The organism is Bacillus sp. BB51/4, assembly GCF_008368845.1.
Lineage (GTDB): Bacteria > Bacillota > Bacilli > Bacillales > Bacillaceae_G > Bacillus_A > Bacillus_A wiedmannii.
This window is the reverse complement of sequence record NZ_QOSC01000027.1, coordinates 1-97,547: the sequence shown is the minus strand read 5'-3', so window position 1 is coordinate 97,547 and position 97,547 is coordinate 1. Positions and strand designations below refer to the sequence as shown.

The following is a 97,547-nucleotide window of genomic DNA, read 5'->3' as shown; positions in this document are numbered from 1 at the left end:
GGTTTTTACTATTTTGTATTCACTTATTTTACAAATATATAAACCAAGTTGCAATAATTTCTTGTTGTTCTATGATGTTCATAAATGCCTCCATAAAATTTAAAAAATAGAAAGAAGCGCTTGGTATGAAATGAAATAGTATACAATTCTCATAGAATATGTATTTAGGGTTTTATCAATAATGCAAAAAAGAACCGTCAATGCCTGTCAGCAAAGAGACGGTTCTCAAAAATAAATAACTAAACTTTCAACTATTTATCACCTAATATATCACTTATTTTTTTCCCTAACACAGTTTCCATAAGTAGGTGAGAAACCCCTTGAAATTCCTCAGTTAAATTTGCAGTATCATCTAGAAAGGCTGAAGTTAAGTGAATGTTAGGAGTGCTATTTCCCACATATTTTTTTGTATACGTTTGTAAAACTAGTTCCGCCCTTCTAATAGCTGAACATTCCTCCACAGAAAAATAATTGTGCCAATCCCCTTGGAGTTGTAAATTATCAGAAAGTGCATCTAAATGCTCGCTAGTATTATTTTTGCTAGATATACGTAAAATATTAACAAATACAACTAATATCTTATGTGTAACTTCACCCCTAACAACTGCCTTTAAATGATCTTCCTTCTTTTTCTGATTTTCTAACGCAATCTCTGCTAAGTTAGCAGAATCCTTAGCAGCTGCCGCCGCATCACTAGCAGCGTTTGCCGCATGTTTATTCGCCCTCCAAATTAAACAACTAAAAATTCCTGTTACTAACACACCTAGTAAACTTATAACATTTCCAACATCCATTGAATAGCTTCCCCCTCAAATACTTCAAAATTACAATCATTCTCCACTTCTTAATTGCTTTCTTAACTTCCTGTTCCCCACATACAAATAAGCTTTTGTCTCGTATGTTTCATGCCTAAAATACGAATAGCCACCCTTAAAAATTGTTATTTGGCGCTTCTCAGTCTGCAAGAGCACCCAATACTTACTTTCATCCAACACAACACCGGATACATTCTTACCACTAGGAAAATAAACCGTAATTGTATCCCCCACAGAAAATACATACTCCGTAGGCTTTTGATAATCAGCTAGTTTCATTTCCTCCGTATAGAAGTCATTCATTCCAAGTAATGGATCATGCTTTACATGTGTAACATAAGATAAAGCACCCTTCATGATTGTATAGTAATTCTCTTTTTCAGTTTTAACATAAAGATAATAAGCATCCTCAGACAATAGAGTTCCTTTTATCCCCTTACCATCTTTAAATACACAACCTATCATTTCACCAATCTCAAATACAAATGATGTTTTCTTATCCCCCTCACTAAACTTAGGAGATCTTTCTTCAACAGTTGGAAACTCTTCATGCCTTATATATTTAACTTCAGAAAAATTAACTGTTACTTGATACGGATCACCGTTCCCCTCCACATCAAGAACACAATAATACTCTTCTATTGTTGAAATTTTACCTTTTAACAATTCATCATGATTTAATAGCTTTATATCTACAGTAGCCCCCCTCATAAATACATAAGAGTGTCTGTAACGCCCTCTACTATCACGATCAATAGGATAATTTTTACCCAAATTAAGCACCACCAATATTCTAATTTTCTAGCAAACTTCTGTAAATTTCACATACCATAATAAGTATATAACCCTAATAGTGTAAGACTAAAACTCCAAGAATAAAAGAAACATAAACTATGTAATGCTGTAACGCTATAGCTAGCTGACCGAACCATGTATCGTAGATATAATTATGTATTGGCAGAGTGGACTATTAAAAATTAACCTGCTGGTAGCCCTTCTAATATGCCGTATAGTGTCTCTTCTTCCGCCATAGCGCTACTTGTTTTTGCTTGTCCAAGAACATTACCCATTTGAGGGAATAGCCCTTGTAAGTAGTTTAAATAGCTCTCTCTTCTTTTGCCGTTTTCTTTTAACGCAAATGTAATTAGCATGCCTAGTGTAGATAATCCTGTTTTTGCTATTTTCCCTTTTCTCTCAACCGTTTTATAGATTTTTGTACTCTTTTTTAGAACCGTGTTTAATGTACTACGTGGAATGTTAAGCGCTTCGCACAGTTCTGATTGTGTAAAGTATAGCACAGGTTTATTATTTGAATTCATCGATAAGAAAGTAATAATGTCAGCTTCCCACTCATGCCAATGACTACGCACACGATCCTTACGTTGTTTCTTATGTTTCTTCCAAAGTACAGAAGGCGTACGGAAAGCTGAAGCCTGTCCACCCACCCCATATGTTTGTAATAAGCGCTCTATGTAATCTTTATGTGCTGCCTGATACTTTCCAGAGTACGCAGACATAACAATTCCTCTAACTTCAGTATGGTCTAGCGGGTGCTCTAGGTTACTATTAAACTGATCCATTAAGTCCATTGTGTCTTTAATAGCGTACTGACTTTGGAAACACGCTAAAGAAAGGGTGAAAATCGCATTGTTTCGCCCTGCTTTTGTTTGTTTTGGAGATACATTTGTACAGCTAATTACTTGTTTGAACCATAATTCATCCATTTGCTTTGGTTGCTCTACAGGAGCATTTTTAACAAAAGGACTCTCTATCACATTATGAAACTGTTCATTTCCCTTGTTGTCGTCTTGGCGCTTGCTCCACTCTTGTAATTCCTTGAATGTATACACATTTTCCTCAAAGAACATCACAACATTTTTAACTGAAGGCATTCTAAAGAAACCAAAGTGATTGCATGTTAAATCCACGTTTGGCAAACTCTCAGCAAACATTTCTCTTAAGTTTTGAGAGATGCGTTTCGCTGATTTAATAGCTATATAGTTCTTGTTATTTGATACGTACACAGCTTTATCCAACACATAATACACTTGATAACCCTTGGTTGTTTCAAGAATCATAGTAGGTACACCAAAACCTGCATTTAATGCCACATCATTAATCGCAGTCATAGGGAATGACTTTGAATCAATATCAATAACAAAGCAGTTAATTTGTTGTAGGTTCTTTTCAGTATGCCCCACAATTGTACGAAGGCCATTTTCACCGTATGTACCGAAATTATATACATTAGGTGTCCAGTGTGAAGCCTGTCCAACATGATCCAGTACAGCTTCTTCAGAAGATAATACTACGCCCCTAGTTCCAAACTTGGCGCTTAAATCTTCTTTTTTACGAGTAATAAAAATTGATCCTTTTTTATTCTTCTTACCATTGAGCACTTTGCTTTCAAATTTCTCTTGATTTGCAATAGACACTAGTCCTGCTTTCGAATTTTTAGATTTATATTTTCGTAACCCTTTATGTAGTATTAATTCGATAGCTTTTTGTACTGTATTCATGTTGAACCTCCTTTCCACTGATTTTTTACAACAAAAAAAGGTGAGCAGTTATATCACTGCTCACCTTAATAAATAGACTTCCCAAGATTGCGTAAAAAGGCAGAAAAATCCATACTTAAACATGCTTGAAAATGCACTTAAAGAAGGGTTTCTATCTTTACAAATCTACTCTAATTAACTATACTAATAAGAGATATTTTATATCTCAATAGCATAGTTAACTAGAACGGTTTGGGAAGTTTACTCACTGATAGCTGCAGTGACGTAAATCGAATACAAGATGTGTCCAGCAAATTGTATTCACCAAGAAGTAGAGATGTGTCCAAGCAAATCTACTTCCTCTGTCTGGTTGAGACGTCCAAATCTCAATTAGACAGCCGTTCTTTTTTTATTTGTTTTTTAATGTTTTATGTGTCTTATATATTCTACAAATTCTTACGAATTTTTTATGTATATTATCAAATTGTGTTGAGAAACTTGTTGTCTATAACGTTACAACAAGTTTTTTTATTTGTAAATATCAAAAAAAGATACATATTTAGCATATACCCCTAAAAAGAGAAAAGATACATGTATCTTTGTATCCTTGTATCTTTGTATCCTTGTATCTTTGTATCCTTGTATCTTTGTATCTTTGTATCCTCTTAATCCTGTATATTTGAATTACTTATAAAATGTTGATTTAACAGCATTTATGATAAAACCATCTTTTGGTTTTCTATAAAAAAATAGTAAAATATAAAAAAGGATACATTTATCCTTTTCATGTATTCGCTCATGTGTTATGATTGTTTTAGGATACAAAGATACATGTATCTTTTATTACAATTGTGTTACATTTAAAAAGGAGTGAATCTCTATGAAAAAAGGACACGTAATAATCAACGCCCAACAAAAAGGGGGCGTAGGAAAAACTACTGACTCTTGTATGGAATCTCTTGTAGCTTCTCTAGTATTTAATAAGAAAGTTTTATTTATTGATACAGACCTTCAAGGAAACGGAACTACATTCTTAGCAAAATCCTTCAAAATAGAAGAAATGCAAAAAACATTAATGAAATGTTTAGAAGATGGTAATCTATCAGATGGCATTATAAAGCTTCATGAAAACCTCGATATGATCCCATGCGGTTACGATATGAGAAAGTACACAGATTTTTTAATTGAAAATTTTAAGACTACTGAAGATCGAACTTTTTATTTTGCAAAGTTGCTAGATAAAATTAAATACGACTATGACTACATATTCATTGATATTCCACCTTCCACTGACCTTAAAGTGGATAATGCTATGGTAGCAAGTGACTTTGTTATAGTAGTACAAGAAACTCAACAATTTTCTTATGAGGGAAGTCAAAGGTTGATTTTTGATTATTTACAAACTTTAGTGGATGACTTTGGACATCTTGTTAAGATGAACGTAGTTGGAATTTTGCCTGTATTATTGCAAAAGAAACGTTCATTGCATAATGAGATTGTCAAAAATACTATTGAAACTTTTGGTGAGGAAAATGTCTTTAGTACAATAATAAATAATCATGCTCGCCTAGAATGGTATCCACGTATTGGGTTCCAATTCGAGGATCATCATGATAAGAGAATGTTAGCTCTATTCTGTGATGTATTCTGCGAGCTTGAAGAAAGAATTCATCTCTTTGAAACTAAAGGAGATATTGTAGACTACAAATACACTCCTAAATATTTCGTAGATAACAAACTTACTAAGTTAGGGAAAGGAATTGATATAGGTGAGTTTAATAAAGAGACAACAACCCAAAGATCCTAAGATTACTGAAGCTGCTGATGTCACAAGAAAAGTAGAAGATAATACACCCTCTTCTCAAACTATAGCAGATGCAACAAACCAACATAAAAAACAAGTTGGTTCGCAAAATCGTAAAAACATAAAAGTTTCTCCTGATACATTTAGTCTGATTGAAAACATCTGTACTTTAAGAAGCTTAAAAAAATATGAGGTAATAGATGAACTACTTGAAAACTTTATAAAAAACGAATTGACTGAAAGAGAACAGAAGCTACTTCAAACTCTTAGTTCTAAAGAAGATATATAGAGATACGCATTATGCCGTATCTTTGTATCTTTGTATCTTTGTATCTTTGTATCTTTGTATCTTTGTATCTTTGTATCTTTGTATCTTTGTATCTTTGTATCTTTGTATCTTTGTATCCTAAAATTGATTAACAAAAGGAGATGTGCCATGAGAACCCTAATTATTATTGCCTTAGTTATCATAGGGTTAGTATTTTTTAACGTAATATCCTTACATACAATTGAAACATTAGCCCTCATAATCGGATTCATAATAGCAATTGCACTTGGTACTTATTTCTTATATCGGTTTGCTCTTGGATTCCTTGCACTATTTGCAACTTTCATTGGTATTATTTTAGTGATCTGCTTAATTACATATGCTGCAACTAATTTAATTTAAAAGGAGAAGTGAATTATGAATGCCCTAAAAGAAAATAAAAAACAAGTTGCTTTCTTTGAATTATTTTTCAAAAATCACCCAATCAAGAATGATGTGTTTATTATAGAAGCAAATGAAAAATACTTCTTTTTCGAATACGAAACTGTCATAAGTATGATTGAGGATTTCTCTCCAAAACAACAAGAGTATATTATGAGACAGCTACGATTTTTCAATTACTTAAATCAGGATTTAACCGTTTGTTTGATACAAATTGCAGTTGATTATGTTAGAAGACTCATAGGAGAACACAAAAAAATAGAGTGCAGAATCCTACCTCTACACTCCATTTATGATCACAATTAAAGAATATGGAGATTCTTTAACGCAATATACCCAACTAAAATTATACTATATTTCTACAGTACTTGTAACTAAAATGGATTCTTAAACAGACTCCATTTTTTACCTATTAAACCTTTTGATTTTAGGATACAAAGATACATGTATCTTTGTATCCGTTTTTTAGTAAATCCTAAACTTAGCAAAAGTAGAGAAGTATACTTTTTTACTCCTTCGTAGTTTGGTGACCTTCTATTTATTTCTTAGCAACAACGTTGAAGAATCCTTGCTACATCAGTGCTTTAACTCACTATCACCCATCAACGGCTTATTATTTTTCAGCAACCCTAAACTTAGCAAAAGTAGAGAAGTATGCTTTTCTACTCCTTCGTGGTTTTTAATAATCATTCATAAAAGGGGGTGTACTATGGGAAGCCTTATTCTTATTGCCTTAGTTGTAAAAGGAGAACTGAATTATCCTTGATATATTTCTATGTAATTTAGTGTTTAGCATTCATAAATACGTCCTCCAATAACATATAAGTAGGTTTTGTTTTTATTTACGTACTATAATCAAAAGGGGGAAAACTTTTCTATATATAACTATATTTCAATAGTTAATGAAAATTTTAAAAAGGGGGATATTTATGAAGTATAGATTTATAACCACTCTTCATAACATGAAATTAAGTAATGTGAAAAATAAAGGAATAGAAATATTTCCAGGCGCTAGGATCTCAAATGGATCAAAATCTATATCAGAAACCTTAGACACAAAATTAGTTCGTCATACTATGGGGTCTATTACAAGTGAATCAATTAGGAACTCTACTTATGCCTATATAGATGGGGAATTTGAAGATATACATACTTTCGAGGAAATGCATAAGGTAGGAGTGCAACACACTTTCTCTTTTTTAAGGCAATTTGAACATTTTACTCATGAGCTTTGGAAAGTAAAAGATAACAATGTGTATGCATTTGATGGATTTTTATTTGCATATAACAAGAATTTTGAAGACGGATACACCTATGCAGCTTCATTAACCGGAGTATATAGCTATTCAACATATGAACAAAAGGAATCAACTTTTTCAGATTCTGAATTAATGACAGCTATTCAAAATTTTGTTCCTTTATCAAAAGAAGAATTTAACGAGAAAAATTTCGGAGGAAAACATCCGGGTATGGATATTCTCTTAAGAAACAAAGGATCAAACAGAATGTTGAGAGCTTTATATTTTACAACAAGTGCCCGATCGAGTTCGGTTATGCCAATAAAAATAGTTAACTATTGTAATGCGTTAGAATGTTTATTTACTACTGGAAAATCAGAGGTTAATCATAAAATTGCAGAAAGAGTAGCAATTATGTTAGGAACTTCTTTCGAATCTAAAAAGGATTTAGCTCAACTTGTAAAAAAAGCTTATAATATTCGTTCTGAAATGGTACATGGTCAAGCTTTAAAAGCTAAAGAAGAGGATTTAATAATTGTATCGCAAGGTTTAGACAATGTTCTAAGAGAATTAATCGTAGCTAATCATGATGTGTTTTCTAAAAAGGATCATGAAATGGATGATTTCTTTTTAGACTTGCTTTTTAGTTATGGGAGAAATTCATAATTTTTTATAAATAAGAGTAAAGAATTCATCTGAATGAAAGGGATGTCATAGAAAAACTATAAAAATAGAGTCCTTTCATTAGGGACTCCATTTCTACCTATTAAACCTTTCAATTTTAGGATACAAAGATACAAGTATCTTTGTATCCTTTCCGGTGATTTAGTGGAGGGGAGTGACATCACCTCATTTTATTGAATAGAAAATTCTTTGATATCCCCTTTAAAACCCGCTTCTCTAATTCTATTTTTAAACGATTCTTTTTCAATAACAGATTCATAATCGGATAAATACCACGTACATTTTTCTGTATTACAAATCTTACAAATCCGGTTTAAATATACCAAATCTACAGGTGAAAATGAAAAACCGTGAGAATATATCTCATGCACAGAAGATAATTCATCAAAGAAATATTTCGCTCGTCTTAATGCTTCATGCGTATCCTTTTCTAAAAGTTTATGTATTTTTTGCAAACTTTCTGTAGCCCCAGTATGACAACTTTCAAAATCATCCCTTACATCACCATGACCAAAAAAGATATCAGAAGCACAGTCATATTGTGCACCATGTATATGACAGACATTATCACCATCAGCACCATATATATCTTCTAACACATATGTATAATTAAAAGTGAGAAAGTAATCATTTTCGCTATCAATTAATTTCTCGAATTTTTCTTTTGGACTAGTTTTCTTTATATCGATAGTTTGAACCCAATCAACAAGAAAATCATGAAATTTCAACATAACCTGATACATTGCACTTGATGCATCTTCGTTTCTGTGTACATTTCTAGTTAGCTCTTTATCGACATCCAAATCGAAAAGGTCTTCAAGATCACTAAGATAGTCTTCAAGTGGTAAATCAGCTAAACTACTTTCGACATTACACCATTCTTCCCCTTCTACATTATTAATTGTATTAATAATAAAAGCTATAGCTTCATTATTATCCACTCCAATTTCCCCATCAGGCATATCTTTAATTGATACGTCATAAGTAGGCTTTAAACCACTTGCTTTAGGATAAGTTTTCACAAGATACTCTCGAAAATGTTCGTAGCTTGTTGGAAGTCCATGAGCTCTATCAAAACCATTCCCTAATATAAATAATTTACTCAAAATCCTCACCCCTATAAAATATTCTTAGTTCTATAGTAAAGATACATGTATCTTTGTATCTTTGTATCTTTGTATCTTTGTATCTTTGTATCTTTTTTTTATTATTTCTTCACTTCAGCCCACTTATAGTTGAATTCTCCACCGAAATCATTTGTCACAATACCTTTGACTGAAGAACGTTGTAAGTATGATCTACCTTGTTGGTAGAAAGGTGCAACCGCCCCGTCTTCTAATAAGATTTTTTCAGCTTGTTTCATTGCTTCCCAACGAGCTTTTTCATCACTAGCTAAATTAGTTTTCACTTGATGAATTAGTTCATCATATTGTTTGTTTGAATACTTATCAAAGTTATATGTACTATCTGTCGTGAATAAGTCTAAAAATGTGATTGGATCAGGAATATCGGGACCCCATACATCAACGCCTAGATCATAATCACTATTTAGAAGCAATTGAATTTGTTGCTTGCGTGGCTGCGGCTTAACATTGACCGTTAATCCCTCTAAATTCTTTTCTAATTCACCTTTTAAATACTCTGCATTTTTCTTGGCAAAAACATTATCACTTGTAAGTAATTCTAGCGTTATCTGCTCTTTACCTAGTTCTTGTTTTGCTCTCTTCCAGTTTCCCTTCGCTGCATCCACATCATCTTTTACTAATTCCCCATTTTCTTTTCGGAAGTCTTTTCCGTCCGAACTTTTAGCGAAATCGGCTGGTATAAAACCGTCTGCAGGAAGAGAACCATTATTTAAAACTGTATCTACAAAGGCTTTCTTATTCATTGCCTGACTGATTGCCAAGCGAGCATTTTTATTTTTTAATACTTCATTCTTTTGATTCATACGTAGGAATTGTACTGTAACTTCAGAACGTTCCTTGAAGTCAGGATTCTTTCTATATTTATCTACAAACTCACCTGTTAGTCCTACACGGTCAAGCTGACCTGATTCATAGAGATTTATTTCTGTTGATTTATCTTTCACGATATCAAAGTTAATCTCATCTAATCTCACTGTTTTAGCATCCCAATAATTCGGGTTCTTTTTCAGCTGAAAAGCTTGTTCGTGCTTCCAATTATCTAATGTGAATGCTCCGTTATAAACCAATTGATCTGCTTCTAAACCATATTGCTTCCCTTTTGATTCGAAATACTTCTCGTTAATCGGTAAGAACGTTGCAAACGTTGTCAAATCTATGAAGTAAGGAACAGGCTGTTCTAATTGTATTTCTAATGTTTTATCATCTATTGCTTTTATCCCTAGCTGCTCTACAGGTAACTCTTTACTATTAATTTTCTTTGCATTTTTTATATCGAAGAATAAAAACGCATATTCTGCCGCTGTATCAGGATTCACAGCTCTTTTCCAAGAGAATACGAAGTCTTCAGCTGTTACAGGTGTACCATTTGACCATTTTGAATCCCTTAGATGGAATGTGTATGTTTTTTTATCTTCACTCACATCATACGATTTTGCTACTGCTGGTATCGGCTTATTTTCTTCTCCCAACGTATATAAACCCTCGAACACGTTTTTCATTACGTTCATAGATTCACCGTCAGTTGCCTTTGTGACATCCATTGTTGGAATTTCCGCTATATACGGTAAATGAATAGATTGGCTCGTTTTATTCTTGTCAGTTGCCTTTGCTGTATTTTTTTTCTTTTCACTACTACACGCTGTTAGTAAAAAGCTAGCTCCTAAAACAGCAGCCATAATAGGCGTTACTTTTTTTAACATGTTTCTTTTCTCCCTCTCTACGTACGGTTCATAGCATTAGATTATCTAGTTGTATATCGATTAGAATAAACCTCGTAAATCTGTCGCCAGTTTAAAACGTAGCACCCAGAGATGGACATGTCAATTGAACAAATTATAAATTCTAATATGCAAATCACAAACTATAAAGATATTTACTATATATTGTTGTGTAATGATATTTTCAAGCCCTCTTCTAAAAAGCGGCTCTTTATTTTCGTTTTTAACGGCATATGCGACTACAATTAATACAATTACACTAAAGTCACTAAAAACCAAAAATACAAATCGATAGAGTCCTTAAACGAAATTCCTGTGAAATTCATTTCAAATTCTAATTTCCATCCTCTTTTTAGATCTTGGATTACATACATCTACCTTTATGGTATGTGAAATTATTATTTGAACTAAAAATAGACAGATTTAAATTCCTCTTAAAAAATGAAAGTACACCCGATTAAGAGTGTACTCATCCCCAAAACTTCCACCAGAGCTTTTTCTCTTTCGCCGCTGCCACTTCTTCCATTATTCGTTTTGCTTCTTGTATCTCCCTCATCATTCTCATAAGGTTTTATCTCTTTGCTCTAATCTTTTTTCAATTCTTTCCTCACGTTCCTTGCGATTTCTTATGTCTTCCTCAATTAATTCATTCCGCTGAGCTATTCGATCACTTAATCTCTTTTCCATTTCTAATAGATTTGCTTGCTGCACCCTATTAAGTTCCGCTACCATAGCGCTATATTATTAGTGAAGTTAATACTGCACATGATACGGCATCGGATTTGCTTCTTTAATTTCTTCTTTCTTATTAGCGATACCATACTTCTTTACAATCAATTTAGCAGCCTTTTCTAAGGTCATACCATCCTCTTTACTTAGCTCTACTAACTGCTGAAGAAGTACCACATCAAACTCTGCATACTCTCTTCTACCATGACTATTCTTTCGTACCTCATACCATTCTCGTTCAAGAACATCCGAGTATTTCCTAAGTATGCTGCCCCTTACTTCCAACCGACCATATACCTTATTTGCGGTGTGCACTACTTCCATTCCTGACATAGCGCTATCCCACTTCCTATAAGAAAAATACAATATGAATAGCCTAAAACCTTTAAGATTCAATCGACGAAACTCGTAACGTCTTTGCTAGGTTTTGTCAGAATAGGGTGATTTAGAATTACACGAAGTCTTCTGTAAGATTATTTATTTCAAAATTTTTGTTGAAATTACTCTTAAAATTCATGAAAACAATGATTTCAATACGCACTGTAGGCCTATTAACCTGTTCAGTCCGCTATCTAAAAGGATGATATTGTGATTAAAACTTACTGAGAATTCTTTAATTAAGAGAGGTAAAAAAAAACAAATAATTACCTCTGCAAATTTAGTACCTCTTTACACTTTTTTACAAATATTGTTATAATTAGATAAACCAAAGCATTACCCCATTAACAAAGGGACTCCATAATTGGAGTCCCTTTGTTAATTAGCAATTAAAAATGATCAGCATGTGAGTATTGTATAATTTCTTCCTTTTTTAGAGCATGTTGTTTATCACCTGTATTGTTAATAAATGATAATGCTATAACTAATCCTAATGTCGCTAACACAAGCTTCTTCATTATTTTAACGCCCCTTTGCTTAGTAATTTTTGTTTCGCTTCGTAACATACATCGAAATAATCACTAACTTTTTCATGCTCATTCAATTTGCGGAAGCGAACCGCTAATACTTCTGCATATTCTTCTACGAAATCCCATAAACCCTGCTTTTTGAAGTAAGAAATACTTTTCTTCACTTCTTCTTCTAAGAGTTTAATTGCTTCATCTTCATTAAGAGAACGTAAAACATTGAAATGATATACATACTCTTCATTTCCTAATTCCATACAAACTGCTAATCCTTTTTCAATAAGTTCTTTTGCAATATTTGTTTCTCTTAGCTTATAGTGTTCACGTGCTTGTAAAAACAATGCTTTAAAATGCGCTGGATTCTTCTCTGTCACTTCTGATAAATGACGAATGGCTAATGTAGATAAGTTTTGAGTTGCATATAATAATCCTAGATTATGCCTTACTACTAAAATCAATTTTTCTTCATTATGTTTTTGCAAAAGGTCAATGGAACGATTCAAATGTTCTTCCGCTTTTTCAAATTGCTTTAAGAATATACAAGCTGTCCCTAATGTGTTCTCGCACGAAGCAACTTTCACCTCATATCCAGCATGCCTTCCAAAGATTTCCTTTGCTTTATTGGCGTATTCAATAGATATTAACATACTAGACATATGATGATTTAACACTGCATATTTTTGATTAAATTCTGCATGCTCCAATTCGTCAGAAATGTGTTCTAATAAGCTTTCAGCTTCTTCGTATTGTCTTCTTGCTTCATTATAGTTACTAAACATTAAAGCATGTTCTGCTTTAAAAGAATGATAGTAATAAGCTATGAGTGTATCTGTTGTTTCATCAATCTTATCAATCGCTTCAAAGCTGTCTTTTCGAATACTTACTCGATCAGTTAGCATTCTGTATTTTAAATCTAGTAAAGAATAATATAATAATAAATTTTGATTTTGATTTTCTTTTTGTTCTGCATGTTTAATCTGTTCAATTTTTTCATCTATTTCTTTTTTTACTTCAGTTGCTTTTATAATTTGCTGTGACAACATTATTTGATAAAAATCATTAAGTTGTTGCATAACGGCTTTATGTGTGCAAACATTTGTGCTCATATCACTACGTCCTCCTCAACCACTTCTATTTACTAAAGATTACCATAATTCTGCTAACTACATAAGGGCGCATCCTGTAAAAGTAAGTTGCGAAAAAATATATAGAACATTCAAAAAAATTCAAGAAACGAATTCATCTTCTTGAAAAAATCTTTAAAAATATATATTTAAATATTTATAATTTATTGAATTTTGTCGAAATTTATTTAGAAAATTATTCAAATATTTGTTTATTTTTGGATATTTATGTATTATATTCGAATTGCACGGTAATACGTGTAAAAAAATGGAAGGTGTGATGTAAATGGCAACAGAAAACAAATTTTTAAAGAGAGGGATTTACGTTTTAATGATTCTTTGTTTGGCAGTAATGTGTTTCACTCCGTTTCAACAAAAAGCAGCAGCTGCAGAGGTTTCTAAGCAGGATAAGCAATTACAAGCGATGATAGATATGTATCAAGAAACTACTAAACAAGTATCACTAGATAAGAAAAACGAACTTGTGAATCTAGTTAAGGAGAATATCGCTAATGGAAATGTTGAAACGCATTTCGGTTCTGATGTATCTTTAGATTTCAACAAAGCTGAAGTTGTTTTAATTAACGATAAACTTCACATGGTGAAATTATCTGCTAATGGTGGAGACCTTTTAAAAATCAGTGGTATGTCTGTATTTCTAGATGAAAACAACAAAATTATAAATGTCTATGAAACACATTTCAAACAAATCAATGAACAATCTGGTTCAGTAAAAGCCTGGTCAGATGGAAAATTACTTTTAGACAAAACAGTTAAAGAATCTACATCATGGTCTTATAGTAAATTTAATGATTGCTTAGCTGGCATGGGTGTTCCTGCTTGGACAGTTACTGCTTTAATGACTTTATGTGGAGCTGCTTGCATTGGAACATCAGGCCTAGCTTGTGCCCCATGTTATTACGGTGCAGGAGCTATTACTGGTGGAGCAATTGGATGGTGTTTAGGACAAGCTGCTTAATAGGAGGGATACATTATTAATATTAAGGATAATGCTAAAAAAGTTAAAATCCCTGTCATTTTAGGATTTTTAGGTGCATTAGTTTTAATAATTAGTATGTTAATAAAGGATAAGATACCTTACGCTCCTTCAATCGGATGGATACTATGTTTCATTTTAATAGTATCAGCTACATTTTTTTCTTCTAAAATAACAAAAAGCTAGGAGTTTTCTCTAGCTTTTTTGTTATTTTATATTTTGAATATAAATTATAAAAAGGAAGATCAATATGAATGTAAGTAAAAAATTAGAATATGTTTTATTTATAGCATGGGCTACATCATTTGTTGCTACATCTGGAAGCCTGTTCTTATCTGAGATAATGAAATATGAACCCTGTACATTATGTTGGTATCAAAGGATTTTTATGTACCCATTAGTGATATTATTAGGAATTGGAATTGTAAAAAAAGATTATAAAATAAGCATTTACAGCTTATTTATTTCTAGTATTGGAATATGTATATCCATTTATCATTATTTAATACAAAAAGTTCCATCACTTTCGGAAAATTCAACATGTGGTAGAGTGCCTTGTACTGGAGATTTTTTGGATTGGTTTGGATTTATAACAATTCCACTGCTTTGTTTAATAGCTTTTCTAATTATAATAATTTGCAGTTCTATTCTGATAAAAGTAAATAAGGAGATATGAACAATATGAAGAAAATGATTATTTTCGCCTCAATCTGTTTGCTTCTATTTATAACCTTTCTAATTATAACAAATAAAGAAAACAATACTTCTTCAAAAGCAGTTACAAAAAATGATTACTATAAAAATAAAATAACAATTGATCAATTAGAAAATGACATTTCAAATAATAAAGAAAAAGTAATTTATTTTTATCAAACTACTTGTTTTCATTGTAAGTTAGTTTCTCCTATTATAGTACCCATGGCCGAAGATATGAATATTAATATGCAAGTTATAGATTTAGAAACATATAAAGAAGGATGGGATAAATTTAAAATCACTGGTACGCCGACTGTAATTCATTATAAAAAAGGAAAAGAGATAGATCGTATAGAAGGAGAACAAGAAGAAACTACATTTAGAAAATGGTTTAAGAAGCAAAAATAACTTTTTTATGCTAACATGGTATGGAACTACATATATAGAAATTTATACATATTTTCTTCGTAAAAAGGAGGGGAATCATGGGAGTTGTAGGCTGGGGGGTCATTGTAATTTGTATTTTATTTGCTGCATGGGCAGTAGGAAAAAAATCCAAATAAATGTTGTTGCACTGTTGTTTTCACAAAAAATACACCTAAAAAAAACAATTTCCTTTAACTCTGGAAAATCGTTTTTTTAGGTGTATACAAAAGAACTTATATTTTCACACCACTACTTCCAAAACTTCCACCAAGATTTCTTTTTCGCTGCCGCTATTTCTTCCTGGGCTAATACAATAGTACGTTTTGCATCTTGAATCTCTCTGACCATCTTCATAAGATTATCATCCCTTAGCTCTAACCTCTTTTCTATCCTTTCTTCACGTTCCTTCCGACCTTTCATATCATCCATTATTATTTTATTTCTTTCTTTTATATCCTCTTCGATTAATTTATTCTTTTGATCTATACGATCACCTATTCTCTTTTCCATTTCTAAAAGGTTTGCTTGCTGCACCTTATTAATCTCTTCTATCATAGCGCTATATTGTTGCTGGAATTGATACTGCATTTGATAAGGAACTGGATCTGATCCCTGGGATTCCTCTTTCTTATTATCGATTCCAAACTGCTTCGCAATCATTTTCGCAGCCTTTTCTAAAGTCATACCATCTTGCTTACTCAACTCTACTAACTGTTCAATAAGTACAACATCAAACTCAGTATATTCCCTTCTCCCTCTACTATTCTTTCTTACATCATATCCTTCTCGTTCAAGAACATCCGAATACTTTCTAAGCGTGCTGCTACTTACCCCTAAACGACTATAGACCTCATTGCTGGTATATACTATCTCTGCTTCTGACATAGCGCTACGCCACCTCCTATAAGGAAAATTCCATATTAAAGGAATAATCCCTTTTAGAATTCATCGACGAAGCTCGCACGGTCTTTGTAATGATTTGTCGAGTTTAAAAATATTCATAGCGCTATAACTAATGACAAGATTTCATTAGCTTTACCAGGCTTAAAAAGGTTAAGCCTTTTCATGAAAACATAACCATACATAGAATTAAATTGATACAATAAGATCTATAAGAGATTATTTAATTTGAGGAAGAAGGAGAAAAATGACCTATATATATCCGAATAACGAGTTTCAAAAAATATGGGATTCTAATCCATTAATTATTATGGATACAAATGTACTCTTAGAATTATATCGATACTCGCCAGATACAACTGAACACATTTTGAACGTTTTAAATTCACTTCCCAAACATCAGCTATGGATTCCAGCACAGGTTATTGAAGAATATACACAAAATCGAATGATTGTTATTAATGAGGCTCGTAATAAATATAAAGAAGTAACTAAGATGATCAATCAAATTATAAATAATGCAGAGCAAAGTTTTTTTAAACAGTTTACTAGATTTAACAAACTTAGCTTTCCGAAAGTCAATGAGTTAAATAAAGTTACAAATGAAGCAATTATAAGCATCAAAACAGCAACTCAAAAATTTTCTGATGAAATTAATCATGAAGTAGAAAAAAACAAACTGATGCTTAAAGAGGATAAGGTAAAAATATTTGTAGATGAACTTATTTCAAATGAGTGTATTGGTACGCCGTTCGGTATATCCAAGTTATTAAATGTACTCATTGAAGGTGAACAGCGTTATAAATACAAAATCCCTCCTGGATATATGGATGACCACAAAGACATTCAGAAAAAATTTGGGGATTTAATTTTATGGAAACAGACTTTAGAACAAGCGAAGTTATATCAGCAACCAACTATTTTTATCACTCTGGACACGAAAGAAGACTGGTGGGTTTTAGATGAAAAAGGAAACCCTTTACGACCTAGAGATGAGTTATTAATGGAGTTTAAAGAGCATTCTAAGAAACCACTCGCTATTATGCAATTTAATGATTTTATTGAAAAAGCATCTAAGATTATTGATATGGTAGATTACAAAACAAATTTAGAAATGAATGCTACAGCATATGGATTGGAATTTATTGCCCATGTAGGTTGGGAACAAATATTACTTAGAGATGAATTAACAAATTATCTGGCTCAAAATGACGTTCTTCTAAATTATTTTCACAGCGTACCTTTTTATATTGAATTAGACGATATATATCTGCCTAATTTACAAGTTAATTCAGTTAACATTTTACAGAATCTTGTTGTGATGGAAGGTTCTTTTGAATCCCAAGTTGGCATTCTAATTACTGAAGAGCATTCTAAAAATTATTCATGTGAATCTTGTGCATGGATTTCTTTTTCGGGTTCTATTACCTTTGAATTTGAAGCTAATTCTAAAGCAGCAAAAGATATTTTAGTTTGGGACACACTAACTATTGAAATTGGAGGATTTGAAATCTTAGACTATTCCTTTAGTTTTAATGAAGAAAGAAACGTACCGGAAGAAGAGCGATGTAGGGATTGCGGAAACCCAAATGCTTCATATCATACAACAACGTACTACGAGCCAGTATGTGAACGTTGCAGTGGTAATTATGATGCATGCCCTGATTGTGGATTTTTATTAGAGCATGGTACACTTTCAGGAAGCTATTGCAACAGTTGTGAAATAAATCACTCCCGTTAAAACTAAAAAATATCAACTAAATTATACGGATGAAAATCCCAATAAATTATTAAAGGATCTCTTCAAAATTAAAGAGATCTTTTTTTATTATATTTCAAATCCCCTTCATAAAAGAACGTAAGTTCGTGTATAATAGAGAACAGACGTTCTTTTACGAAGGAGGAATCGCAGTGTATGACTATTCAATCCTACCGAATAGAATCATCTTATGTGTTGATCTACGCAGCTTTTATGCTTCAGTGAGTTGCATCAAAATGGGACTTGATCCCATGCATACAAAGTTGGCTGTAGTCGGCGATGTAAATAGAAATGGTTCAATCGTTCTCGCTGCAACACCACCCTTAAAATCCCTGGGCGTAAAGAAGATGGCAAGGCTATACGAAATTCCTCGAAGAAAAGATATTCTTGTTGTGAATCCAATTATGGGAACATATATAAAATGCTCCAACTACATAACAAAACTAGCTTTACAGTACGTTCCTATTGAGAATTTTCACCAATACAGCATCGATGAATTTTTCATGGATATTACCGATAGTATTCATTTATTTGCCCAAGATCCATATGAATTTGCCATGAAATTCAAGCGTGAAATATACGATCATACACGAATTGAATGTACCATCGGAATTTCTTGTAACCCCTTGATGAGTAAGGTTGCTCTAGACATTGAAGCTAAAAAGAACAAAAACGGAATTGCTTTTTGGAAGTACGAGGATGTACCTACCAAACTATGGAGCATACGACCCCTTAATAAATTTTGGGGCATATCATATAAAACAGAAGAAAAGTTAAATAGAAAGGGAATACACTCTATTGGAGATCTAGCCAATTATCCCCTTAAATACTTAAAGCAGAGCTTCGGCAAGATTGGAGAAGAATTACACTTACATAGCCACGGAATTGACTTTAGTCGTATTTCAGAAAAATATGTTCCTGCCACAACTTCTATTGGTAAAAGCCAAATTCTAATGCGTGACTACACAATAGAAGAATTTCCGATCATCCTGCTGGAACATATTGAAGAAGTTTGTTATCGGCTTAGAAGACAAAACAAACTTGCTCAAACTGTTCATTTTTCTGTCGGTTATAGCAAGAGTTATACAGGTGGTATTAGAAAAACACATACTCTGAACCGCCCAACAAATCTAACGATGGATATTTATCATATCTGTACATACTTCTTACATCAACAATATACTGGCGAACCCATTCGCAGCATAAACATATCCTTAACAAACCTAATTCAAGAAGGGGAAGAACAAATTTCTCTTTTTGATAATGTCACGAAACGAGAACAAGAAGTGAAGTTAACAAAAGTAATGGATGAAATACGAACAAAGTTTGGGAAGAACAGTATTTTACGAGGGATTTCCTACACGCATAGCGCTACAGCTAGACACAGAAACACACTAATAGGAGGACACAGATCATGAATAACGCTAATATGCCAAAAGGAAGAGGTATGGTCAAATGGTCTCCATTCGCAGCAATGCCCGAACAGTTTGCTGGTATTTGTGAAATCATCAAGGAGCAAAGCAAAGTAACTCGGCCAATCTTAACCGCTGAAGAAAAAGAACTGATCGAGAACATGTTGTTATGTTCCTTATTATCTGAAGAAGAAATACTAATTACATATTATGAAGATGGTTATTTACTCTCTAGCTATATGACTGTTGTTGGTATTGATCAGCAAAATAATGCTGTCATATGTACCGATGCTTTTCGTAATAAGATGACACTACGATTTTCTAATATAACAGACGTAAAATAGAATAGATTTAAGTGATCAGATTTGAATTGTTATAAAGGAGTGTATAAAATGCAAGGGAATCAGCTAAGAAGGAATACAACAAGAACAGTTATTCATAACGATATAAATAACTATCTCCATTTAAATATACCTATGATTATTAATGAAAAAAACGGAATGATTTACGAGGTTTTAAACGTTGGTTTTCATAGTAATGATGCGGTAGGAATGATAACAACGGACGGTTTCGCTACAACTAGGATAAATACACCAATCGTATCAATAAAAAACAATGATGGTAGCATTCAAGCATGTCGCCTACCTTTAGAATTGGAATATTGGGTACTTTCATGTATGCGTGCTGCTTCAACAGGAAAAAATCCGTTTCCATGTAAAGTTGCTTTCGGAATTATTGACAATAAATTTCATATTGAATTCAAGTGAATTAGGAGCACGTTTAAAACCACAAAAGATGCCTTCAATTATTGAAAGCATCTTTTATTATTAAGCATCATCCTCTTTCGAAAACTTAGTTGCTAGTGAACAAACAATGTATAAACAATATAACTGAAGATATAACATCACATAATTTTCCTCAGCAAATTCAATTAAATATTTCTCTGTTTTTATTTCCCTATCTTTAAACGTTAATTTTTGTTCAATAGAATCATACTCAACAGAAGAATGATTTATAGCATTTCGTATTCTACTATTTAGAACAGTTAAGTCATTATATCTAGGGATATCGGAAGATATGCTTTTTAAGTATTGAATTCTTATTCCAATTGTGGATTTCGAAAAATTCCCCAATGAAGTAGTTGCTTTCACTAATGGGTGATTATTTCCTAAACTAGTACTACCTTCTACAAATTTATTAATATTTTTTCTAGTATTAATGTTATCAATAGCAGCAATTAAAGGCATTAATTTCCCTAGTATTTCATAGTTTTCAGCATAATTTTTTAACAGGGTTTTATAATTAGCTGTACTCAAACCGTAATCTTTCTTTATCTCTTCAATATTCTTATGATTGTATGTTTCAGATGTAATTACAGGAATAATTTCAGGAATAATATTTATCGAAGAATAAAAGGCATTGGTCAATAAATTAATTAAGTTGGGTAAACTATCTTGAAATGCTTTTCTAAACTTTTGAAATTCACCTTTATTCTCATACATTTCATAGAGTTTATCCCTAATATCATTGACCTGAAACTTTTCTTCATTTAAACCTAATAAAGGGCTGATACTATCTGTAATTGCCATGAATAATATATTATATCTATCTATTTTATAATCATTTGTAAACTTTTCTTCATCCACATTTATATTATCCAACAATTTCCTAAGTTCCGAATACACATATTTAACATTATTTTTCTTACTTAGCACTAGATTGACCAAGTTTTTATAATCGTGAACTTGTTGATGGACATCTTCAGCTAAATAAATTGCTAACCCGTTCATTTTTTTTGAATACGGAGAAAGATTTTGCATAAAAGGAGATGGAATTCTCATAGTATAATCTTTAAGCAAAGAAATTTTTTGCTGATAGAATTCACTTGTTAGTTGCATAAAGTATCCTTCTTTAGCTTTAGAGATATTACCATGATAATCTACTAAATTATCAAAATCCCCATCAAAGGTTATTTCTTCGTTATTGACATTAATTACCCCTTCAATCATTACCCCACAAGTTGGACACTCAAAAGAAAAATGATTTTTTGGTACATAACCGATCTGGAACTTTAATAGGTATGGGGTTTCACAAACCTTACACTTTGTCTCGAAATTATGATTCACAAGCCACACTCCTTAAATTATTTAAATAATTCACCATAAATAATCGAATAGATTCTAATAAGTGACCTAAAATAAAATATACTTAATAAAAAACCGAACCTTTAGAGGGAACGGTTTTTTTATATTGGATTTCAGGGAAATAATGGATTTATCAATTTGAAATATATCATATTAAAATTATATAGTAAACAAACTTCAGATATTATTACTATTTTTAGGGAAAAGAATATTCATAGCTTCTATTGTTAAAATCCATTCTCCTCGTTGTTTCTCTTCGGGTTTATAGTATTTCAATTTTCCCTCTTCAATTAGCTTCCTCACCAATCCATCCTTTTTAGATCTCTTCAACTTCATCCTCATCGCATCTTGTGTTATGCCCCAGCGATTACACGCTTCCCTCGGTGTCATAATTTCATTTAGCATAAACAACATTTCCATCACCCCCAAATCGTTACTTACAGGTAACACTTAACTTAAGTCTACGTTACTTATAAGTAACTTTCAACAAATATCCGACAATAAAATCCATTTAATGAAAAAATGTATTCATACCACTTCAAAAGGTACAGTTTTTACTTTTTGTGAGGTGACGCCTATAATATTATTAACAATCTATGTTCTACATAATAGCTGCTACACTATCAATCTTATAGAGGTGTATATATGAAAATATTATTAGAGGGAAGAAGAATATTTGAATACGAAACTGATGAAAATACAAGGTATCTGATCTTTTCGAATGAAAGTTTAAAAAAATATGTGTACAATTCCGCATCGATATTTATTAAAAAAGGAGACTTTTCTTATCCTCAAAAATGGCTCATTAGTGACAATTTTGAAACTAGAGAATTATTAACTCCTATAAATGATTTTGATTCAAGTATATATGAATATATGTTTCATATTGATTGGCCGCTAGTAGAAAGGGTAACCCAAATTCTAAAGCCATATGGCATACAAGTTGCTGAAGAACCTAATGGAGTACGAATGCGCGATTTAAATGGTTTGTTGCGTTTAGAAGAGATACCTCAAGAAGTTCAAGATGAAATTAGAGGTGCTTTAGCAGAGGAGGATTTAAGGACATACGAGGAGTTTCAAGTATTCGAGTGTTACTCTTGTAAAGAAAAGGGTAATGAAGAATTCTTCATTATAAATGGAGATAATGACATAATCTTATCCGATATTTCTTACGATCAGACAGATTGGTTTTCAGATAAATATATAGTTGAAACATATCGAAAAAAAACTCATTCAAACATGGAGTATGTGTTTAAAACAGATAGAGACGAATGGTTTATATACTCCCCTGGTGATTCAGATAGTAACTATTGGGTTTTAGAGCATATATATGACGATGAATTGGAGGACTTTCCGCTTTCTTCATATATAAAAGTTGAAACAGAAAAGAGAGATATTCCCGAACGAGAAGATAAAATCGATTTTCAGCGTTATTTTAATAAGGATACTCCTTACGACTATTATTACTCAGATAAGATGTTTGCACTAAGAATTTTACAAGACGAAGGGCGATTCAATATGGCAAACATTAATGGCAAATGGCAAAGGTATACAGAGATGGTTTTAAAAGATGAAGAACCGTTCTGCAATTGGGATGATATGAAATATGTTGGTTCGGGCATCTTCGGTGATATTAAAGAAGAAAAATTATCACAGGAAGAAATCATGAACTTTGCTATTGAAATGAGGGAAAAGAAAGAGAAGGACACAACTACACACTAAGAAAAGCCCCGAAGGTACGGAATATTTAAAAATGAACCAACTCAAAAAGAACATGTAGTAATTTCTACATGCTCTTTTTTAATAAAAATGAAAGTAAACTTTTAGCCAAAAGTTTACATTGGAATCACCTTAAACATTGACTTTCATCTAATTTCATTGATATGATAAAAAAGGACAAAAAAGTATACATTCAAATCATTGAAAATAAAGGGATTGAAAAACAGATGGATAAAAAGCAACATTTAATTGATGTACAACCAATTCGGAGCATAGAACAGCTAAATGATATGAAATGGTCGCTCAAACGTCATTGTTCAGATCGTGATTATATATTATTTCTAATTGGTATTAATACGGGGTTACGTGTAAGTGATTTACTTAAAATGGAAACAAATGAAATTTTAAAACTGAAGCGAAAAAAACGGAAAGAATTTAAAGTGAAAGAAGGAAAGACAAAAAAGGAGCGTATCATAAATATTACATCCATTTTTGAGGAAGTATTGCCATATGCTGAAGATTTAAAAAGTACCTGGTTATTTCCTTCTCGAAAAGGTGATAAGCCCATTAGTAAAATTCAAGCCTATCGACAGTTACAAAAAGCCGGAGATTTTGCCGGAGTCGAATCTTTAGGTACTCATACCATGCGTAAAACATTCGGATATTGGTTTTACAAGCAAACAAAAGATATTGCTATGTTACAAGAAATATTGAATCATAGTACACCACAAATTACACTAAGATACATTGGAATTAATAAAGAAGAAAAAGATAATGTACTTGATACATTCCGAATCTAATTTGAATTTGGGTGTTTTTGCTTATCTTCCGAAAAAGAGGAATAAGACAAAATGTAATAAAGCTATTCTATCTCTATGGCTTCTTCAATGAATGGACATTATTTTTGAAGAGGAAATTTCTGAAGTAACAAAGGATCGCGAACAACTCAAAAAAATGATAGGAGATTTACGAGAAGATGATACCATTTATGTTACCGATATAACAAAATTATTAAACAGTTATATTTAGGACATATATTCATTTTAGAAAGGATAATTTTAAAAATGGAAATAGAGAATTTACTTAGAGTTACGACAAGGTGGGAATTAAGAGATTGGCTTGAGGAAAATTCAAAAACAGAAAGATTTTGTTGGGTGATAGTAAGTATAACTGAACAATCAGAAGTGATTCAGTATTTAGATGCAGTTGAAGAAGCATTATGTTTCGGTTGGATTGATGGCATAAAGAAGAAAATATCAGATACTGAACTTGCTCAAAGGCTTTCCCCAAGAAAGAAAAACAGTAATTGGACAGAATTAAATAAGGAAAGAGTAAGGAGATTATATCAATTAGGTTTGATGAAAGAAGAAGGACTGAGAGTTCTTCCTGATATGCGACCTGAATCTTTTACTATAGATGCAGATATTGAAACTCGTCTGAAAGAAGATGACCAATCATATCAAAACTTTATTAATTTTCCTGATCTATACAAAAGGATTAGAATTGATACGATACAAAGTTATAGAAATGAACCTAATATTTTTAATAAAAGATTGGATAAGTTTATTGAAAATACCAGAGAAAATAAAATGTACGGTCAATGGAATGACAATGGTCGCTTAGTCAATTATTAAAGGAAGGAAATGAGAATTGAAATTAGAACGTTTGATATCAATCATATTCAAGCTCTTAAATAATGAAATTTTGTCAGCTTCTAGTTTAGCTGATGAATTTCAAGTATCACCACGGACAATTTATAGAGACATCGAAGCTATTTGTGCTGCTGGAATACCAGTTGTTTCTTACCAAGGGACTAACGGGGGATTCGGTATAATAAAGGGATACAAATTTGATAAAAGCTTAATGGGTTCTTATGACATTCTGAATATAATTACAGTATTAAGTAGTTTATCGAATATTTTTAAAGATATAGAAATTGAACATACGATAGATAGACTAAAAGTACTGGATACAAACAGTAATAATAAGTCTTTATTGGTTGACTTGGAAAGCCATAGAACAGAACCTAATTCATTAATGAATCTGCGAAAAGCTATACATGAAAAAAAGGTAATACACTTTAATTATGTAAGTAATAAAAATGAATTTACATCTCGTGAAGTAGAACCTATTCACCTTCATTATAAGTTCCGTAACTGGTATATGTATGGTTATTGTAGAGAACGTCAGAATTATAGAGAATTTAGATTATCACGTATGATGGATGTAACTCTGACACAAGAAAAGTTTCTACAACATCACGAAATTAAAGATGAAGCATTTTATTCGAACCGTAATCTGGTGGGGTTTGAGGATGTAGTAATCTGGGTGAGTCCTAATTCCTTAGCAGAAGTATTAGATCAATTCCAGAATTCTTCAAAAACCATTAACGATGACGGAAGTATGACAATTACAATTTGTGTTTATCAGCCTCTACAGGCTGGATGGCTTAAATCGATTCTTTTAAGCTTTGGTAGCGGTGCTAAAATTGTAAAACCGATGGAACTGCAATCAATTTTAATAGATGAGGCAAAAAAAATAATAAAAGTTTATGAAGATATATGACAAGCTGCTGTCATATATCTTTTTTTATAATCTAGATATCAACTTTTAAAAAACCAGAACTAAAGGAGTGGCTGTTAAATGAACCATGTAAAAAATATGTACAAGTACCATCTTTGGGCTAATAAGGTGTTACTAGAAAGAATAAAAGAATTACCAAGCAATGTCCTATATAAAGAGGCTAATAGTTCATATCCAAATATTGCTCAAACGTTTAGCCATATCTATGTAGTAGATGTTATGTGGTTACAAGTACTTAAAGGAATTGGTATGCAAGAAGCATTGGAAGCTTCTATGGCATTATTAGAAAAGACTAATTTATATTCTGTAGATGAATTTATTAAGTCTTTCGAAGAACTAGCTTCACAGTATGAAGAATGGATGAATAGCCAAAAAGATTTAGAACAAAAAATTAATTTGAATAATCCTTGGTCAGGTGCTAGAGAGACTGCATACTCAGAAATTTTATTTCACGTTACTAACCATGGTACCTATCATCGAGGTAACATAACAACCATGCTAAGACAACAGGGGCACGCTTCAACAATGAATGACCTAGCTTTATATTGGTATCAGAGTTAGGGCAAAAAGTACTTGTAAATTAATGATGGTTCATATGAGAATCTAATAAAATATTCATCTGTTTTCTATAATAAATGTCCTTCAATTAAACTAACGGGGGCATTAGCTTAATAAACCAAATTTAAAAAATCGGCTCCTTTACGTAAAGGAATCGATTTTTTTTGCTACAGTTTTCTTAACGCTGTAAATCCGCATTTTCCTAACATTACTCCTGGTAGGGGTAACGCCACATCGCTATCAAGCTAAGCTCATACAACATCAATTATAGTAGAGATTGTTTCTTTTTTCTAAAGGCTACGTGTAGGGAGTTTAAAGATTTGCATACGAAATAAACCCTAATGGGTTTTATTTTTTGATTTAAGCCGCTTGATTATCAGACATGTTCCAATTGTAAACGACACCTAATATATCAAAGATTATTTTCTTCTCATACCTATGAGATTTTCGCCCGTTTTGCTGTAGGAGATTGAACAGGCGAAGTAACACCTTTGATAGCTCTTGGGTGTCTTTCTGTATAGCTTGGAAAAGAAGGAGAAAGTAATCTTTAATCATATATATGGCCTTATATTCACTCAGTTCTCGTTTCTTTTTTATAAGAAGTAATTGCCGCATTTGAAACATGGTAGAAGAACAGAGTATAATGGCAATCAATTGCCCATACAAATGACATTCCAATCGTTCTCGTTTTATCTTTTTACAATGATGAATATGAAAGAATGATTTCCACGTTTTAAATAAAATCTCGATTTGCCAACGTAAAGAATACCAATCATGTACTTGTCCCATCGGGACAATATCTGTAGGAGTATTTGTCATATATACATTGATACCGCTAAGTCGTTTACTACGAGCAGAATACTTCATTCCTTTCTTTTTTCTCTTACAGTTTGATCTTGTAATCGTTTTTGTTGTTGTTCTTTTATTAGTCGATGAACAATCACACGAGTAGGGACTTTATCAGTCATTCCTACATAAGCGTTGGATATTTCACATGTTTGTCCTGGTTGAAGAGAGTTCATTAAAACCTCCATATCTATCTGGATATACTCTGTACCTTTCTTGATTCTGCCATCTTGAAAATAAGCAGGGTTAGGATTTTTTTGATAAATACGTGTATTCGATTTGATACGTGAGATATAATAAGCCTTTTTATCTTGTATATGTTGAAGATCTTTCAAATGAAAATAACCTAAATCTCGGATACATAAATCATTCGCTATTACAGTTGGGACACACAGGGAACCGTAGGTTCGATCATGTTGTTTACCTGGACCTGTATGAATATGAAGGAATTGTCCACTTAATAAATCATACTCAAGCTGAATCTTTACTCCGGCTGTATGGCTGCATCCTCCTGCACCTGGATAAACGAATGAAAAGGGATCTGGAAGTTGAAATGCAGTTGAATCTAGGATACGAATACGCTTGAAAATAGAAGTGTATGGAGAAGAGAGCTGCTTAGCTGAAGATAACTTTTGGTTGAGAAGTTTGGCTAATACTTTCTGTAGAAACTGCACAGCTGCAGCGTTAAATCGCTGATTTAGTCCTTCGGGACTGATGAGCACTTCTGTTGATGCTTCTAAACAACTACATAACTGGGCTAAAGACGTTTTTGCTACACTTTGGCTTATCCATACACATAAAGCTATTAAATCTTGTGCTCGATACTTACTTGCTCGCTGTACAAACCCAACATCTCTAGCTAGATTCTGTAAGGTATTTGGGGATAAAAGAATCTGAATCTCCTGTGCGAATAGTTGTAGTTCGTCAGATACAGAAATAGACATATAAAAAACGCCATCCTTTCCTATGATTCTACAGAAAGAATAACGTATTTTTTATTTTGAGGGTATTTCTTTTTGCTATCAAACTACCTTTTTTTATTAAAGATTGAATCCATAAAAAAGGAAACACTAACTAACATAATGCACTGTTATATTTTTCAATCTACCTTTGGAGTATACATACCATTCTGAATCATATAATACTCCATCGCTTGATTTAACCATTCTTCCTCTTCTTTTGTATATGGGGAGGAAAACATATTTTCAAGCCTTTCTTTTTCTAGATCTTCTAAATCTTGTATAGCGTATATCGCTTCTTCACCAACAAATTCAAATGTTGCCTTCATATGCTTATCTACTAACTCTTGTACCTCAGGATCCTGCACCGATTTTCCCATCAACCTTTTTACTTCCTTAGACAACTGAATAAATTCTTTATCTAATGCCACTAGTTCTTCTTTAGGCTTGTTAAATAACTGATCAGCCACATCTTTTGATATATGTTGTTCAACCCATAGTCGTTGGTCCTTCTCTATTTGCATGCTGTTAATTAAACTCATTAAAACTGGACTATCAACTTCTCCTTCATCTGCTATTAATTCAATCGTGCGATTAATAGCGTTTAATGTGGTTTCAATTTGTTCTTTTTTCTGCTCGAAAGCCTTTTTTTGTTTTTGTAATGTGTCATTTAAGTTTGAATTAAAACTAGACTCCTTCATCATTTTACCGATTTGTTCCAAACTATAGCCTAAAAATTTAAAACTAACTATTTTTTGCAACGTAAGGACATCCTGGTCATTGTATTGCCGATGACCAGAAGAAAGTTGCTTTTCAGCTTTGAGTAACCCTATTTCATCATAATAATGTAATGTTCGTATTGACGTCCCGGTTTTAGCAGAAAATTCTCCAATTGAATATTTTTTATTATTACTCATCTTACATTCTCCCTTCTTTATTCAAACCTGTTTACCTTGATCATACTACCTCACGTAACTGTAGGTACAAGTTTAAAAATTCAATTTTCTAGTATCAAGAATATAAACTATTCTTTATGGATGGGAGAAAAAGCATTTTTATCAAACTTTATTCAAAAGATACATGTACATCCTAGATAGAAAAAATACCGTTTTTTCGTTATGGGGGTACCACAAAATCTTAGCTTGATAGCGATGTGGTAGGACCCCCATTCTCAAAAATTAACAAATATGATACGATTTTCTTTAAGCGATGTTTCTTAAAACTAAATGGTAGTTCAAGTTAGGGGAAGGGCACTCATACGGGTGCCTTTTTCTTTAGAAATCATTAAAGGAGAGTGCAACATGACTATTATCAACTTGGATACTTTTCGAAAACAAAAAGAAAAACAAATGGTGACGGTACCAATCATTGAACGGATATACAAAGAAGATGGCGAGATTAAGACTGAAGTATCTGGGGAACAAGAAGTTTCTAAAGTCTGGCTAAACAGACACGATAAGAAAGTATAATATGTTACTAAAGAAAAAGAATCTGATATGAATATCAGATTCTTTTTCACTATGTATAATTATTTCACTGCTGCTTTTAATTCTTTTCCAGCTTTAAAAGCAGGGACTTTAGATGCAGCGATTTGCATTTCCTCACCTGTTTGTGGATTACGTCCTGTACGTGCAGATCTTTCACGTACTTCAAATGTACCAAAACCAAGAATTTGTACTTTCTCTTCATTTGCAAGCGCATTTGTTATAGCATCTAATACAGCTTGTGTTGCTACAGCTGCATCTTTTTGTGTAAGTTCTGCTTTTTCTGCTACCATTTTTGTTAATTCGGTTTTATTCATTTTTGCACCTCTTTAAATGTAATAAGAGATTATTATAACGTATCTACGTTTCTCAAGTAAACAAAGATATATAGAAAAAGCCCTAGCAAGAATTACTTTTGCTTTGTCTTGTTCTGTAGTTTCTTCTTTTTTTGAACAAAGGCCTTTAACTTCTTTAAATAATCAATTTCCATACGCAAACGTTCATTTTCTTCTTTTAATGCCTCTATAGACCCTTCAACAATCTCATGATTTAATTTTGATATTGTATTTGTGTTTTTCATAGCTGGACGTCCTCTCTTCTTTGTATACAGGGAATCTACGAACTGTTTCATATTGTTACTATCTTGTTTGGTATTCAATATTTTATTATTAAATTGGCATGGAATAAATCCAATAAAATTCAATAAGTATAGACAAAAAAGCTTATCCTTTAGTACTTTATGATAAGCTTTTTTATTATTGTCTTCATCTCTTTTTCGTTTTAGGGGTATTTTGATTTGTTGATTTTATAGCCTGTTAGCGATGGGGCGAAACCACATGTCAATCAAGCTTAAAGTAATTGTTTTTCCCTTTTATTTTTTATTCTTTAATTTTAAATCGTGAAATTAATCCTTCTAATTCTGTATTTTTATTCTTTATTTGCATGGCTTGATTTGTTATTTCTGTAATGGCTGATGCTTGCGTTTGAATGGCTTGTACGGTTTGATTTGTATCTATCGCTACTCTTGTAGAAGTTTCTGATACTACTGATAGTGAAGCGTTAATTTCTTCAGTTCCAGCAGACATTTCTTCTGTTGTAGCTGATACTTCTTGGATTTGACGCGTTATCTTATGAATGTCTTTCATGATTGTTGAAAAGGCTTCGTCTGCTTCATTAGCAGCATTTCTTCCTTGGGTAGCTTCTTCGTGTCCTTTTCTCATGATTTGAACAGTATCTTTTGTATCTTGCTGAATCGATTTAATTAAATCATTTATTTCATTTGCGGATTGTTTGGATTGTTCAGCTAAATCTCTCACTTCAGCTGCAACAACTGCAAATCCTTTTCCATTTTCTCCTGCACGTGCCGCTTCGATTGCAGCATTTAAAGCAAGCAGATTTGTTTGTTCCGCAATATTTGTAATCGCGTCTAAAGCTTTATCTATATGCTGTGTACGCATAATAAGACGTTCTATCACCGTAGATGTTTCTTCAACAACTGCATGCACATTATTCATTTGAGTAATAGATTGCTTGATTACTTTACTACCATTATTTACACGATCTGTTGTAGCAACAGATACTTCAGCAACAGTTAATGCTGATTCAGCTACTGATTGAACTCCATTTGTTAGGTCATTCATTGCTGTTGAACTTTCATGAATATTAGTAACTTGTCCTTCTATTTGTTTATTTACTTCATTAATTGTTAGAACAGCTTCGTTAGATATTTTAGATGCCTGTTTTGTATTCTGCAACATACTGTCAGTAGAGGAGGTAACTTCGTATGTCGTTACTTGTATTTTCTCAATTAAATGTTGTAAATTATCTAACATGTTATTAAAAGAAGTAACAATAGCTCCTAATTCATCATTTGCTTGATAGGAAGTACGTATTACTAAATTTCCATCTGCTACTTGTTTTATATCATGCTGTAATAAATTAATCGGACGTTGAATAGCTGTTTTAATGACATATCCAATACATATAATAATTGCAGTCGCAATAACTGAAATAAGAATAAATATCATCATTGCAGTTTTGGCGCTGTGAGCATTACGTTCCTGTAATTGTTCTGCTTGGTTCCTATTGGAATCAGCGAGTTCTTGAATAGACTTTATTGATTTTTGCATAGCGGGCTCAACTTCTTTTAAATAATAAGTATAAGCCTCTTCGTTTTTGTTTTGCATTGCTAAATTTTGTGCTTCTTTCATCTTCGGTCTTAACTCGCCGAAATTCACTTTGAAATTTCCAAAAAACTCCTTTTCTTGTGGGGAGCTTAACGTTGATTCCAAACCTTTTATTAACTGGTCATTTTCTTCACGTACTTTAGACAGATTGTTTGCCAACTCTTTGTTTCTATTTTCATCTGTTGTTATCATAAGTTCCATAAAATTAGCATTAGCATGATAGAAATTAGATTCTAGAGTCTTTACCCGTTGAATTGGAAGTAACATGTCGTTATACATACTTTCAGCATTTTTATCTGTTTTCTTTAATGCTATTCCCCCTATAAGGGATAAAATGATACATGCAATACTCGCTGTAATCATTAATGCATTCAATTTCGTACCAATTTTACTGTTTTTTAGAACTGACATTAAACCACTCCTTATTAAATCTTTATATTACGCTATACATCTCATGATATAAAACAACAAATAACGACATGTTGTTTTAGAAATGTTTTTAGTTGTTATTTTTTTGTTATAGAGAAATATTTAATTTTGTATATCTAAATAAAAGGAAATATTGTGAGTAATGATATTAAATTATACTAAAATTTTTACACTCTAGTTAAATATAAACACAACTGGTATGACCAAAAAGAAAGGAGAAGGGCACACTAATAGAAGTTTAGTAAAGTTGCAACAGAACCAATTAAACCTTTACAATTTAGTCCAACTATTTTATTAAAAAACACCAATTAATAGGAGGAATTACCATGAAAAATAACGTTTGTAGCAGGCTTATTAGTTACAGCAGTATCTACAAGTTGCTTCTCACCTGTAAATACTTTTGCAGAAAGTAAGACAAATTATTCACAACAAACAAATAGTCTAAATGAAGCTGCTATGAATAGGTTATCAAATTCGATTAGGACATTAGGATCACAGACGCCATTAATTCAAGGATATGGGCTAATCATATTAAAGCAACCAGACATTGAAGTAAATGCTATACCTGGAATAACAACTGATCAACGTACTGCAAGAGATCATGTTCAAGAATGGCTGAGGAACAGTTAACAGGACAATATAGATTACACTAAGTTAAAGATGTAAAAAAAGTATCCAAATAAAAATGAATGCGTTTTCCTTTTATTCACATGAAATTCAAAAAAATGATCATGAATCCAAAAAACGACCTCTCAGATTCCTTTGTAAGGTTTTTGATTACTCAGGGTAATACCATTAAGTGTCGATTGAAAAAAATCCTATACGAGAGATAAAAAGGTGGCTAAACTTCCTTTTGTTTTTGTTCGTAATTTTAAGTTCATAATACTTAAGCCAATTTAATATAATACAATTTCATTTATAGGTAATTTGATTATTAATTAAAAATAAAGGGAAAGATTCAAGTAGCCATATATATTTATCTATAAAAAGTGCCATACAAAGAATGCCTAATACAAAAATGGATTTAAAGCAATAATTCCTAAGTGACATTTCTTTTGTTATAGAATAAACAAATTTGAGGTCAATTTATTGTGCACTAAGTGTCTAATGTCTACTTTTACTTTGGATTTATATTACAGCACCTATTAATTAGAGGCGTTGCTTTTTGTTAATTAACAACCATTGTACTCAGAAAATTAATAATATGTTATGTGATGCGGTAATAAAGCTGGGTAGCATAGAGACTGTTAATACAAAGATTAACAACATATTAAAAATCTTTTTCATATGTCTTGTCTCATTTGCTATTTCTATTCATTTCTTCCTCTTTTGCGGAAAAATAAAACCAATGTTGCGACCATTAATATAGTGCCAATTAGATAAAAATAGTTGGCACTATACCGCCAGTATATTGAATATTCCATTCGTTTTTTGTGTTTTTTATTTTTATGTTTTGTACTGATGATAAGACCTCTACCTCAATTAGATCTTCTAAATAACATATATCCATTTGGTGCTTGAATTCCTTCCACTGTGTACTTTCTGAAGCATAGTGGTTCCGAAACAGCCTTACCATCTACATCTGTTGTTAATTTCTCAATCTCTTTACCATCTTTGTCTAAAATTTGGAACACAGCATTTTTTCAGTTTTACTTTTGAACCAGCAGCATCCACTTTTTTAATCTCAATTTGTCCAAGTGATTGAATTGAAGTTTTGGCTGTGGGTTCTTGCGGTGGTACAGTTTCTCCTGTGACTTTCGCTGTATTTTGAATCTCTTTTCCAGCTTGCCTCTCGCATGGAATACCACTGTATGCCACTCTGTATTTGTCACATCCCCAAATTTTTCGATTGCTTTTCCTGCATCAAATTCACCCTTGTCTGTGTCGACAGCATGTGTCACTGTTTGGCGATCTAACTGTAATATGCCTGGGACATATTACAATCGTTCTGGAAATGTATCCGCAATGGCTAGATTTTTCACAAGACTAGCAAGAAGCGTATTTCTTGTTCGAATCGTATACGCCAGTTCATCCCCTATTTCTGTATTTGTATTTTGTAGGTTCTTCACTGTTTTATCGGATTCTATGATTTGATCTTGTAGAATCAAGAAACGATCTCCGCTCATTTCACTGTCGCTTAGAAAATTACAAGAAAAAGATCTATTTCTTTCCACGCAGATAAAGTGTCTTTCACTCTTTTCCTATCTATTTCGATATTTAGATACTAATTACAAATAAATAATATATGATTCTCACAAAAAATATAGTGATATTTTGTCGTGAATTGTACTATTTTGGTATTATAAAGTGATATTTTGTCGTGAATTGTACTATTTCGATATTTTATAGTAATATTTTGTCGTGAGTTATACCCGACGTCAAATAATTTATGAATCTATAATGGAACAATGTGAAAATTTATCATTTAATCTAATTAAAAGGAGAAGGTAATGAATAATTCCATCGACATACAACACTTGTGTGATCTCGCACATAAAGCCTTTAATGTACCTGTTCATATTTTATCTACAGACAAAAAAATCTTATATCATTCTATTTCTGATGATGTTTGTAATCCATTTTATTCTTCTAGAGAAGAACATCTTAGTGACATTTATCAAGAAAATGATCCCAATAACTTCCCACTTTTCAGATGTAACAGTTATCTTGAAAATTTCGTCCTAATTCATATAGCAAATCATGATTATATAAAAGGGACTATTATAATCGGTCCCACTATACATCCAAAGGGCTCAGGTGATATAACCTTTAAAATTCGGAAAGAATTTAACTCAAATAATAAAATTCAAGAAAGACTAGCCTATTATCAGTGCCTACCTGAGATTAAAAAAACTACTTTAATTGATATCGGAATCTTATTACATTACATGATTTTCAATGAAAAGTTAGATGTAGGTATCGTTTTAGAAAAAAATAAATTGCTAGAGGAAGTTCCCTATAAAATTGTGAAATCTGATTTATATATTTTAAAATGCCGACAAAATAATCCTGAAATTCACAACATGGCATTAGTACATAATTATTTTTTAGCAATCAAAGAAGGAAATGAAGAAAAGTTATTACAATATATGTATGCAATTCCAAAAGAAAGTGATGGGATTGTTTTAGCAGCAGATTCACTCAGAAACCAAAAGGTTCTTGGAATTATTACGATTACTCTAGCTACTCGATATGCGATAGATGGTAACCTTCCATCAGATAATGCTTTTTCTCTTAGTCTTTTGTATATACAAACCATGGAACAACTAGATAACGTAGACTCTGTAAAGCGATTGATAGGAGACGCTTTACTTACTTTTGCAAATCGTGTGAAAGAATACAATGCTCAAAAGTATTCAAAAACGATTACTGCATGCCTGAATCATATTAGAAAAAATGTTTACAATGAAATATCTCTCAATAAACTCGCTGATCATTTGGCGATTACCCCTACTTATTTATCTAAATTATTTAAAAAAGAAGTGAGAATTCCTTTAAGTGAATATATTCAAAGGGAACGAATAGAAGAGGCAAAAAAATTATTAACACTAACTACATATCCAGTATTAGATATTTGCACTACGCTTAACTTTCATGACCAAAGTTATTTTATAAGGGTTTTTAAAAAAATTACAAACATGACTCCTAGACAGTATCGCGAAAAATATACTGTAATATAAGCTTGGTATCTGTTTCTTGTACAAAAACTTTAATATACGTGTAAGTAATCTCTAAAACTTGGGCATATTGTTTCTATTACTCTAGAAAGGGTACGTAATTTGGTGAAAATGATGGAGAAACGGGGTTTATCCATTTCTTATACAACTATTATGCGTAGCGTTCATCAGTATGGTTCTGAATTGGACAAATGAATCTGATTTCACCTCAAACCAATGACTCTTGAAGATTCCATGAAACATATATAAAAGTAAAGAGCAATGGATATATATCATGGTGTTAATTTGAAAGGAAACACAAACCATTTTTTTCTAAGCAAAACAAGAAACCAGAAGGCTGCAAAGCGCTTTTTCAAGAAAGCCTTGCAGCCTTTTCATGTTTTAAAACTTCTTGTTATAACGTATCGATAAGAATCCATTTTATTATCTTCATGCTAAGTATTGAGGTGGCTGGGATGAATTGTATTTGAGAGGGTTTTTATGACTATATAAAGATGTTTTTGAATAATATAGTAAATCAAAGAGCGTGATAAATTAAGTATTTATTAATAGTAATATCGGGAATTATTCCATAAAACTTAGTAATATAACATATATTACTTGATATATCTACATTTTATGCAATTATGCATACCCAAATAAAGGTGATAAAGTATAAGTAATACAATTAAATTATTCTATAAGTATTTTTCTAAAATAAAAACTAGCCTCCTTTAAATTAATATGGTTATTTTTTCATTGGATATATTAAGTTGTAATCATTATAGTTACTACAATAGAATCCATCATTAATTTTATTAGTATAATATCCTCTCAATCATATTAAGTATGTAACAATAAAATTATCGAATACATAAGATAAAATTCTACTATTTACGACAAAATCTTACTATATACGCATCGGAAATTTAATGTTTTAATAAATAACATAACTGGTATGACCAATAAGAAAGGAGCAAATTTCACTAAATAGGAGTTTAGTAAAGTTGCAAGTAACATTATGTTGATTTAAACTTTCTTAACATTCGGTCATTTTAAAAAGGTCTCTCGAATCACAAAAGTATCATATTCGTACAAAATTGGTTTTAAATTTCTACATAGCAAAAGTGATTTTATTTCGCAATAAAAGTATAAGCAATGTACAGTATAATTTCATCTTTTGTAATCTTGTAGGGATTTTACCGACAAAACTAGGGGGCAATATTATGAAATCAATATCAAAAAAAGTCATGGCAGGGTTAGGTGTAGGAGCAATGAGTCTATCTATTTGGGCTCCTGTAAGTGAGGCAGCACCAGCGAATAATCAATATTATTCTATAAATTTGAAAGCTAATACCAACTTAGTTTGGAATGTAGCTGGAAATTCTCCTGATAATGATAGAGCGATTCTTTTATGGAATGGAAACCGTGGTGACAATGAACAATTTGTATTTTTTAAACTTGATGGACAAAATTATGCAATTGTAAATAAAAATAGTGGAAAACCTGTAACATTTGGTGTTGGTGGTTGGTTTGGTAATGGTGGGCTTCCGGGTGATGGTAATTTACAACAAAAGAGTTGGACTGGTTCTCCTAATGAACAATGGTATTTACGAGACAAAGGAAGTAATAATTATGAAATTGTGAACCAAGGGAATGGGAAAGTTGCATCTTATTCATGGTCGGGGTCACTAGCTCAGCATGTAGAGTATGTAGATTTGGATGAAGCAAATCCTTCTGATTCAAATAGGGTATTTAACATTAATAATTCTTACGGTACAATTTCATTACCAACTTTACCAGCTACAGGATCTAGACCAAATGCTCCAGAGTATACTCAAGGTGGATCTATTGATCAACAATTACCTCAAACTTCAAATTCTGTTGTTGTCGGGGCATCTTTAATACCTTGTATTATGGTAAAGGATAATCAAGCGGATGATTATACAAAAATACACAATTCACCATATTATACGTTGGTAAAAGAAGAATATTGGGATAAAACATTTTCAGCGGTTATTCCAGCTGGTTTGACTCGTAATTATACATTCAAAACAGGTATGACTTCTGTAGATCAGCAAAAGATGACTGATACGCTTTCTATGAAGATTGGAGCAGATTTTGGATTGAAATTTGGAGACGCATCTGCATCAATTAAATCAGAAATTTCAAGAACAATACAAACAGAAATTAGTACAACTAATACGGAAGCAACGGAAGAAACAATTACAAGTACTGTTGCAAGTGAACCTGGTAAAACAACAGGATTTACAGAATATCAACTGGCAACAAAATATACGTTAAAGAGAGCAGATGGTTCAGTTGTTTCAGATCCTTGGGTTGTAAAAAATAATAAGATAACAGTAGCAAGAAAAATTTAAATGTAATAATTTATAAATATACAGTGCTATATGTAAAGAGTAAGTGGATAAGCAAAGCAAAGCGAAGTGATGGAGCCCCCTCAAAAAATGAGGGGGTTTCCCTTGTTACAATTATTTGTTTACTTAAATGGAACAATTTGAAAAGGAAAGGATGATTTATATGCAGAAAAGGAAGCATTATATGTTTCAAAAACCGATGAAAGTACTTGCGACATCTGCTATTTTGGCAACTACATTATTTACACCTACTTTAACAAATAGCTTGACAGTTCAAGCTGAAACGGTGTCATCAAATCTAGAAATATTCAATCTAGAAACATTGAACCAAAAGACAGATCAGGCAATTGCAAATGGTAATTTTGAGGGTCATTTGAGTTATCTCAGTGCGTATCTGAATGTAAAGATTGGAAATATCACTGGAGCGGGTTTACAAAATAAGCTTGCAGACCCAGCATTTTCAGCAGCTTTGGCTCAGTGGCAATTGATCTCACAAACAGGTGCTGCAGCAATGAATACATTCGCAAAAAAAGATGCTGACCATCAGAAATTTCTTAGCTGGACTATGAAAAATACAGATGTGATGAATACATACCTTGAAGGTGGCAGCCCCACAGGAAACAATCCTGTAAATGCACTTGAGATATGGAATACAATATGGAATGCGGATGCAGATTCTCACCAAGGATTGTATTTAAAAGTAGCTATAGCTACATCGTTAGCTCATGCTGAACCTATAAAATATTGGACAAACAATAAACCTATTAATCCGTTAACGAGGTATCAACATTATAAATCAGCAGATCAAAATAATGAGTTACTTCCTTGCTTTAGAACATATGATGTTTGGCATTTAAGATTAGTAGTGAATACTTGGTCACCTGAAGAAGATTTAACTTGGGCAAGAAATATGATTAATACGGAACATCCAGATCTTAAAAGCCAAGATAAGATAGGGAAAAGTGCATATTTAATTAAATATGCAGAACATAACAAAGATGGAGTTAGCATTCACGCTGGAAATGATGCATTCTACGGTTTAGGTTGGAATCTTTCCTCCATTTACAGATTTGGCGGGGTATGCGGTAATATTTCGAAGTTTGGTACGCAAGTAAGTCAAGCCTTTGGTGTGGCAGCTATGCCTGTTGGACAACCTGGACATTGCGCACTCATATGGAATGACAACCCCTCTTCTTGGCATTTAGGAAATGATATATCCGGATGGGGTGAATCAAATCGTCATGATGTCACTGTTATTCCTTGGTCAGATAATAGCCCGAAAAATCAAGTACCGTACATGTTACTATTTGAAGATGCTGCACGTGATTCAGTAAAACTAGATCAATCAGAGCGATTACGCTGGTTAGCGAAAGCGATATCTTCACCAGCTAAGAAAAGTGCAATTTATAAAACAGCTACTAAAATGCTACCAATTAATGCTTTAGTATGGAAAGATTACGTTTCTTTCATGTTACAAAATCCAAATGTAACAGATGCTGAGTGGCAAGAATTAAATAACGGTATAGTTACTGCTTTTGCTAATGAGCCAAGACCTATGATGGATCTTCTTACTCAAATTAGAAGCCATGTTCTTAATACAGGGGATAGAGCTAAGATTCAGCAATATACTTTAAATATATTAAATGCATTCTCCACAATAACGGATGTCAATCAAAAACAAGTAGCTAATAATATAAAAGCCCAAATGCCAAGTTTAGGGTTGTACCTTGCTACTTTTAGCTTTGATGGAGAAAATGCAGGGAAATTAATGGGGATTAAAACTGATACGGAATACAGTATCGATGGTGGAGAAACGTATAAAGCTGCTACAAGCAATGATATGCTTCTAAGTAATGAAGAAATCTCAGCAATCAATTCAACGAATGGTATTTTAACAAGAGTGATTGGAACAAAGCAGCCTATATTAATTCCTATTGAAAAAGCTGGTAAAGTTAATGTTTCTTCAAATGATGATGCGAATTTAGTTTTTGGTATAGACGGTACGATGGAATTCAGCATCGATCAAGGTTCGAACTGGACAAAATATAATCCAACTGCTCCTAATTTACCGGATTTAACGGGAAATGTTACTTTAACAGTCAGAAAGTTTGCTGTTGGTTCAAATCCAGCAAGTGAAGCTGTTAACTTAAAGTTTACTGATACTGCTGTAGTAGGATTAATACCGCATACAAGTTTATCGGTTGCAGGTTTCTCAAGTCAACAAAATACAAAGGGTGATGCTGCTGCAAATGCAGTTGATGGAAACTCGACAACCATGTGGCATACGTTATGGGATGGAAGTGATAAAGCTCCATACATTACGATAAAGCTTAAGGAAGTTACTAGTATATCGCAATTAGCTTATGTTCCAAGACAAGATGGTGGTTATAACGGTAACATAACTAGTTGTAATATATACACAAGTTTGGATGGAATTAACTTTACAAAGGTTGCAACTGGAACGTGGGAAGATAATAATCTTACAAAGAATGCAAGTTTCAGTAAAGTAAATGCTCAGTATGTAAAGCTTGAAGTTGTATCAGGACACAGTGGATTTGCTTCAGCTTCAGAAATAAAGTTATATAAAAACTAATTGAAAGATGAATGGGGACTGTAGCAAAAGTATTTTATATGTTTGCTACAGCCTTTTTTTTTGTGCTCAAAACAATGATTTATATAATAAACATGAAATTTAACAAAATGGAAAATTGGATCCCGTACCTCAATACATTGATTCATGGCCAAAATGTTTTAAACAATTGATTTCTTCATTATATAAGTAAAAAAGAGATAAGAACACTTTTTTAAGTGCATTATCTCTTTTCGAATATGCATTTCATATCCCATGTAAATTTACCACATATTTCAATGGGACTTACAAATTGCTCTTCAATAATAATTATATCTTGTTTTTTGTGAAAAATATACAATTCCAAACCCTTTCAAAAATACATGGTCAGAATGTCAGTGCTTTACATGTTTTTAAGAATTATATTTAGTGATAACAAGAAATTTATATTACTACAATTAATTAATCACGAATATAAAGATAGGTCTATCTGTAAGAATCCCATATTCTTCTCTATTTACCTATACTTATAATCTTCACAATTTATTATGAAATGTATAATTGGAGTTTTTATGGAGTCAAAGCGGTTGTTTGTTCTCCTTTTCTAAATTCACATAATTTTCAAATATATAAAGATCACATGTTAATATTTGGTGTATACTATAATCAACCCGTGGTTATAGTGTTTGCTCCGATTCAAATTATGAGATAGTTTGTTTCAACTTTTTACATTATCTAAAAAAGAACTTGTAGGGATTCCTACAAGTTCTTTTTGTTTTTCATTGTAAAGAACCTACAATAGATTTTTAAAAGAAACTAAATATCTTAATTGAGGAAATTTGTTATTGTACCGTCTTCAACATGTTTTTTGAACTCTTTCTCATTAACCTTACTAGTTTGAGGATTCAAATCATTCATTATATCTTCCCACTGACTGAAAAACCCTCTAAGGTACACCTTGTAACAATTAAATAATTTAAAAATTATTTAATTGTTACAAATTCATTTATTAATCTAGCTCTACCTTCTTTGGGATATGCATGTTTTTCTAAAAAATCTTGATGCCACGTTCTATCTTGTATACTTAAATCTTCTATTTTGTATCCCAAATAGTTGTTCAGTTTATCTCGGTTCAATTCGATTTCATAAACTATCCCCTTAAATGGAATATTAATTAAGACATTTTCCAAAAATGAAAATTGACGTAATAGACGGGCGCTTTCTTGAGTAAGTATTTTATTAATCCTGTCACCCGTTCCGAAGTATTCTTCATATGTTTTAGCGTCATTACCTGGATTTTTATTTAATGTGACATATTCATCAAAAGAATCAACGTACTGAATAGCAACATTTTTTGATTTTCCGCTTATACATACTTCCTTTACAAATGGAGCTCCTTGAATATTCTTGATGTATAAACATAAAGCTGGATGGTTTTGTGTAGCATCTATAACCCATGTTTTCCCAATTTTTTTCGATACTACTTCACTCTTTGCACAAAGGTTTTTTATATATCCAGGTGATAATCCCCATAGAACCGCTGCCTCTTCAACTCCAATTACTTTATCTAGATCCATCTAACCACTCCTAAAAAATGCGTCATCGCATGTATTTGTTTAAATGATAACATGCGATGACGCATTTGTAAATAATATTATAAAAATTTATTGAATCTTTGATAATTCATTTTTTATTTTATAACAGTTAAAGAATATATATTGCAGAGATACATCTATATTAATCAAATAATCTTTTAGTAAATTCTCTACACCACGTCCCAAAAGGTACACCTTTTGGAATTGTATGAAACCAAATAAAAACAGCATTCCAAAACGTCATATTTACATTTTTGGAACATTCCATAACTAACATATACCTTTTGGTTCGTTTTTGATATAATCGTAGACAAATAGATTTGAAAAAGATTGTTTTTTAGGAAGGTTGTAATTATTATGACTAGAAAGAAGTTTGGATATGTTCGTGTTTCAAGTAAAGATCAAAATGAGGAACGCCAAATTGTCAACATGAAAAACATTGGAATTGACGAACGGGATATTTTTATTGATAAAAAAACAGGAAGTAATATGGATAGAGAAAAATATCAAATAATGAAACATATGGTTCGCACCGGTGACACAATTGTCTTCGATTCATTAACAAGGCTTGGAAGAAGCATGAATGATATTTTAGAGGAGTTTAGATATTACGAGGAAAATAGAATAAATTTAGAATTTCTAAAAGAACCATTTATCAACGTAACTTATAACGGAAACGCCACAAATGATATTATTCAAAGCGCTGTACGAAAAGCAACTGCAACAATCTTATCAGCTTTTGCAGAAAAAGAACGTCTAGATATCAAACAACGACAAGCTGAAGGGATCGCTTTAGCACAAGCTCAAGGAAAACATTTAGGTAGACCGCAGACGGAAATTACACAAGAATTTAAGGATGCTTATAAAGAATGGAAAGAGGGGAAAATTACAGCTAGAAGTGCCATGAAAAAAACCAGCATCCCATCGACCACATTTTATCGACTCGTTAAGAGGTATGAGAGCGAAAAATAAGGTAGATAACGTTTATAATAGAAAAAACTAAGTTGAAATTCACTCGAAATAAGGATTTTAAATAACATTAAAAGTAGAGGAGACTGTACTCATGCAAGAAATCCAAGACACAATACAAGGCTTCTCCTCTTATTTATTAAGTAAAGGAAGAAAACCCTCTACGATCAAGCGATATATTTACGATATCGAGAGCTACATTCAATGGCTGCATCAATCCGAACGATTCTCTGAAGAAATTAGCTGGGAATCTCTATGTAAAAAAGATTATGAAGCATTCTTTACTTACTTAATAGAAGAACGTCAATACTCTGACAAGACGGTCCATCGTATTTATATCGTTCTTAATAGGCTGTACGAATATTTAGATTTACCTAGCCCCATCGAAAGTGTCATTCACATATCTCCACCTAATCGAGCATTACGTACTGAAGATTTTATTTCTCTACAGGAAGAGGAACGTCTAAAGCAAGTGTCTGCATCGTTAGAAGGACTAACAGAAAAACAACGAACAACCCGTCCTATGATTTTAGAGCGAAATCTTTCTATTATAATCTTGCTTCTAGACTACGGATTATCTCTACATGAGCTTGTCGCTTTACGAATGAAGCATGTGCATTTTGAGAACAATACATTATCTATCCCTGAAGATACAAAAATCAATCGTACAATCAAGTTGAAAGAAGAGGATAAATTACACTTATATCATTACTATAAAACTATTCCCGAACCAGTACGCCCTAGATATCACAGCGATGATCCACTCTTTGTCGCTTTTCATTTTAGGCTCGGTACTTACCTTTGGAGTTATGACAATGATGCACCAAAATTTCTAACGGAAATCTCCGTTCAAAAAATGATTCGTTTAGAAGTAAGGCGGGCAAATTTGAGGAAAGGGATTTCTGCACAACATTTTCGAAATACCTTTATTTTAAAGATGATCCAGCAGCAATGTACAGCCGAACATATTGTAAAGCAAGTAGGATTTAAAACTCACGTATCCTTAAAAAGATACGATACGTACTACGCAGACACTAACCAGAACAAGGGTTAAAAAACTACACTTGATATATAAATTTTATATACCTACAGGTTTTTGAGGTAAGTTGGAGTTGTTAAGATGAAGAAAAACAAGGAATCATATTTTATACACGAATATACCTTGCGAGACAAGACTACTAAATCAATAAAAATTGAATCGTGGCGTTCATTAAAGGAAGAAATGCAAGTATTAGGCATAACAGATAGTGACATTTTTCAAATCCAAATGATAGAAATTAAGCCGAATCAAAAGTAACATAGCGCTATAACAAGCATGTCGTTAAACAAAGGAAAGCAACATAGCGCTATGTTGCTTTTGTTCTACTTATATAATTCACATCTACTACGGTTTAAAATAATTCCATTTCTCTAAAATGGTACATTTTTCTATATTTATTAAGAAGTTCAAGTTCATCTTCAAAACACGTATCTCTAGCTACTGAATAATAGATTAATAATATCATCTCACTTGCATTTTGTATCATTGCTTCTCCACTCATTATTTGTGGCATTTCAAAATCATTAAATCTCTTCATAAATTTAGAACTAAATTCAAATGATTCCTCTTTGTATTTTAAATATATAGTCTTTTGAATTGAGCGTAGATATCCAAAAACATATTCCCCAAATTTATACGTTTCATCTTTAGTAGGAATTATTCCCTTGTGTAAAACATTGTTTCTAAATTTGTTTTGTTTATCATCGAAAATTTGTGGAGGCTCCTTGAAATGATCAATAAACATTGCAGAAAAAGCTCCTAACTGTCGTTCTGAAGAATTTTTAAAATGTTTTTTCCATAGGTCGTCAGATTTCTTTTCATTTATTCCATTTAAGTACCAAATAAATTTAATTGTCCATTCTCTAAATCTCTCCACTGATGCTATAAAACATCCCACCGACTCGAAATAATATCCTTCCAAAAGAGCATTCGCCCCCATTTGAAATAATATTTGATACTTCTCATAAGGACTTATTGCTGTTGTCTCATGTCCCCTATAACAAATGAAATTATAAACTCCTTCTTCGTTTACAGGAACTTTATAAAACTGAAAATCTTGATCGTTACTTGGATTCAGATGATTAATTTTAATGCACTGCTCGCAATGAATATATATATTCAAGTTTTCCCCTCCATTATTTTGTAACATTTAGAAATATCCATATATAAAACTCGCCTTTAATTCACGAGGCTCTTTTACATCTTATTTTTTTCAAAGTAAGATGTAAAAGAGACCAGACATAATACTATCCTAAATCTCTAAAATATATTTAAGTACCTTTAAGGTACTTTGATGATAAAATAAGATAAACTGTTTTTTCTACTGCAAGTGAAATTGCAGCTCCGTTAGCATAGACCTATACTAAAAACTCGAAATCTCCCATTTTACTTTCTTCTTCGTTATGTGTAAATGTACTAATTATACAAAAAAGACTCCACATCATTATGAAGCCTTTTTATCTATTAATTACTTGCGTTTAATGTTAATTAACTAGTGTGCTAAGATAATGAAGTTGTTTAATCTTTGGAGAACTAATTATGAATAATCGCACCCGTTAAGCATTTAAAATTATCAAATATTATCACAAAATATATCTTTGAAATTTTCCGTATACTGTTCAGCCAACTGTCTATCTACTGAAACTGTCAAATGTTCTTCATTCTGACTAGCTGTAGGTGTCCAATTAAATGAACCGTGTAAAACAATAGAATTATCAATAATACAGTACTTAGAATGTAATCGATTATAACCTTTAGGTCCAAACTTATTTACAACAATTGTTTCAAATTTTTCCTTTAATTTAGGAATCATACTCTTGTTTGATTCTTCATTGGAAATAAGAATACGGATATGAACTCCTTTAGTTTGTTGTTTATACAACTCTTGGTACAATTCATTATCTGTAAACCATGCAATACTTATCCAAATTGAATGTTTAGCCATTCGTATACTTTGAATAATTTCCTCACGAATTTTTGAGAAAGTTGCCTGGTTAGATTGAATTTCTAAGTCATCTAGACTTGATATTTGTTTAGGTTTAATATTTATATCATCTAACTCATATTTATTACCTTCTGAATAACAGTCAACAATCAAAGATCCAAAACTTTGCTGTAGATTACGTGCCTTTGATAGTAATGGGATTTTCACACGAATATTTACATCTTCCCTAACATATCCAGTTTTATTAGCAAAAACCCCTGAGCTTGATAATTCTATCTCCGAATAACTTAAAATACTTAATAATTCATCTGCATTTTTGTAGTTTTCTGAATCGTATCTCAATGTCTCAATCATCGTTGCGTAGAGTTCTAATTCACGTTGTTTCATTTATACAGCTCCTTCAATAGGTACCTTATTCTGATTAGACTTATATTTACTTTCAATAAAATAACTCTAATATAAATTAAATAGCAAACTACTTATTAATTAACTCGAAATATTCTTTTTTTATTATACAGAGAAGGAGCAAAAGATGGTATGAAAATCTAAATTCCATAACATCTTTTTAGACAACTTTATCTTCACTGAACAGAAGATAATGTAAAAATAAATTAAAATATCTCTCCAAAGATTAGAATTAGGCATATAAAAAAAGAGGACTATTTTTTATATGCCTCTTTTCGTTTATTTTCTTTTTCATCAATTTATTCACTTAACTTTTCACTATTATAAATCTCTTTATATTCATTCCCTATACGAACTAACATCAATGTATTTTTCAAATCAGAAATATTGGATGGGGCTGAAGCTTTTAATGTGCCTGTCAAATAAACAATGACACCTTGACTTAGTTGAAGTGAGAAAATAATAAATTGTTTTATCTGCTCTCTTCTTAACGGATTTTCTTCAATCAATTTGTCCATATTTCTCATAGCCTGCCTAGTATTATGACTATATATTTTATCTCTTTGAGCATACAACCAGTCTAAGCTGTTATCTTTTTCAAATTTTTCATATTCCTCTTTTCTTGATTTGAAAAAAGTTTCTGGTATTGGTCCATCTACCGTCAATTCAGTTGAAAAATTTTTATACTCCATACATCGATCAAGAAGCTTTTTAACGCTAATCGCATCTCTGTGTTTATTCTTTTCATACAATTTAGAAACAATTGTAAACGTTGAAACTACTAATGAATTATAAATGTAATGATAAAAAGCGGAAGAAGCTCTCATTTCATCGATATATTCCACTTTCTCTCTTTCTATTTGCATCATTATTTCATAAAAGTTATTTGCCTCGAATGACTGTTGGTAAATTTCCTCTGCAAGCTCTAGTAATTGCTCTTCTGTCATATCGTCCCCTCTATCCTTACTTATATTTCCTTTCATCATATCACAATATAAGAGGCTTATTCCTAAACCGTTCTATTAATTGTCATGTTGGATATGCCGTTGTTACATACAACGAGATATAGAGATAATCTCGGTAATTCAATTATTGATTTAGTACTAAAAATATTGTCCTGGCTTGCAAAAGAAGAACGAATAAAAACAATGTAAGACAAAGGAGATTTTAGAAGGATTTTATTTAGCTTTTATGAAAAGCTTGTAATATTACAGCGGTACAAGCCATGATGATGGGTAATATGAAAAAACTCATTTTCACAAAGTTGTTAAGAAATACGAAGGGCAATAAAAAAACAAAAGGAATGTTTAAATCGAAAAGGCTAAAAATAGATTCGAAAAAAGAATAATATAGCGCTATGCCACGATACTCTTTTTTTATTTTTATAATATAAAGTGTTTTTTTCTGCACTCAAAAGCAACTAATTCCTTAAACAAAAATATAAATTACTATTTCAAAAAACAAGAGAACTTAATAATTAAACTAACGAGAAATTCTCTTTTTTATAAGTGCAATCCTTATCTAAGGATATAATAATAAAGTTTTTAAAGCATCCATCATAGCATAGCGATTTTTCTTTTGGAACTATAGCTTATAGCTAACCAACAAGTCCACTGCAAAGACCATATCATAACAATATTCCTTATGGAACTATAGCCAATCTTAGTTCGTTCACACCAGTCATTAGATCATAGCATAGCGATGTTTCTTTTGGAACTATGGCAGTAGCGATAGCGTACTCTGTGTAGTTATCACCATATCATTGGGATATTTCTTTTGGAACTATAGCTTAGTTAGCCATTTTACTTGCGACTCTTTAAATCATAGCATTGCAATTTTTCTTTTGGAACTATAGCCACTTTAGCCAACTCGTGAGACATCACGGAACCATGTCATAGAGACTTTCCTTATGGAATTATAGTATCAATTTCATTTTGAAGTTGTTGATTGTAGTCATAGCATAGCGATGTTTCTCTTAGAACTATAGCTTAATAACCGTCTGACCGCCAATTTCACCTGATCAAAGCATAGCAATATTTCTTTTGGAACTATAGCGGCTTCGGCTTGTAATGCGTTATTTTCGAAATCATAGCATAGCAATATTTCTCATAGAAATATAGTCGTTTTTAATACCTTGTTTAATCTTTTCAGATCATAGCAATGTTTCTTTGGAACTATAACTCCGTAGGCTTATCCTTCTCAGACTCTTTTATCAAATCATAGCAATGTTTCTTATGGAATTATAGATTATAGCGGTAAAATATTACATATGAAATTCATATCACCATTATTCCCAATCTCTTTATTTTTTATAATTACACGTTTATCTAGGTATAAAGTTTATTTTACGGGTCAATAATGAAATCATAAGGATCATATCATAGCGATGTTTCTTACGTTACTATAGTAAGGGCAATGACCCGTGGCGTTTGGGGATCGCCTTATCCTGTATGGATATTCTCCCCATGAGAAAAGCACCTAAGCATAAGGCTAAGGTGCTTTTATTTTGAGAAACGTGAAGGAGGTTGTGTAATTGCGATATGTATTAGGATTGGATATTGGAATCGCATCTTGTGGTTGGGCTGTAATCAATCAAGAAAAAGAGAGAATTGAAGATTTAGGGGTTCGTATTTTTGATAAAGCTGAAAATCCAAAAGACGGAAAATCGTTGGCTGCACCTAGGCGTGACGCTCGCTCTACTAGGAGAACCCTACGCCGTAAAAAACATAGAATGCAACGAATAAAGATACTTTTAGTAAAACAAGGCTTACTATCCAAGACTGAACTTAACCATTTATATGAAAGTGCTACTGAAGTCGATGTTTGGAACTTACGTTTAGATGCTCTAGAGCGCAAATTACATCCAAAAGAGTTTGCCAGAGTTCTTATTCATCTTGCTAAAAGAAGAGGGTTTAAATCTAATAGAAACGAAACCACTCTCTCAGAAAACGGACAAATCTTAGAGAGCATTTCAGAAAATCAACAGATCATGGAGCAACAAAATTATAGAACTGTTGGAGAAATGATTCTAAAGGATAAAAAGTTTGAAAACCATAAAAGAAATAAGGATGGTACTTATATCGGAACTGTTACTCGTCAACAACTTCAAGATGAAATACAAATGATATTCCATACACAACGTTTGTACAAAAACGATTATGCAACAGAGGAATTTGAAAGTAGCTACTTAGAAATCTGGGCATCTCAACGTCCCTATGCTTCTAAAGATCAAATTGAAAAAATGATTGGTTACTGTACCTTAGAGCCTAAAGAAAAAAGAACGCCTAAAGCTTCTTGGTCATTCCAATATTTTGTAGCGCTGCAAACCATAAACAACCTCCGACTGATTAGTAAAGACAAGATAGAGGAACTTTCTTTTGAAGAAAAGAAACAAATTATGAATCTAGCACTTGAAAAACCTATTGTTAAATACATTGATATCCGAAAATTACTATCCATTCCTAACGAATTTCAATTTAATAGTCTATCATATTCAGCTGATACAGTAGATACTACGTTAGAGAATAAAAGATGTATAGAACTCAAGGAATATCACTCTATTAACAAGGTATATAAACAAGTTTATGGAAAGAACACCCCAAATTTATTACCTATAGATTACGATACAATTGCATATGGACTAACTATCTTTAAAGATGATAAAGATATCCTAGAATATTTACAAAATAAGTATGTAAATGCAAAAGGAAAACCTATAAAGAATTTAGCTAAAAAAACCTACGATGACACATTTATTCAGGCATTATTAAATATAAATTTCACAAAAATGGGACATTTATCATTTAAAGCTTTAAAAAATACTATTCCTTTTTTAGAAGAAGGTCTATCATACGATAAAGCGTGTGAGAAGGCAGGATATAACTTTAAGGGCACATCCTACACAGAAAGAACAAAGTATCTGCCTGTTATCCCTCAAAATACAAATCCTGTTGTACATCGTGCTCTTTCACAAACAAGAAAAGTTATAAATGCCATTATAAAAAAATATGGTTCTCCAAACGCAATCCATATCGAAACTGCAAGAGAACTATCAAAAACATTCCAAGAAAGAAAAGAAATAGATAGTAGGTACCAAGATAACTCTAAAAAGAATGAACACGCCATTCATAAGTTAAAAGAATTGGGAAACATTAACCCCTCAGGAATAAATATTGTGAAATTTAAACTTTGGAGTGAGCAAGATGGTAGATGTATGTATTCTGGAAAATACATTGAACCACATCGATTATTTGAAGAAGGTTATACGGAAGTAGATCACATACTCCCTTATAGCCGTAGCTTAGATGACAGCTATAACAACAAAACATTAACACTAGGAACAGAAAATCAGCGTAAAGCAAACAAAACCCCTTATGAATACATGGGGAATACTTCAATTTGGGATGAATTTGAAACAAGAGTACAGTCAAATAAAAAAATTAACTTTAAGAAACAACAAAAATTACTTTTACAAAATTTTTCATATGCAAGAGAACAAGAATTTATTGAACGCAATCTCAATGATACCCGTTATGCCACCATATATCTAACATCCTTTATTCAACAACACCTCATATTCTCTGAAAGCTCTAGTAAAAAAAAGGTTCGTACAGTTAGTGGAATTATAACATCTCATTTGCGTAGTAGATGGGGATTTAACAAAGACCGGAAAGAGGGACATATTCATCATGCTTTAGATGCGGTAATCGTTGCTGTCACATCCGATCACATGATTCAACGAGTAACAAAATATTATAAGTTAAAGGAGTTAAATAGAAATCTTCAAGCCAAACGGCTGCCGTTTCCTGAACCTTGGGAAGGATTTCGTTTAGAATTAGAAGCAAGGATTTCTCCAAATACCCAGCAATATTTAAAGGGAATTCATTTTAAAAATTACGCCGATGTCAATTTATCCGACATTCAACCTATCTTCGTTTCAAGGATGCCCAAGCGCTCTATTACTGGTGAATTACATCAAGAAACGATTCGAAAATTCCTTGGTTATAATGAAAAAGGAAAAGTGTTAACCGCAATAAAAACAAAATTAGAAGATATTCCTTTTGATGCCAATGGTGATTTTCCCATGTATGGAAAAGAAACTGATTTATATACGTATAATGCCATCAAAGAACGTTATTTAAGTCATGAAAAAGATAAACGTAAATCATTCCAAGAACCCTTATACAAACCTACAAAATCAGGAGAAATTGGACCACTTATAAAATCTATTAAAATAATGGATACAAGAACCATTGTTAATCCTGTTAACCAAGGAAAAGGCGTCGTATATAATAGTAAAATTGCTCGTACTGATGTATTTAAAAAAGAGGAAAAGTACTATTTAATTCCCATTTATACAATTGATCTTATGAAAAACATCTTACCTCAAAAAGCAATTACAGCTGGAAAAGGATATGAGGATTGGACAACCATTGATTCTAGCTTTACTTTTTTATTTAGTCTTTTTCCCAATGATCTAATTCAAATTGTCCCCTCAAAAAACAAAACAATTAAAGCTAGAACAACTGTATCGAAAAAAGAGGTATTACTTCCCTCACTCACAGGATATTTTAAAGGTGTTCATAGTGGAACTGCGGGGATTACTGTTGAAACACACGATGGTAGTGTTATAGCAAATGTAGGTTCCAAGCAATTGCTATTGTTTGAGAAATACCAAGTAGATGTACTTGGACATTATACAAAAATAAAGGAAGAAAAACGCATGGGGATGGCGATATAGAATGGTAACCAAAAGGGTGTGGCTTACTTTATTTTAAAAAGAAAAAAATCACATTCTAAACAATTGAACTCCCTCTTTTTCAAATAAAAAAACCTTGTCTAACCCTCTAGTGACAAGGTTTTTTTCGACATCTACCATATCATAGCATTGGTTCTTTTGGAACTATAGCATATGGAAGAGGAAGATTATGAGTGTAACGACCATATCATAGCGATTTTTCTTAGGGAACTATAGCTTCCCAAGCAGATATTGCACTTCCTGTTACAACCATAGCATAGCGTTGGTTCTTTTGGAACTATAGCTAAAACATTATAGGCTTGTCCAAGAACTGAACCATAGCATAGCGCTGGTTCTTTGAGAATTATAGCTGTACCAGGTAATCTACAAGAGTACAATCTACCATAGCATATTTTGAAACTATAGCTCTTTATCTGTGTAATGGAAACGAATCATTACCATATCATAGCGTCGGTTCTTTTGGAACTATAGCTGTATATACAATCTTGTGAAGTCTATTCATACCATATCATAGCGTTGGTTCTTTTAGAACTATAGCTCATTTAACGATGGTGTTTTCTCTAATTTAACCATATCTCTTAGCGATTTTTCTTTTGGAACTATAGCAAATTTGTTACACGTTGACTCATTATATAGTCCATATCATAGCGTTGGTTCTTTTGGAACTATAGCACATGTTCTCTATCGGTTCACATCGCGTATACCATATCATAGCGATTTCCCTTTCGGAACTATAGCCCTGACATCGAAATGGATGATGCTTTCTCGACCATATCATAGCGATTTTTCTTTTAGAACTATAGCATCTTCATAGTAATTTTGTATCTCATAAAACCATATCAAAGCGATGCTTTATTGGAACTATAGCTGTTTAATGCTGTGAGTGACACGTATCTCCACCATATCAAAGAGGGCTGATACAAAATATTCCTAAAAACAAATTACTTTCAAAATGAAATTGGATTATTTTATATATAGTTTTAACCAATAAAATATGTTCCAAACATAACTACTCTTACATATCATTGTTTTTAGCATTTCCTTTACTAACCTAAAAAATATTGTAATTAACTATTACAAATACCTCGTATAGCGCTATGATAATTTAATACATACAAAACAATAGCAATTCACACTTTCCATGTTCTTATATACATAACGAAACGTTTCAAATCAAGACTAATATAGTGTTGCACAATCGTTGTTCTTCAAAAAAATTACACATTTACACATGTGTAAATGTGTAAATGTGTAATTTTTTAATGTAGATTTGTAGCCAAAAATACAAATGAATTAAATGCAACATGTGCTACTATTGGCACTTTTATGTCCCTAGTCTTTTCATAACTCCATGCATATAAGCAACCATTCACAAAGTAAGGGAAGAAGAACCAATCAAAATGCACGGCTGCAAAGATACCATTAGCAATGACAATCGCTGTTGTACGATTGATTCGTTCAAACAGTTTTTCTATTCCAAACGGTAGAATCTTTCTGAAAATCCATTCTTCAATTACAGGAGCAATTAATAGAGGAACAATTAAATAGAAGATATTCAATTCCACTTTTGTATTTACCTGCTCTGTATTACCTGTATCAATTCCGAAATAGCTCTTTATATAGGAAAAAAAAAGACTGGACACGATAGTAAGCCCAGTCGTCATTAACACCCACTTTCCCTTTTCTACTACTCTTTTTATATTCAACTTTATTCCCTCCTTACGTATTACAGTTGTATGTTTCGTGATTAAAATACACTTCTCAATACATTAAAACTCCCTAACCCAAAACAATTTTTCTATATGTAGATGGTGTGATTCTTCACATAATCTACATATAGAAAAAATCATTGTATTCCATTGACTACCATACTTTTCCTCAGTATAATGACGTTATACGGTGTATTAAGTAATAAAAACATTTTTTTGCGAAAATATTATACCTTTACCCTACTTTTAACTAAGAAGTAGAGCAAAGGAGAAAAAAATGATTAATTTCTATTTCAAAAAAAGTAAAGACAATGTAGAAATCAAGTTTTCATGTAACTTCGAAAAAATCATTTCTATATTACTAGGAACATCTACATTAGTAGATGCATTTCTGAATTTACTTTAAATAAAAAACTGCAACTTCTGTTGCAGTTTTTTATTTATTTCTCCCCCTCTTACTTCTTACTTGCAAATTCAAATGTGATCTTTCCGCTAGAATCGAGCTTCAAATACGCATCAAATTCTTTGCCTGATTTCCCTTTCATTCCTTTAATCAATCCTGTTTTCTTACCCGTTAATAATTTTTTAACGTTTGCTTCGCTTATTTTCTTCGTTAAAAATTCGCTCGGAAGAGAGAATTTGCAACCTTCTTTATAACCTGTACAGCCGTAAAACGTTTTGCGATTCGCTATGTCTTTGCCACATTTCGGGCATTTCCCTACGGAATCCTTCGTTTTCATTTCTTGTACTTTGCTATCTATCTGAAGCTCACCAATCGACTTCGTAGCATTTACGATCAGCTGCTTAGTGAATTCCCCTGTCTTCGCAACAAATACCTCTTTAGAGCCTTGTTTCTTCCCGATTTTACGCAAATACCCTTCCCATTGCGCTGTCATTTCGGGCTTCGCTAATAACGTGCCGTCCACGGCTTCGCAAAGAATTTCACCTTTCGGTGTAACTGTCACCTTATTCTTTTTCACTTCTATATATTCTTGTTTTTTGAGCGTTTCAATAATGCCAGCTCGTGTTGCTTCCGTACCAAGTCCCTCTACTTCTTTTAGGATGCTTTTACTTTCTTCATCCTCTACTGAAGCACCGCACGTTTTCATTAATGTAATGAGTTGCCCCTCTGTATAGGGCTTTGGTGGTGTTGTAATACCCTCTTTCGTTTGCATCTTCCCTTGTACAAGCTCGCCTTTTTGCACTACAGGAAGGAGGGATTCCCTGTCTTCGCTTTCTTCTTCGCTAGGCTGATCCGCTTTGTATAGTTCTTTCCAACCTAACACTTTTTCCGCTTTTCCTTTTGTCGTAAATTCCAATCCATTCATATCTGTTGTAATAATCGTTTCCTCATATTCGTAAGGCGCATGGAACATTCCTAACACACTTTTTAACACTTCCATATACAAGTTGCGCTGCTTGTCCGTTAATTGATCTACCTTTTGTTTCGAAGGAACATTTTTAGTCGCTATAACGGCATAGTGCTCCTGTACTTTTTGATTATCGACGTAGCGTTTATTCGGCTCTAATGATTTTGGTTGGAAGGACACTCCTACAATAGATTGATATCCCTCTAGGTTTCGTACCAAATAAGCAAATTCATTTTCTGTAATGAAATTACAGTCTGTTCTTGGATAGGTCACAAGTTTTGCTTCGTATAACTCTTGGACAATTTTCAGCGTATCAGCTGGTGAATACTTGTACTTTTTGTTCGCTAAAGCCTGTAGGGAAGAAAGAGAGAACAACTTTGGCGCTTCTTGTTTCTTCGGCTTTACTTCCACGGATTTAACCGCTCCTTGCTGATTCCCGCCTTCAGACAGCTGATGTTTCTTCAGTAGCAATTCCACTTCGTTTTTTGTTTGGAATCGCTCTTTGTATCTTCCCTTATATGTTCCATTCATCCCTTTAAATTGCCCTTCTAATTCAAAGAAAGGGGATGGCTTAAAGTTTTTAATATCCTGCTGCCGTTGGTTAATGAGACATAAAACAGGGGTTTGAACACGCCCAACGCTGTAAACACCTTGTACGCCTTTTTGACGTAATAACAGCGTATATAATCGGCTTGCATTCATACCAATTGCCCAATCACTAATTTGCCGAGCCTGTGCTTCAGCAAACATACTCTCAAACTCCGAGCCTTCCTTCAAGTTCTGGAATCCCTTTTTTATTTCATCAACTTCTAAACTATTAATCCAAAGACGTTTCATTTTTTTAGATGAACAGCCCGCTTCTTGAATGATTAAACGTGCGATCGCTTCGCCCTCTCTATCAATATCTGTTGCGATTGTAATACAATCCGCTTCTTTCATTAGTTTCTTTACAATGTTGAACTGCTTTCTTTTATCAGCTGATACTTTATATCCGTAGCGATCCGGTAAAATCGGCAATTGTGACATATCCCATTGTCCCCACTCCGCTTTATAGTCTTGTGGTGCTTTCAACTCCACTAAATGCCCGTATCCCCATGTAATATTCGCTCCATTGGGCATTAAGGAACAAGGCGCAATAGAAAAGTATCCATCCTTCTTCTCTGCTTTCGGGAATGCTTCCGTGTATGCTTTCGCTTGTGATGGTTTCTCCGCAATAATTAATGTAGTCATGTGTATTACTTCCTCTCATTTATAATTTTTTAGTGAAAAACAAATAACATAGCGCTATGATTCCTACGATCTAACAAAAAAAGAGCAACATATCGCTATGTCGCCCTTCAAACAATCTCTAACAAACAAAAAAAAGCAGGAAGAATAATTCTCCTGCTTTTACAATTCTTATTTAATCATCGTTCTTTTATTTTATATCATTACGAAGGTGAACGAGTAAGAACTCCGCTGAATATGTCCCTATTTCTTTTCATTTATATCATTACGGAGGTGAAACAGAAAAAGAACTCCGCTGAATTGATATATACTAATTATATATTGTTTTTGTTGAATTAACATCTTTTATTTTGTTTTTTTATCTCTCGCGCCCCATTTGACGCATATATGCCATTCTTCTAGCTTTATCTCTTTCTTTAGCTTGATCTCTGCCTTTATATTCTTGGCATTTTTCTTCTAATTTAGTGAAATCACAACAAACTCCTTTTAAGAATTTCTGTTTATGCGAAGGCTTTCCTTGTACAGTTACATCTTTATATACTTTTTCCACCTTATTAGTAACTCGATCCATATTTTCTTTTAAAAATAAATACTGTTTTAACATCAAATTACCATACTGAGGGTCTGCTGCTGTTTTTTCTGCTATATCAATTTCGTTACACTCTTTTTCTGGGACTGGAATCATGTTATTGACCAATAAAACCCCAATTCGCTTCTCATCATTATCGAATAATTTTACACTGACCTGACTATTAAAATTTTTATCGTTACGTGATGTCAAAGGTACAAAATAATCATGACCATTGATTTTTTCCAATACACCTACATACGGTCTACTATGCTGTTCATCTTTATTAAAAGGTACTTTACTATCCGTTTCTCTTAAATAATCTATATATTCAGTTGAAATGGTGTAAAATTTAGGATTATCTTTATTAGCCAACTTTCTTCTCCCCCTAGAAACAAAAAAAGTAGGAAGAAAACTCTCCCTACTTTTAAAATTCTTTTTTAGCGCCTACTACGGTAAGGCTACACCAATTTTTTGGTACTCACTACGGTAGAGTTACACCAATTTTTTCGCACCTACTAAAGTAAGGTTACTCTAATTTTGTACCTTTATTATATGCGGTTTACTAATAAAAATCAACATTTTCAACTTCATTTCACACATTTTAAAATTACATTTCGATTATTTATCTCTCTCTGCCCATTTGTTGTAAATAAGCTGTACGTCTTCCTTGTTCTCGTTGATTGGCTACTCGCTTGCATTCATCGTTCCAATCCCATTTTTTCTCTTCAGACGGCGCTTGCGGATATTCAGGTTTAAACGCAACTATGCTTCCATCATTTTTTTCATATCGAAAATGTATCAATCTCTCTACAAATGCCTTTCCTGCTTTATCATTATCTACACACAGCGAAAGAGTATCAGGAACATCACCAATTCGCTCACAAGCCTTCATATAATAATTAAATACTACTTGTGGTTTAAGCCCCTCCATACTAATTAAATGAGTATCTTTTAAATTATGCTTATGTAATGTGGCATAGCTCAAAAGGTCTATATCTGACTCATAAAATTTCAAGTTCCGCGGTTCACCGTTTAATACATTAAAACCATAGTTAGCCGTAGAGTTTTTTTGTATACTTTTCCACGCCCCACGTTTGTATTTATCCGATTTTACAACTCCTTGCTCTGATCCACCCATTACCGCTCCCGTTTCACGGTCTTTCCAAAGGAACAATACATTGTTGTACTTATCTTGCTTAATGAGTCCTTTTTTATGCAATGCATCTACAACTTGCGGATCAATCTTTCTTTCCTCAGTCAGATATTCCCTTGCTCTATCAAATAGAGATACTTCTTTTTGTTCGAAATGCTCATAATCATAAGGCTCACTCACAAATGTAACTTCTGAAGCTTTTTCATAGTCCTGTTCTCCGTCCAGTAATCGCTGCATCGCCCCAGGGAACGAAGCATCTTCTACCTCCTGTACAAACTTAATAATATTCCCGTTAACCCCTCTACTATTCCAGTAGAACTGATTTTTCTTCCTATCAATGATTAAGCTATCGTGTTCCGCTAAACGGTAATAACGTTCACTGTCAGACTTTACAGGGATATCGTTTTGCATACAATAATCCACAATATCAAGAGATGTTGCCTTTTCAATTTCTTCTTCCGTATATCTTTTGGTATTCTTCTTTTGTTGTTCCATGAAAATTCCTCCATTAAAAAAAGACCATGCATTTTTTCACATGGTCTTTTTCGATTTATTTATATTTGTATTTGTTCTGCTTTAACTAAATAACGCTTTAAAGGATTCTAAAATACCTGAAGTTCCAAGTTGAAAACTTGCCATTCCATACGAATACAGTTCATAAATGACTACGATCGTACTAATCATTAGAATCATTTTTTCCGCTATACCGTTATAGCTGTAGTAAAAAACATGGAATCCGCTTTGAAAATTTCTATTGGATAATGGCAGCAGCCACTTAATTCCTTTTTTAGAGAAACTGTCTTCCACTAAATGTAGAAAGTATCCTGCAAGGATGCACATACCATTCGTAAGGGTCAATGGTGTCATCCCGACTGCAAATAAAATAGGAATCAACACAAGCACTAAACCAAATAGTGAATGAGTGATTCCTCTATGACCAAATACCATATTCATTAAGTCCGATACTCCACGAGTTCTTCTGCCAATCCATGAATGTTGTTCATCTATATCAGGCAACAAAGCCCCAAAACTAACCGCTATAACATTCCCAACCATAAGGTTGCCAGTTGATACCAAGACAGGCAGGGCGACCGCTAGGCTTGTTGTCAGATGCGTTTTATACTTCATTTGTTATCCCACTTTCTTATATTAATAATCCCGACCAAGCATGTGTTTCATCATATAATGTTTTCTTGCCTGTTCCCTTGTTTGCAATATTTGCTGTTGTTCTTCCTCATGGACTGTATCCTTCCCAACATATCGCTTTGCAACTTCAGGGATGGTTTTTGATTCTTGTACCTCTATAGCGCCATGCTCTTTCATTACCGAACCCACCATTTTAGCGGATTCCATTTGAAAGACTTCTTCTGTTTTGGTTTTGTGGTCATTTACAATCTCTTCTACTGGATTGAAATGAACTTCTCCATCTTCAATCTTTTGTTCCTCAATAAAACGAATAGGAGCAAGGCGCTTTTCTTCAACATCTTCGTAGCCGATTGTTGTATAATAAGCATCTTTGCTCTCTACTTCTTCAGTACTCACCTCTTCTGCCACCACATATCCATACCCCTCAAAATGATAAGCAGCTTCATCCTGCTGCAAAGGTTTCCCTGTCGATTCACAGTAAATAACCATATCTTCATTTACAGGATAAAGCCCTTGATACTCCACATCACCATTCATAATTTCTTTGTGTGATTTAGTAATTGAATGATTGATATGATTAACTGCTTCAAATACAGAATGGTTAAAATTAAATTCAATGTCACTGTCTGATACATATTCAGATAGGCACTCCACTTTCATATTTTGTTGTCTATCTGTTGAAACTTTCGCAATTGGCGTATCATAGAATTCTCCTTGAATAAGTTCAGCTTCATAATACGGTTCAAGGTAATCTGCAATTTGATTGAAGTTTTCCATTTCTTTTTCCGTTCCACATCTATTTACAACAGATAATAATTCCCCTAAACTCAAACGCATATCAGGATGAACTTCTTCGATTACTCGATTGTCTTCAGACAGTTGAATTTCGTAATTCTCCCAGTGCTTGTCTAAATCAATACCTAATTTCTCTTCAATTTCTAGAGCTGTTTTTTGTTGAATGTCTGTTACTACTTCATGGTTATCTATCATTTTTTCTCTTCTCCTTATTAGTTGAAATTTAAAATAAAAAAGAACACCTATTAAGGTGTCCTCTTACCTCTCCATTTGTTGCATGTATGCCATACGTGCAATCCTTCTTGTTTCTTGCTGTTTTATAGCGGCTGCATCTACATCTTTTTCCGTTTTATTAGATAAAAAATAGTCAACCTTATTCTGTTGTTCTTCAGAATTAGATTGACCTTTTATATCACCATTATCTTGTTCCCTATTCTTTTCGCTCTCTCTTTGCAATTCAGATATCTTCTTGTCGATTGTATTTATAAAGCTACTTGCTGTTTCATGAACACGCATAATGGATTTATCTTTCTCTTCTATATCCTGTCCGTTTTTTGTCCATTGAGCGATATAAGGTACTGTTGCTTCTCTTGTATCCATACCATAATGTTTGCACACAATATAAGATGTTAGCTCCGCTTCAAACTCTTCTGTAGGGGCATGTTCTAGTGAAGCAACCTTTTTATTGTGTAACTTCGCATGAGCTAATTCATGAATTGCAACAGATAATTCATTTGTCTCAGTGTTCCTTGTATTCATCACAATTTGAGCAAAAGATGAACCTGCTACTTCAACATATGCGCCATGTATAGTCCCTAATTCTTTAATCAATGCGCCTTGTCCCATATCTTTAATTTTAATATTTTCTTTCTCAGCTAATGCATGAATACCAATCTTTAATAACTCTTTATTCTCTTCATTTACTTCAAAATCAAACTGACGATTCGGGAATATTTTAGGCAAATCCTCAGGTGTAGCATTTGTTTGCGAAATATCAAACGCTGTAGCTTTCAAGTAATAACTTGTTTGTTTTTCTACTTTAAATTCTCCACTTTTCACCTGTTTCTTTTGTTCCTCTGTTAAATTTTTTAGCGGAATTGCTAATTTTGTCTTTGGATCTCTCACATATTCCTTTATATAAGGATGAAAAACCTTCATTGCTTTTTCACCCTTATTCACATGGAATCCAGCATCTTTAAACGCTTTAAAATTCGCACATGCATACGCACTTTCAAATTGCGACCTAATCAACTGCATGTTTTTAGGAGAATAATTACTAAACTTCGCCATGAATTCAGCCAACTCGATCATATCTTCAGTGGATTCATAGTACTTCGTAATATCGGTAAGAACCTTGTCCATGATTTCTTGTGTTTCTTCTTTAATTTGCTCTTTTGTCTTAGGTGTATATTTCTTTTTTGTGTAGGTCATTCGCAAATTAACCCTCTTTCTTCATCATATTTAACAAATGGTAAACTATCATGTTCCGCTGCTCCTTGCATAAACTCGACATAGGCTGCCGCTTCTTCTTCAGAAACTTTTACGATAACTTGCTTATTAAATAAATATTTACTTAGATGAACCTCATTCTTTACTTGGTCAACATGATCAATCATATAAAAATTATTTTGAGACATATTACACACTACCTTTCTATTATTACAACGCTAATTTGAAGTATATTTTTTCGTAACTTTTCTTCCCTTTGCTCCAGGATAAATTCCAATCTTGTAATGACCCCGCATAAACTTCTTTAAATTTTATAATTGGATTTTCCATTGATCCCTCAATTGCAATTCCAAAACCTTTGTCATAAGTAGAATCACTCTCATGCTTTTTCCATAATTCAAACTCTGTAATTTTATATTTCTTAGCAAAATCAATAACCGTTTCGAGTATCCAATTTTCATTTACTTCTTCATTTATTATTTTTTCAAGATCAACTTCGAAACAATCACCATAATCATCTTCTCTTGTTAGAAAATGCGTTTCACCTTTCTGTATGTATTCTTCAATTATCCTTCTATTTTCTTCATTCCGACTAAATCTAACAGTCGAAACAATTGAATAAAACACCTTACATTTCATTTCTCATCTCTCCTTATATAACTATTTAATATTTATTCTCCTTTTAATCGTTTGATTTCTTCCCATTCTTCTGCGGTAAACGAACAATTTTCATTATAATTTAACTCCTTAAGATTGATATGTTGAATATATTTCTTTACCATAGGGAAAGAAAATGCATTAAGCCCTGATATGCCAATCCAATCTAATTTTTCAAAATAATAATCAATACTATCTTCTGTTAAATATCGATTCATTGATAAAATATCAAAATTTATTTCTCCTGTTTTTTCATATTGTTGAATAAAAGATAGAGACAGCTTTTGTTCACCTAAAATGTAATTCCAGTCTAATTTATCCTTATGTGCATGAATGAATGTTTCACTTAATGGAATGTAACAACCAACTCTTTCCCAATCCCACTCATCAATGAATTTTTCCAATATATCTTCCGTTACATGTTTATTACAAGATAAATTCCCCCAAAAATTTTCTAGATGTTGGTATTTTTCTATCATGGAAAGCGATAACTTTTGATTTCTTATAATCATATTTTTATCTAACGAATCAAAGTGTTTCTCTATGAATGACTCTGAAAAAGTTTGATGCACATAAATTTCAATCCAATCCACATTATCTCTATTTTCCATAATAAAATCTTCGCTTAACCCTGGTTGTTTTGATATTTCTTCCCAGTTCATACGTTTCACCTCTCTGCATGTATTCTTATATTTTCTTCATTCCGACTAAATCTAACGGTCTAAACGATTGAAGAATAAACTTTTTTATCCATCATTAATCCCCCTATAATTTGATTAGTTTAAATTTAGAACTACATATTGGACACACTAAATTATTATTTGATTCAATTATTAGTTCTTCCTTACAAACCTCGCATAATAATTTCGACATTTCCTTTCCTGTGTAGATCCATTCTGTTGTAACTCCACCTATACGTGCAATTTGTTCAATAACTTCATGTACTGGGATTCCAAATCCCCTTACCCATGAGTTTACTGTGCCTTTCGAAATTACCTTCCCATCCTTATTCTTAAGTCTCGTTCCGAATTCACTATAGCTTAGAGGTGGAATATGAGTATTTTTGATTTGTTCAATTCGTTTTCCAATTGCTGTTTTGTCTAGCACCGATTACTCACAACCTTCTATTATTTCAACCAAAACGTTTTAAATTTCTGTTCAATTTCTTTATCTTTTTTCTCATAGAGCTGTTTACTATTTTCAATCCATTCTTTTACTTTCTGATAACTAAGTGCACCTATTTCATCGAGTTCATAAATTAGCTTTTCAGTTTCCTCTACTGGTAAAAGTATTTCTATATCGGAAGAAACAAAATCATTATCTACCGCAATAGATAAGATTGTGTCATCTCTTCCCCATCCACCAACACTCGTGAAATATGGTGACCATTCTATAATGGATAGCAAAGTTAATAAATAATATTTATCAACTACCCCTTCCCATAAAGGAAGACTTGTACATTTTGAATTTAAAATTGCTTTCATAACTACATAGTTAGCTTCATTCATAGCAAAGTCTTTCCTATTTTTAAGGTATTCTAACCGTCCACTTAACAACGGAGCAAACTCATCCCAATGAGGTAAACTTGCTCTATCTTTATGAAATTCATAATTCGCAAATATCTTACGAGCAAAAATTTCGTCAACCTCCATTTCTAAAATCTCGTCAAGATCCATTTCACCTTTAAGAAACAAATCTCCATACCCAACGTTATAAAAACTTTTCCCTTCCATAACACGTTCATTAAAGAACAGTATATCTATTGGCGTATGACAAACTGATAAATCCAAATTCAACTCTTTAATTACCTCTAAAAAGTCCATTATAAATCCCTCCTAATTGTATAAAACAAAAAAGTAGATGTATCCAAACACCTACTTCTCATATCAATAATCCATTTCTTGTTGCCTTGCAATACGTTGTTGTACAAGCTCATATTCTCGTTCCGCTCGCCATTTTGTTAAGTCATCATTCAACGTTGCTTCGATATTCCTCACATCTTTTTTTCGTATTAATGGCGCTTTATATTTAGAATAATTGTGATTTCCCCCTCTGTTTTTTGACCGCCCCCTTTCATATTTCTTTTTAATCTGTTCGTTTTTTTGCTGAAATTGATACAGCGGATTATCTTCATAAGGGTTCTTTTTCTTTAATTCTTTTAGTAAGGAATTACCCATACGCTTCTGCATATCTTTCATTTGATTCTTTGCGTAATCCTTATCTTCCCTTTCCGTTTCCCCATATAAACCTTTTTGAAAGCTAGATTCTTTTTCTACAGCTTCCTTATATTCAGTGAAAATTGGATTGTCTTTCATCAACAATCCTGTCAGTTCATCAATCTTATTTCTTGTTTCATTCGGCATTCTTTTGCTGCCATATGTCCAATCTTTCTTGTTACTAGGTAATCCATCATAGATTTCTTGTAATAACATAACCTCCCTACTTGGTTGCTTATCTTTTGATTGTAAATATTCCTTTTTAACTTCTTGCACTAAGTTATTTCTTAGATTAGATATTCGACTTAACTCACTTGTACGATCTACGAGGGAATTCGCAAAGGTGGTTTTCATATGATCTAATGTACTTTGTTTTCGTTTCCCTTTTGGCTCATAAAAAACTTCTCCATCCACTTTCACTTCAACTAGTTTTCTTCTATTTTCTTTTTCTACTGTTCCGAAATGAACGTGAATATGTTCTGTATTCCGATGAATGGACGCAAACCAAAAACCGTTATTCTCTTCAATTTGTTCATCTTTGAATAACTGTTCCATCATCTTATGACTTGCATTTCGAATCCGATTTTCATCTAATACGTCCGTTACAGGATCATATAATTTTTGTTCGATTAAAAAATCTGTGTCAAATGAAATAACATCTTGATAATAAACCGAACCTTTATTTTGTGCTTTTCCCACCAGCTCTTTTATTTCATTTAAATCATTAGAGGTAATGACATTTTTATCTTTTGAGAAAACCCCCGACAAAATTTCTTCTGCTTCTATCTTTTCCTGCATTTGTTCAGGGGACAAATCTTCTATATGTTTATTGAGCAATGACATCTCTTCTTCTTCCGTTTTGGTCATTTTCTTTTTGCTTTCTAGCGCATATTTTCTTCCCATATAGCTAACATACTTTTCAAAATCAGTCGTAGTATTAAAACTGTTTGGAGAAGTTAAAAGCACTTTTGCTTCAGCTTCTTTTTCAGATACACTTACTTTCTTTTGATTAGAATGAGGACTTCCCCTCTCCATATCAAAAGAGTCAATTGCGTTTTGCAATCGACTCAGTTCGGTTAATTCTGTATTTGTTAAGGTAAGTCCATCTTTCAAAAGTGCTTTTTGTCTCATGCAATAATCTACATACGTTGTAAAACTCTTTTGGTTTGGAATGGTATATTGAGATGTTAATATGATACTTGGTGATTTTCCCATACATCATTCTCCTTCAAGTTATGTTAATTCATTTCGTCTATGTTCAGGGATTTGTTCCCACTCAATTTCCTCATACATGGTCTGTCCTAATCTAGAAATTGCCTTATGTGGTTTACCTTTTTTCATGACAATTTGTACATCATCCGTAATCATCGGTAATGTTTTCTTTGCAAAAGACGGTGTTTTACCTTCTCTCTGTATGTGTTCCTGCTCTTGCATATTTACTTCTATCGGTTCACGTTTAACAGTTCGAGAGAACTTACCTTCCGACTTCTTAGTAACAGCAGATGCAATTTCACTTTTAACTTCTTTCTGCAATTCTTCTAAACTTAAATTGCTCCCTGATCGTGAGATAAGTTCCATATTTAACTTAATTAATACATCCATTTGTTGTTTCATTGTATTAACAGATTGCGTTAAACCTTTCACTTCTTTTTTCAAAAGTGATACATCATCCTCGCCTTTTTCCTTCCTCATATCTTCATCTAACAATCCAATTGCTCGTCTAAACACATCCGCTTTAGTTTTGTACTCAGGATGCTGCTGCAAGTATTCCTCCACAATATCATTATGAATTCTAGTAATCTTAAACTTTGCTGTATCAGACAAAACCACTTCACTCATATTCTCTCTCCTGTCTTTAATTACGAGTAGCTAATTTCATTATTAATTCATTAGTTGCATCTATATACTCTTGTAACTTATTCTCTTGTCTTTCTAATGACACGGTAACATTGCCAACTGCTTCATCAAATTTATCTTGCTTAAACTGAAGCAAAGAATGTTCTACATCGTTTTGAATGAGACTTCTCAAGTATTCTGCACGAGTATACTTTCTCTTCAATTTCACACTTATTAATTCACACCTCTTATCAATATCTTTTATATATTTAGGATCAATACCTCTTAACAAGATGTCCATGTTATTACTTCCTTTCTGCTAAATGCATAACTAGAATAGTCGCATTTCCTCCTTTCTAGTTAAGAACTAAAGACAGTGATTAAAAGAGCATAAGGAAACCTGATATCACTTTGTAAACAAAGTGGTTAAATAGGCTGTGCCTATTAGGTTTCTGCTTCACTCAAATTGATATCACTATTCCTCTCTGAGTGGTCACTCAGTGGTCATATTTTAAGGATAGTGGTCATTCCGTGGTACTCGGTGGTCACTCAGTGGTCATTCAAAAACACTATTTTTTATATTGTTTTTTTCTTTTCGCTCAACAATTGAATTTTCTTTTCTTTCATTTTGATGTCTTCTTTTAACATATCAATTTCCTTTTGATGATTGTTAATAGTAGACTCATTTGAATTGATTGTGTTTTTTGTTTTCACTTTTTCGCCCTCTGTTTGGTACTCCATTTCTTTTGTTAACTTTTCATTTTTGATTTTTAATTGCTTCATAGCTGAAGCTTTATCATCTATTTTCTTCTCCATTTCTTTCATTTCTTTTCTCAATCCCTGTTGCGAAAATGCAAGATACTCTTTTTCATAGAAATCTTTCGATTCCTTTTTCAATTCTTTATTAATCAATTTTTCATTTTCTAAAACGTACGTTTTCAAGCTCCGTTCCTTTAGATCATCCACGTCCGTTTGCAATTCAGGATGAATATATTCAGGCTTCACAACCGAAGATACAACACCAAATTCTTCAGGAACATTTTCACTAATGACCACAATGTAGTTATCACTTGCCCGATAAACCTTCGTTTTCACGTTATTATCTTTTTGTTTAATGTATTTATTCTCTACTTTGTATTTCATATTACTTAGAATTTGAGAGTCATTATCTGCCCTTAACTCATAATCAATTCGTAACGTTTGATTGACTGGATTGTATTCTTTTTTTGCAACTGAAATCTTTACCGTGGAGGACAAACTCTGATACTCACCTATTTTCATTTCTTCAAATTTATATGTTGCTCCACTAAAAACAGGAGAAATACAAAGTACAAAAAACACTGTAAAAAAGCTTCCTAAAGTATATAAATACGCCTTCCTTTTTGTATTTGCAGGCTTTCTACCTTCCTTATTCATTCCAAAATTAAAATTCATTTTGTTGTTTCTCCTTTCACATTGACTACGCTCACTTGAGCGTGAATGTTTTCAAGTTTATAATTTGTATACTTTTCTTTCCCATTAACACTAGACTGATATTCACGTACAATGAGCCATTCCACTTTTTCCCCAAAGTTATAATCAAACCATGTTATTGGGATTTCAATAAACTTATCTTTTCGAATACCCTTCTTTTTTCGTAGACTTAAAATTAAATACCTACCTTCTTTTATATAATCATGATTGGGTTTTAGTTCACTCAAAAGCATGATGTTACTCCTTCCTGTTAGATTTATTTGTTAAACGAAAAGCCCCATACTAGTTAGTAAGGGGCTTTTCTATTACATCATTTTCTATTCATCGTTTCGCTGGATATGGATTATACTCTACAACTTTAATTTCTTCTCCTTGCTTTTCTAGCGTTATCTTTACAACACTGTTGATCGTTGTTTTTTTATTTTCTAATCCCTCAATTGTGTACTCCACATCAAGTAAAGCCGTACATTTCTTAGAAATATCACCTTCTGAATTAATGTATATCGTAGCCTTATTTACATGTGATTTGAAGTTTGGATCGCCTAAATCTTCTGTATTAGGTGCTACTACATCTACTACCTTTTTGTCCGTTATTTTTAACAAGTTGTTTCGTCTTTCGCCTTTATTTTGTACCGAGTAATCTAAATAAGCATGTACGAATTGATTTGCAACTTCTCTATATTTGTTTTGTAAATCTAATGTTGGATTACTTTCTTTTTTATTTTCGTCCGCTGCACCCTCATTTACTTTTTTACTTTCCTGCTCCAACTTCACTTTTAAATCTCCGATTTGCTTTTCTTTTTCCGCTACAGTCACATGATGTTTTTTATCCTTCTTTTCAAATTCTTTCTTTGTGCTATAACTCAGTATTCCGTTAAAAGCCAGTGATAAAATCAACACTACACCTAAAATCTTTGATAGATTATTCATTTATTTTGCACCCATTTCTTTTTTATTTTGGAACAACTCTTCTAATTCCTGCATAGTACTTTTGCCATCCTGCTGATGTAAATTGGTGATACCCTATTCCTGAACTTTCAGAATCATACATTGTATTTGCATCAACATATATCCCTACATGACTTACATGATCGGGCCCACCGTATGTCCCTTTGAAGAAAACTAAATCGCCGGGTTGTGCATCTTTCGGATCAACTTCTACAGTTGCATAGTATTGTTCTGATGCTGAACCATTTAAATTGACTCCTGCTGCTCTAAATGCCCAAGATGTTAATCCACTACAATCAAATCCCTGTGCAGGAGTTTTACCGCCCCAAACATACGGGTTTCCGTTATATTTCAAAGCTTCCTCCATTATTTTCTTAAAAGTTTCTGATCCATTTACTGGTGCAGTCCCGTTATTAAAACTTAAATATTGTTTCACCATTTCTGCATAATAAAAGTTACCGCCATTGATATAGCGATAACCACCGTTGTAAGCAATTGCTACAGGTTGACTGTATCCAATTGTTGTTCCATTCCTATTACCACCCGCAGGAGCAACAACTGTTAAAGAGTAATAATCAGCCGTTTGTAAAGAATGCGTTTTACTATTTGTCGCTAACCAATGCACATAATTACGACCAAAGTTATATGTTTGTACAATGGCTAACAAATCATTAATTCCTAGCATTTTCGCATCATCAAATGCGCCTTTTAAATGCATCACACCATAATAAATAGAGTCCTTCGGATTGGAAATCGTGTTCATTTTCCATCCTTGCGACTCACTAGACTGCATAATATCGGGTAGTTTTTCTGAAATACCATTGCTCTCTACCATAATGATTGCTAGCACATATGGAACTAGCTCTGGTACACCTTGCGCTGCACATTCTTGTTCCACCATTGATTGCCACCTCATGACCTCAGGTGGTAAATTCTGCACTGTCGCATTCCCACTTATGCCACCATTCGGTGTACCTGTAGAGCTATCCCCACCCAAAATCGCCATGCTAACAATTAAAAGAATCGTAATGGTTGCCGCAATTATTACTCCTGTAGAACCACCTAACAAGCGAACGAGCCATTTTATTCTTTTCACTTTCTTATACTTGTCTATTGCTGTTTCTTGTGTAGCTGCCATTTTACTGACCACCTTTAAAGCGTTCTAATTGCTTCTCGTCAGGATCAAACATCACGTTATATGTCTCAGTAGAACTTACTTGTACAATTGCTTCCCCACGTTTTAACTCAGGCAAGATACGAAACTCTGATTCTGTTAAACTCTCACCTAAAACGCTTTTTAAAGTCTCTAATACGGAGTTATCCATGTTCAAGAATATTTTGTATTGAGTTAATTCAAAGATGGCTTTCATTGTAGACACATCCACTGTACTTCCCGGTGGTGGTAACATTTCTTGCGGTGATTGTGTCGCAAAAAATATACCTGCAAAGAATTTTCGCATCTCACGTTCGAACTCTAGTACATAACGATTGGCAAATTCATTTTGCGAATTAATAATGTTATGACACTCATCAAGGAAAACCATGAAGTACTTAACGTCTTCTATTGATAAGTTTTTTTCTTCTCGTAAATACTTCATTTGACGACCATTTTTAAGCGCATGACTCCAAATCAAAGTTAAGGCGGTAAACAACTGACAGTTAAAAACTGATTTATCGTATTTTGAAATTCCATCAATATCAAAGAAAACGATCTGTTCATTTTCAAAGTTTTTAAGTGTTGTATGACCGTTAAACATATCACCGTACACCGTAATCATGTCCTCCACCTGCAATTTGATTGCTTCTAAATCACGGTGACGTTGTGGTGTTGCTCCCACTTCTAGCTTCAGCTCACTTAAATATTTATAAAAATCTTCTAAAATCGGATAGTGATTAGGAGGAAATCCCGTTACTTTGTACAGGCGATCGCTTCCCTTTTTAGGTACAAGTCCCCACTCAATATAGAACGCATACAAATGTTTACGAAACTCTTGAATCACCGTATCATCAAATTCTGAATTTAAGAATCGAACCATATTTGTGACTTTAGAAATATGTTGAATGAATGAACCTTTCTCATCAACTGCACCTGTATTTGTGATTTTTGTTGCGAATACTTCTAAAGGATTAATCATTCCTGTTTCTACTTCTTCCGAATCTTGAACCCCGCTTAAATCAATTATTTTACCGCCTTGTTGCTGTACAATTGTGTAATAATCCCTTGCTTTATCAAAACCACGAATGAAGCAATCTTTCGCAACCAATCCCTCTTCGATTTGTTTAAGTAGTGTTGATTTACCAGCACCCATCTTACCGAAGATAAAACCACTAAATGATGTTCTAGTACTTGTAGAGAAAAATGGGTCTAAAATAAATGCTCCACCTGTAGAAGTTTGTCCGAGATAAATTCCTCTTGGATCTTTTAAATCTTGGTGATGAAATGGAATACCGAAACCAATATTTTTTGAAGGTAAAGGATAACCATTTTTGACTCCTAAGTATTCTATTTGATCGTCATAGCTTGCAAACAATGTTTGCCACTCTTCTTTTTGTTTAAAGACATATACTTGTGCCTTATAGTTCTGTCCCGCAATTTCTTTCTTAATATCTCCAATTCTCTTCTCTAGTTGTTCTAACACTGGATCATATATGAAGATACGTAACTGTATGAGTTTAACAATTTCGCCTTGCTGCGTAATAGAACGAGCAAAGTCTGTTAAATTTTGTAGTTCCCAATGAGCATCGTCACGATCAGTAGAACGACGTTCTGATGTCATACGGTCTTTTAATTCAGTAATGGAACGGTTAATATCTTTTACTACTTCTTCTTTATTTGCTGTCGCTATGTCTACACTTGAAACGGTATCTTTATTGTTCATGAGTGCCGTTAGCCATAGCGGAGGAATGTCTTCAGCTAAAGAATACACATGTAAACATGCGACATAGCAATCGCCTTGCGCTATATACTTCTCATTAAATTTAATGCCACCTTGCGGCTGCACTCTCGAAATAAAATCTAAATCATATCCTTCAGCACGATATTTTTGTTGTTCTTTTTTCCCTAACTTCACCATTATTTGTTTCCTCCTTTTACATTTCTGAATTCATGTTTTGCAATTTAAAGATTAGCTTTTCAACTTCTTTCGCTTTCATATTCTGCAAGTTAAATTGACGTCCACCATAGCGCTTCATGTCCTTCACATTCTTCACTAACTCTGTTTCACTTTTTGCATACACAACAATAAAGAACGCCAATTCCTTTAAATTCTTTTCTACCCAAAGTACCCGATTTAAATTTTCAATTGCTAAACTGTAGCGTTGATACCATAATTGTTCTTCGTTTCTCTCTGACACATCTTGACTCATTCTCCCTTGATAACGTAGCGCCATGCGCTTCCAGTACACCTGTTGTTCTGTTGTTTCTGTAGAGTACGTTAGAGACAAAATTTTAAATGGTTCATGATACACACGACATAAACTAGTTAACTGATTCATAAATCGATTTAAATCATCTTTGTTCATAGAAATTAAGTCCGTAGTCTTTACCTTTAAATACACCTGCAAGTTGTCTCTACGATCCACTAAGACTCCTGTTTTTTGTTCCAGTCGTTTATAAGGTGCAACATCAACAATTGATGCATCCGTATTTTTAAAAGAAGCAAAGATTGTTGAAATAAAACTTTGGTTTCCATTACTTTTCTCTGACTCAACTTGTCTCTTTCGGTTTACTTTTTTAGATTCAACTGTCGCAACTTTCATCTTCATCTTTCCTTTCTTGAGATATAAAAAAAAGAGAATGCTATATTTGCACTCTCCTTTCATTCCTATTTCTTTTTTGTTTCGCTGCTTATGGTATTTACTTCAATTGGATGATAGTTTCTATTGTCCATCTTCAACATATCCAAAATCACAAATATATTTCTGTTTGTAGGACTGTTATGTGGTTTAATGCATAAGAACAATCCCAACGCTCCAAACAGCACATAAAACATAATCCTTCCAAATCCTCCGACTGGAACAACCTTCGGCATATAACTTGCTAGAACTAACATTAAAACTATGATTGCTCCATCCATGATATAAAAGAAGGCTAACTTAATTTCTTGCTTTGTATTTTTAGGATTACGCATCATTTCCATAATTAATCATGCTCCTTCTTATCTTTCTGTTCCTTGCCCTTACAAAAATCTCTGTCTAGATATTCAGCGTTTGTTACCGTTACCCACACAGGCTCTTTTTTCTTTCTTCTTTTAAAAATCGTAAAAATCTGTTTAAAAAAAGTTGCGATTATGCTTAACACAATCGCAACTCCTAACATCAAGATAGCAAATATCCAATTATTCATTTTAAAATCCCTTTTGCTTTCTCTCTATTTTTTGATGACTTGTTATTCGAGTGCAGATGGAGAGAAAAATAAGTTAGAAAGGAAAAAATAACAATGTAATGATATAAATGATCTAATTCAAAACTTATTTGAAAAACCCGTATAGCAACGGCAGCAAACAATCCCGCTATTATTATTAAAATACTAGCCTGTGATTCTCGTTGCTTCATTTCAAAGTAAATTCTTCTTTGATTCGCAATATCAATTACTTTCACATTTAACCCTCCTAATCTCATTTTCTACGCAATTGATCTGTCCGATTATGTTTACTTCCTCTTTGTCTTAATCCTGACTTTGTTCTTTCTACTACATTTTCTTGTACATTCACATCTCGTTGTACCGTGGTTGAGCCTGCTCTCACGGTATGATCTACTGCTTCGCTTCCTCTTACATTGTTTTGCACATTTACATCCCTTTGTACTGTTGTTGAACCTGCTCTTACACTACTTTCTACTGCTTCGCTTCCTCTTACATTGTTTTGTACATTTACATCACGCTGTACTGTTGTTGAACCTGCTCTTACTGTATGATCTACCGCTTCACTTCCTCTTACATTGTTTTGTACATTTACATCCCTTTGTACTGTTGTTGAACCTGCTCTTACACTACTTTCTACTGCTTCGCTTCCTCTTACATTATTTTGTACATTTACGTCACGCTGTACTGTTGTTGAACCCGCTCTTACAGCACTTTCTACCGCTTCACTTCCCCTTACATTGTTTTGCACATTTACATCACGCTGTACTGTTGTTGAACCTGCTCTTACATTACTTTCTACTGCTTCGCTTCCTCTTACATTATTTTGTACATTCACATCACGTTGTATTGTTGCTGCACCTGCTTTTATATCTGATGTTGCTTCATTGCTACCTCGAACATTATTTTGCACATCCACATCACGTTGTACTGTTGCTGCACCTGCTCTTACTGTACTATCTACTGTTTCGCTTCCTCTTACATTGTTTTGTACATTTACGTCTCTCTGTATCGTTGCTACACCTGATTTTGCATCACTATTGATTGTTCCTGTTCCACCTGTACTTCTTAATGTATCTTGAACGTTCACTTCACGCTGTACTGTTTGTGTCCCTGATTTCATATTTCCTTGCGATGCTTCAGTACTTCCCGTATTTCTTAATTTATTTTGCAATTCAATTTCTCTTTCTGCTGTCTGCCTTTCGCCTTTCACATTGCCTTGCGATGCTTCAGTACTTCCCGTATTTCTTAGTTTGTTTTGTAATTCAATTTCTCTTTCTGCTGTTTGTCTTTCGCTTTTCACATTGCCTTGCGATGCTTCAGTACTTCCCGTATTTCTTAGTTTGTTTTGTAATTCGATTTCTCGTTCTGCTGTTTGTCTTTCGCTTTTCACATTGCCTTGCGATGCTTCAGTACTTCCCGTATTTCTTAGTTTGTTTTGTAATTCGATTTCCCGTTCTGCTGTTTGTCTTTCGCTTTTCACATTGTTTTTTAGTTTGTTTTGTAATTCGATTTCCCGTTCTGCTGTTTGTCTTTCGCTTTTCACATAGCCTTGCTGCCCTTCATTTGAAATAGAAGCTACATTCGAACGATTAGCCATCTTAGGGCTAGCAGATGGCTCTATACCTGCATTTGCATTATTTTGAATACCTTTACCTATTGTATTAAGTGTTTGACGATCAGCGTTTTCTTGTGCCTTTTCTTTACCTTGCGCTTGACCACTTTTAAATTCACTTACAGTACCTTTTACACCGTCCGATACGCCTTTTGCAACGCCTGATACTTTTTCCTTCCCTTTATCAACAGCGCCACCAACAGTCTCAGCCACTTTATTTCCTGCATCATTCATCATGCCGCCAACTCCACGATTCGTAGCATAACTCAACGCAGCACCCGTATTTCTAGCAAATTTCTTCGCTTGCATACCGCCGCCTTTAGCATTATTCTTTTGTTCTCCATGTAGATCAGCACTCTCATGATTCGAGTCCATTTCAGAGCGTTTAGGCGTATCCTCTCTCGTTTGTCCACTTCCACCACTCATTAGGTTCTTCGCTCCACTAAACATACGACCAGCGCCCTTTATAGCTCCCTTCGCTGCCATAGCTCCGCCAACCATACCCATTAAGTGATTTTTTCCTTCTTTTAATCCAACATCAACACCAAAGTATTTTAAAATAGATTCTGATCCTTTAATTAATGCGATAGTTAAACAAACCATTGCTACGATATATAAAAATGCATTGATGTTTTTTTCTGCTAAATAGTTAACGATAATTGTATAGAATCGTAAATTTAAACCTGTAAAAGCAAATACTAAGAATCCTTTAAAGATATCCTGCATGACCATTTTTGTTTTTTCGCCCGTTTCAATATCCGTAACGAACACAATCGGGGCAATAATTTTCTTCATGGCAATTTCAAATATCGTCATCACAAATACAAAAACAGTAAATAAATAAGCAACTCCTAGAGCTAATAACCCCCAAAATATAGTCCCGAAGTTCATCGGATAACGAACATAACCCCCGGGGAATTGCGACTTAAACGGATTAAATACACTATCTTTTATTTCCTCTATTACTTCTTTATCTCCATCGTTTGTAATTTTGTAAGTTAAAAATTGAGTTTCTTCAGGAACTCCATCAACTTTTGCCAACTTATCTATAGTTTCTGGTATTACTACATCCCCCAAATTTGCTTTTAAAAAAATATCCTTTCCCATCCCATTTTTTTGTTTATGACCCGTAGATGAAACTGCTGGTTCATTTTCCTTTTTCCCTTGTATTGGATCAAACCCCGTTTTACTTAAATAAAGCAAATCCGCTGTATTCTGTTTGACTAAATCCCAAGCTAAACCATCTTTGGTCTTACTAGTGTTTGTCGTTTCCTTAAAGAAATCAGTGGATATTTTCTGCATATCTGCCATCAATTCATTCAATCCACCTAGTAAGCCAATCATTACAATGATGTTAACCCCTACTGATTTAAAACGTGGGGGCTTATGCTGAATGATTGTTCTAATCCCTAACCATACGACAACTAATACGAATAAGGCATAGAATAAACCCTTTATAATAGATGATGCAAAGTCATTTAATCCTGCATCTTTTAGCACATCGAAAAAAGAAAACGTGTCAGGAATTAGTCCTTCTAGCGCTGATACGATATAGAGTAATGTCTTTATTATCCCTCCTTGAATTGTTTGCCAAATAGAACCTAAAAAATCAGCATATTGTATCCAATCATTTTTTAAAAAGGCTATTGCTTTTTCTGAATCCACATCCTTAATTTGAAAAAAATCATACCAATCAAAAGCATATGCGATCGGTGTGAATGTAACACTAAAGATCAGTATAAAAAGTGTTAAAACTCCTACTGTCATTACCCTTTTACTTCTTATCAACCATTCTTTTATTTTCATAGTAGCCATTGCTTTTCTACCTTTCTGCTTGATTTCAAATCAATTAATCTACCAACATGTCCAATAATTTTTCTAGATATTTCTTCACTTCATGATTTGAAGAATGTTCTATTAAAAATTCCACTTCTTCTGTCTTAGGGCTGATAGTATCCGTTGCGTAATCTAATAATATTTGTACAAGTCGTTTCTGAATATCTTCTGTATCGTTTCTATTTCTTTTCTCTTTCACAAGACCAATGAGTGATTTTATAGCTTCATTAATGTCCGTTTGCTCTTTTTTCACTACAGGATTTGCTTGTTGTTTCTTGATATATTCTTTTTTTGCAACTGGATTTATAATAAAATCCAAGAAATTCAAATATAAGTCTGTTAAATCTAACCCTGTATGCAGAGACGGTATATCAATCCCATTCAAATCTTTTGATGTATCAAAATCCTTCCCTAAGAACTGCCAACGATACGGCATGCTTGTTTCTCTTGTATTTAAAATCGGATACGCTCTGACTTTCTTTCTATTTAAATCCTGTCTATGTAATGCACGAAGTAATAATGTTTCTCCTTCAATGAATTGTGCCAAGCGTTCGGGAGAAATAATACGCTGCTGATCCGCATTTTTTGTTATCTTATTATCTGTTTCTAGGTGGCTTTCGTTTGAAGATTTACCAATAACCGTTTTATGTCCTGCTCGATGTGATATTTCTTCAATCGTGTCTTTATTGGTAGACATAATATATATATGGTTTTGGCAGTTATCTTTAATCTCTGTCGCTTCTTTGTCGTACAGTTTTTCAATTTGCGAATAAGACTGAAGCACCAAATTAAACAACATATTCCGTCCTGCACAGACCGTTAATACCCCGCCCATATCATCAATCGGTGGCATATTACCAAACTCATCTAGTAGGAAATGGACACGCCTATAACACTTTTTACCCTTCGTATCATTACAATTCATAGATAACTCTGTATACAGCTGCTTAACAAAAATACTTGCAAGTGCGTGGTTCGACTTATCGTAGTCGGGGACGATCATAAATACAGCTGTAGGTTTATTGGAATACGATAACTTTGCTTTTGGCTGTAAAGGAAAAGTATTAGCTTTTAAAATCAGTGTGACTTGACGCTGATACTCAGGTTTATGTCCGCATCCCTCTTTTTTCTGATAAACAACTCGACCCTTTTCATCTAGCAGTTTTTCAAAATGTAAGCTATAAAATAATCTGTACTTCTTGTTTGGATTTTCTGCATCTTGATAACGAATGAGTAATAAATCTCCATCTTCTAGAGATTCATCGAAGTTCATGTTGCACATACCTAAGGCTTTCACCTTAATTTCATAGCTTCCAATCTCCGTTTTTTCTTGGTTATTCTTATGAAACGATACCGTTACACGTTTATTCAAAAATCGTTCATCCAACTGAAAAAATAGGTTTTTAGGAAAACCGACTTGTTTTAAATCCAAGCTTGATTTCGAAGTCATTTTCGCAAACATTTTATCCGCAAAAGTTTGTAGTCCTTGATTGGCTGTTGCTAGAATAGACCCCTTTGCTTTTTCTCCTGCAAAGCTAGTTGATCCATACTGCATCTTTGCGACATTACCTTGCGGTAAGTTCTTAAAATATTCATCTAGTGCGCTCTTTTCGGTAAAATCATCAGGATTCTCTTTATAATAAAAAGTACCTAATTCATTCAACATTTGAGATACATTGTGCATCGTAATCTTTTCAATACAGTCATTCTTCACACAATAGTCCACGATGGCGAGAATAATACCGTTAATCGCATTTTGTGCGGATGTATTAAAGAACGCATTATCCCCCGCATTCGGATTGTTATAAAGAGAGAATGTTAATGTATTCGCTCGTTTAGCTGCTTCTTGGTCATCGCCATTCACCCATGCATCAATCACTAACTGCAAAGGGTTATACGACATTCCTTGCAAGGGATCTAAGATATTTAGAACCTGAACATCATATCCACGTTTTTCTAACGTTTCTTTAGATGCACTATATAGCTCCCCTTTTGGATCATTTACAATCAAGCTTGATTGATTTTTTGCTCTACTCAAATTATCAATCATTGGTACGACAATCGTTTCCCCTTTACCTGAGCGAGAAACCCCTAATATTGCTGTATTGACTGTATCTGTATCGACATAATATTTATCCTTATAATGCGATACAGGAACACCTCCATACCCCTCAAACGTTTTCGTAGTTTCAGGAATTTCTCTATACTGTTCTTGAATTTCTTCAATTGTAGTAAAACGGCTATCCCCCTTTTGACCATAAGCTACATTTTCGTCACTTCGATAATTAATCTTTGAATACACCAAAAAACCCATCACCGTAGAAGCTAATAAACCAAACAAGTACATATTTGTAGGCAGAACAGGAAGAAAAACATTTTTAAATGAAATACTTTTCTCCCAATCCGTACCAAATACATCAAAAATAGTTGGCTTTTCAACCGTTTTTGATAATTCATTTACAATGGCGTAGTACGTACCTGCTACAAAATTTAATCCACCTAAAGGAAAAAGCACCGCAAGTGAAGAAATTGCGAGTGCTTTTTTGTTTACCCTATTCTTTTCTTGTGGCAGGTCTTCACCATCAATTTTGTAATTATGATGAAGGTACTTATTCCGCTTGAATTTTAATAGTGCCATTTTCGCATTCCCTCCTTACTGACCACCTACTCAGAGTCCATTAGTCTAGCTAAAAATGTTCTCCGCTTTTTTGTAGACGTTTTTGTTTGTTGTTGCATTGCAGGTTGTTGTGGCTGCATTGTAGGTTGTTGTACTGGTTGTTGATACATAACTATCGGCTGCTGCACAGGTTGCGAATACAGCATCACTGGTTGTTGTGGTGGCTGTTGTTCTGGGTTAGCATGAGCTTTTAATAATTTTTCTTTTAAATCTTCTATAATATTCAATAGCTTCTGTTCCCTGTCGTTACTTCTTACCTCTTTTGCTTCTTCTTTTCTTTGTTGTAAGTTTAGTGCTTCTATTTCAATTCTGTTCTTTTCTTCTTCTATTTTTAATTGACGTTCTTTCATTTCTTTATCATGCTCTGCTTGAATTTCTTCTTTCCATTCAGGGATTAATTGCTTAATTTTATCCTCTAAAACTGCAAACCCCACTTCTTGTTGTTCATTGGCAGCGTTCATAATTTGTTCTGTCATTTCTATAGAATCAGATAAATACTCGTTCTTTTTATCGATCAGTTCTTTTTTGCCTTCAACTTTCAACTCATACACTTTCTCTAAAGTTGCTTTTTTCTTTTCAATTTCATTTTCTTTCTTTAATTCTTCTTCACAAGCACTTACTAACGTATTCTTACGCCCTTCTAATTCCATTTGATATTCCGTCAATTCTGCTTCTTGCTGCAATTTAAAAGATTCTAATGCTAGTCGTTGCTTTTCAGTAAATGCGGATAACTTTTTTTGCATTTCTTGCACTTCTTTATTCTCAAACTCATTTAACTCTGCTAACCTCGTTTGAAAACCTTGTTCAAAAATGTCTTGCAGCCTTTCTTCAGCTTCTTTTTGATAATCACGCATCATGACTTCTTTATAAGTATTTTCAAGAGCCAAACGGATTTCATCTCTCAAATTATTTATTTCTTGGTAATATTTATCTTGAATCAGCAAAAAATCTTTTCCACTTAACACATTTTTTGCATATTGTAATTTTTTCTTTTCAAGCCCTGTAGTTGCTTCCTCACTCATACCAAACCGACTTAATAAGTGCTTGATAGTAAATCGTGAATCATATCTTTCTTGCTTTGTCTCAACTTCACTAAGGTTTAGATATTCTTCATAATCAGGGAATGATACATCTTGATTTTGAGCTTCAATTACAGGCTCTTGATTTGTTTTCTGAACGTCTGAATTGTTACTAAATAGCTCTTCTTCTATACTTTGAACTGAATCAACTTCATTTGTAGGAAATGGCAGTCCTTCAGCCCCTTTTTCCAAGTTCACTCCTGTAGGTAATTCCTCTTGTTCTTCCTCTTCAATGGCAAATGGATCATCCTCTTCTTTCTGATCTAAAGCAGCAGCATGTTCTTGTAGCCCCTGAATATCTTCATCCTCAAAATGATGTGTTCCCTTACTTTTCAATTCATGCATAGGCATTTCTTCAAAAGGATTTTCCTCTACACCTGCAAACTCTTTTTTCACTTCATTATCAACATGTGGTACTTCTTCCTTTTTCCCAAATAATTTAGCGAATAATCCACCTTTTTTCTTTTTAGGCGCTTCTTCCTCATGTTCTATAGCCGTTCCACCTTCTTCAGCTCTGTAACTTTCGAAAATACCTTGTTTGATTTCCATTCCTAAGTCAAAATCAGTTCCCTTTTCAAGATCGTTTGAAATGGAAGTAAGTAAAGAAAATTTACCCCCCACTTGTACAGGCAATTCAAATTCATAAGCTTTTTCATTCTCCACATCTTGTAGTAACAATAACACTTGATCAGATTGTTGATTGTGTTCAATATACCTTTGAATTAACTCTTCTGTTGCCTTTAACCCTAATTGTTTTCCGTTCCCTGCTTTATTCTTCTTTAAAAACTTTTTGAAAGCTTTCGATTGTTCTTTTTGTAAAAACTCTACAATATACACTCTCTTAACCTCATTTCATGTATAGGATTTTTTAAAAATAATAGAGAAGCCTACAATTAGTAAGCTTCTCTTCCAGTGTGTTTATTAGAAACCAGCTGTAACACCTTGAACTGTACTTGCGAAAGTTCCTGCTCCCCATAAAAGAACGCCACCAATAACAATGTACAGTAACCATTTTTTTGCTGTACGACTCGGTCCTTCGCCGAACATGAACATGAAGGCAATGATACATACACAGAAAATAATAACCGCTATGCCAAGTCCTTGTAACTTTCCAGACCAACTTGTCAAAGCAGAACTCACAGAGTCAAAGAAATCATTGTAGCCTATTGTTTGCAAAGAACTCTTTGCTGATTCTAGTAAATTTAATTTTGGTAAATTCATGATTAAGTACCTCTTTCTTAATTATTAGAGTGGTTTTGTCTTTTTTCTTCTGGTTTAACAACTGAATCTGCAATAATCTCCATTGAAGCGTCTTCTAGCATTTTGTTTCGCCACTTAGGATTTTCACCTTGTAACAGGGACAGACAGTTGCTATTCACAATCTCTTGTGACCAACTTTCATAGGTCTTTCCCTCTTTCTTTAAAATCACTGTTACAGCATCCTGATATGGTGCTTTTTCTACCTTATTTCTTCTTGGTGAAGTTGCCATATTGCTTAACTCCTTTACTTAATACTTTGTATTTTTATGAGAGATAAAATGCTGAAATACATCCTCAACTTCAGGAATTCCGTCTGCACAAAGCGTTACGATCGCTATGAGTGCAATTACGCCACCCATAAGAATCATTAAGCGAAACACATTGTTTTCAAGCATTTCTTTAACACCTTCTCTCTAGCGCACTTGTGAAATTGCTGAACCGTGAAACTCCATTTTTACGTCAGGTAGGTCAAAAAGGATAATCTTTAAATTGGCTACAACCTGATAATCAACTACGTCACCAAAGTTCACTTTTTTGTTTAATTGATCACTTTTAACGCTTAAAGCCCCTTGATACTGCTTTTCGCTATAATCTTTTAGATTGGCTGCGGCTTCTTTTGTTAATCCACCATGTCTCTCAATTTGATAGTTAACTTGCTGTTTATACGAATTCACATCGCTTAATTGAATAGAAAAAAGGGCTACTGCCACCATCATCATGATTAACATTAGCCCTACAAACCATTTCACTATTAACATAATTGAACTATCTAGCATAATTCACACCCGCTCATTTTCATTCCCCCTCTCTTATCATTTATGAGAGATTAATAGCTGATAAGTGATGTACTAGCACCGCTGCCGCAAATCCGACTACTAATATGAAAGAACTCATAACAATTTTGGTAGGAAAGAAGTTAAATCTTCTTAACTTAAAAGCTATGATTTCATCTATCGCTCTTTGTAATTCCGCACTTGCCATTTGCCCTAACTCATTAATTACATTGGTATCACTAGAGTTTTGTTGGAAATCATATATCGTTTGCATGATATTAATCGACATATCGCTTCCACTGGAACGCATAGCGTAATCCGTAAAAGGCTGAATATCATTGGGCTTATCCGTCATTTCAGACATTAACTTAGCTAATGAATTCTTATCTACTGGATTATCCATTCGGTTCAGTATCTTTCGAAAAACTTGATACAAGCTTGTTGATCCACCCGCTTCTTTCAAATAAGGAATCAGCAGCCTTGTAAACTTAGAGAAGTTCAAATGTCTTTCAAACTTAAAAGCGTTATACGTTTTGGTCACATGCGTATACTTAGAACGATAGAAGAAGAACGGTAGCCCAAACGCTAACAGATAGCACCAACTTGTGAAAAACAAGCCTAGTAACAACCCGAAAAAGCCCAGTAAGATTGTTTGGGTTAAGCGTTTCTTTTGAAACTTATTAATCATTTGTTGGGTATTTCCCATCTCTTCTAACATGCTGTATAAATCCTCTTCAGCAAACAGTCGATTATAGCGGTTCTGTTTAATACTTTTAGCTGCTACTACTCTCATGTTTTGACCTCCATTATTGAGTCATCAAAAAGATATGTAGTAAAGGATTTAAAGAAGAAAAACATTAATGTCATATAAATACCACTTGTGATCCAGCCAATCGGATGCCCTGCGAATGCCGTTAAATACGTCTTAAATCCAAAAGAAAAAGAAATCGCAAGTACAAACACCACGATTACCCCACAAAGCATTTTCATATCTTTTAGATGCCCTTCTTTTTTACGCTCATAATCATCCTTTTTTTCCTTCGTCTCATTGTGATGCGTTTTGATATCTTTCAATGTTTCCAGATTCGTTCTCCCCTCTAACACGCACGTTTCAAGCTGTTCTAAATACTGGTCGAATGTAATATCTTCACGATATTTATTGGACATTTGTTTAAAAGCCTGAAGTACTTGTTCTTGATCCGCCCCCATTACGCTTGCTAATAATATTTTTAAGTCCTCTCTTAATTCTCCTTGCGAACGATCACTCGCTCTTCCTAACGAAGTTAATAACGTTTGGCTATCATTCGCCAAGAGTGAAGTCATATTATTAACAAACTTATTTCTTTCCCGAAATGAATCACGCTCATATGCCCTTTTAATTATTTTAGGCATTAGCACTTTCAATCCATATAACGCTCCAATGCATCCTAAAATTAGCGATACCCACCATATATAGAGCAATAGAAAAGAAAACACCCCTGTAACTAATCCTGGAATAATTGCATATCGAAGATAATCCTTTTTATTTAAAGGCTTTCCATATGCGACCTTGAAAGCATTGATTTCTTCTGCATTCACAAATTTCTTTTTCTTGGTTTTCGCATTAAATGTAGAGATTTTCATACTCCATACCCCCTTTCAAGTAAATTTTATGCTCTATCTACTTATGACTAATCCCTTTTTGACGGTTATTTCATCCGTATACTTAGGAAGTTCATAGCTCAAATCTATTTCCGCTAGTTTGTCATAAAATTCTTCTGATAGTTTTCCCGTAGAGAAAGTAAATTTGCCGTGTCGGTATTTTTGTTCAAATACCATTTCACATCCCTCAACTGAATACTCAACTATTTTTGCTAAATAGCGAATGACACGTTTAATTTGCTTCCCATTTGTATCAGTTGTTTTCACTACTACACGTTTAATATGGAAGCCAAAATTAAAGTAGCGCATGATATCCTCTTCTAGTGACTTTTCATCTACTTGATATCCAATTTTGGACATATTCACTAGTCTTTTCGGTGATGTTTCTGCATCTACCGAGTGCAAGGACGTCACTACATGGTGTCCTGATAATACTGCTTGAATCATTTCATATGTTTCTTTTCCACGAAGCTCAGAAATCATAATCCAACGTGGATTATTTCGTAAGGCAGCCACTATTTCGTCTGTTACAGTAACCCCGTTTCCCGTTAACCAACTAAACACATCTTTGTCAGGAAACAAGGACTTAACATGTGTTTCAGGTACATCTTCGATCATGATTGCTTTATGCTCAAATTGAACGAAAGAAAATAAAAGTTTAAGCAATTCGGTTTTCCCTGTTCCCGTTTCACCCGAAATTAAGACATTATTTCGACTCTTCATTACTACTTTAAAAAAGTCATATATGAATTGAGGGGCGAACAATCCGAAATTCTTCTCATTGAGTACCAAATTAGGGCGAACAATCCTTAATGACATCGTAGAGTTTCCATTCGTATTTTGACTATGTACCGCATTGATACGAATTGAACCATACACACCATCAAAGATAGGGTTTTTAGGAGTAAACTCTTTCCCAATCGCATGAGCAAACTTCTGAATCAGTCGTGTTATATATTGCTCAGTAATTTGGTGCTCAGTGTCTTTATAAATCTCTTTATAATCACTTGATTCCACAATTAAATGACTACCGTTATAGGATATATCGGTAATATCAGGACGATCTTTAATTAATCTTTCTATAACACCTGTCCCAACAAGTTCAGACACGACATATTCAATCACATCATCCACTTTGTCTTCATCATAATCCATAAAATATGCTGGATACTCACTTTTAATTTTCCGCTTAATTTCTTGCCTTGCTTCTTCTTTTAATAGTGCATCAATAACTAACTCAGCATATCTATTTTTCAAGTCATTTCTTATCGTTTCTAACTTTTTAGGATTAAAATCAGTGAAATCTGTTTTATGACCATTTGTCTTTTTTGCACCAAACATTTTTATATCACTTAACATACGTTTCCCCTTTCTTTTAAGATGCGGCAATACTTACTTTATAAGTTGCTTGATACGTTTGATCTCCATCTTGGATAATGGCTCGAATCGCTTTAGTAGAACCATTCTTATTATCTAAGTACTTAAATTCATATTTTGCATCGTTACCAATTTTCACAAGCTTATTTGATTCAATACGTTTTTTAAAATCTTTTTCAAAGTCACTCTTTACAATAAACAGCTCTCCACTTTGAACACGAGAGCTATTATCTGCATTCGAAATTACACTCGCTCGAACTGTCTCTGTAACGCCTTGTGTAACTGAATCAGTAGCGAAATTCTCTCTATAGTAATAACCACCTATAGAAACTAAGAAAAGCCCTAAAACAATTATCACTAGGATGAATGGATGGTCTTTCAGCTCCTTCACTCCTTTCCAAACAAATAAGGAGAGAAAACTCTCTCCCCTTGTTGGATGTGATCTTATGCCTACATACTATTTAACAGAGGAAAGTTTTGTTTTAAACAAACCAATTACTGACTGTGTTAAGTCAGGAAAAGCAACAGATACAACCCCTACTAAAGCAGCTCCAACTATAACCGCCCCAATCATCCACCAACTACGATCCGTATTTTGATCTAACATGTTACAACATCCTCTCAATTTTTGTTTTTTTATATAAAAAAGAGACGTAATATCTTAATTACGTCTCTTTTCCTACCTAATTATTATTTAATACAGCTTAATTCCTAATTTGATAGCTCGCTCTACTGTTAGGTACTTGCTCAACATCAACATATTAATTGCCCCTAATGTAGTTGGCATCAAATCATTTATAACGTTATGGATTTTATCTTTTATAAAGACAATCCACATATTAAAGCTAAATCCATCAAATTGACTCATATCAAAACTAAAGTCAAAGTGGAACATATCTTTAATTGAAAAGTTCCCTGAAAGTAAATCTCCGATGCCTGCTTGTGAAAAAGCGGAAAGGCTGCCTTGCAACGAATATCCAATTAAACGAATTACAATCCCAGTAATTACGAAGTATAGCGCCATGAAGATAATTTGTTTTTTGGCTGAACTGTATGTTAGGACATTCACTCAATTCTCAACTCCTTTCCTATCGCTTTAACCAAGCAATATCATCATCTGACCAATCAGAAGGTTTACCGTTTGGGAAAGGATTTCTAGGATCAACAGGCTCTAGAAGTACTTCATCATCTTTTAATGTTTCAGAGCCAATCGTTCCATACATATATGCAAACAGATTTAAAGAGTTGGCAATCTCAAAATTAATTTGATTTACTCCAATAACTTCACTAGATTTTAAATAAACACTGTAATCACCTAATTCAGCCCAAATTGGAGCATATAATCTACGTTTCCCATCTTTCAATGCATTCTTGATACGGGAATCTTTATCTTTAACCTGTTGATCCGTAAATAAAGTACCTGTTTTCTGTTCCACATTGATATGTGGTAATTCAAAGGTAAAATGAGTGTTCTTTTTTTCTGAACTAACGCTTTTTTTCGTTTCGTCCAGTGGAACGATGACATTACCATCTTTCTTCACATAATTTAGATGCGAATCAATTAACCTCTTATCTACCAAAGCATTTACCTTGATATCATAAACGGCTGCCAACTCATTGTTATAACTAGCTTCAGTTTTCAATTCAAAACCATAGCCTGTTTTTTGCTTAGACAGTTGTTTTAACGGAATTGTAAGTGTTTCATAGAAAACTTTCATTTCTTTTCCGACTTCACGTTCCGTCATAATAACGCCTTTGTACTTCAATTCAGTAGATTCTTTTGCATTTGCCTTAACTGTTTCTTCAGAAGAAGTATATCCATCTGTATCAATTTCGGGATTGCTAGATGTAATTTCACCTTTAACCATCCCCGAAATCTTTACAATATAGTTATTATGCTTATTTTTTTCCAGTCCATCTTTTGGCACAGTCCAGTCACCAATATGATCGGGTATATCTTTCAATATAAATTCTTTTGAAATCAACGCCTGATTAGAGCCTTTTTTAAACAATTCAATCTTCACTTTTTTAGAAGAAACTTCAGGGATATTCATGCCATAAGGAAAAGTTTTTGTTATATCTAATTTGACTGGCAATCCTTTTTGAGCATTTGCAGTGTAAATCTGAATATGTTTCATATTTACATCTAAAAAAGGTAGTTGATAGTAAAATTTCAATTCAACATTTCCACCCTCAACCGTTCCTTTTTTTGTTTCAACCGGAACTGGCATATAGCTTAATTTCTCTTTTTTAAAGGTATCTTTGGTTGAATACGAATACTCTTCTCCATCAAATTTCTTATCCGTTGTATGCTCTAAGACTTCATTATTAATCTTATCTACATGCCATACATCAACATTCCTTTTATATAACTTAGTAGAAACAGTATTAGATGTATTAACAACTTTATCTACAGTAACAGATAATGTATTGACCCATTCAACAACATCGTTCTTGACCAACTTATTTAAAATTTTAATTTCAGAAGGTACAACATCGATTTTTACTTTGTAGGTTCTTCCATAAAATGAACTACTTTTTAAAGCACTTGATTTCGCTTTAAAGAGGACTGTATTCCCACTACTGTTATTACTAAAGAATCCACTAACATCTTTACCTTCTTCATCCTGAATACGAATGGATTCAATGTTCAATCCCTCAGGGATAGTATCCTTAATCTCGTAATTCCCATAATAATGCTCCTTGTATTCGTCATGAACTTGATGCACTAAGTGATAGGAAAACTTCTGTTTATAAGAATTCAAAACATTCTCCGTAAGCAATTTATCATCGGACGAAACACTAATATACTTTTCAGGTTTCAAAATTTCGGTTCTTGCTAATTTCTTACCTGTAGTGAAGAAAACTTGAACGTCATTTAGTTCGTTAAAGTCAGGCTTTATAGTAGGACTATCCCACTTTCCGATAAAAGCCCTCGTCCAATCAAATGTAATCTTCGAAGTATTACTAAAAGTAATTGTTAGATTAGTAAATTTGTCATGATTATATGGAAATTGAGAATATAATGGATTGTTAGTTGGTAAACCATCGGGAAAAACATTATTATTCGTAGAATCAAAAATTGAATGCCAACCATTGGTAAACTCGTGTTTTAGCCATCTATCATTGGTTGCATACAGTCCATCTAAAGCCTTAATTTGACCGTCACTAAGACGTATTCCTTGTCTTACATCAATATCAGCAAATGTAAGGTATCCATCTAACGACACCACATTTCCAGTTTCATTGTCCATAAACTGCCATGTTTGCGTAACTGATTTATAGTTTTGTGTCGCATGCCTTATACCTCTAGGTGAATAAGAAATATTCCCCTTCTGATTTGAGTAACTGTCCCAACCATCAACTGTAATCTTTAAATCTATCCATTTCCCATTAAATTTACCAACTTTTCGATACATAACACCTACTTGTCCTTTTTGGTTATCGTTTGTGGGTATAAATGATAAAAAATCTTGCCCCTCTGAAGGACTCCATTTTGATTCCCAATTCGCATTCCCAAAAGTCTCAACTGTAGTAACATCTTTTATAAATTCTGGATAGAATTTATACTTAGCGTTAATTGTCGTATCATCACCAACAACGGTTGCAATGTTAGAATCGATTAATGCCCCTGTATTTGTTATGTCATTAGGATATGCCGCCTTTACTCCTGTCTCTTTACTAAACAAAGTAATGAAACAGAGTAGAAATACAGCTAAAGCAAATCCTCTTTTAAACTTCATTGGCGCTCAATTCCTTTCTAATATTGATTTTTCAATATCAGAATGTGGGACTTCTCGCTCTTTCTTTCATATAAACCTCCTTTTAAATTTTTTCCAAAATAAAAAGCCCATCTAATGATAGGCTTTTGCTTAATTATTTGTTTGCTCGTTCAATTGCTCCAATTTCTGCTTCACAATCATCTTCTGTCCAATCCTTTATTAACTCCCATGGATAATTTGCTTCTACGAGAATTCTCTTAAAAGTACCCTCTTTCGTTTTACTCATGGCAGCGGGATCAGGTTCAATGAATTTTTCTTCAGTACTAATATTCATTTCTTCCTCAATTACCTTAGTTAACTTCACCGTTCCGATATCTCCATAAGGTTGCGTACTATAACCTTTATCATTCAGAAACTTTACTACTTCTTGCATATCCTTCCACGCTGCTGTACCTTGATCGAATTTAATAGTAATTATATTCATAATACATTCTTCCTTCCTTTATAAAATTCAAAATCTAGTACATTAACTCTTTGGATTAAATTTCACAACCGCATTCACGGCAAATTACTATAGATTCATCTGATCCTTTAATCTCGATAGTTTGATTATTTTCATGTGTACATTGTTTCATTCCCCATCCACCTTTCTTTATAAAATTCAAATTTGATAGATTTTGCAAAGTTTGTTTGCACTAAAAAAGAAAATTAACTCAAAAGAATGTGTATAACAAGATTCTCAATTCCTACCCAAACTAAAGTGACAAAAGATATAAAAACAAACCACAAAAGAAAATCTTTTACAGTTAATTTATGATCCTTCATTTTTACACCAAATTCTCTGTAAAACTAATAATGAAAGAAAGTAACAAATCAAAAATTAATAGTAATACCATCATGACTGTTATCATTGCAGGGAACATCAAACGATTTTGACCAAGCATTTCATTTTCCTCCTATTAGTTTAGAGTCATTGGCAATAAAAAAGAGCAGAACCATTAATATGATTCTGCTCTTACAGTTATTTATATGTTCTAGTTTGTTTTTTCGAATTTCTTTAAACTTTTCTTATTATTTTCAAACTCTTTTTTCAAAAGGGCTTCTTGATCACTTGTCTTTTCTAATTCACTTTTAAATTTTTTCCACTTAGTATCATTAGAATGTGATGAACCCATATTAACTGAATTAAATCCTTTTTCCGTGGATGTGATGATGTAATATTCAGTACCACCAAAAATAAGCCAAGGATCATTTCCTTTTATTTTTTCTTTTACGGAAATTGATACAACTGAATACGAACCACCTTTGTATTCCATTGGTTCAACTTTATAAATTGCTTCATGACCTTGATATGCTTTAGTTCTCCATTCATTATCAGCTGTAACTTCAATAAAATTCTTATCACTATCTTTATAAGTATCACCCTTTTTATAAGGGACTGAAGAACCTCCACACCCTGCCAGTAATACTGTTATAGATATAAATAAAGCCGATACAGCTGATAAAAACTTAAACCTTTTAAACATGGTCTCTACACTCCATTCCATTTATATTCATTACATTAATATATTAACATATGAACATTTGAGACCCCACTACTTTTGTAGCGCTATACATCTAATACTTACTGCAAATGGACGAGCCAATGATTCCCTCTCAGCAAAGTGATGTTAAACACTTTAAAGGTATGAATCACATTCATTTTCTTGCAGCAAACATCTATACTTTGTCCGAGATCATATCTTTCATCCAACCCAAACAAATCTACATGAATGCTCTTTGTTCTTAATATCTTCTCGATTTTATGATTCATTCGCTTCCCCCCGTGATACATCCTCATTTTTTAGGGAAGCTAGTACCTTTTGAGTGCTATAGCGGTACAGTTCAGAAAACAATTCATTTGATTTGTTCAATGTAACCAAGTATTCTGTTAATCCTACTAAATGGACAAATCTCTTATTCGCACTAACTAGTAAATTTATGCCGAGTGATCGGCTTCCGATTAACACTTTTACTGCATCCATTGTTTTTTCCTCTACGCATTCAAAAGAAGTAAGAGCAAGAAATAATGTCTTTCCGTCTTGCTTATTTGAACTAAGTTGTTTACGTGCCTTATTCAACGCTGCCATGCAGTCAGTTTCGCTTGTATAATCGTTAAAATCTATATGACAAACAAGTGCATGATTATCTTGTAGTGCGTTTATTAGCTCTTTTTGAAACTCTAAGCAAACATCTTCTTCGCCTTCAATTAGGCAGCCTGTCGTATGCTTTGTTTTACTTGTAAGGATATTTGCTATCTGCCTAATATACCTTTCTCGGCATTCCATACTCATAATTTTTTACTCCTATTTGATCTGTTTAATTCTACAAAAAATATTTTGTATTCTTGATTTTTTAAAAATAAACGGTCTATATTCGGTCGAATACAAATGCGAAAAAAGGAGTATCTCCATTTGTAACAGGGGCGTTTAGTCTCGTTACGCCCTCTCGTTAAAGGAATGCTTGTACAAATATATCGCTCTGGAATTTCTCCGTCATGGCGTCATGTGTACAGCCCTTTAAGTAGTCTGTAGGCTTGCTACAGATAGACCAACATCGATTGCTATTTTCAAGCGGACTATTGTCCCTAAAGGTTTATTCGTGTCTTGCATCTCCTAGATTCACGAAATAGATTGGCATGCGATGATTTGCCCTTCCCCCAGCAACTATATGAAGTTTTCAAAGAACAGGGTGGGGATCATACACAAGATTTATCTTCTTAAGCTATGAACCCCAAGTGTGCTATATTTCTTGCACAATTAAATCGATCAAATGTATTACTACTTCACTTTTTTCTTTGTTCTTCTCTCAAAAATAACCTGCATCAATGTACCACATGGCTTATTCTTCTTGGCAATAATGATACCGTCGCTATTTCTTACACATTTGATATACCTAAACATATTTGTTACTGGAACTTCTCTTCTAACTGTTTGATCATACAGATTGCCATTGTCGAGAACGACTAAATTCTTGCCATCAAATGTACTGACTTTGTGCGCTCTATTTAATAAAGTGCCAATATCCATCTCTTTTGTTACTTTAAGCCTGTGTGTACCTTTGCTAAACTCTTTTTCTCTCATGGTTCTTCTCTCCAATCTTTAAAAATTAAGTTTGTATCTAGACTTTCTCACGATCTAGATCGTTACAAGTTTCTTAACTCAACCCTATCCACATAAACAACTACAAATATAAAGGTGAGCATTATAAAATTTTCATATAGCCAATGGGTTTCTTACAGAATACAAAAAAGGCGTAAACTAATGTTTTAGTCTACGCCTTTTTCTTCAATCCGAAGAACCACTTTTAAGAAGGATAACCGCACGACATCAATAATATTGCTAAAATTCACGTGTAAGTATACCCTTGCATACCTTGTATAAATACACGAAACAGTATAATATTATTGATGTTGCATCTCGTTATGCTTCATCAAGTGGGCAGCCTTTCTAAAACAGGTCTAGTGTTTTAAGAAGGTCGAAAATATCAAGAGCTACCAACTCTTTTTATTTTCAGCCCATGTAACTATGTAATTGTTAGTAGTTCACAATTTAGATGCTAATAAACATCTTTCAAAATTAAGATTACAACGATTGTGTTTTATCGTCAATCCATAATTTCTCAAAAACTGCTATATCTAACCAAACTACATATCAAAAGTCTTCGGAAAACCCAGTGTTATCAACGGATTAGATGACTGGGATTTTTTTTCGGACTTTTTTTAATTACAAATTGTGGAAATACGTAGAACGTTTGTTCTAATTTTAGTACTTATTTTTAGCTTTGTAAACATAAATCGTAATAAATAACAATAAAAATATAGTTCTTCATTCAGAATGCTAGTTTGTGAATTTTTCACATACGTTTCTCTTATATCGAATTTGATATTTGGGAAACTTCCCGTAAAACAACGAATGCGATTGCCTCTATTGAGACAATCGCATTCTTAATATTTTAAGGGTTAACCCATTCCGCCGCCTGGATCTCCCATTCTAGCATATAATTGTTCTGAATCTTTTTTGACTATATTGTTTGACTGTTCTTTACTACCAGTAGCAGTAAAAACAATTCCCGCTACTAAAGCAATAGTTGTTATTGCAAGTATAATTTTTTTCATATAGCACCACCCTCACACATTGTACCATTTTTAGTGAATTTAACCAATATCTTTTTCGGGAACTTGCTATAGAACCTGTTACCTTCGCACTCAAATTGCATAATTGAGTTTTTAATTAAAGTAACATCATTCTTCGCTATTCCTAAATAACAATATTGCATCGGAGTTAAAAATCCTTTGTTTTTTTCTAGTTCAATAAGAATTTCAATTGCTCTTTGATTGTTTCCCTTAACAATTTCAAAAAAAGCTTCTTCAGCAGGATGATAGATTATAATATTGTCTAGCTCCTGTTGATTAACTAACTTAATAAATGCATACGTAGTCAAGATTGCTTCTTTTCTTTTGTTTGCCCTCTCTGATTGACATAAATCAAGCATATCTAATGACTTATTTATATACCAAGTTGCTCTCTCATAACTTTCAAACGTATATGATTCTGCAAGATATACAAGTGCTGAAGCTCTTAAAAGCGAGAAACACTCTTTATCATCTTCTAAATTCAGTATTTCATGGCACAGTTCTCTTGCCTTATCAACTTTATCTTGCATTAAATACGCATAAGATAGCCCCTCTTTAATTCTTCCGCTGTAAGCTGCTCGAATAAATTCATCTGTAATCAGTTCAATATTAGGCTGCATTACTTCCGCATAATCAAAAAGGGAATTAAATTTTTCTAAATCATACATCGTATAGAAAGTTAATATCCCATATAAGACCTTAATTTCTTCCGTCTTAATAATTTTACGCTTTTTACGTTCTTCAAGTTCGTCCAATAATGCTTTCCCTTGAAGAATACCACTACTACGCATCCATACTAGTTCATATGCAAAAGCCCATTCCCTATTCATTGCTAACGATGATTTTTTCCCACTATCAACGACTAATTTTAATAGCCCAAGATCACCTTTAGCATTTGCGTATTCCATAGCGATTCGTAAATTTATCTTGCTTGTGGTAACAGAACAAAAGGTATATAGCATTTCCTGCCTTTTATTTATATCGTCATATAAAATGTTGAGTAACTTAAGTAAACTCCAAAAACCAAATTGAGTTTTACCTGTTAGGTTCTTTGAAAGAGTACCCCCAGCAACACCCATTTCCTTCGCAAGATCTCTCTGATTTCTTCTTTGGAAATCAATTGTATCTATAAGGCTACCTAAAAATTTATTTAGTGTTTTTTCGGATTCTACATTCTGATTCTGCTTTAAATTCATACACATTGCCCCTTAATGTAAGGATTCCCCATTAATATTCTATAAACGGAATGTTAGCATATGGTATCTTAGCATAATAGTACTAGAAGTCTTGTCGGAAATTGTCGATAAATCTAACTTATCAAGTATGAAATAATGCATATTAAAAAAAGAGAACTTCAGTAATAAAACCAAAGCTCTCTTTTGCACTCTAATTTTTAGCTATCTTTCGTTTCTTAAAATTCTGTGCTCCAAAACTTTAAAAAGAACGCCATGTTTCACATGAAGAAAGAATAGTTTCCTTGAATAATTAGTTGGTTATTTTAATCATGCTTCCTTCTAGGGGTATCGCCAGCATTTCGGAAAAAAACCACGCTAAGCAAAAAATAAGCTGTCCAGATGGACAGCTTATTTACATAACTACCGTTAGCGGAAGTCATTTTAAAATTCTATGTGTCGATTTTTTCTTTGCCCTTACGGATAAACCACCATATTAAAGCCACAAATAGCACGAAAAGCGGTATTATTTGAATAAAGAAAAATCCTTTCCAAAAATAAAGTGGATTATTATATGTAAATTCTGTTGACGCCTCATGTGTATAAGAAACAAACGAACCTACCAAATAAGCCATTGGAATTGTAATTAGATTTATCCCTAGAAAGATCATTATTAATGATAAGTTTTTATCTTTAATTTTTGGTGAACCAGACTTGATAAATAAAAATGTTGCAGTGCCAAATATAAGAAAAAGTGGTATTACATAAAAAATTCCCATAATATCCCTCCGTGATTTTAATTGTACCATCAGGAAAGACAACTTTGTGCAAATTTGGATGAATAATATATACATGCTCGGTTAACATAACGTCCTATTATCGGTAGCAAAGAAAAAGGGGAATCCTTACTCTCATAAGGAATCCTCTTTTTTATTTTCTATAAAGCTATTCATCTTTTTATACATTCCTATTATGGCGCGGTTTTAGGTTTCTCGTTTGTTACTGGATTAGCCGAAAAACTGTATAAAATCTTGTATACTCTTAGCGTAGTTTTTTTCCGAAATGCTGGCGATACCCCTTCTATACATAACTGCCCATTAATTAGAATAAAAAATGTTAAATACCAAATAATAATTTCATGTTCTCAATTATTTTAGAAAATTTATTGGAGGTTATACTATGGCGGATGCTTGTGGTTCAGTTTGGGGAAGTATCGCACCGAAACATTCTACTGGGGATATTACAAAAGAATTCAATTGTGTAGAGTTATACATATATGTAATTCCTGCAAAAGAACCCGAACGTGATTTTAATCTAGATAATATTTGTAGAAATGTCAGTATAGCATCTAGAATTTGGTGTGAAAACTGCAATATTATCCTTACAGTCGAGGAAAAAAGAATTCTTACCAATGAAGCAGAACTAGAAAAATTTGATTTATCTGTTCAAGAACTAGAAGATTTAGAAGCAGAGAAAATTGACACTTCTATTTCTAATTTTGGTAACGATACGGTTGATAAATTAGTCAATAAATTCATACCAGAAACACTTGGACCCGACCTTTCCAAAAAGATAATTATTTATTTTATACAAGGAAAAAAGTTCAAACCGAATAGCGCAGCTGGACACACTATAACTCAGGGTGTTCCATTCCCTGTAATTCTGCTGAACGAGAGTTATATTGCAGAGAGAATTGCACATGAGGTAGGGCATGCACTATTTTCCCACGTAAATAATGGGCTGGCTCCTAACCCTATACAAGGTGACCCAACCCACAGCCAAGATCCACAGAACCTTATGAATCCAAAGGTGCAACAAATCCCTGGTCCAGTGAAAAAAAACACTAACTACATCACAGGAAGACAATGTTCGATAGCGAATTCTTCAGATCTTTTATCAAATAAAGAATTAAAAATTGGATACTTTGAAAGGTATCATAGGTATTCTGTTAAGTTCACAAAATTAACCTGTCTATATTCAAACGATGGCGTAGAAGCAGTACCATACCCACCATTTGTAGATGAAGACGATACTCTTGAGGCAAAGTTTGAGTTTCATGTAAAAGTACAAACATCGATAGGTGATGGAGAATATACTAAAAATTATCCTTGTAAATTTGATGAGGACGAAGGGGATAATAATAAAAATAAAGAACCTAACATCGTTATAGATGATGCTGAAATTCGCGAACTCCCGACCGATACAATTATTATCGAAGTTACAGGAAGAGATGACGATCCTGATGACAAATTCCCTGATGTGAGACAAAAATTCACAATAAATGATAGTTGGGGAAATAACCCACCACCTAACAATATATATACCCTATTGTCTGAGGAGAATGATCATGTGCAATATAGTGTGGAATTTATCATTACTAAGACAGGGTTTAGGGACATTCCTCATTATTTCGAGGCAGCAAACATTTGTAAGGTACGCGAAGTTTTTTAGATTTTTGTAGACAGAACCCACTATGCGCTAAAAATAATTATGATAAATACTTAAACAACAATACAAAATAGTAAAAACC

The 97,547-nt window shown here is 33.1% G+C and carries 95 protein-coding genes and 5 pseudogenes; 30 read left to right on the top strand and 70 right to left on the bottom strand.

What is annotated here, in order from left to right; genetic code table 11:
• Positions 1 to 251: 251 nt before the first annotated feature.
• The 3 genes from DN392_RS28235 to repS all read right to left on the bottom strand — a co-directional run bounded on the left by DN392_RS28235 (position 252) and on the right by repS (position 3,334).
• Positions 252 to 794, bottom strand: coding sequence for a hypothetical protein (locus tag DN392_RS28235; RefSeq protein WP_149238232.1), 543 nt, complete (start codon positions 792 to 794; stop codon positions 252 to 254).
• A 36-nt stretch (positions 795 to 830) separates the two neighbouring features.
• Positions 831 to 1,589 carry a hypothetical protein gene (locus DN392_RS28230; RefSeq protein ID WP_149238231.1) on the bottom strand — a complete coding sequence of 253 codons (759 nt, stop codon included), beginning with the start codon at positions 1,587 to 1,589 and terminating at the stop codon, positions 831 to 833.
• A 203-nt stretch (positions 1,590 to 1,792) separates the two neighbouring features.
• Positions 1,793 to 3,334, bottom strand: coding sequence for a replication initiation protein RepS (gene repS, locus DN392_RS28225; protein WP_149238230.1), 1,542 nt, complete (start codon positions 3,332 to 3,334; stop codon positions 1,793 to 1,795).
• Positions 3,335 to 4,193: 859 nt separating this feature from the next.
• On the opposite strand from repS, the gene prgP reads away from it, so the two are divergent.
• The 5 genes from prgP (at position 4,194) to DN392_RS28200 (ending at position 7,730) form a co-directional block, all read left to right on the top strand.
• Positions 4,194 to 5,120 carry a ParA superfamily DNA segregation protein PrgP gene (gene prgP, locus DN392_RS28220; protein ID WP_000715265.1) on the top strand — a complete coding sequence of 309 codons (927 nt, stop codon included), beginning with the start codon at positions 4,194 to 4,196 and terminating at the stop codon, positions 5,118 to 5,120.
• Positions 5,083 to 5,406, top strand: a complete 324-nt coding sequence (locus DN392_RS28215) for a hypothetical protein (protein WP_000052609.1) — start codon at positions 5,083 to 5,085, stop codon at positions 5,404 to 5,406. Before prgP ends, DN392_RS28215 begins: the two co-directional genes overlap by 38 nt.
• 147 nt (positions 5,407 to 5,553) lie before the next feature.
• Positions 5,554 to 5,787, top strand: a complete 234-nt coding sequence (locus tag DN392_RS28210; RefSeq protein ID WP_001259525.1) for a hypothetical protein — start codon at positions 5,554 to 5,556, stop codon at positions 5,785 to 5,787.
• Between the two features lie 15 nt (positions 5,788 to 5,802).
• Positions 5,803 to 6,132 (top strand): hypothetical protein, encoded by a 330-nt coding sequence (locus DN392_RS28205; RefSeq protein WP_149238229.1) that lies wholly within the window; start codon positions 5,803 to 5,805, stop codon positions 6,130 to 6,132.
• A gap of 623 nt (positions 6,133 to 6,755) precedes the next feature.
• Positions 6,756 to 7,730, top strand: coding sequence for a HEPN domain-containing protein (locus DN392_RS28200; RefSeq protein WP_000877288.1), 975 nt, complete (start codon positions 6,756 to 6,758; stop codon positions 7,728 to 7,730).
• A 188-nt stretch (positions 7,731 to 7,918) separates the two neighbouring features.
• Here DN392_RS28200 and DN392_RS28195 read toward each other — a convergent pair whose 3' ends face one another.
• The 5 genes and pseudogenes from DN392_RS28195 to DN392_RS28180 all read right to left on the bottom strand — a co-directional run bounded on the left by DN392_RS28195 (position 7,919) and on the right by DN392_RS28180 (position 13,351).
• Positions 7,919 to 8,863 carry a bacteriophage abortive infection AbiH family protein gene (locus tag DN392_RS28195; RefSeq protein ID WP_149238228.1) on the bottom strand — a complete coding sequence of 315 codons (945 nt, stop codon included), beginning with the start codon at positions 8,861 to 8,863 and terminating at the stop codon, positions 7,919 to 7,921.
• A gap of 92 nt (positions 8,864 to 8,955) precedes the next feature.
• The gene (locus DN392_RS28190; protein WP_149238227.1) at positions 8,956 to 10,593 is read right to left on the bottom strand and encodes a peptide ABC transporter substrate-binding protein; all 1,638 of its coding nucleotides are present in this window, start codon (positions 10,591 to 10,593) and stop codon (positions 8,956 to 8,958) included.
• A gap of 487 nt (positions 10,594 to 11,080) precedes the next feature.
• Positions 11,081 to 11,673, bottom strand: a pseudogene (locus tag DN392_RS28185) (DUF3967 domain-containing protein).
• A 434-nt stretch (positions 11,674 to 12,107) separates the two neighbouring features.
• Positions 12,108 to 12,236 carry a hypothetical protein gene (locus tag DN392_RS31020; protein ID WP_255447017.1) on the bottom strand — a complete coding sequence of 43 codons (129 nt, stop codon included), beginning with the start codon at positions 12,234 to 12,236 and terminating at the stop codon, positions 12,108 to 12,110.
• The gene (locus tag DN392_RS28180; protein WP_149238226.1) at positions 12,236 to 13,351 is read right to left on the bottom strand and encodes a response regulator aspartate phosphatase; all 1,116 of its coding nucleotides are present in this window, start codon (positions 13,349 to 13,351) and stop codon (positions 12,236 to 12,238) included. Before DN392_RS28180 ends, DN392_RS31020 begins: the two co-directional genes overlap by 1 nt.
• Positions 13,352 to 13,700: 349 nt before the next feature.
• Here DN392_RS28180 and DN392_RS28175 point away from each other — a divergent pair, with 349 nt between their 5' ends.
• From DN392_RS28175 to DN392_RS28165, 3 genes are all read left to right on the top strand, one after another.
• Entirely contained in the window at positions 13,701 to 14,348 is a 648-nt protein-coding gene (locus DN392_RS28175; RefSeq protein ID WP_149238225.1) for a hypothetical protein, read from the top strand.
• A gap of 268 nt (positions 14,349 to 14,616) precedes the next feature.
• Complete coding sequence (locus tag DN392_RS28170; RefSeq protein WP_137057134.1) at positions 14,617 to 15,042, top strand: disulfide oxidoreductase; 426 nt, start codon at positions 14,617 to 14,619, stop codon at positions 15,040 to 15,042.
• A gap of 5 nt (positions 15,043 to 15,047) precedes the next feature.
• Entirely contained in the window at positions 15,048 to 15,470 is a 423-nt protein-coding gene (locus tag DN392_RS28165; RefSeq protein ID WP_149238224.1) for a thioredoxin family protein, read from the top strand.
• 267 nt (positions 15,471 to 15,737) lie between these two features.
• Here DN392_RS28165 and DN392_RS28160 read toward each other — a convergent pair whose 3' ends face one another.
• A complete protein-coding gene (locus DN392_RS28160) occupies positions 15,738 to 16,373 on the bottom strand; it encodes a DUF3967 domain-containing protein (RefSeq protein ID WP_149238223.1) in 636 nt (211 codons plus the stop codon).
• A 262-nt stretch (positions 16,374 to 16,635) separates the two neighbouring features.
• Here DN392_RS28160 and DN392_RS28155 point away from each other — a divergent pair, with 262 nt between their 5' ends.
• The 4 genes from DN392_RS28155 (at position 16,636) to DN392_RS28140 (ending at position 20,326) form a co-directional block, all read left to right on the top strand.
• On the top strand, positions 16,636 to 18,129 hold the full coding sequence (locus DN392_RS28155; protein ID WP_149238222.1) for a PIN-like domain-containing protein: 1,494 nt from the start codon (positions 16,636 to 16,638) through the stop codon (positions 18,127 to 18,129).
• Positions 18,130 to 18,299: 170 nt separating this feature from the next.
• Entirely contained in the window at positions 18,300 to 19,565 is a 1,266-nt protein-coding gene (locus DN392_RS28150) for a Y-family DNA polymerase (RefSeq protein ID WP_149238221.1), read from the top strand.
• Positions 19,562 to 19,903 carry a YolD-like family protein gene (locus DN392_RS28145; RefSeq protein WP_149238220.1) on the top strand — a complete coding sequence of 114 codons (342 nt, stop codon included), beginning with the start codon at positions 19,562 to 19,564 and terminating at the stop codon, positions 19,901 to 19,903. Before DN392_RS28150 ends, DN392_RS28145 begins: the two co-directional genes overlap by 4 nt.
• A 48-nt stretch (positions 19,904 to 19,951) precedes the next feature.
• Positions 19,952 to 20,326, top strand: coding sequence for a hypothetical protein (locus tag DN392_RS28140; protein ID WP_149238219.1), 375 nt, complete (start codon positions 19,952 to 19,954; stop codon positions 20,324 to 20,326).
• 60 nt (positions 20,327 to 20,386) lie between these two features.
• Here the strand turns inward: DN392_RS28140 and DN392_RS28135 are convergent, their stop codons facing one another.
• Both DN392_RS28135 and DN392_RS28130 read right to left on the bottom strand, forming a co-directional pair.
• Entirely contained in the window at positions 20,387 to 21,685 is a 1,299-nt protein-coding gene (locus tag DN392_RS28135; protein WP_149238218.1) for a hypothetical protein, read from the bottom strand.
• Between the two features lie 195 nt (positions 21,686 to 21,880).
• On the bottom strand, positions 21,881 to 22,117 hold the full coding sequence (locus DN392_RS28130; RefSeq protein WP_149238217.1) for a helix-turn-helix domain-containing protein: 237 nt from the start codon (positions 22,115 to 22,117) through the stop codon (positions 21,881 to 21,883).
• 231 nt (positions 22,118 to 22,348) lie between these two features.
• On the opposite strand from DN392_RS28130, the gene DN392_RS28125 reads away from it, so the two are divergent.
• The 6 genes from DN392_RS28125 (at position 22,349) to DN392_RS28100 (ending at position 26,566) form a co-directional block, all read left to right on the top strand.
• A complete protein-coding gene (locus DN392_RS28125; RefSeq protein WP_149238216.1) occupies positions 22,349 to 23,425 on the top strand; it encodes a hypothetical protein in 1,077 nt (358 codons plus the stop codon).
• Between the two features lie 224 nt (positions 23,426 to 23,649).
• Complete coding sequence (locus DN392_RS28120) at positions 23,650 to 24,222, top strand: tyrosine-type recombinase/integrase (RefSeq protein ID WP_002035080.1); 573 nt, start codon at positions 23,650 to 23,652, stop codon at positions 24,220 to 24,222.
• Between the two features lie 91 nt (positions 24,223 to 24,313).
• Positions 24,314 to 24,451 carry a recombinase family protein gene (locus tag DN392_RS28115; protein ID WP_149238215.1) on the top strand — a complete coding sequence of 46 codons (138 nt, stop codon included), beginning with the start codon at positions 24,314 to 24,316 and terminating at the stop codon, positions 24,449 to 24,451.
• A gap of 35 nt (positions 24,452 to 24,486) precedes the next feature.
• A complete protein-coding gene (locus DN392_RS28110; protein ID WP_149238214.1) occupies positions 24,487 to 25,056 on the top strand; it encodes a YdeI/OmpD-associated family protein in 570 nt (189 codons plus the stop codon).
• Between the two features lie 16 nt (positions 25,057 to 25,072).
• On the top strand, positions 25,073 to 25,987 hold the full coding sequence (locus DN392_RS28105; protein ID WP_002191943.1) for a helix-turn-helix transcriptional regulator: 915 nt from the start codon (positions 25,073 to 25,075) through the stop codon (positions 25,985 to 25,987).
• Positions 25,988 to 26,065: 78 nt separating this feature from the next.
• Positions 26,066 to 26,566, top strand: a complete 501-nt coding sequence (locus DN392_RS28100) for a DinB family protein (RefSeq protein ID WP_149238213.1) — start codon at positions 26,066 to 26,068, stop codon at positions 26,564 to 26,566.
• A gap of 357 nt (positions 26,567 to 26,923) precedes the next feature.
• Here DN392_RS28100 and DN392_RS28095 read toward each other — a convergent pair.
• Positions 26,924 to 28,353: pseudogene (locus DN392_RS28095) on the bottom strand (IS4 family transposase).
• A gap of 155 nt (positions 28,354 to 28,508) precedes the next feature.
• A complete protein-coding gene (locus DN392_RS28090) occupies positions 28,509 to 29,285 on the bottom strand; it encodes a MerR family transcriptional regulator (RefSeq protein WP_002166967.1) in 777 nt (258 codons plus the stop codon).
• Positions 29,286 to 29,669: 384 nt separating this feature from the next.
• Here DN392_RS28090 and DN392_RS30585 point away from each other — a divergent pair, with 384 nt between their 5' ends.
• Positions 29,670 to 29,837: a hypothetical protein gene (locus DN392_RS30585; protein ID WP_002166966.1), complete on the top strand. Its 168-nt coding sequence runs from the start codon at positions 29,670 to 29,672 to the stop codon at positions 29,835 to 29,837.
• A 59-nt stretch (positions 29,838 to 29,896) separates the two neighbouring features.
• On the opposite strand, the gene DN392_RS28085 is transcribed toward DN392_RS30585, so the two are convergent.
• The 3 genes from DN392_RS28085 to DN392_RS28075 all read right to left on the bottom strand — a co-directional run bounded on the left by DN392_RS28085 (position 29,897) and on the right by DN392_RS28075 (position 32,449).
• Positions 29,897 to 30,169 (bottom strand): HU family DNA-binding protein, encoded by a 273-nt coding sequence (locus DN392_RS28085; protein WP_002166965.1) that lies wholly within the window; start codon positions 30,167 to 30,169, stop codon positions 29,897 to 29,899.
• 92 nt (positions 30,170 to 30,261) lie between these two features.
• Positions 30,262 to 30,483 (bottom strand): hypothetical protein, encoded by a 222-nt coding sequence (locus DN392_RS28080; protein ID WP_033710305.1) that lies wholly within the window; start codon positions 30,481 to 30,483, stop codon positions 30,262 to 30,264.
• Between the two features lie 247 nt (positions 30,484 to 30,730).
• Entirely contained in the window at positions 30,731 to 32,449 is a 1,719-nt protein-coding gene (locus tag DN392_RS28075) for a methyl-accepting chemotaxis protein (RefSeq protein WP_149238212.1), read from the bottom strand.
• Between the two features lie 351 nt (positions 32,450 to 32,800).
• On the opposite strand from DN392_RS28075, the pseudogene DN392_RS28070 reads away from it, so the two are divergent.
• Positions 32,801 to 33,085: pseudogene (locus DN392_RS28070) on the top strand (HBL/NHE enterotoxin family protein); the annotation flags it as partial.
• An 860-nt stretch (positions 33,086 to 33,945) separates the two neighbouring features.
• On the opposite strand, the gene DN392_RS31335 reads toward DN392_RS28070, so the two are convergent.
• From DN392_RS31335 to DN392_RS28055, 3 genes are all read right to left on the bottom strand, one after another.
• The gene (locus tag DN392_RS31335; RefSeq protein ID WP_179955931.1) at positions 33,946 to 34,101 is read right to left on the bottom strand and encodes an MSCRAMM family protein; all 156 of its coding nucleotides are present in this window, start codon (positions 34,099 to 34,101) and stop codon (positions 33,946 to 33,948) included.
• Complete coding sequence (locus DN392_RS28060; RefSeq protein WP_149238210.1) at positions 34,073 to 34,285, bottom strand: hypothetical protein; 213 nt, start codon at positions 34,283 to 34,285, stop codon at positions 34,073 to 34,075. Before DN392_RS28060 ends, DN392_RS31335 begins: the two co-directional genes overlap by 29 nt.
• A 119-nt stretch (positions 34,286 to 34,404) precedes the next feature.
• Complete coding sequence (locus DN392_RS28055; RefSeq protein ID WP_252188845.1) at positions 34,405 to 34,575, bottom strand: cell surface protein; 171 nt, start codon at positions 34,573 to 34,575, stop codon at positions 34,405 to 34,407.
• A 342-nt stretch (positions 34,576 to 34,917) separates the two neighbouring features.
• Here DN392_RS28055 and DN392_RS28050 point away from each other — a divergent pair, with 342 nt between their 5' ends.
• The 4 genes and pseudogenes from DN392_RS28050 (at position 34,918) to DN392_RS28035 (ending at position 41,094) form a co-directional block, all read left to right on the top strand.
• Positions 34,918 to 36,147 (top strand): helix-turn-helix domain-containing protein, encoded by a 1,230-nt coding sequence (locus tag DN392_RS28050; RefSeq protein WP_149238209.1) that lies wholly within the window; start codon positions 34,918 to 34,920, stop codon positions 36,145 to 36,147.
• 93 nt (positions 36,148 to 36,240) lie between these two features.
• Positions 36,241 to 36,568, top strand: a pseudogene (locus DN392_RS28045) (DDE-type integrase/transposase/recombinase); the annotation flags it as partial.
• 781 nt (positions 36,569 to 37,349) lie between these two features.
• Entirely contained in the window at positions 37,350 to 38,504 is a 1,155-nt protein-coding gene (locus DN392_RS28040; RefSeq protein WP_002166959.1) for an RICIN domain-containing protein, read from the top strand.
• A 127-nt stretch (positions 38,505 to 38,631) separates the two neighbouring features.
• Complete coding sequence (locus DN392_RS28035; protein ID WP_255448101.1) at positions 38,632 to 41,094, top strand: discoidin domain-containing protein; 2,463 nt, start codon at positions 38,632 to 38,634, stop codon at positions 41,092 to 41,094.
• A gap of 959 nt (positions 41,095 to 42,053) precedes the next feature.
• Here DN392_RS28035 and DN392_RS28030 read toward each other — a convergent pair.
• A complete protein-coding gene (locus DN392_RS28030; protein WP_149238208.1) occupies positions 42,054 to 42,647 on the bottom strand; it encodes a helix-turn-helix domain-containing protein in 594 nt (197 codons plus the stop codon).
• A gap of 375 nt (positions 42,648 to 43,022) precedes the next feature.
• On the opposite strand from DN392_RS28030, the gene DN392_RS28025 reads away from it, so the two are divergent.
• From DN392_RS28025 to DN392_RS30575, 3 genes are all read left to right on the top strand, one after another.
• The gene (locus DN392_RS28025) at positions 43,023 to 43,637 is read left to right on the top strand and encodes a recombinase family protein (RefSeq protein ID WP_149238207.1); all 615 of its coding nucleotides are present in this window, start codon (positions 43,023 to 43,025) and stop codon (positions 43,635 to 43,637) included.
• A gap of 91 nt (positions 43,638 to 43,728) precedes the next feature.
• Complete coding sequence (locus DN392_RS28020) at positions 43,729 to 44,688, top strand: tyrosine-type recombinase/integrase (RefSeq protein ID WP_149238206.1); 960 nt, start codon at positions 43,729 to 43,731, stop codon at positions 44,686 to 44,688.
• Positions 44,689 to 44,754: 66 nt separating this feature from the next.
• The gene (locus DN392_RS30575) at positions 44,755 to 44,931 is read left to right on the top strand and encodes a hypothetical protein (RefSeq protein WP_176520895.1); all 177 of its coding nucleotides are present in this window, start codon (positions 44,755 to 44,757) and stop codon (positions 44,929 to 44,931) included.
• A gap of 94 nt (positions 44,932 to 45,025) precedes the next feature.
• On the opposite strand, the gene DN392_RS28015 is transcribed toward DN392_RS30575, so the two are convergent.
• From DN392_RS28015 to DN392_RS28005, 3 genes are all read right to left on the bottom strand, one after another.
• Positions 45,026 to 45,796 carry a hypothetical protein gene (locus tag DN392_RS28015; RefSeq protein ID WP_149238205.1) on the bottom strand — a complete coding sequence of 257 codons (771 nt, stop codon included), beginning with the start codon at positions 45,794 to 45,796 and terminating at the stop codon, positions 45,026 to 45,028.
• Positions 45,797 to 46,246: 450 nt separating this feature from the next.
• Complete coding sequence (locus DN392_RS28010) at positions 46,247 to 47,005, bottom strand: phospholipase D-like domain-containing protein (protein ID WP_149238204.1); 759 nt, start codon at positions 47,003 to 47,005, stop codon at positions 46,247 to 46,249.
• Between the two features lie 317 nt (positions 47,006 to 47,322).
• A complete protein-coding gene (locus DN392_RS28005; RefSeq protein ID WP_149238203.1) occupies positions 47,323 to 47,970 on the bottom strand; it encodes an AbiU2 domain-containing protein in 648 nt (215 codons plus the stop codon).
• Positions 47,971 to 48,048: 78 nt separating this feature from the next.
• Between DN392_RS28005 and DN392_RS31330 the strand changes: the two are divergent.
• Both DN392_RS31330 and cas9 read left to right on the top strand, forming a co-directional pair.
• Positions 48,049 to 48,168 (top strand): annotated as a pseudogene (locus DN392_RS31330) (recombinase family protein); the annotation flags it as partial.
• Between the two features lie 1,388 nt (positions 48,169 to 49,556).
• A complete protein-coding gene (gene cas9 / locus DN392_RS27995) occupies positions 49,557 to 52,763 on the top strand; it encodes a type II CRISPR RNA-guided endonuclease Cas9 (RefSeq protein ID WP_149238202.1) in 3,207 nt (1,068 codons plus the stop codon).
• A 1,277-nt stretch (positions 52,764 to 54,040) separates the two neighbouring features.
• On the opposite strand, the gene DN392_RS27990 is transcribed toward cas9, so the two are convergent.
• From DN392_RS27990 to DN392_RS27775, 47 genes are all read right to left on the bottom strand, one after another.
• Positions 54,041 to 54,487, bottom strand: a complete 447-nt coding sequence (locus tag DN392_RS27990; protein ID WP_098505330.1) for a CPBP family intramembrane glutamic endopeptidase — start codon at positions 54,485 to 54,487, stop codon at positions 54,041 to 54,043.
• 458 nt (positions 54,488 to 54,945) lie between these two features.
• Positions 54,946 to 57,090, bottom strand: a complete 2,145-nt coding sequence (locus DN392_RS27985) for a type IA DNA topoisomerase (RefSeq protein ID WP_149238201.1) — start codon at positions 57,088 to 57,090, stop codon at positions 54,946 to 54,948.
• A gap of 355 nt (positions 57,091 to 57,445) precedes the next feature.
• The gene (locus DN392_RS27980) at positions 57,446 to 58,030 is read right to left on the bottom strand and encodes a type III toxin-antitoxin system ToxN/AbiQ family toxin (protein WP_098839622.1); all 585 of its coding nucleotides are present in this window, start codon (positions 58,028 to 58,030) and stop codon (positions 57,446 to 57,448) included.
• Between the two features lie 250 nt (positions 58,031 to 58,280).
• On the bottom strand, positions 58,281 to 59,306 hold the full coding sequence (locus DN392_RS27975; RefSeq protein WP_149238200.1) for a DUF3991 and TOPRIM domain-containing protein: 1,026 nt from the start codon (positions 59,304 to 59,306) through the stop codon (positions 58,281 to 58,283).
• A gap of 81 nt (positions 59,307 to 59,387) precedes the next feature.
• Complete coding sequence (locus tag DN392_RS27970; protein WP_149238199.1) at positions 59,388 to 59,939, bottom strand: metal-dependent hydrolase; 552 nt, start codon at positions 59,937 to 59,939, stop codon at positions 59,388 to 59,390.
• Positions 59,940 to 59,960: 21 nt separating this feature from the next.
• Positions 59,961 to 60,947 carry a hypothetical protein gene (locus DN392_RS27965; RefSeq protein WP_149238198.1) on the bottom strand — a complete coding sequence of 329 codons (987 nt, stop codon included), beginning with the start codon at positions 60,945 to 60,947 and terminating at the stop codon, positions 59,961 to 59,963.
• Between the two features lie 63 nt (positions 60,948 to 61,010).
• Positions 61,011 to 62,183 (bottom strand): ArdC family protein, encoded by a 1,173-nt coding sequence (locus DN392_RS27960; RefSeq protein ID WP_149238197.1) that lies wholly within the window; start codon positions 62,181 to 62,183, stop codon positions 61,011 to 61,013.
• On the bottom strand, positions 62,180 to 62,389 hold the full coding sequence (locus DN392_RS27955; RefSeq protein ID WP_149238196.1) for a DUF5511 family protein: 210 nt from the start codon (positions 62,387 to 62,389) through the stop codon (positions 62,180 to 62,182). Before DN392_RS27955 ends, DN392_RS27960 begins: the two co-directional genes overlap by 4 nt.
• Before the next feature lie 22 nt (positions 62,390 to 62,411).
• Positions 62,412 to 62,840, bottom strand: coding sequence for a DUF5514 family protein (locus DN392_RS27950; protein ID WP_149238195.1), 429 nt, complete (start codon positions 62,838 to 62,840; stop codon positions 62,412 to 62,414).
• A 32-nt stretch (positions 62,841 to 62,872) separates the two neighbouring features.
• The gene (locus DN392_RS27945; protein WP_149238194.1) at positions 62,873 to 63,520 is read right to left on the bottom strand and encodes a hypothetical protein; all 648 of its coding nucleotides are present in this window, start codon (positions 63,518 to 63,520) and stop codon (positions 62,873 to 62,875) included.
• A gap of 103 nt (positions 63,521 to 63,623) precedes the next feature.
• Positions 63,624 to 63,965: a PALP domain-containing protein gene (locus tag DN392_RS27940; protein ID WP_098210661.1), complete on the bottom strand. Its 342-nt coding sequence runs from the start codon at positions 63,963 to 63,965 to the stop codon at positions 63,624 to 63,626.
• Between the two features lie 20 nt (positions 63,966 to 63,985).
• Entirely contained in the window at positions 63,986 to 64,681 is a 696-nt protein-coding gene (locus DN392_RS27935; protein WP_149238193.1) for a hypothetical protein, read from the bottom strand.
• 63 nt (positions 64,682 to 64,744) lie between these two features.
• Positions 64,745 to 66,289, bottom strand: a complete 1,545-nt coding sequence (gene mobP2, locus DN392_RS27930) for a MobP2 family relaxase (protein ID WP_149238192.1) — start codon at positions 66,287 to 66,289, stop codon at positions 64,745 to 64,747.
• A gap of 18 nt (positions 66,290 to 66,307) precedes the next feature.
• Entirely contained in the window at positions 66,308 to 66,913 is a 606-nt protein-coding gene (locus DN392_RS27925; protein WP_149238191.1) for a hypothetical protein, read from the bottom strand.
• Positions 66,914 to 66,929: 16 nt separating this feature from the next.
• Positions 66,930 to 67,211 (bottom strand): hypothetical protein, encoded by a 282-nt coding sequence (locus DN392_RS27920; RefSeq protein ID WP_016097309.1) that lies wholly within the window; start codon positions 67,209 to 67,211, stop codon positions 66,930 to 66,932.
• Between the two features lie 275 nt (positions 67,212 to 67,486).
• Positions 67,487 to 68,344: a hypothetical protein gene (locus DN392_RS27915; protein ID WP_098819254.1), complete on the bottom strand. Its 858-nt coding sequence runs from the start codon at positions 68,342 to 68,344 to the stop codon at positions 67,487 to 67,489.
• On the bottom strand, positions 68,341 to 68,616 hold the full coding sequence (locus DN392_RS27910) for a DUF5513 family protein (RefSeq protein WP_000926955.1): 276 nt from the start codon (positions 68,614 to 68,616) through the stop codon (positions 68,341 to 68,343). Before DN392_RS27910 ends, DN392_RS27915 begins: the two co-directional genes overlap by 4 nt.
• A gap of 88 nt (positions 68,617 to 68,704) precedes the next feature.
• Positions 68,705 to 69,313, bottom strand: coding sequence for a hypothetical protein (locus tag DN392_RS27905; protein WP_149238190.1), 609 nt, complete (start codon positions 69,311 to 69,313; stop codon positions 68,705 to 68,707).
• Positions 69,314 to 69,335: 22 nt separating this feature from the next.
• The gene (locus DN392_RS27900; RefSeq protein ID WP_149238189.1) at positions 69,336 to 70,469 is read right to left on the bottom strand and encodes a bifunctional lytic transglycosylase/C40 family peptidase; all 1,134 of its coding nucleotides are present in this window, start codon (positions 70,467 to 70,469) and stop codon (positions 69,336 to 69,338) included.
• Position 70,470: 1 nt separating this feature from the next.
• Positions 70,471 to 72,405, bottom strand: coding sequence for a VirB4 family type IV secretion system protein (locus DN392_RS27895; RefSeq protein ID WP_149238188.1), 1,935 nt, complete (start codon positions 72,403 to 72,405; stop codon positions 70,471 to 70,473).
• A 16-nt stretch (positions 72,406 to 72,421) separates the two neighbouring features.
• Positions 72,422 to 73,090, bottom strand: a complete 669-nt coding sequence (locus DN392_RS27890; protein WP_000861558.1) for a hypothetical protein — start codon at positions 73,088 to 73,090, stop codon at positions 72,422 to 72,424.
• Between the two features lie 65 nt (positions 73,091 to 73,155).
• The gene (locus DN392_RS27885) at positions 73,156 to 73,470 is read right to left on the bottom strand and encodes a DUF5592 family protein (RefSeq protein WP_149238187.1); all 315 of its coding nucleotides are present in this window, start codon (positions 73,468 to 73,470) and stop codon (positions 73,156 to 73,158) included.
• 2 nt (positions 73,471 to 73,472) lie between these two features.
• On the bottom strand, positions 73,473 to 73,676 hold the full coding sequence (locus DN392_RS27880) for a hypothetical protein (protein WP_016085098.1): 204 nt from the start codon (positions 73,674 to 73,676) through the stop codon (positions 73,473 to 73,475).
• The gene (locus DN392_RS27875; protein WP_085782958.1) at positions 73,673 to 73,951 is read right to left on the bottom strand and encodes a hypothetical protein; all 279 of its coding nucleotides are present in this window, start codon (positions 73,949 to 73,951) and stop codon (positions 73,673 to 73,675) included. The genes DN392_RS27880 and DN392_RS27875 overlap by 4 nt, the downstream gene beginning before the upstream one ends.
• Entirely contained in the window at positions 73,948 to 77,121 is a 3,174-nt protein-coding gene (locus DN392_RS27870) for a pLS20_p028 family conjugation system transmembrane protein (RefSeq protein ID WP_149238186.1), read from the bottom strand. Before DN392_RS27870 ends, DN392_RS27875 begins: the two co-directional genes overlap by 4 nt.
• 34 nt (positions 77,122 to 77,155) lie before the next feature.
• Positions 77,156 to 79,780, bottom strand: coding sequence for a VirD4-like conjugal transfer protein, CD1115 family (locus tag DN392_RS27865; protein ID WP_149238185.1), 2,625 nt, complete (start codon positions 79,778 to 79,780; stop codon positions 77,156 to 77,158).
• 26 nt (positions 79,781 to 79,806) lie between these two features.
• Positions 79,807 to 81,735, bottom strand: coding sequence for a hypothetical protein (locus tag DN392_RS27860; RefSeq protein WP_149238184.1), 1,929 nt, complete (start codon positions 81,733 to 81,735; stop codon positions 79,807 to 79,809).
• Positions 81,736 to 81,819: 84 nt separating this feature from the next.
• Positions 81,820 to 82,119 carry a TrbC/VirB2 family protein gene (locus tag DN392_RS27855; RefSeq protein ID WP_149238183.1) on the bottom strand — a complete coding sequence of 100 codons (300 nt, stop codon included), beginning with the start codon at positions 82,117 to 82,119 and terminating at the stop codon, positions 81,820 to 81,822.
• 17 nt (positions 82,120 to 82,136) lie between these two features.
• Positions 82,137 to 82,388, bottom strand: a complete 252-nt coding sequence (locus tag DN392_RS27850; protein WP_149238182.1) for a hypothetical protein — start codon at positions 82,386 to 82,388, stop codon at positions 82,137 to 82,139.
• A gap of 18 nt (positions 82,389 to 82,406) precedes the next feature.
• Positions 82,407 to 82,553, bottom strand: a complete 147-nt coding sequence (locus DN392_RS30570) for a hypothetical protein (RefSeq protein ID WP_179955930.1) — start codon at positions 82,551 to 82,553, stop codon at positions 82,407 to 82,409.
• An 18-nt stretch (positions 82,554 to 82,571) separates the two neighbouring features.
• Positions 82,572 to 82,934, bottom strand: a complete 363-nt coding sequence (locus DN392_RS27845; protein ID WP_000887444.1) for a hypothetical protein — start codon at positions 82,932 to 82,934, stop codon at positions 82,572 to 82,574.
• Between the two features lie 40 nt (positions 82,935 to 82,974).
• Positions 82,975 to 83,724 carry a hypothetical protein gene (locus DN392_RS27840; RefSeq protein ID WP_149238181.1) on the bottom strand — a complete coding sequence of 250 codons (750 nt, stop codon included), beginning with the start codon at positions 83,722 to 83,724 and terminating at the stop codon, positions 82,975 to 82,977.
• The gene (locus tag DN392_RS27835; RefSeq protein ID WP_098292685.1) at positions 83,721 to 84,554 is read right to left on the bottom strand and encodes a hypothetical protein; all 834 of its coding nucleotides are present in this window, start codon (positions 84,552 to 84,554) and stop codon (positions 83,721 to 83,723) included. Before DN392_RS27835 ends, DN392_RS27840 begins: the two co-directional genes overlap by 4 nt.
• A 33-nt stretch (positions 84,555 to 84,587) precedes the next feature.
• Entirely contained in the window at positions 84,588 to 85,913 is a 1,326-nt protein-coding gene (locus DN392_RS27830) for an ATPase, T2SS/T4P/T4SS family (protein WP_149238234.1), read from the bottom strand.
• 34 nt (positions 85,914 to 85,947) lie between these two features.
• Positions 85,948 to 86,331 carry a hypothetical protein gene (locus DN392_RS27825; RefSeq protein WP_149238233.1) on the bottom strand — a complete coding sequence of 128 codons (384 nt, stop codon included), beginning with the start codon at positions 86,329 to 86,331 and terminating at the stop codon, positions 85,948 to 85,950.
• Between the two features lie 75 nt (positions 86,332 to 86,406).
• Positions 86,407 to 86,556: a hypothetical protein gene (locus tag DN392_RS30565; protein WP_000886822.1), complete on the bottom strand. Its 150-nt coding sequence runs from the start codon at positions 86,554 to 86,556 to the stop codon at positions 86,407 to 86,409.
• Positions 86,557 to 86,643: 87 nt separating this feature from the next.
• The gene (locus DN392_RS27820) at positions 86,644 to 87,018 is read right to left on the bottom strand and encodes a hypothetical protein (RefSeq protein ID WP_016085061.1); all 375 of its coding nucleotides are present in this window, start codon (positions 87,016 to 87,018) and stop codon (positions 86,644 to 86,646) included.
• A 19-nt stretch (positions 87,019 to 87,037) separates the two neighbouring features.
• A complete protein-coding gene (locus DN392_RS27815; RefSeq protein WP_149238180.1) occupies positions 87,038 to 89,692 on the bottom strand; it encodes a hypothetical protein in 2,655 nt (884 codons plus the stop codon).
• 133 nt (positions 89,693 to 89,825) lie between these two features.
• On the bottom strand, positions 89,826 to 90,155 hold the full coding sequence (locus DN392_RS27810) for a DUF8088 domain-containing protein (protein WP_149238179.1): 330 nt from the start codon (positions 90,153 to 90,155) through the stop codon (positions 89,826 to 89,828).
• Between the two features lie 343 nt (positions 90,156 to 90,498).
• Positions 90,499 to 90,615, bottom strand: a complete 117-nt coding sequence (locus DN392_RS27805; protein WP_016085064.1) for a hypothetical protein — start codon at positions 90,613 to 90,615, stop codon at positions 90,499 to 90,501.
• 90 nt (positions 90,616 to 90,705) lie between these two features.
• Positions 90,706 to 91,197 carry a DUF5512 family protein gene (locus tag DN392_RS27800; RefSeq protein ID WP_149238178.1) on the bottom strand — a complete coding sequence of 164 codons (492 nt, stop codon included), beginning with the start codon at positions 91,195 to 91,197 and terminating at the stop codon, positions 90,706 to 90,708.
• 98 nt (positions 91,198 to 91,295) lie between these two features.
• The gene (locus DN392_RS27795) at positions 91,296 to 91,484 is read right to left on the bottom strand and encodes a hypothetical protein (protein ID WP_001015798.1); all 189 of its coding nucleotides are present in this window, start codon (positions 91,482 to 91,484) and stop codon (positions 91,296 to 91,298) included.
• Positions 91,474 to 92,004 (bottom strand): hypothetical protein, encoded by a 531-nt coding sequence (locus tag DN392_RS27790; RefSeq protein ID WP_149238177.1) that lies wholly within the window; start codon positions 92,002 to 92,004, stop codon positions 91,474 to 91,476. The genes DN392_RS27795 and DN392_RS27790 overlap by 11 nt, the downstream gene beginning before the upstream one ends.
• 486 nt (positions 92,005 to 92,490) lie before the next feature.
• Positions 92,491 to 92,793, bottom strand: a complete 303-nt coding sequence (locus DN392_RS27785; protein ID WP_001208164.1) for a hypothetical protein — start codon at positions 92,791 to 92,793, stop codon at positions 92,491 to 92,493.
• Positions 92,794 to 93,671: 878 nt separating this feature from the next.
• A complete protein-coding gene (locus DN392_RS30560; RefSeq protein WP_016078766.1) occupies positions 93,672 to 93,827 on the bottom strand; it encodes a hypothetical protein in 156 nt (51 codons plus the stop codon).
• Positions 93,824 to 95,041, bottom strand: coding sequence for an AimR family lysis-lysogeny pheromone receptor (locus tag DN392_RS27780; RefSeq protein WP_149238176.1), 1,218 nt, complete (start codon positions 95,039 to 95,041; stop codon positions 93,824 to 93,826). The genes DN392_RS30560 and DN392_RS27780 overlap by 4 nt, the downstream gene beginning before the upstream one ends.
• A gap of 428 nt (positions 95,042 to 95,469) precedes the next feature.
• Positions 95,470 to 95,796, bottom strand: a complete 327-nt coding sequence (locus DN392_RS27775) for a hypothetical protein (protein ID WP_000511079.1) — start codon at positions 95,794 to 95,796, stop codon at positions 95,470 to 95,472.
• A 400-nt stretch (positions 95,797 to 96,196) separates the two neighbouring features.
• Between DN392_RS27775 and DN392_RS27770 the strand changes: the two genes are divergently transcribed.
• Positions 96,197 to 97,468 (top strand): hypothetical protein, encoded by a 1,272-nt coding sequence (locus DN392_RS27770; RefSeq protein ID WP_149238175.1) that lies wholly within the window; start codon positions 96,197 to 96,199, stop codon positions 97,466 to 97,468.
• Positions 97,469 to 97,547 lie beyond the last annotated feature (79 nt).

What these genes read in the sequence shown, in the direction of transcription:
- DN392_RS27970 (WP_149238199.1), bottom strand. Translation starts at nt 59,939, where the DNA reads ATGAAGTATAAAACGCATCTGACAACAAGCCTAGCGGTCGCCCTGCCT.
- DN392_RS28100 (WP_149238213.1), top strand. Translation starts at nt 26,066, where the DNA reads ATGAACCATGTAAAAAATATGTACAAGTACCATCTTTGGGCTAATAAG.
- DN392_RS28205 (WP_149238229.1), top strand. Translation starts at nt 5,803, where the DNA reads ATGAATGCCCTAAAAGAAAATAAAAAACAAGTTGCTTTCTTTGAATTA.
- DN392_RS28165 (WP_149238224.1), top strand. Translation starts at nt 15,048, where the DNA reads ATGAAGAAAATGATTATTTTCGCCTCAATCTGTTTGCTTCTATTTATA.
- DN392_RS27775 (WP_000511079.1), bottom strand. Translation starts at nt 95,796, where the DNA reads ATGGGAATTTTTTATGTAATACCACTTTTTCTTATATTTGGCACTGCA.
- DN392_RS27845 (WP_000887444.1), bottom strand. Translation starts at nt 82,934, where the DNA reads ATGCTAGATAGTTCAATTATGTTAATAGTGAAATGGTTTGTAGGGCTA.
- DN392_RS28040 (WP_002166959.1), top strand. Translation starts at nt 37,350, where the DNA reads ATGAAATCAATATCAAAAAAAGTCATGGCAGGGTTAGGTGTAGGAGCA.
- prgP (WP_000715265.1), top strand. Translation starts at nt 4,194, where the DNA reads ATGAAAAAAGGACACGTAATAATCAACGCCCAACAAAAAGGGGGCGTA.
- DN392_RS28035 (WP_255448101.1), top strand. Translation starts at nt 38,632, where the DNA reads ATGGAACAATTTGAAAAGGAAAGGATGATTTATATGCAGAAAAGGAAG.
- DN392_RS30585 (WP_002166966.1), top strand. Translation starts at nt 29,670, where the DNA reads ATGACTATTATCAACTTGGATACTTTTCGAAAACAAAAAGAAAAACAA.
- DN392_RS28190 (WP_149238227.1), bottom strand. Translation starts at nt 10,593, where the DNA reads ATGTTAAAAAAAGTAACGCCTATTATGGCTGCTGTTTTAGGAGCTAGC.
- DN392_RS27800 (WP_149238178.1), bottom strand. Translation starts at nt 91,197, where the DNA reads ATGTTTAAAAGGTTTAAGTTTTTATCAGCTGTATCGGCTTTATTTATA.
- DN392_RS28005 (WP_149238203.1), bottom strand. Translation starts at nt 47,970, where the DNA reads ATGACAGAAGAGCAATTACTAGAGCTTGCAGAGGAAATTTACCAACAG.
- DN392_RS28010 (WP_149238204.1), bottom strand. Translation starts at nt 47,005, where the DNA reads ATGAAACAACGTGAATTAGAACTCTACGCAACGATGATTGAGACATTG.
- DN392_RS28160 (WP_149238223.1), bottom strand. Translation starts at nt 16,373, where the DNA reads ATGTCAGAAGCAGAGATAGTATATACCAGCAATGAGGTCTATAGTCGT.
- DN392_RS28075 (WP_149238212.1), bottom strand. Translation starts at nt 32,449, where the DNA reads ATGTCAGTTCTAAAAAACAGTAAAATTGGTACGAAATTGAATGCATTA.
- DN392_RS27865 (WP_149238185.1), bottom strand. Translation starts at nt 79,780, where the DNA reads ATGGCACTATTAAAATTCAAGCGGAATAAGTACCTTCATCATAATTAC.
- mobP2 (WP_149238192.1), bottom strand. Translation starts at nt 66,289, where the DNA reads ATGGGAAAATCACCAAGTATCATATTAACATCTCAATATACCATTCCA.
- DN392_RS27780 (WP_149238176.1), bottom strand. Translation starts at nt 95,041, where the DNA reads ATGAATTTAAAGCAGAATCAGAATGTAGAATCCGAAAAAACACTAAAT.
- DN392_RS27875 (WP_085782958.1), bottom strand. Translation starts at nt 73,951, where the DNA reads ATGAGATTAGGAGGGTTAAATGTGAAAGTAATTGATATTGCGAATCAA.
- DN392_RS28115 (WP_149238215.1), top strand. Translation starts at nt 24,314, where the DNA reads ATGGACATTATTTTTGAAGAGGAAATTTCTGAAGTAACAAAGGATCGC.
- DN392_RS28200 (WP_000877288.1), top strand. Translation starts at nt 6,756, where the DNA reads ATGAAGTATAGATTTATAACCACTCTTCATAACATGAAATTAAGTAAT.
- DN392_RS27815 (WP_149238180.1), bottom strand. Translation starts at nt 89,692, where the DNA reads ATGAAGTTTAAAAGAGGATTTGCTTTAGCTGTATTTCTACTCTGTTTC.
- DN392_RS27950 (WP_149238195.1), bottom strand. Translation starts at nt 62,840, where the DNA reads ATGAAATGTAAGGTGTTTTATTCAATTGTTTCGACTGTTAGATTTAGT.
- DN392_RS27955 (WP_149238196.1), bottom strand. Translation starts at nt 62,389, where the DNA reads ATGTCTCAAAATAATTTTTATATGATTGATCATGTTGACCAAGTAAAG.
- DN392_RS27795 (WP_001015798.1), bottom strand. Translation starts at nt 91,484, where the DNA reads ATGAATCATAAAATCGAGAAGATATTAAGAACAAAGAGCATTCATGTA.
- DN392_RS27850 (WP_149238182.1), bottom strand. Translation starts at nt 82,388, where the DNA reads ATGGCAACTTCACCAAGAAGAAATAAGGTAGAAAAAGCACCATATCAG.
- DN392_RS28130 (WP_149238217.1), bottom strand. Translation starts at nt 22,117, where the DNA reads ATGTTGTTTATGCTAAATGAAATTATGACACCGAGGGAAGCGTGTAAT.
- DN392_RS28110 (WP_149238214.1), top strand. Translation starts at nt 24,487, where the DNA reads ATGGAAATAGAGAATTTACTTAGAGTTACGACAAGGTGGGAATTAAGA.
- DN392_RS28175 (WP_149238225.1), top strand. Translation starts at nt 13,701, where the DNA reads ATGATTCTTTGTTTGGCAGTAATGTGTTTCACTCCGTTTCAACAAAAA.
- DN392_RS28025 (WP_149238207.1), top strand. Translation starts at nt 43,023, where the DNA reads ATGACTAGAAAGAAGTTTGGATATGTTCGTGTTTCAAGTAAAGATCAA.
- DN392_RS28120 (WP_002035080.1), top strand. Translation starts at nt 23,650, where the DNA reads ATGGATAAAAAGCAACATTTAATTGATGTACAACCAATTCGGAGCATA.
- DN392_RS28140 (WP_149238219.1), top strand. Translation starts at nt 19,952, where the DNA reads ATGCAAGGGAATCAGCTAAGAAGGAATACAACAAGAACAGTTATTCAT.
- DN392_RS30575 (WP_176520895.1), top strand. Translation starts at nt 44,755, where the DNA reads ATGAAGAAAAACAAGGAATCATATTTTATACACGAATATACCTTGCGA.
- DN392_RS27925 (WP_149238191.1), bottom strand. Translation starts at nt 66,913, where the DNA reads ATGAGTGAAGTGGTTTTGTCTGATACAGCAAAGTTTAAGATTACTAGA.
- DN392_RS28145 (WP_149238220.1), top strand. Translation starts at nt 19,562, where the DNA reads ATGAATAACGCTAATATGCCAAAAGGAAGAGGTATGGTCAAATGGTCT.
- DN392_RS28090 (WP_002166967.1), bottom strand. Translation starts at nt 29,285, where the DNA reads ATGAGTAATAATAAAAAATATTCAATTGGAGAATTTTCTGCTAAAACC.
- DN392_RS27910 (WP_000926955.1), bottom strand. Translation starts at nt 68,616, where the DNA reads ATGCTTTTGAGTGAACTAAAACCCAATCATGATTATATAAAAGAAGGT.
- DN392_RS30560 (WP_016078766.1), bottom strand. Translation starts at nt 93,827, where the DNA reads ATGAAAAAAATTATACTTGCAATAACAACTATTGCTTTAGTAGCGGGA.
- repS (WP_149238230.1), bottom strand. Translation starts at nt 3,334, where the DNA reads ATGAATACAGTACAAAAAGCTATCGAATTAATACTACATAAAGGGTTA.
- DN392_RS27870 (WP_149238186.1), bottom strand. Translation starts at nt 77,121, where the DNA reads ATGGCTACTATGAAAATAAAAGAATGGTTGATAAGAAGTAAAAGGGTA.
- DN392_RS28080 (WP_033710305.1), bottom strand. Translation starts at nt 30,483, where the DNA reads ATGAAACAGTTCGTAGATTCCCTGTATACAAAGAAGAGAGGACGTCCA.
- DN392_RS28020 (WP_149238206.1), top strand. Translation starts at nt 43,729, where the DNA reads ATGCAAGAAATCCAAGACACAATACAAGGCTTCTCCTCTTATTTATTA.
- DN392_RS27885 (WP_149238187.1), bottom strand. Translation starts at nt 73,470, where the DNA reads ATGGAAATGATGCGTAATCCTAAAAATACAAAGCAAGAAATTAAGTTA.
- DN392_RS30565 (WP_000886822.1), bottom strand. Translation starts at nt 86,556, where the DNA reads ATGTTAGATCAAAATACGGATCGTAGTTGGTGGATGATTGGGGCGGTT.
- DN392_RS31020 (WP_255447017.1), bottom strand. Translation starts at nt 12,236, where the DNA reads ATGAAGAAGCTTGTGTTAGCGACATTAGGATTAGTTATAGCATTATCA.
- DN392_RS27790 (WP_149238177.1), bottom strand. Translation starts at nt 92,004, where the DNA reads ATGAGTATGGAATGCCGAGAAAGGTATATTAGGCAGATAGCAAATATC.
- DN392_RS28155 (WP_149238222.1), top strand. Translation starts at nt 16,636, where the DNA reads ATGACCTATATATATCCGAATAACGAGTTTCAAAAAATATGGGATTCT.
- DN392_RS27770 (WP_149238175.1), top strand. Translation starts at nt 96,197, where the DNA reads ATGGCGGATGCTTGTGGTTCAGTTTGGGGAAGTATCGCACCGAAACAT.
- DN392_RS27830 (WP_149238234.1), bottom strand. Translation starts at nt 85,913, where the DNA reads ATGTTTGGTGCAAAAAAGACAAATGGTCATAAAACAGATTTCACTGAT.
- DN392_RS28170 (WP_137057134.1), top strand. Translation starts at nt 14,617, where the DNA reads ATGAATGTAAGTAAAAAATTAGAATATGTTTTATTTATAGCATGGGCT.
- DN392_RS27965 (WP_149238198.1), bottom strand. Translation starts at nt 60,947, where the DNA reads ATGATAGATAACCATGAAGTAGTAACAGACATTCAACAAAAAACAGCT.
- DN392_RS28085 (WP_002166965.1), bottom strand. Translation starts at nt 30,169, where the DNA reads ATGAATAAAACCGAATTAACAAAAATGGTAGCAGAAAAAGCAGAACTT.
- DN392_RS27985 (WP_149238201.1), bottom strand. Translation starts at nt 57,090, where the DNA reads ATGACTACATTAATTATTGCGGAGAAACCATCACAAGCGAAAGCATAC.
- DN392_RS27890 (WP_000861558.1), bottom strand. Translation starts at nt 73,090, where the DNA reads ATGAAAGTTGCGACAGTTGAATCTAAAAAAGTAAACCGAAAGAGACAA.
- DN392_RS27855 (WP_149238183.1), bottom strand. Translation starts at nt 82,119, where the DNA reads ATGAATTTACCAAAATTAAATTTACTAGAATCAGCAAAGAGTTCTTTG.
- DN392_RS27960 (WP_149238197.1), bottom strand. Translation starts at nt 62,183, where the DNA reads ATGACCTACACAAAAAAGAAATATACACCTAAGACAAAAGAGCAAATT.
- DN392_RS27810 (WP_149238179.1), bottom strand. Translation starts at nt 90,155, where the DNA reads ATGAATATAATTACTATTAAATTCGATCAAGGTACAGCAGCGTGGAAG.
- DN392_RS28125 (WP_149238216.1), top strand. Translation starts at nt 22,349, where the DNA reads ATGAAAATATTATTAGAGGGAAGAAGAATATTTGAATACGAAACTGAT.
- DN392_RS27880 (WP_016085098.1), bottom strand. Translation starts at nt 73,676, where the DNA reads ATGAATAATTGGATATTTGCTATCTTGATGTTAGGAGTTGCGATTGTG.
- DN392_RS27835 (WP_098292685.1), bottom strand. Translation starts at nt 84,554, where the DNA reads ATGAAAATCTCTACATTTAATGCGAAAACCAAGAAAAAGAAATTTGTG.
- DN392_RS27900 (WP_149238189.1), bottom strand. Translation starts at nt 70,469, where the DNA reads ATGGCAGCTACACAAGAAACAGCAATAGACAAGTATAAGAAAGTGAAA.
- DN392_RS28030 (WP_149238208.1), bottom strand. Translation starts at nt 42,647, where the DNA reads ATGGATCTAGATAAAGTAATTGGAGTTGAAGAGGCAGCGGTTCTATGG.
- DN392_RS27805 (WP_016085064.1), bottom strand. Translation starts at nt 90,615, where the DNA reads ATGCTTGGTCAAAATCGTTTGATGTTCCCTGCAATGATAACAGTCATG.
- DN392_RS28235 (WP_149238232.1), bottom strand. Translation starts at nt 794, where the DNA reads ATGGATGTTGGAAATGTTATAAGTTTACTAGGTGTGTTAGTAACAGGA.
- DN392_RS27975 (WP_149238200.1), bottom strand. Translation starts at nt 59,306, where the DNA reads ATGGAACAACAAAAGAAGAATACCAAAAGATATACGGAAGAAGAAATT.
- DN392_RS27785 (WP_001208164.1), bottom strand. Translation starts at nt 92,793, where the DNA reads ATGAGAGAAAAAGAGTTTAGCAAAGGTACACACAGGCTTAAAGTAACA.
- DN392_RS27945 (WP_149238194.1), bottom strand. Translation starts at nt 63,520, where the DNA reads ATGAACTGGGAAGAAATATCAAAACAACCAGGGTTAAGCGAAGATTTT.
- DN392_RS27895 (WP_149238188.1), bottom strand. Translation starts at nt 72,405, where the DNA reads ATGGTGAAGTTAGGGAAAAAAGAACAACAAAAATATCGTGCTGAAGGA.
- DN392_RS27840 (WP_149238181.1), bottom strand. Translation starts at nt 83,724, where the DNA reads ATGAGAGTAGTAGCAGCTAAAAGTATTAAACAGAACCGCTATAATCGA.
- DN392_RS27905 (WP_149238190.1), bottom strand. Translation starts at nt 69,313, where the DNA reads ATGAATAATCTATCAAAGATTTTAGGTGTAGTGTTGATTTTATCACTG.
- DN392_RS30570 (WP_179955930.1), bottom strand. Translation starts at nt 82,553, where the DNA reads ATGCTTGAAAACAATGTGTTTCGCTTAATGATTCTTATGGGTGGCGTA.
- DN392_RS27935 (WP_149238193.1), bottom strand. Translation starts at nt 64,681, where the DNA reads ATGGACTTTTTAGAGGTAATTAAAGAGTTGAATTTGGATTTATCAGTT.
- DN392_RS28180 (WP_149238226.1), bottom strand. Translation starts at nt 13,351, where the DNA reads ATGAGCACAAATGTTTGCACACATAAAGCCGTTATGCAACAACTTAAT.
- DN392_RS27915 (WP_098819254.1), bottom strand. Translation starts at nt 68,344, where the DNA reads ATGAATTTTAATTTTGGAATGAATAAGGAAGGTAGAAAGCCTGCAAAT.
- DN392_RS28050 (WP_149238209.1), top strand. Translation starts at nt 34,918, where the DNA reads ATGAATAATTCCATCGACATACAACACTTGTGTGATCTCGCACATAAA.
- DN392_RS27920 (WP_016097309.1), bottom strand. Translation starts at nt 67,211, where the DNA reads ATGGACATCTTGTTAAGAGGTATTGATCCTAAATATATAAAAGATATT.
- DN392_RS28210 (WP_001259525.1), top strand. Translation starts at nt 5,554, where the DNA reads ATGAGAACCCTAATTATTATTGCCTTAGTTATCATAGGGTTAGTATTT.